Raw genomic sequence first — 112,248 nt, 5'->3', positions numbered from 1 at the left:
TCGAAACCTGCGCCGAGCGCAGGCGCGAAGCTGCCGGTGGGACTGCTCTGCACGGCGCCATCGGTCTGGGTCCCCGGACCGTCGATGAAGGGCAGCGGATGGGCTGGATGTGCGTGCGAGTTCTTGGCGAAATCATCCGGACGCGGCATCACGCCGCGCAGCGAATGCAAGGTGTCGTGCTGTACCGCCGGCGTGATTTCGGGCCCCGTGGTGACGGCGGCCTGGACGCTTCCAGCGATGGCAAGACTGATGGCGGCACACAGCGCGAGGCTGAGGCCGCCGGACTTGGGCAATGACATAGGATTCTCCCTCCAGAAAACAGCGTTGGCTTTCTCTGAACCGGATGGGCTTGCGACGAACCGGATCCTGCCGGAGTCGATCCGCAAGCCCATGCCGGTGATGCCTCTCCGCATCGCAGCATGCGATGCCGCGCCCCCGCGAAGAGGTGCCGGCATGTGGCACCACGCAACTTCCAGCAACCTTTCAATCGGCCGCAATTTCATGCGAACGAACAGAATGCATCGCGCAGCTTGATGGCGGTCACAGAAACGAGGAGATGGCGCCACAGCTGGCCGACGTTTCTTGTCGATCAGGCAATCTCGGCTAGTTGCACGAGGAGTCCATACAGGAAGGGTTTAAACGCCAGTTGCCTGGCCGAGGCGTGCGTGTACATTGGCATTTCTTGCGACGGAGCTAAGCTGGCAGCTCGAATTGCACAAAGTCTCCATCGCCGAGGGCATACGCTTCCCGCAGCTTGACGCCGCAGATGATTTCTACGACGTGCGGATCGGGGCGGCTCTTCGCTGCGATCGTTGTGCTCCAAAGCCAAGCCTTTCGATGACCGAGGTTGGCGAGGACACAGGGCAACAGGACTATGTCTCGCTCGCCACCATATTCTCCCCGTTGGAACTGGATCATGTGCGGTTGGAAACAAGGAGCGGACCAATCGAACGCATGATCCAGCGCCAGATTCAGTGAGCCCGGATAGATGGCTGCACCAAGCTTGCGGCTGTAGGCCTCATTGAAGAGGCCCAGCCAGCGGGAAGCATCATTCTTCCCAGACTGCACTCTGCCGCGGAGGACGATTTGCATGGCGTCTAACGCTTGAGTTGAGCGGCGGCGAAGCCGTCCGCCTTGAACGGAATGTTAGACACGAAGGTACCTACAGTGTGCCGGCTTTGCACGCATGCACTGATTGGACGTGCATGACCAACGAACCGATGTCAGATGCGGTTACGGGTCCAGTCAGCTCACCAGTTGCGACTACGCATTGGCCTGCCAAGTACCTCTGGTTGTGGGGGACAAACTCGAGTTGCACACGACTCTCGCGAGGCACTCCCTGAAACATGCCGCTATCGGGCACTGAAATCGGATTGGGCAGGGTAAGGACGTACGCGTCGAAGTGCATCTTGGGATCGTCCATGCGCACATGTTCAACAGACAAACGCCCTGACAAAGACGTCGTACAAGGTTGGAAGCAGTAGCTATGCGGTGCTGATGTTTGTGCCTGGGTGTTGCCGGTGAAAGCCGAAACCGTAGCTGCCGTGATCAGGGCCAGAAGCTTCCTCATTGGCAATCTCCCGGCTCTGTTGGTGTAGACGTCTAACGCTTGAGTTAAGCGGCGGCGAAGCCGGAGAGTTCCTACGCAAAAGTGGACACCGACGGATCAGACGCCTTGAGCTTCGAACTCTACCGGAGAACGGTAGCCCAGGGCGGAGTGCAAGCGGTGCTTATTGTAAAAGTCGATGTAGCTGCGCAGGGCCGAGCGCAGGGTCCGTTCGCTGGTGAAGGACTGGCGGTGATACATGTCCGCCTTCATCGACTTGTTCCACGACTCCATGTGCGCGTTGTCGGTCATGCGGCGTGGCCGGTTGACGCTCTGCACCAGCGCAGCGCTTGCCAACGCCTGCTTGAACCGTGAGGACAACTCCACGCCGCGATCGCTGTGCACCACCGTGCCCGGCGGTGGCTTTCGGTGGCGCACAGCCGCACGCAGTGCGCGGCCGGTCAGCTGCGCCGACTTCTCCGTGCCCAGCGCCCATCCGAGCAGGCGACGTGAATGCCGATCCATCACCGTGGCCAGATAACGCCACGTGCCAGAGACTTTCAGATACGTCACATCCGTCACCCACACCTGATCGATCCGATCCACGGTCATCGCATGAACCTGGTTGTCGACGCTGGCAAAGAATCGATCGAGCCCCGGCGTGCGCCGATACAGCGTGGCCGAGCAGGCACGGCATGCTCACGCATCAACCGCTCGATCCGGCGGCGACCCACGTTCTCGCCTTGTTGGCGCAGTTCGGCGTGCACGCGCGGGCTGCCATAGGTTTCCTGACTGTCGCGGTGCACCTGGCGGACCCGGGCGATCAGGCGTGCATCCCCCTGTGCGCGTTCGCTGGCCGGGCGAGCGCGCCAGGCGTAGTAGCCGCTGGCGCTGACGCCGAAAAGGCGGCAAAGGACTCTCACCGCGACGGCTTCCTGCTGTTGCTCGATGAAGGCAAAGCGTTCGCTTTTCGAGCGGAAGTGAACGCGATCGCTTTTTTTAGAACATCATGCTCAATCTTCAGTTGCTCGTAGGCCTTCTTGACCCGCCGCAACTCTTTCAGCTCGGCGGCTACCACCGGATCGACCGTCGTACCCTTCGTCATGATCTCGCCCTCGCGCACCTGTTTGCGCCAACGAGACAGCATGAAGGGATGGATGTAAAGCGACGCCGCGACATCCTGTACGAGCACGCCAGGAAGCGTGCTCAAACGCACGGCCGTGGCCTTGAATTCGTCGCTGTAGCGAGTGGTGGTTCGGGGACCTGGCTTGGGCATGGAACACTCCTGAAAGGTTAGTTCAGGGTGTCCACTAAAGCGGAGGAACTATCCCGTCCGCCTTGAACGAATTGTTAGATCGCACTACTTACGTCCGTAAAGTAGAATGTATGCATATGCATGGCCATATACGGGCAGGTCGTGACTAGAACGCCAACAAAAGTACTCATGAGCAGTTTTGGCATGCTTCTCAGTGTTGCACTGAAAACAGGCTAACACCAAATTCTCAAGTGCATTTGCACCACCTTGCGCGACGGGCGTCATGTGGTCAACCTGACCTGCTCCAAGCAATTCAGAATTACAGTAGGCGCACCGGTCTTCCTGGGCTTTACGCAAGGAAGCAATGTCATGGTCGAAATAACGCAGTCCGGCAGCATTCTCGCGAGCTTTACGGAGAAGTGCTCTGGCTCGCTTTTGCTCCGGATTTTCGATCGAGTGGGCTCGTGTATGTGCGGCCATGCAGTCCCTGCACTTGCGTCGGAACCCGCCACTTGGCGTGTTGCCAAAGAACTCCCGGCTCATTGGGAGCGTCTTACCACAGCTAGTGCATGTCTGAGTCGCAGGCATAGTTTGTGTGCGGTCTAACGCCGGAGTTAAGCGGCGCCGGAGGCGTCCGCCTTGAACGAATTGTTAGCTCCGTGCGGGATAACTAAGCTCAGAAGGAGAATATTTCCGCACTTGGCCCATTCTCTTGTCCATTTAGGCCAGTTGCTTGAGAGGTCTTCGTCGATTAGAGCGCGATACTCGCTACTGCGACGACTCGACTCAAGCGCTGTTGCCATTAGCATAAGACGATCTGCATTACGAATAGACTTAGTGAGCTTTTTGAGGTCGTCCGCGACGCGCTTAGGAAGCCCATGTTTTTTGCCGATCCATTTATCAAGCTCGTTGTCATCTATATAGTTAACCTTAATCTCAACGGCAATTTTTTGTTTCGTCTTTAAGAAAATATCGGAGCGCGTTGATCCGTTTGAGTATGCACCAAAGCGGACGACTGCTCTGTGGTTTAGGCGACGAACAATGTCCACCGTGAGCCAGTTCTCCCACCCGAGCCAACTATCCGAATGCTCAAAGACAAAGAAGTTGTTGCAACGCGACAGACTCCGGCACGAGGCTGCCCCTGCTTGAACGACTTGGTCGATTGTTGGGTCGGTCATAAATGCCCTAGTGGGGCTAACGCTGGAGTTAAGCGGCGGCGAAGCCGTCCGCCTTGAACGAGATGTTAGACCCCGGTTGCCCCGCGGATAAGGGCCACCGAGATCTCAGATGCGACCGACTTGACCAAGTCAAACGTCATGTCGATACCTTTTGATGTAAATGTCCTTTTGGTTTTGCTCCAGACAGTGTCAGATCGAATGGAGTCTAGGAACTCGTGGCCAGGCCACGTGAGGCGCCTGGCAAAGAAATCTGCCGGCCCACCTCCCAAGGTTCCGGCCATTTGTCCCTCAACCAGTCCTGCCTCAATGAGGAGCTCAACGTGATACGCGTACTCGAAGGCGCGGTCTTCCGGGAAATCTGAAAGCTCAAGCATGGAATCTGTGTTCGGCAGCTCCTCAAGGTGCGTGAGGATTTCACGAATGATGTCCCAGTTGCGCTTCATTTCCCCTCCGGGGCCTAACGCTGGAGTTAAGCGGCAGCGGTACGCCGTCCGCTTGGACGAGATGTTAGGTTCTGCCCCTCAGCCTACGCCACAGTGCGTTGAAGTCGATGCTAATGCCATAAAAATTTGGCTTGATTTGCACGATATCTCCCGGGGCTGGTGCTGGTGGTTTAGCGGGCTGCTCCAAGTACTGCTGACCTTGGTAGCTGAGACCGCTTTTTACCATGACCACGACATACCAGCGATTGCCCGTGTAGCTTTCCTTGTGCGAAGCGAAACCTTCTAAGAGGCCCTCATCGTTCGCGAATGCAAGGGCCTTCGCTATGTCTTGGAATACCGCCATGTCTTCAGGGCTGTTGCTAGCTGGTCCAAAGGACTTCTTGCCATCCTTTATCTGCTGCAGTAGGCCGCGAAGATCTGTCATAGAGGAAAACCTAACGCTTGAGTTAAGCGGCGGCGTAGCCGTCCGCCTTGAACGAACTGTTAGCTCAGCGTTTCACTGCGCCCACAAGTGACGAAAAGAAAGCTGGGACCATGAACAGAAGGCCTGGTGCTGCAAAGAGTGCTGCGAAGACCCAATGCCAGCCCCAGATGTTTTTTGCGCAGAGGAAAGCTCCCACAGCGATTGGTAACGTAAAGCGAAAGCCAATTGCAGCAACCGCTGCCGCAACCCCCCAGCCCCAGCCAAACGAATGCTCAATGCCCGCCCAGCCAGCGCCAAGTTGTAGCAAGCCGAACCCGAAAAATAGGATTGCGAAAACGCAACCCGCTGTGTTCTCAAGCTTCTCCCCCATCTTGCTTCCCCCTGTTTGGCCGAGACGCTTTGAAGGTATACCAAGCTGCGAGCACGATGGCTGCAACATTGACAAACGACCAAATTTCCCTAGTGGCGTGCACCGGGAAGATTGGATTGTAGATGCCTGCGATCACTCCCCAGCACCAAGCCCACTCCTCTCGCTCGCTGCGAAACGAGGCGAGAGAGAGCCAGGCGCATGAAGCGCACACAAGCCAACGCATTACAGAGTAGTAGCCATATGGTATTGACGGAATTAGAGCGATAGCCAAAGCAATCGTAACAATCCACAAAGCGCCGGTCGTTCGCATGCCGTGACCTTCCCCGCTGAGCTAACGCTGGAGTTAAGCGGCGGCGCAGCCGTCCGCCTTGAACGAGATGTTAGACGGCAGCACGGTTACACCGTCATGTGCGAACACGATAGCGCTGCTTTGAAAGCCCGGCAATGCCGCGCAACTTGTGGCCTGCGTGCGACGAACGAACCGCTGACGACAAACGCCACGCTGCCGTGAACCGCGCGCACGAAAAAGTATGAAGATGCGATGTGCGCCAACGCGCGCAAGGCACGACGGACGACCAAGCGCACGAAAGACAACAACGCAGGCCAGCCAGGAACAGCAGACGCCGCTTTGCCAACACGAAGCCAAGACGTGAAACGCGCGAAGCACTGCGAAGAAAAAATGCTCTGCCGCCTAACGCTGAAGTTAAGCGGCGCGCGGTACGCGCGTCCGCTTGGACGAGTTGTTAGGTGACGCTACCGCCACTGGTAAGCGGCACCACTAGCCAACTGCTTCCGTGCCTTTGCTGAGAGCCACGGAAAGCTCTGTGAGAGGCGGGTCTCTGCAAGTGAGGAGCCTTGGGCAAGATCTTCACAGGTTGACCAGCCAACTGAGTCTGTTGCGGTAGCCCAGATGCGTTCGAGCTCGGAGCGAGCAGCCGGGCGCAACGACGAAGACACAGATGAATAGAACTCCCAAGGGCGATCCCAGGCATCAAACTCTTCGATTGCCGCTGCAAGTTCGCGTTGCATCTCCATTGCGGCACCTAACGCTGGAATTGAGCGGCGGCGGAGCCGTCCGCCTTGAACGAAATGTTAGACAGCTACCGGTGTATGAGCTTAACGAGCGCCGCGTTGTAGCGAGCAGAATACACGGCGGCCTGCTCATTAAGGTCGCGAAGGCCAACGTCAGAAGTTCCGTCCAAACAGTACATCCCGTTTTGCTGTGCCAGCTGTTCTTGAGCCACTGAAGGCCTGCCGGGAAGAGAACAAGAGAAGCCGTTGACGCCAATCAAACGTAGGTCACCTTTGGTGAAATTCTTCATCGCATCGGATGCCGGGTTCTTGAGGTTAAGCAGCCCCAGCGTCCTTTCCAGCGTTTGCACGCGCGGATCTGGAGCTTTAGCGGTGCAGCCGACCAAAGCTAGAAGCGCTGTTGCAAAAGCAAAATTGAGCATCTGTTTCATTAGCTGTCTAACGCTTGAGTTAAGCGGCGGCGAAGCCGTCCGCCTTGAACGAGATGTTAGGTGCCACTGCCGTTGCTGCCCGACGTGCCACCTGCGACGAGCAAAGCCGGGCCAACAATGCCAACCGCGATGGCCCAAACACTACTAATACCTACCTGAGAGTGAAGCTGCCAAAGGATAAGTGCACCGATGAGAACGAGCGCGCCGACGACCGTGAGGACATCGATAGACTCGTTGCCGATTTGGTAGAAATGACCATCATCTCGATTGGCCCATTTTCGAAGTCTCGACAGTGCGCCCATCTGGGACCTAACGCTGGAGTTAAGCGGCGGCGTAGCCGTCCGTCTTGAACGAAATGTTAGGCCGCACGACGCGGGACTACCCCTAAGCATTTACGCCAACTCCCGGTCGAGGTAAGACGCAGCCTGCTCCGAGAGCACCAGTGGCTGTGGCCCGCCACCTGTGATGAAGCTAGCCGCTTGACCGGGACAGGCTTGTTTTTTTACCGTTGACGAACTCGATGCCGTGCTCGTCACCGCGATAGTCGTGCCAGTACCGAGCGACGAGTCGGTCATTACTGTAGATGCGAAAGGTGTAGTTGCCCGAAGTGTCATGCCCAGACTCCTGTTCGATTCGGTATCGCACGAGCGGGCTCCTTGCGGCCTAACGCTAGAGTTAAGCGGCGGCGAAGCCGTCCGCCTTGAACGAAATGTTAGGGCCCAGAGGCTGGGACCCGGTTTGCGAAGAGAAAAAACGCTGTGACAGTGAAGAAGATCGGATACCACAGGAAGAGCCCCAAACTAACACGCTCGTGATGCGAACGGATGCGGTAGCCAGCCCAGAGCGACATAACTACTGCAGCGATTGGCAGGGCCGCCCAAGCGGCGACAGCAATGTTAGATAGCGGCTCGCATTCCATGCGCCAAGACTCACAGAAAAGCTGGCGGCTATACGGCATAACAACATAGATCATGAACGCTGCAATGGCTGCGAAGAGCGTATTTGCTGCAGCGAGAACATGACGGAGCATGGTTGGCCCTAACGCTTGAATTAAGCGGCGGCGCAGCCGTCCGCTTGAATGAGATGTTAGGCCGCAACCCTAGAATCGGTGAGGCCGAACACGTGTTTATTGTTGACCAAATTTTGTCCAGATTGCACCAATTGCAAAGCCGACCACAATTAAAACCCAGACCATGAAGAATCCGAACGAGGTAGAACAACCAAATGATTTGATGCCTCCGCCGATCTGGCAACCCACCTGAGATCCTTGCAGCAGGGGCAAGCCATAGATATACGTGACGATGCCTGCGGCAAGCAACACAGCAAGCACCAGAATCGTAAAAATGACAGGATTCTTTAAAGGCATGACTGCGGCCTAACGCTGGAGTTAAGCGGCGGCGAAGCCGTCCGCCTTGAACGAACTGTTAGGCCGCATCACGCTGCTTGCGAAATTTAGCCACGGCCTTCTTTGAGAAGGAGAACATCAGCGCACTGATTGAGAACCAAAGCCAAGAAAAGATGAGAGCTGCAACGACATTGTTGACGTAGAAAATTACCTGCCCGCCACGATTGTAGACGGGAACCGTACCAAGCCCGCCTTGGTAAAGGATTCCTAGAAATATCAATGGCGCCGCTGCCATAAATATGGCTGAGCCTATCTTGGTGATGATGGCAATAAAGAGTGACATGCTGCGGTCGGTGTCTTTTTCCATTGTCGTACGATTTAGTATGAGCCTAACGCTTGAGTTAAGCGGCGGCGAAGCCGTCCGCCTTGAACGAGTAGTTAGAGCGCACTGCCACTCACAGCATGCTCCAGATAACAGCGATTGCAGGCAGAAAGCCTAGCGCAGCGCAAACACTGGCACGAACTTTGGCTGCAGTAAAACTGAAACCGGAAAGACAAAGGGCGGCCAGTATGCACACGACACCGACGCCCAGTATTGTAAGTGACAGATGCCGAGCAGCTTCGATTTGTGCCCGTGGGGCGGAGGGTGATGGGTCGCCAAGTTGCGAAGTGACGCCATAGAAGGCTAGCAGCCAACCGGCCACAACCAGAATCAAAGCCAGATTTGCCGCCGTAGTCTGCTTCATGCGCTCTAACGCTGGAGTTAAGCGGCGGCGAAGCCGTCCGCCTTGAACGAGATGTTAGGCCGCGTCACCATGTGCGGTTTCCTCAGAGCACGACGCGGCAAAACAGAACCTTTTGCCCAGTTTGAGCAGGTGCGGAGTGTGGCGCTCCCACCACGCAGCGGCAGACGGTGATTGTGCGCGCAGAGACTCAATGGCAGCGATAACGTCGACAACATAGGCCACGTTGGGTTGCTCGGCGACCGGTACGCCAAAGAGATTCTTGAACCTAGCCAGCAAACCGTGATCCCTGCCTAGAACTCCGGTCGTGGACCAAATACTTGGCTGTGGCTCTGGGATGTCAGCAAGCTGGATGGTCACCCCTACCCAAGCCGCGCGGACCCGCTCTGGAGCTTCACCAGGAGGAATCTCAATGATTCGAATATGCCTCATAGCGGCCTAACGCTGGAGTTAAGCGGCGGCGAAGCCGTCCGCCTTGAACGAGTGGTTAGGCGACCGGATGCCTACCACGGTGACTTTAACCAGTAAAAGCAATGCGGGCAAAACTCGATGGTAGATGGCGAACTTAAGACAAACGGAGTTAGGGGGCACTGAGCGCAGTGAGGGCACGCTAGGTTGAGGCGAATTGCTGCATTGGCTGCCAGCGCGATGAACGCCAAGACGAAGAAGAGGCCAAAAATGTAAATGTTGTGAAGAAAAATTCCGATGCCAAGACAAAGGAGAGCCATGAAGAGAGAGGCGAATACCAATTTGAATTTTTGCTGAGAGCCTGCGGCAGCTAGCTGCCACGCCGCAATAGTCTCAGGGTCAAGGATTGCTTTGGTCTTCATGGTCTAACGCTGGAGTTAAGCGGCGGCGTAGCCGTCCGCCTTGAACGAGATGTTAGACACTACGGTGAGCTGTGTGCGCCAGCGGGTTGCGAAGTGGCCTCGCGGGCTTTGGCCTTGAGATAAAAGGCCGTTGCAAACAGTGACTGCTGCTCTTTCTCCGAAGTGTCCTTTTGTAGAAAGATGACCTCGCCATCGCTGGAAACTTGAGCAGCCCCGTCTGAAGGCTTGGCCAGCATTACGATTTGAAGAGTTGCGGGATCGAAGTCCTGGTGAAAGTTTTCTGGAGTGGCTCCTGCGCCGTCCACGGTCACGACCTTGGAATGGACTGCGATATCTTGCATTGCGGCCTGAAGTTCTTTTGTGACCGTCACTTCCTCGGCGGAGGCTGCGAGGACGCAGAAGGCAGCAGCAGCTACGAGCAATTTGGCTAAGTGACGCACGTTATTCCCCTGTGTCTAACGCTAGAGTTAAGCGGCGGCGTAGCCGTCCGCCTTGAACGAGTTGTTAGTGCCCAGCGCGCAGGCCCGCCCGGAATACTTTTTCGGCCATGTCAGCGGGATACACCACGTGATCGTAGTCATATTTACCGTCCTCATATTGGACGACAACGACTCGCTCGCCATCGTTGATAGGAAGAGCACAGGGCGAGATGGCGAAAATCTCACCAGAAGCTTTTCCGCGAAGAACCTCGGTGACTTTGACCCTCACGTTTAGGTGCGGGCGCTCATCGGACCAGCGAGAGCTGACAGCTGTGCCAACGAAAAGACCCTTTGATTCATGTGCCATCGACTCGTCTGGATAAGCCGGACTACATGCCAACGCATAGCTCGGCAAAGCCGAAGCAACGATTGTGAGGGCGAGTAGAAGAGTTTTCATGGGCACTAACGCTGGAATTGAGCGGCGGCGTAGCCGTCCGCCTCGAATGAGATGTTAGACACTGCCCGAACCATTTTGAAGGGGACGCGTTTGTGCCATTTCAGCGCGCGTGGCTGCAAGCTCTGCAACGACGCGGGCAAGCTCCACGTTCGCCTTCTTGGATTCTACGATCAAGGCTGCGAGTTTGTCCTTGGTTCCGAAGATCGCGAACGGGAGGAAAAACCACAGCACAGCGAGTACAAACAGAAAGAGAATAACGATCAGACCAAGTACGCCGGAAAACATGTCCATGTCAGTGCCCCCTGTGATGTCTAACGCTGGAATTGAGCGGCGGCGTAGCCGTCCGCCTCGAATGAGATGTTAGGCAGGGACGCCAAGAGTGTTGTTGTAGATGGCAATAGCCGACCAAGCCAAGACGAGCACAAGAGTGCCAACGAGCGAAATTTGGTTGGCGTGACGTTGAGCATCAAGGCCCCGCGGATACTGACCAAGCGTAACCAGAAGCAGCGACATGCGACCCAGGTTGAACAGAACGAATGACCAGATGATGTAGTACGCGACGAACTTGACGACGGCAACAACGCTATTAGCGATTTCGTCTTGCATGGCTAGATGATGCCTAACGCTGGAATTAAGCGGCGGCGTAGCCGTCCGCTTGAATGAAATGTTAGAACTCAACGACGTGTACATCGCCGGCGAGCTCACCTGAAATTTGCTCTGCAAGAAAGATAGCGTCTTGAAGTGTCTCGTCTGGGCCGTGGGACGCTGTGAGCATGAAGTATGAGTTTGAGCCATCCCCAACACACAGATCATCGATGATGTCCTCGATCCTTGATGCATCAACGCCAACAACCCCAACATAGCCGACGCGCTCATGGATCCATTGCGTCACGACGGCATCGAGTTCCGGGCGATAGCCGTGCAGTGAATGAAGAACAATTTTGCGCGAAGCGGCCATTGAGTTCTAACGCTTAGTAGACCCCAAAAGTGGGGTGTTGCGCCGAGTATGCAGTTCCGCTCCTGACCGTTCAAGCTGCGAATTTCTGCAGCAGATCATGCGCTTGCACTGCAGCGTCATCGCGAATGCGGATGCAGGCTGCCGGTGTTATCCGACACTTTTGGGGGTGTATGAGTTACACAGGCGAAAGTGCGGGTGTACCAGGGGCGAAAACGCCGCGGTTGCTGGATCGGATGCATGCATGCGTTTAAGGCGCCACCGTCCGTGCATTGGAAGGGCGCATGCCGGCGAAACTCGGTGAACGTCGGACACGATGATCTGCCCCCACTCGCCCGGCGACGCCCTGTCTCTCACGCCTTGAAGGCAACCATATCGTCCCGCAGACATGGCGAGAAACCAGCCGCCTCGCCGTGCCTCAGTGGAACTGGTCGCTCGCCGGTACCCACGAGCTGGATGACGATGCGGGTGCGGCCGGCTTCACCGGCAACACGATGCCTTCGCAGCCGGGTGGTGGCGGGCTGCCGGCGACGCGGGCGGCGGCGCACTCGGCGCTGTTGTCGAACCTGACCATCAGCGCCGGGGTGGCGCTGCTGGCCGCCGGCGCAGGCGCCGCCACGGGATTGGCCGGCGCCAGGTGCAAGCGCTCGTAGACTTTGTCGTCGACCGGCTTCGCGGGCGGATCGGGGTTGTTGCAACCGAACAGGGCTATCGGCAGCAGCGGCATTACTGTGCATTCCACGCGCACGCCGCGCGGCAGGTGGAAGGTGTGGCTGACCGCGGTTTTCTCGACGGCACGACGCAGTGCGGTGTCGATCGAGCTTTCGCCTTCGGGCGCCCAGTCCTTTTCGAAACGGGTCGGCTGGTAGCCGATGTTCGGCGTGCCGTGGCTCATGATCTCGGTATCGCCGTGCGGCTTCAGTTGCACGTAGCTGCCCAACGCGGCCTGCGGCTCGCCCTGCTCCGCACCGGGCTGGTTGCCGCCGGGCTGGCCCTCGCCCGGCTGCCTGCCGCTGCGGCCCTGGTCACTGCCCTGGCGCGCCGCGGGCTGGGCGGCTGCGGTGCCGGTGCTGGCGCTTTCCGGTGCGGCGACCACGCCTTCAGGCTTGCCGGGGATGGCCAGGTCGCTGCCTTGCGGCGTGGCGTCGGGGGCGCGGCTGACGTCGCGCCCGCTGCTGGTTTCCGTGGGACTGGGTGCAGCCTGCTCGGTCGCCGCGGGCGACGCCGACTCCGCCGGTGGACTTGTTGCCGGCGGAGCCGGCGTGGCGGCGGCAGCGATGGCGGGCGGCGCGCTCAACTGCGGTCGTTCGATGGACGGCTGGACGGCTGTTTCGCGTGCCGCGTCAGCGACCTCGATCTTCGCACTCGGTGCCTGCGGCTCCATTCGTGCGGGGGCCGGCGGCGCCAGCGGAACCGCCTCGAGTTCCGCCTCGGCTACCTCGGCTGCCGGTGCCTGCAGCTGCGGTTTCTCGATCGGCACGGTCGGCGTCGGCACGCTCAGCGGCGCCTGCACGTTCACGCTCGGCGAAGCTTGTGCGGGCAGCGGGACGGGCTGCAATTCGGGTACCGGCGGCGCAGCGGGAAGCTGCGCACGGGCCGGCGTCACACTGGCCGGTGCGCTGGACTTGGGTACCTCGGTATTCAACGCGATGCTCGACACGGTGATCGGCGGCGCTGCCTGCGGCGGCAGTTCCGGCAATACCAGCGACGGCGGTGGCGGCATCGGGCGGTTGCCTTCCAGTTGCGGCTTGCGCACCGACTCGGGCTGGAACTTCGGCGGCACCGGCGGTTGCATGGCCGGCGTCGGCAGCGTCACGGCCGGTGGCTCGCCGGCCAGCGGGATGGGCCGCAGTTCCGGCGTCGGCGCCGGTTGCGGCAGGCTCACCGGCGCTGGTGGGGCAGCGACCGGCTTCGGCATCGGCGCGTGCGGCTTCGCGGCCTTCGCGATCACCGGCGTCGCCGCGGCGGTAGCCGGCTTCGGCGCGATCACGGCCGTGGTGTTCGCGCTGCGCTCGCTGCTCGGCGCGGGCCGGCTGCTGCGGCCCTGGTGGCGCGGGCCGCGCTCTTTGGGCGGCGTGCCGCGCACCGGCGGCGGTGGCGGCGGTTCGGGCGGCTCGATCAGGCGTACCTGCAGCAACTGCTGCCGCGATTCCGGCGGCGGCATCACCTCGTACGCCGGGCCGAGCACGAAGCCGAACAGGAAGATCAGATGCACCAGCAGCGCGCCCGCCATGGCGAGGATGCGCAGGCCGCGTTCGCGCGGGCGCGGACGGGTACGCTGGTGATAAACCCGGGCTCGCGTGGCCGCCGCCAGCGGCGAATTCAGCATCACCCGCGCAGGATTGACGGGGCGGCCGGCGGCGGGTTGATCCGGGGGTGGCAGGGGCATGCCGGCCAGTGTAATGGGCGCACCTGCTCTTAGTGTTGCCTGGCGGCTCCCGCGGCGCGTTCGCGCAGTTCGGCGTCGACCGCGCGATTCGGCGTGTCGACCGGGCAGCCCCATGCCAGCGGTTTGCCGGCGCGATACATCGCGATGCACGCCTTCTCGCTGGGCTTCGGCGGCGCATGCGTGCCGCCCGCCAGCGGCTTCGCCGGCGCCATGCTGAGGCGCTCGTCGCCGTCCTTGGCCGAAGGCGGTGGCGGCGGGTCGCCGCCGCAGCCGCCGGCCAGCATGGCGAGCGAAACACCGCAGTGGATGCGCACGCCGCCGGGCAGGCGGATGGTCTTCTTCACCGTGGTCTTGTCCACCAGCTTCTGCAGCGCGCTGTCGATCGCATTGCTGTTGCTGTTCCAGTCCTTCTCGAAGCGCGTGGCCTGATAGGTGACCGGGCTGCGGTGCTGCATGATCCGCGCGTCGCCCTGCGGCAGATGCTGCACGTAGTCGGGCGTGGGCGCGCTGGCAGCGGCCGCGGGCAGCAACGGCTGGCCGTGCTCGTCATACAGGCGCGGCGCGGCCGGTGCCGGCGTGGGCACCTGCAAGGTCATCGCGTTCTTCGCGGGCGGCTCGTGCGGACGGGACGGCACGCGGGGCCTCGGCGGCACTGGCGTGGCCGGCGGTGGCGGTGCGGCCGCGGTGTCCGGTGCGCGCGTGATGAAGCGCACCTGCAGCACGTCGTCCGCTTGCGTGCGCACCGTGGTCCGGACCGTCGGCGGCTGCATCTGCTGCCAGATCACCAGCACGAACAGCGCATGCAGCAAGCCGGCCACCACCAGCGCCAGCCAGCGCTGGCGCCGCTCGTGCTGTGGCTCGCGCCAGCGCCGTTGCCGCAGCAGCGCCCGCGCCGCGCCGTCCAGCGGACTCAGGCCGCGACCCGGCAACTGGCCGGGTTCCGGGTCCGGCGGTGGGCGATGCCGGGCAAGCTGCTGCGAATGGACGATGACGGTGCCTCGCGGAGGGTGACGGCGAACAGGATGGCCGATGGCGCTTGAACCTCCGCCCCGCGTCGGACGGCGGCGGAAGGGGGCGCGACGCATTTCACTGAGACCGCCGCGGCACGACGCCGGTTCCCCGCACTGCAGCTTGACCGCACCGGTGGTTCGCTCAAGGCTAGGCGGACGGTGCCACGCGCCGTCTCTCCGCCATGACCGCCGTTGCCCGACGCACGCCACGCCCTGCGCAGGTGCAAGACGACCATGACGGCCCGCCATCGTCAGCCGCCAACGCGCGGCCTCGCGCGGCGCCGTTCATGCCACGAGGCCACGCCCTGCATGGGAGGGTCGCATCGTGACGCATTCCACGGAAAGCATCCGCAACATCGCGCTCGCCGGACACGCCGGCGTGGGCAAGACCACGTTGTTCGAAGCGCTGCTGGTGGCCGGCGGCGTGATCCAGACGCCGGGTACAGTCGAGCGCGGCAATACGGTGTCCGACAGCGACACGCAGGAAAAGGCGCGCGTCCATTCCATCGACAGTTGCATCGCGCACCTCGACCACGGCGACTGTCACCTCAACCTGATCGACACCGCTGGCTACGCCGACTTCCGCGGCGCCACGCTGGCGTCGTTGTCCGCGGTGGAAACCGTGGCGGTCGTGGTCAATGCGATCAACGGCATCGAGTACGGCACCCGCCGCATGATGATGCACGCGCACAAGCGCGGCCTGGCCCGCGTGCTGGTAATCAACAAGATCGACTACGACGGCGCCAAACTGGCCGCATTGGTGGACGCGCTGCGCGAGGAGTTCGGCAGCGAATGCCTGCCGGTGAACCTGCCCGCCAACCGCGGCAACCGGGTGCTGGACTGCTTCTTCCACACCGAGGGCGCCACCGACTTTTCCTCGCTGGCGGAGGCGCACCAGCGCATCCTTGACCAGGTGGTCGAGGTCGACGAAAGCGTGATGGACCGCTACCTGGATGCCGGCGAAGGCGCGCTGACGCCGCAGCAGCTGCACGACGCGTTCGAGCAGTGCCTGCGCGAAGGCCACCTGGTGCCGATCTGCTTCGTCAGCGCGCGCACCGGCGCAGGCGTGGCCGAACTGCTGGACGTGGCCGCGCGGCTGTTGCCGAACCCGGGCGAGGGCAACCCGCCGCCGTTCGCGCGCGGCGACGGCACGCCGCTCAAGATCAGCGCCGATCCCGCGGCCCACGTGATCGCTGACGTGTTCAAGATCGTCAACGATCCGTTCGTGGGCAAGCTCGGCGTGTTCCGCGTGTGGCAGGGCACGATCCGCCGCGACAGCCAGTTGCTGGTCGACGACGGCCGCAAGCCGTTCAAGGTCGGCCACCTGTTCCGCCTGCAGGGCAAGACCCATGTGGAGATCGAGGCGGCGATTCCCGGCGACATCGCCGCCGTGGCGAAGGTGGAGGAGATCCATTTCGACGCGGTGCTGCACGATTCGCACGACGAGGACCTGATCACGCTGGCGCCGCTGGCGTTCCCCTCGCCGATGTTCGGGCTGGCGCTGGAGCCGCGGCACAAGGGCCAGGAACAGAAACTCTCCAACGCGCTGGGGCGGCTGGCCGAGGAAGACCCGTGCTTTCGCGTCGAGCACCACAAGGAGCTCAACGAGACGGTGGTGCGCGGCTTGTCCGACCTGCACCTGAAGGTGATGCTGGAGCGCATGCGCGAGCGCTACGGCGTCGAGGTGGACTCGCACCCGCCGCGGATCGCGTATCGCGAGACCATCGCCGGCCACGCCGAGGGCCACCACAAGCACAAGAAGCAGACCGGCGGCGCCGGCCAGTTCGGCGAAGTGTTCCTGCGCATCGAACCGCTCGAGCGCGGCGCCGGTTTCGAATTCGTCGACGCGGTGAAGGGCGGCGTGATCCCCGGCCAGTTCCTGCCGGCGATCGAGAAAGGCGTGCGCCAGGCGATGGAGCACGGCGCCGTCGCCGGCTACCCGCTGCAGGACCTGCGCGTGACCGTGTACGACGGCAAGTACCACCCGGTCGACTCGAAGGAGGTCGCCTTCATCAGCGCCGGCAAGAAGGCGTTCCTGGACGCCGTCGGCAAGGCGAAGCCGATCGTGCTGGAGCCGATCGTCAACGTCGAGGTGGCGATTCCCGAACACAACGTCGGCGACGTCACCGGCGGCCTCGCCGGCAAGCGGGCACGCATCCTGGGCACCGACACCCAGCGCGGCGGCGAGCTGGTGATCAAGGCGCAGGCGCCGCTGGCGGAGTTGACCGACTACCCCACCGAGCTGAAGTCGATGACCGGCGGCCGCGGCCGCTACAGCCTCGATCTCAGCCACTACGAAGCGGTACCGCCGACCGTGCAGAAGCAGCTCAGCGAGGCATGGAAGCCGCACGCGGAAGAGGATTAGGAATGAAGCGAGGAGTGAGTGGGAAAAATGAATGGAGGCTTCTCTCGTTTTCCATTCCTCTCCACTCATTCCTGCCCTCAGCGCTTCGGCTTGAGCAGGGTGCCGCTGCATTTCGGCGACCCGCACAGGCACTTCCACAGCTTTTTCAGGCGCGCCGTGTGCGGCACGTCGAGCACGATGCCGTAGTCGTAGGTGAGCTCCTCGCCCGGCTTGATGTTGCGGATCGCCTCGATCACCACGCGGTCCCTGCGCGGATCGCCGCTGGCGCTTTCCTCGACCAGCGCGCGGCAGTTCGGCGCGCAGCTGTGGTTGATCCAGCGCGCGCTGTTGCCGTTCTGGTTGGCGTCGATGATGTAGTCGTCGTTGAGCGTGAACAGGAAAGTGTGGCCGGTCTCGCCGCCGTCGCCGTACAGATCGTCCGCCTCCGCGTGACTTATCAACTTGCCCTTGTACTCGATGATTTCCTCGCCTTTGGCGATCGGGGCGGTGGCGAACACGCCGTTGCCGTGGATCGGCGAGCGGCGTGCAACAAAGCGTCGTGACATGCGGCGGAACCCTGCGGGTGAAAGTGAAGCGGCGATGATGCCCGTTTGCGACCAGCCGCGGAAGCGTTCGCCATCGCCTCGCCAGGCCACCGAACGATCGGGAGCCACCCCGCCATCGGTCTTTCCCGGCGCAGATCCCTGCGCTAGAGTCGGCGAGTCCCTGCATCCGGATCTTCGCTACACACCTTGTCTGCCAAAGGAGTTGTCCATGTCGCCTCCCCAGACCTTGTGGAAAAAGGTGACCGGCCCATCCGCCGGACTGGTGCAGCAGCATTATGTCGAGGGGCGTGTTGAAGCACTGTACCGGCGCAACAAGGATCTGGAGCGCTTGGTGGCGCAGGCCCTGGCCGGCAACCCGCGGCTTGCCGGCATGAAGCTTGGCGGCGACAGGTGGCTGAAGGTCTACGAAAAGATCAACCTCAGCCTGCAGGCCGCTTCGCTCACGATCAATTTCAACGCGGACAGCTGGTTCTCCACCGAGAATCACTTTCCCACCTATGCCCAGGCCTATGCGCGTTCGGGCCGCAACGGCGCGCAGGCGCAGCTGTTGGGCGACGCGAAGAACCCGCCGGTGATCCGCGCCCAGGCCGACGACCGGATCACCTTCAACAACGCGACCGGCGCAGCCAGTGCGAAGGCGCCCGCGCGCGGCCTGGCGCCGGGACGCCAGGGCATGGACCGTATCCGCGAGCAGATGGAATTCCGGGCCAACCCGAACGTGCGCACGGTGGCCGCCCCGGCCGCCACGGGCAAGGACAGCAAGTACGCCGACTCCGGCAACCGCCGCTTCAACCCGGAAGCCAAGCAGGTCTTCGCCGCACTCAACTATGGGCGGCGCCTGCACGGTTCCACCATCGACTACGGCGGCAGCCACCTGGTGCTGAACCCGAAGTTCAAGGTGAATGCGTTGTACTACCCCAGCGACACGTTCTATATCCAGGATGCCTCGTCGCAGGCGGCGTTCCACGTGCTGGGCTCGCTGGTGGCATGGGCCAAGCCAGTCATGCTCGACGCGATCATCCAGAGCTGCTACTTCGACATGGTCCTGCCCGACACCGCCGACGAGAAACTGCTGCTGGAAGGGCACGTCTTCAGCGAACTGCCCTTCACCGGAGGCATCAGCGAGATGGTGCTCGATGCGAAATTCGGCTCGATCCAGCACCAGAACGCGAAGAAGTTCGCCAGCAAGCACGGCATCAAGCTGGTCATGGTCGAACCGGCCACGCGCTGACGGCCTGCACGTTCCGCTTCCCTTCATCCCCCCGTGCGGCGGGGCACCGTCGCCGATGTCGACCCCGGTCGCGCCCGCCGTTGACGCAGCGCGCTGAGCGTATGCGGCCCGGCCCGCTCCGCAGCGCACCCACGCTCGCCATGTGCCGGTTCGTCGCAGTCATCACTGCAATCGGTACTGGCGCGCCCGGCCCCAATCGCGGTTAGAATCGGTATTCAAACGATCGTTTGGAGAAGCCGCGATGCGTCTGCTGCGCTGGATCATCCCCGTCCTGCTGCTGGGCCTGGCCGCCTGCGGTCCGACGAAGAAGAGCGTGTACCCGCCGACCCTGAGCATCCAGCAGCTGGTGGTGCTGCCGAGCGGGCAATGGCAGCTGACCCTGCGCATCCAGAACAACAGCTACGGCGGGATGGACTTCAAGTCGCTGGATGGCCAGCTGCAGCTCGCCGAACTGGTGCCGGTGCGGCTGCACGCCACCTTCGACCTCGACATTCCCGAGCTTGCCGGCGACGTGATCCAGCTCAACGTGCTGCCCACCGCGGCGATGACCAAGGCGCTGCAGGCGATCGCCGCCAAGGGCAGCGCCGGCGCGCTGGCCTATCGCATCGGCGGCAGCGCCAGCGCCAAGCCCGAGCAGGAAGACAAGCCGCGCTCGTTCGACTTCAACGGCAACGACTGGATCTCGCCGGTGCCGGGCATCCCCAACACGTATCGCTAGGCATCCCCGCTTTCCACCGAAGGAATCACCATGACTGCTTACAAGGCCCCCCTCGACGACCTGCGCTTCGCCCTGTTCGACGTGCTCGGTGCCGAACCGATCCTCACCTCGCTGCAGGGCGGCGAAGCGCACAGCCGCGACCTGCTCGACGCGGTGCTGGAGGAAGCCGGCCGCCTCAGCGAGCAGTTGCTGGCGCCGACCAACGCGCCCGCCGACGCGGAAGGCTGCCGCTACGACAAGGCCAGCCAGACGGTGACCACGCCGAAGGGTTTCAAGGAAGCGTTCAAGCAGTTCGCCGAAGGCGGCTGGACCGGCCTGACCAATCCCGAAACCTACGGCGGCCAGGCGCTGCCCGGCGTGCTCGGCACCGCCACCACCGAGATCTTCCAGTCCGGCAACCTGGCCTGGAGCCTGTACCCGCTGCTGTCCGAAGGCGCCACCCATGCCATGGAACTGCACGGCGAAGAGTGGCAGCGCGAGCGCTTCATGAAGCCGATCATCGAAGGCCGCTGGACCGGCACGATGTGCCTGACCGAGCCGCAGGCCGGCTCCGACCTGGGCCTGCTGAAGACCCGCGCCGAACCCGGCCCGCTGGAATCAGGCGGTCACAACAGCTACAAGATCACCGGCACCAAGATCTTCATCAGCGCCGGTGAGCACGACCTCACCGAGAACATCGTGCACCTGGTACTGGCGCGCCTGCCCGACGCACCGGAAGGCAGCCGCGGCATCTCCATGTTCATCGTGCCGAAATTCAAGGTCAACGAGGACGGCTCGCTGGGCGCGCGCAACAGCGTCACCGCCGGCGCGATCGAGCACAAGATGGGCATCCACGCCTGCTCCACCTGCGTGATGAACTTCGACGGCGCCGAGGGCTACCTGATCGGCCAGCCGCACAAGGGCCTCGCCGCGATGTTCACCATGATGAATGCGGCGCGCCTTTCGGTCGGCGTGCAGGGCCTGGCGCTGGCCGAGCGCGCGCTGCAGAACAGCCTCAACTACGCGCGCGCGCGGCTGCAGTCGCGCGCGCTGTCCGGCCCGAAATTCCCGAACAAGCCGGCCGACAACCTGCTGGTGCAGCCGGACGTGCGCCGCATGCTGCTGACCCAGCGCGCGTTCGTCGAAGGTTCGCGCGCGCTGGTGCTGTACACCGCGCTGCAGACCGACATCGAGCATCGCGCGGCGGACGCCGCCGCCCGGCAAAAGGCCGGCGAGCTGGTCGCGTTCCTGATCCCGATCGCCAAGGGCATGACCACCGAACTGGCGCAGGAGTGTACCAAGGAAGCGCTGCAGATCTACGGTGGCCACGGCTACATCGCCGAGAACGGCATGGAGCAGTTCGTGCGCGACGCCCGCATCATCACCCTGTACGAAGGCACCACCGGGATCCAGGCGGCCGACCTGCTGGGCCGCAAGATTCTCCAGCTGCAAGGCGTGGGCGCGAAGCACTTCCTGCAGGAGATCAGCACGTTCTGCCAGCAGCACAGTGCGGATGCCGCGCTGCGCAGCCTGATCGGCCCGCTCGCCGTCGCCACCAAGGAGTGGAGCGATCTCACCGTGAGCCTGGCCCAGCGCGTGCAGGCCAACCCGGAGGAACTCGGCGCCGCCGCCACCGACTACCTGTACTACTCCGGCTACGTCACCCTCGCCTACCTGTGGGCACGCAGCGTGGCCGCCGCCGAAGCCGGCACGCAGTCCGCCGCGTTCAAGCAGGCCAAGCGCGACACCGCGGCGTTCTACTTCGCCCGCATCCTGCCGCGCACCCTGATGCACAAGGCGGCGATCGAGTCCGGCGTGACGGCCCTGCCCGACATCGCCTGAAACACCGCTACAACCACGCGTGCCCGAAAAAGCCCGGCCAGCCCGGGCTTTTTCGGATGGGTGTACCGGCAGGTCGCAGGCCGGTGGGTGAAACCGGCGTTCATCTGAAGCTGATACGCTCGTGCCGGCGGGAAGCAGGCTGGGGGTGGCATGAACACCGGCGCATTCACAATATCCATCGATTTCGAGCTCTACTGGGGCGTGCGCGACACACGTAGCCTCGATGCTTACCGCGAGCATCTGGATGGCGTCCGGCAAGCCATCCCGCGCATGCTGAGCCTGTTCGAGCAGCATCACATCCATGCCACCTGGGCAGCCGTGGGCTTCCTGTATTGCCATGACCGCAACGAGGCCTTGTCGGCGGCTCCGCCCGAACGGCCCCACTACGACAACCATGCGCTCTGCCCGTACCGCTATCTGGAACAGTCGACGGATATCGACGAGCGTTACCACTTCGCGCCCGCACTGATCGACCTGATCGCCGCGACACCGCACCAGGAGATCGCGACCCACACCTACTCGCACTACTACTGCCGCGAAGCCGGACAGACGGCCGCGACGTTCAGGGCCGACCTCGCCGCCGCCATCCGCATCGCCGCGACACGCGGCATCACCCCGCGCAGCCTCGTGTTTCCCCGCAACCAGTGGCACCCCGACTACCTGGCGATACTGGCGGAACACGGCATCACCGCCTATCGCGGCAACGAGCACGGCTGGCTGTATGCCGCGACCGACAACGTCGGACAGAACGCCGTGCGCCGCATGGGCCGCCTGCTGGACAGCTACATCAACCTCAGCGGCCACCACACGTACACGCTGGAAAGCTGCGCCGGCGCGCCTCCGTTCAACTTTCCGGCCAGCCGTTTCCTGCGCCCCCACGACCCGCGCCTAGCCTGGCTGGACGGCCTGCGGCTGCGCCGGATCAAGCGCGCCATGCGCCACGCCGCCCGGCATCACGAAATCTTCCATCTGTGGTGGCATCCGCACAATTTCGGCGTCGACACCGACCAGAACATGCACTTCCTGGAGCAGGTGATCGAGGAGTTCGAACGCCTGCGCCGCGATGACGGCATGCGTTCGCTGGGCATGGCCGAACTTGCCGACGCACTGGCGGCGCGATGAACCGACGGCTTCCGCGCATCGCCATGCTGTGCGGCGACGGGCCGTCGTCCTGGTTCATGTACAACGCGCTGGCCGGCGAGGCGCAGATCCTCGCCGTGGTGGTGGAGCGCAAGCCCTCGCCCCGGGCCATGATCCACCATCGGCTGCGCCAACTGGGCTGGTCCACGGTCATCGGCCAGCTGGCCTTCATCGCGTTCAACCGGCTGCTGGCGCGACTGCAGCGCCGCCGCATCGACGAGCTGATCCTTCGCTACGGGCTGCACGCCGACCTGCCGCCGGCAGCCATCACCCACCGGGTGCACAGCGTCAACGCGGCGGCGGTGCGGCGGCTGCTCAGGAAGCTCGACGTCGACGCGGTCGTGGTGAACGGCACACGGATCATTTCGCGCGCCGTGATCGAGTGCATCGACCGCCCCTTCATCAACACCCACGTCGGCATCACCCCGCGTTACCGCGGCGTGCACGGTGGCTACTGGGCACTGGTCCACGGCGATGCCGAAAACTGCGGCGTCACCGTGCACCTGGTGGATACCGGGGTGGACACCGGCGGCGTGCTGTACCAGCAACGGATCCACATCGAGAGCAGCGACGGCTTCAACACCTATCCGCTGCACCAGCTGGCCGGCGCCATCCCGCTGATGAAGCAGGCCTTGCGCGACGCGGTCGACGGCACCCTTGCCTGTCGCGACGGCGTCGGCCCCTCCGGGCTCTGGTATCACCCCACCCTGGGCCAGTACCTCAGGTATCGGTTTTCGAGGTCGGTCAAATAGAGCCGGCTCGAAGCGCACCAGGCGCGGGTCCGCCGTCAATGAGCCCGGGCATGTCCCGCTGGGAAGGGTCAACGCGGCGCTTTCACCGTCGGTCCGCGTCGGCCAGTGTGCCGAAAAGTGTCAGCTTTTCTTACAGAGTGGCAACCCTCCGGCAGGTTACGGCCGGGAAGTACCCTGAGAGGTGGCGCCGCTGAACCGCAGATACTGCTGGATCAGTGCCTCATGGGCATCGGCCACCTGCAACAGTTCCCGTGCCAGCGCTTCCTGCGCACTGACGGCATTTGCCGGTGGTGGCGCCACGGCAGCCGGCGCCCTGATCGGCGCCCGCGACGGTGCCGCAGGCTCGGCCGATTCGGATTCGATCAGATAGGTGATGTCGTAGGCAAGGTCGCTCATGCGATCAGTCAAGCAATAGGCTTGCCAAGGTCAGCGGTCTCATTCGGGGAATCAATGCGGTTACGCTAGATCACTTCGTCCGCCGGGGGGAATCACCGTGAGATCGAGTCAACGCATGGCCTGTCTGAAGCCGATACTGTTCGCCCTGCTGCTCACCTTGAGCGGCACACTGCAGGCCGCCGAGACGCCGCAGGCGAAGTACCCGGACTACCCCAGCGAGACGCCGGCGAAGTTCGTGCCGTCCACCGCCGGCTTCGACTACGTCAAGCGCGACGTGATGATCCCGATGCGCGACGGCGTGAAGCTGCACACCGTCATCCTGGTGCCGAAGGGCGCCAGCCACGCCGGCATCCTGCTCACCCGCACGCCGTACGACGCGAACGCGCTGACCACGCACAGCATGAGCGGCCACCTCGGCCCGATGCTGCAGGGCTACGACAACGCCACCGACATCATCGTCGAGGACGGCTATATCCGCGTGGTGCAGGACATCCGCGGCAAGTACGGCTCCGAGGGCGACTACGTGATGAACCGGCCGCTGCACGGCCCGCTGAATCCCACCCCGGTGGACGACGCCACCGACACGTACGACACCATCGACTGGCTGGTGAAGAACATCCCCGAATCGAACGGCAAGGTCGGCACGCTGGGCATCTCCTACGACGGCTTCGAGCCGCTGATGGCGCTGTTCAACCCGCACCCGGCACTGAAAGTGTCGGTGCCGATGAATCCGATGGTCGACGGCTGGATGGGCGACGACTGGTTCCACCACGGCGCGTTCCGCCAGCAGAACCTGAGCTACATCTACGAGCAGGTCGCCAGCCGCGACAATTCGATCAAGTGGTGGACCAGCTACCACGACGAGTACGACCTGTTCATGCACTACGGCTCCGCCGGCGCGCTCGCCGACGCCTACGGCATGCGCCAGCTCGGCTTCTGGAACAAGCTGCTGGCGCACCCTGCCTACGACAGCTTCTGGAGCGAGCAGGCGGTGGACAAGCTGCTCGCCAAGGAACCGCTGAAGGTGCCGGTGATGCTGGTGCACAGCCTGTGGGACCAGGAAGACATCTACGGCGCGCTCGCCGTCTACCGTGCGATCAAGCCGAAGGACAGCAGCGGCAACATGGTCAGGCTGGTGATGGGGCCGTGGCATCACGGCCAGGAGATCGACGAGGGCAGCTCGCTCGGCGCGATCCGCTTCGGCAGCGACACCGCGAAGTATTTCCGCGAAAAGATCCTGCGCCCGTACCTGGCGCAATACCTCAAGGACGGCGCGCCGAAAGCCGACCTCGCGCCGGTCACCGCGTACCAGACGGGCAGCAACCAGTGGCAGCGGCTGCCGCGCTGGCCACTCGCCTGCGAGAACGGCTGCGCCGCAAAAAGCCGCCCGCTATACCTGCAGGCCGATCACAAGCTCGGCTTCGACGCACCCGCCGGCGGCGATGCCTACGACGAATACGTCTCCGATCCCGCCCACCCGGTGCCGTTCCGCGCGCGCCCGATCCAGCCGATCGGCTACGGCGACGGCCAGACCTGGTCGCAATGGCTGGTCGACGACCAGCGCGAGGCCTCCGGCCGCACCGATGTGCTCAGCTATGTCTCCGAACCGCTCACCGCGCCTGTGACGATCAGCGGCGCGCCCGAGGTGAACCTGGTCGCCGCGACCAGCGGTACCGACAGCGACTGGGTGGTCAAGCTGATCGACGTCTATCCCGACCAGGTTGCCGAGCAACCGGAGATGGGCGGCTACCAGCTCGCCGTGGCGATGGACATCTTCCGCGGCCGCTACCGCGAAGGCTTCACCGAAGCCAGGCCGATCGCCGCCAACCAGCCCCTTGCCTACCGCTTCGCCCTGCCCGCCGCCAACCACGTCTTCCTGCCGGGCCACCGCATCATGGTGCAGGTGCAATCCAGTTGGTTCCCGCTGTACGACCGCAATCCGCAAACCTTCGTGCCGAACATCTTCCTGGCCAAGCCGGCGGATTACATAAAGGCCACGCAGCGCGTGTATCACACGCCGGCGCAGGCGAGCTTCATTGCGTTGCCGGTGGTGGGAGGCTGAGCGCACGGAGGAGGATCAGCAACGGCGCCACGTCACTGCCAAGCGGTGCCGCGGTACGTCTGCGCCGAAGCGACCGCGCGCAGCGCGGCTGCACCGCGACATCGCCTCGGCGCAGCCACCTCATCTGCGCGCATTCCTGGGTACGGTTGCGCTGACGCAACGTCCCCGTCCGCCTGCGTCAACGCAGTGCCCGGTTATGCGCTCTGCTCAGGACCACGCAGCTTTGGTTTCGGCACCACCACGATCTCCACGCAGATCCGCGGTGGTTTCGGCACCACGATGGTGTTGACGCTGACGCTCTGGACGTCGTCGCGATCGCCGAGGTCGAGGCAGTAGGTGCCGGGTTTGAGGGTGAGGGTGTGGTTTTCACTCATGTCGTTCTCCGGGTGGGTGCCCCTTGCTCGTGCGCGAGGCGGGTGGTTCCGCGCCGAGGCTCCTGCCTGCCGTCCCCGGTGGAGACAGCAGGCCCAGACGACGGAAGGTGAGATTGCTCGCGATCACCGTTTCGGCGATACCCGCCGCACGGGCCGCCGCCAGCCGCTGGCGGGCCGGCTCGATGTCGCCCAGCAGCGCCAGCGTTTCCGCATTCTGCAACGCCACTTCGCCGGGCTGGCCGGGCAGCGATTCGGCGCGCTTGATCAGCATGCGGGCGCTGGCCGCATCGCCCAGCACGACCTGGTAGAGGCCCAGCAAGGCGACCGCGCGGGCATCGTTCGGCTGGACTTTCAGGTAAGCCTCGGCGCGGGCCGCAGCTTGCTCATACGCCTTGTGCACATCCGCGGCGCTGGCCTGGGGATCCGCCCGCAACGCGTCGCCCAGATTGCCCCAGGTCATGAAATCCTGCGGGTCCAGCACGGTTGCCTGGCGCCGCAGATCGACCGCCGCGGCATAATCGCCCGCCTGGTACTTGAGCAATCCCAGATTGGTCAAGGTGGCAGCCGCCGGCTCAAGCGCGATCGAATGCTCCAGCGCCTGCTCGGCGTCGGCATTGTTGCCGGCTGCCATGTACAGCGCGCCCAGCGTGCCCCACAGAATGGCGTCGCTCGGCCGCAGCTCCACCGCTTCGCGGAAGGAGACCACCGCCCGCGGCACGTTGCCATCGAGATACTGCTGATAGCCGAGATGGGCCAGCACGCCAGGATCGCCGGGGCTCAGTTGCAACGCCTGCTGGAATTCCTGCACGGACAGATCGTGCTGGCCTCGGGCCGCGTAGACCTCGGCGGCACCGATATGCGCTTTAACCCGCATGGCCGGCGCCCGCATACTGTTGCGGTAGTACTGCAACGCACGCTCGGCATCGCCGGCCACGCGGTACAGATCGCCCATCGCCAGATCCACCTCGGGCAGCGTCGGATCCATTTGCGCGGCGCGCTGGCAGGCGAGCTTGGCATTGTCGAAGGCCTCGGCGCTGTGCTTGCTTTCCAGGCGCCAGATTTCGGCCCGGCAAATCCCCGCTTGCGCCTTGGCGAACCCGCTGTCCTCTTTCAGCGCCTGGCCGAAGCGCTCGATCGCCTTGTCGGCGGTGTCGGACGAGGGCGCGCGGTGCAGCAGATTCAGGCCCTGCAGGTAGATGTCGAACGCGGCCTCGTTGTGCGTGGGCGTCAAGCGCTTCGCCAGGGCATCGCTCTCGCCGGGAATCGCCCCCAGCAGCGCATGCACTACCTCGCCGGCGATCTCGCTCTGGGTATCGAACACATCGGAGAGCTCGCGATCATAGGTATGGCTCCACAGCGTGAACCCGGTGGCGGTGTCGGACAGGTGGGCGGTAATGCGGATGCGCTGACCCTCGCGGCGAACGCTGGCATCCAGGATCGTGGCCACTCCGAGCCTGGTCCCCAGAGCCTTGGCGTCGGCAGCACCGTTCCTGGCGTCCGGCGAAAGCGGTGCAGCGACCTTCAGGCCCTTCACGCCAGCCAAGGCATCGCGCATCTCCTCGGCCAATCCCTCGGCGAAGTACTCGTCGCCAGGGTGGCTGCTGAGGCTGGTGAAAGGCATCACGGCGATCGACGCGGCGAGCCGCGACGCCGGTGCCGTGACCCGCTGGATCACGGCCCAGGTCACCAGTGCGCAAGACAGCAGCACCGTCAGCGCCAACCAGGGACGTTGCTTCCAGCGCCGATCGATGCCCCACCCATGCACCGGTGTCGACTCGGGGGTGCTCCATGCCGATTCCGGATCGACCCGCTCCCGCCGAGGCGATCCAACCTGTTCACGCTGGCTCGTCGGCAAGTCCGGCGACGCGACCTGCAACCCGGTTGCCGGAAGGTCATCGACGCTAGCCCGGTCCGGCGCCGGCGCTGGCGGAGTCCCGGTATCCGCGTCGTCCTGCAGTTGCCCGATGAAGCTGTAGCCCAGGGCATGCCGTGTCTGGATGTAGCGTGGCTGCTGGGGATCGTCACCCAGCGCGTGGCGCAACTGCGCGATCACCCGGGTCAGCACGCCCGGCGTGACATGGCGATGGCCCCAGACCAGGTCGAGCAGGTCATCGCGACCGATCAGTTCGCCGGGGTGCTGCAGCAGCGCAAGCAGGACGGCGAAGGCCTTGGGCTCCACCGGCTGGGGCACGCCCGCCCGCACCAAGCTGTGCGCGGCCGGGTCGACCACGATGTCGTCAAAGCGATAAGGCGTAGCTCCCCTGCTGCGCGCGCCCGATTCCATCCGGTTCATCGGGAAGCCCTCAGGCGATCACATAAACCTCAGTGTTCGCTCATACAAGCCCTGCCTGTCCATCATGACTCAAACCGCCATGCGGTGGAATCTGAACCTGCGCCGCATTCCGTGGCGCCACCACCCGAGGATCTGCCATGTATGCCCAGATTGCCATCTTGCAACCCCTGTCAGCCGCCCTGCAGTCGCCCGCATGGACGAGCCTGAACCGCCCCGCCCGGCGCCATTTTGTCGGAGGCTTCCTGCTCGAAGCCGAGGCGCTGGCCCACTTCAACCAATTGCTGGTACGACTGCATCACTTCCCGCTCGACTGCGACCAGCTGGCCACGGCTTCGCGCGAGCTGGGTCGCTCGGTCGACGGGCAGCGCCCGGCAAGCATCGAACAACGACTGCAACTGGCCAGCGCGGTCGACCGGATGATCACCGACGCGACCTGGCAGCCGGCCAGCGAAGCCGTCGAGCCGGCCCGTGTGGTGATGGATTACGTGCACGGTGATCACGACCTGATTCCGGACAGCGTGCCGCTGGTCGGGCGACTCGACGACGCCATCCTGATCGATGCCGCCTGGCCGCAGCTGGCCGGCGAGGTCGACTGCTACCTCGACTACTGCCGCCTGCGCGCGATCGAAGCCGGGCTGCGTGGCCGCGAGGTCGGCGGGTTTGCGTTCACGCGTGAACACTGGCAGCAGGCCCGTCGCGCCGAAGCCGGCCTGATCGCCCACTGCCGCCGGGTGGGCGAGGACAGCTACCTGCCTTCGCCAGCGGCTGCGTGCTTCCGTGTGTATTGATGGGACCTCCTTCGGTCGCTGGGGAAGTCGGGCGGGGTTCGCTTTTGAGCCGAGCGACCAGATCAAAAGCAACCCCACCCCTGCCTTGCAGGGGTGGGAGCACTGCGAAGATCAGTTCGCGCGCTGTTCCTTCGCGATCGCCAGCGCTTGATTCACCGCATCGATGACGATTTCCGGGCGGTCGTACTGCACGTAATGCCCGCTTCCCGGCACGATCATGTTCACGCCGTGGGTCGACATCGCGGCCACCTGCGTGTGCAGGTCTTCCCATAGCAGGGTGCGCTGGTTGCGCTGCTCCTGCGTCTCGTCTTTCGACTTCGGGTAGGGCGCGTGGGTCAGCACGATGATCGGCATGGCGCCGAAGTCCTTGCGCGTGCCGCGGGCCTGTTCCGCGCTCGCGTAAAACAGGTTCTCACGTTCGGAAGCCACGGCAGACTGCCATTTCACGCTCGCCCCGTAAGCCAGCTGCGCCTCGTTGATGGCTTTGCTGAAGCGGGGGTCGTCGTCACCGACGCATTTCGCGAAGGCCGGCGTGCCCTTGACCAGGCCCTTGCGCGCTTCGTCCACGCAGGCGTGCGCATCTTTCAGGTATACGTCCCATTTGGCCTTCTGGCCGGGTTCGCCGATGGCCCAGCCGCGCGTGGACTGATCCTCGTGCGAGCCCTCGACCAACACCAGGCCGGCCACTTCGTCACGATAGCGATCGGCGAACACGCGCACGGTCATGCCGGCCAGCGAATGGCCGACCAGCACGTACGGCGGCGCGACATGCGCGGCCCGCAGCAAGGCGTGCAAGTCTTCCGCCATGTTGGCGACCGTGCCGGGACGCGTGGCCGCATCGCTGAAACCCAGGCCGGCACGGTCGTACGAGCAGGTCCGCGTCCGCTTCGCCAGCGCCGGCTGCACCAGCGCCCAGGAAATCGTGGAGTCGCCCATGCCGGCGTCGAGAACCACCGTGGGCGAACCGGAACCGCGGCAGTACAGGTTCATGCGGCGTCCGTGACCCATCTCCACCAGTTGCTGAGGCTTCGCGTAAATCGGATCGGTGACGATCGGCGGCCTGGGTTTTTCCTGGCCCGGGCATGGCACGGGCAACATGGCGCCCGCGGACAGCCACACGGCGGCGGCGATGGATTTACGCATGGATTTCCCCCTTCCGGACCTGTCGACGAAGCCGCGAATCTGACATGCGGCGCACTCCGTTCACAACCCGCACGCGCAAGGCCGCCAGGTGGCGCTAACCCTGATCGCCCTTCGCCGCGGATATCTGCAGCCGCAGAATCCGCCGCAGCTCCAGGATCGCCGCCGGCGTTTCCTGCACGCTGTGCCATGACGGGATGGCGAGCTCGGAGTCGGCGCCGTCCAGGTGCGCGCTGCGGTACGGCACCACGCCGTCGTTGCTGTCCTGCAACGGGCCCTTCGATTTATAGACGCCGACGATGGTGTGGTAGTGCACGCGCGGCGAGATCGGCAGGTTCGCCGCGGCGGCGATAAACGGGTCGGCGTCGCTGAGGTTGTCGATGCTGTTGGGGATGCGCAGCAGCGGAGCGTTGCCGCCTTCGTCGCCGTCGCTCTTGATCAGCTCGGTGATGCTCGCCATTTCTTTCAGCACGCTGACCGGCAGGCGGATCAGATTGCCGATCCAGCGCGCGAGGCGATGTTGCGCGTAAGGCGTGCCTCGATGCGGCGAGGCCAGGAAGACGGCGCGGTTCACCTGCGGCATCGGGGTGAACTGCAGGTAGCGGCTCAGGCGTTCGCGAAATCGGGCGCGCTTCGCCGCCGACAGGTTCGCGCGCAGCGGGATCAGGCTCCACAGCCTGTCGCCGCTGGACGATACCAGCAGGCGCGCGATCACGCCGCCCATGCTGTGGCCAATCAGCACCATGTTCTGCGAGGCACGCGCCTGGCCGGACGGGTCGTAGTGTTTCAGGGTGGCGTCCAGCGCCTTGCGGATGTTCGCCAGGTTGACCGCGACCGGCAGGTTGGTCGGGTAGTAGACCTCCCATACCTGGTAATTGCGGCGCAGTTCCTCGTCGCCCATCACGTCGTTCGCCACGTTGATCCACGCCTCCGGGCTGCCGGCCAGGCCATGCAGCATCACCACCGTGAGCCGGTCGGGATCGTACGGCTGCATCAGCAGCACGCGCGGCGTGCGGATGCCGCCTTCGCGGCCCAGCAGCGAACGGATCGACTGGCTGGCGAAACCCGAGCGGGCCAGCCACACGCCGTAGGCGGCGGTGAAGTTCGCGCCCAGCGGCACTACTCGCCCGCCTATCGTGATGGTGTCGTCGCGGTACGGAGACCGCACCAGCAGGCGTACCTGCCGCGTCGCCAGCACTTCATCCAGCGTGCCGCCGTCGAACACCAACGCACCGGTCATCGAGACGTAGTCGGGTTCGCGCCACGGCACCTCGGTATCGGCTTTCTCCTCCGGCGCAACGGCCACGAAGTCGGAACCGAAGCCGTCGCGGCGGTAGACGTTGCGCAGGCCGTTGAAACGCAGATTGGCTGCCGGAATCAGCTCCGCCGGCACGCGGGCATTGCCGGCCAGACGCACGTCACTCTGCGGGCGCAGCACGGTCCAGCCGGCCAACGTGGCCTGCGTCCAGTGCGGATCCAGCCGCGGCAGCTCCAGGAAGAGGCGGCTCATCACCCGCTGCACGGCCAGGTTGTAGAACCCCGTCACCTGCACCTGGCGCAATTCGAACGCGCGCTCGGCGGGTGTGCGCACGGTGTAGAACAGATAGGCGTAGGCGTAGCGTGCGGATTGCAGGTAGGCATCCAGCGTCGGATCGTCCATCGCCGCGCCGGGCCGCGACCGTTCCGCCTTGAGCGCCAAGCCCAACCACAGTTCGGCCAGCGCGGAGAGCCGCTGCTCGTCGGTCAGCCCCGTCGAGCGGGCGACGGTATCCGTGCAGGCGGTGAACTCGCGCTGGCAACTGTCGACCGCCAGCGCCACCACGTTGAGCGACTGCACGGTGCGGTCGCTCAGGCGGTTGGTACCGATCACATCGGCGCGCCGCTGGTTGGCATAGTCGTTGGTCTTGACGCGGCTCACCCCGACCATCGCGCAGGCATTGAGGCCGAGCAGCCCGATGATGGCGATGCAACGCGCGACCCGGGCGCAGGTTCCGGTCATCATCGGCGTGCTCTCATCGGCGTCATGGCCCGGGCGGGTGGTGCGGGGATTGTAACCACCACGTCGAGGCCCCGGCATTGCCATGCCACGGCCAAAGCCGCACGCTTGTGCCATGGACGGATGCCCGGGAACGAGATGGCAAAGGCGCACGGAATGATCGGCAGGGCGGCGCTCATCGCGGCGGTGTCACTCGCCACCTTCGTCTCCGGTGCGTGGGGCGCCATGGCGCTGTGGTACCAGCTGCCCGGCAACGCGACCGTGCGCACACTCGGCGGCGTGCTGTGGGCACTTGCCGTGATCGCCCTTGTCGCCATCGCAACCGCCCGCCGCAGCTGGCTTCCGCTGGGTGTCTACGCGGCGATGTACGCGCTGCTGCTGCTGTGGTGGGCGAGCATCGCGCCATCCGGCACGCGGATCTGGGCCGACGACGTTTCGCGCCAGTTCACCGGCATGGTGAACGGCAGCGAGGTGACCCTCGACAACGTGCGCGACTTCGACTGGCGCAGTGACGACGACTACGACGTGCACTGGGAGACCCGCCATTACGACCTGGACCGCCTCGCCTCGGCCGACGCGGTGCTGTCGTACTGGGGCAGCCAGGCGATCGCCCACGCGATGATCTCGTTCGGCTTCGACGACGGCAGCCACGTGGTGTTCTCGGTGGAGATCCGCCGCGAACGCGGCGAGCAGTACTCGCCGATCGGCGGCTTCTTCAAGCAGTTCGAGACGGTGCTGGTAGCCGCCGACGAACACGACATCATCCGCGTGCGCACCAATGTGCGCGGCGAGGACGACTACCTGTATCCCCTGCGCATGGACAAGGCGGCCATGCGCGCGCTGTTCCTCTCCTACGTGCACGCCGCCAACAAGATGGCGGTGACACCGAAGTTCTACAACACGATCACCTCGAACTGCACCACGATCGTCTACCGTATGGCCCGGCAGATCGATCCGGGCCTGCCGCACGACATCCGCCTGCTGCTGACCGGCTACTTGCCGGAATACCTGCACAAGGTGGGCGCGGTGGATCGCAGCGTGCCGGTCGACGTCCTGCGTCAACGCGGCCGGATCACCGAACGGGCGAGAAACAGCAAGGCGGTAGACGATTTCTCGCGCGCGATTCGCAGCCGCTCGCCGTGACTTGCGCGGAGACTCCGGCTAACCAGCCAGCTCGAAACGCGTCACCCGCCGAACCGGATCGGCCTCGACCAGGCTCACCCTGACGTCGGCACCGAGCGGAAGACTCGCGCTGCCGGATACGCTGGCCTCGATCGCCGGGTCGCGCACGATGACCGTGCCCTTGCCCGGATCGTCATGGGCCACCTCGACGATCGCGCCGTTGAAGACTTCGCCCACGCGCGGGGCCAGCACGGCGGCTTCGGCCAGGTTGAGCACGGCGCTTTCGTACTGGCCGGCGCGATGGCCGGAGACCTGCATGGTGGCCGGCAGGCCCGGCAGCGCGGCCAGCGCCCACGCCGGTATCGGCTGCTTCGCGCACAGCGCCACGCAGATCTCGCCGGTGTAGCGATCGACCAGCCGGCGCAGCGGCGCGGTGGCGTGGGTGTATTGCGCAGCCAGCGCCGAGTGCATCGGCTGCGCGGGCAGCGCGCCGTCGAACGCCGCATAGCCGGCCCCGCGCAGCACGCTGGTGCAGGCGGTCAGCATCGCCACATGCACGTCGTTCGACGGATCCAGCGAACGGATGAAGCCGGGATAATCCAGCCCGGGCGGCCAGCTGATGCCGAGTGCCCGCGCGGTGACGCGCAAGCGCTCGATCGCGCGCGGATCGGCCGGCGGCAGGGTGCGCAGCAGGCCGACCTTCGCCTGCACCATCAGGTGCGCCGCGGCCATCCCGGTGAGCAGCGAGATCTGCTCGTTCCAGTCCTCGATCGGCAGGCGCGCGCGAAACGCCAGCCTCCAGCGGCCATCGACGACGCTGACTTCCTGCTCCGGCAGCGGCAGGCTGACGCCGCCGCGGGCGAACTCGCGCTGCCGGCGCAACTCGCCGATCTCGCGCAACACCGCCCACATCGGGTCGGCCGTGCCCGCGTCGATGCGTTGCTGCATGCCGGCGTAGTCGAGCCGGGCGCGGCTGCTGACCTTCGCGCGCCGCACGTCGACGGCGATGCCTTCGCCGGTCTGGTCCAGATCGATCGTCCACAACAGCGCCGGCCGCAACTGGCCGGGCAGCAGCGAGGCGGCACCTTCGGACAGCACCTTCGGGTGCAGCGGGATCTTCGCGTCCGCGCCGTACAGCGTCTCGCCGCGCCGGTTCGCCTCCAGGTCGACCGGGTCGCCGGCGCTGACGAAGGCGGCGACGTCGGCAATCGCGTAGCACACCCGATAGCCGCCATCGGTGCGTTCGACATGCATCGCCTGGTCCAGGTCCATCGAGCCGGGCGGGTCGATGGTCACCAGGGCGATGTCGCTGCGATCCAGCTCCGGCAGCCGCGGGTTCGCGGCCGCCTGCGCCGCGGCTGCCTCGACTTCCGGCGGGAACGCCGACGGCAGCTTCAAGTCGTCGTGGATGTCGCGCATGCCCTGCGCGAGCACGGGATCCCCGGCAGGCTGGATGTGGAGGCGGCGGGTGGTCGACATGGGCGATTTCCTTGCGTGGATGCCGTTCGGCAAGACGAGGCCGACGTATCGCCCCGGCCCTTGTCGCGCTCCGCAAAATATACACGTGCCGGCAGGGACTACCGCAGCCACCATGCAAGGTGTAGAAACGGCACCGTCACCCAGCCACTGAGTCGATCCTCATGACCGACATGTCCCTGCTGATTCGCCTGGCCGAAGAAGACGACGACGATTTCATCCTCGATCAGGTGCCGCGTTTCGTGGATTTCACGCTGCCGCCATGGCGGCGCCGCCACGAATGCATCGAGGGCATCCGCAACGACCTGCTGCGCCATCTTGAGGACCAGCCGGCGAACAGCTACCTGTTCGTGGCCGAGGACGAAGACGGCGAACGGGCCGGTTTCATCCACCTGCAGCGCACCGCGGACTTCTTCACCGGGCGCAGCAATTGCCATATCTCCGACATTGCGGTGGCGCCGCAGCACGAGGGGCGTGGCGTCGGCAAGGCGCTGCTGGCGCACGCCGAGACCTGGGCACGCGAGCATCAATGCCAGCTGGTGACGCTGGCGGTGTTCCCCGGCAACGAGCGCGCCCGCGCCCTGTACGAAGCCTCCGGCTACACACCCGACCTGCTGCGGCTGGCCAAGCCGGTCCGCTGAACGCGCCAACGAAAGAAGCCGCCCGAGGGCGGCTTCCTTGCGATCGGCGGAATGGAACGATCAGTTCGTGACCGCGCCGGCAGCCGCCTCGGCCTGCTCGCGCACGTCCAGCCGACGGGCCAGGCGGTCGATATTGGTCAGCGACAGCAGGTGCGCGTAGATCCAGCCGAGCACGCCCTCGCGCAGGAACTCCTGGCAAGTCTTCTCGTCCAGCGTACGCAGCTTCTCCTCGTTGACCACGAACAGGCCGTTGAGATTGATCGACTTGCCCTGCTGGCCGTCCTTGCCTTCCTTCTGCAACTGCACGTTGCGCGGCTCCAGCAGGCCGTGCTTGTTCAGCTGCTCCATGAACCACTTGGTGCGCGTCACGTTCTGCTGGAAATCGCCGAGGAAGCCCACGGCATTGGCCAGCAGCTCGCTGTCGGTGCCGTCTTCCTTGAACAGGCGCTGGCCTTCGGTCGCGTTGAAGCCCTCGTAACGCTCGTCGAGGAACACGGTGAAGTCGTCGCCTTCCTGCCCCGCCGGCTTCTCGGCCAGCACGAACGGGTAGCGGCGCACGAAGGCCGGGACATAGGTGTCCGGCGACCACTGGCCGTCGGCGTCGACGTACAGATTTTCGTTCTGGCGCAGGCCGAGCAGGGCCACCGGGCCGGCGTCGGTGACGCTGGTACCGGCGAACACGATCAGCAGGTCGCGCGCGGCGATGCCGAACTCGACGCCGGTCAGCGGCACGGAATGCGCGTTCATGGCGAACTTGACGTTCGGCACGGCCTTCATGCGCAGGTCTTTGTGCTCGACACGGTTGAGCGGTACCGGATGCTCGTAGAAAAGAACTTCAGCCACGTTGTCCACCTCTGCCCACCGCCGTGCCGGGTCACCACCAAGCGCCCCTACCAAACCCGGCGTCGGGTCTGTGTTGACTGGCAATCATATCAGTGCTTATCCGCAACGGCGACTGCCCCGCCAGGGGGCTGCTGCCCCATTTGCATGCGAATTGCAACGAAATTGTTCTATGCTGGCTCCAGACAAGCACCCTGCATTGCCTGAACGCTCTTTCGAAGCCCCTGGCTGAAGGACGATTTACATGCTGATGGAAGTGCCAAGTCGGGCCGATCTCAATGCGACCCGCGTATTGTCACTGGACGCCGCCGGCCGCATCCTCGACTGGATCAGCTGGCAGGAGGCGGTTTGCCTGTACGTCCGTGACGCGGTCGCCTGGACCCTGGGCGACCCCTGCCTCACCGTGCACGGGGGCCACAACCGCGTGCTCGGCGCGCAGAGCCTGCTGCAACTGCACCCGATCATCGCCAGCACCGGCCACTGCCGCGAGCATGCGATCGACCCGGCACCGGCACTGACCAACACCGCGCTGTTTGCCCGCGACCGCCACATCTGCCTGTATTGCGGCGAGCACTTCGTCCGCGCCGAGCTCACCCGCGACCATGTGCTGCCGATTTCCAAGCGCGGCAAGGACGAGTGGGAGAACGTGGTCAGCGCCTGCCTTGCGTGCAACCTGAAGAAGAGCAACCGCACCCCGCAGGAAGCCAACATGCCGCTGCTGGCCGTGCCGTACCGGCCGAGCTGGGTCGAGCACCTGATCCTGTCCAACCGCAACATCCTGGCCGACCAGATGGAATTCCTGGTCAGCCGGCTGCCGCGCGATCGGCGCTCCATGTCGATGACCGCGCCCGTCGCCGCCTGAGTTCAGTCGGCCGAGTCGTCCTCGCCCTCGTCGTTGTGCATGTCCCGGATGTCCTGCTCGATCGTGGACAGGCTGCCGTAGGCCTGGTGCGCCAGCTTGCAGTAATGCCTGCGGATGCGGTCCAGGTCGTCCTCGTCCAGTTCCTCCAGGTTCAGCAGCGCGTTGTGCGCATGGCTGGTGCGGATCAGTTCGTCCAGCTTGATCTGCAGCGCCGCGGTATCCCGGTTCTGGCTGCTCTGGATCAGGAACACCATCAGGAAGGTGATGATCGTGGTGGAGGTATTGATCACCAGTTGCCACGTGTCGCCATAGCCGAACAGCGGCCCCGTGGCCGCCCATGCCACCACCAGGGTGACGGCAAGGATGAACGCCATCGGCTTGCCGGCCTGACGCGAGGTGCCCTCGGCAAAGCGGCGGAACAATTTGCGCACGGACATGACGAATTTCCCGTATCTGAAGAACCCTGCCCAGCGTCTCCGCACGAGCGTGTGTGCCATGTGGAGAACCCCCTGCGGCGGCCTCGTCCTCGTCCGTTCACATGTCCGCCCTTGCCCCGCCCCGCCGCTGGACCAACAATACGCGGATGAACGACCTTTCCCACTACCCCCACCTGGCGTCGATCGAGACGCCGGCCGACCTGCGCCGCGTACCCGATGACGAACTGCCCGCCGTCGCCGAGGAGTTGCGCCAGTACCTGATCGAGGCGGTGGCCAGCTCCGGCGGCCACTTCGGCGCGGGCCTGGGCGTGGTGGAACTCACCGTGGCGCTGCACCACGAATTCGACACGCCGCACGACCGCCTGGTGTGGGACGTGGGCCACCAGTGCTACCCGCACAAGATCCTCACCGGCCGTCGCGACCGCATCACCACGATCAAGAAGAAGGACGGCCTGGCGCCGTTTCCGCGGCGCGAGGAGAGCGAATACGACACCTTCGGCGTCGGCCACTCGTCCACCTCGATCTCGGCCGCGCTGGGCATGGCGCTTGCCGCGCAGCGCAAGGGCGACCACCGCAAGGTCGTCGCGGTGATCGGCGACGGCGCGATGACCGCCGGCCTGGCGTTCGAGGCGCTCAACCACGGCGGCGACGCCGAGCCGGACATGCTGGTGGTGTTCAACGACAACGGCATGTCGATCAGCGAGAACGTGGGCGCGATGACCAAGATGATGGCCCGCGCCATGGCCAGCCGCCGCCTCAACCAGTTGCGCGAGCGGGCCAAGCGGGCGATCCCGAAACAGTCCTTCATGGGCCGCTTCTTCAAGCGCTGGGAGGAACACGCCAAGGGCATGTTCGTGCCGTCGACGCTGTTCGAGGAACTGGGCTTCCACTACACCGGGCCGATCGATGGCCACAACATTCCGAAACTGCTGCAGGCGCTGCGCACGGTGAAGAACCTGCCCGGACCGCAGCTGCTGCACGTGATCACCACCAAGGGCAAGGGCTACGCCCCGGCCGAACAGGCGCAGATCGAGTACCACGCGGTGGGCCCGTTCGACCCGCAGGCCGGCGTGGTGAAGAAGGCCGCGCCGGCCAAACCCACCTACACCGACATCTTCGGCGACTGGCTGTGCGACCAGGCCGCCGGCGACGACCGCTTGTTCGGCATCACCCCGGCGATGCGCGAAGGTTCCGGCCTGGTGCGCTTCTCCCGGGAATACCCTGAACGCTACTTCGACGTGGCGATCGCCGAGCAGCATGCGGTGACGCTGGCCGCCGGCATGGCTTGCGAAGGCGCCAAGCCGGTGGTGGCGATCTACTCCACTTTCCTGCAGCGCGCCTACGACCAGGCGATCCACGACGTGGCGCTGCAGAACCTCGACGTCACCTTCGCGATCGACCGCGCCGGCGTGGTCGGGCCGGACGGCGCCACCCATTCGGGCAGCTTCGACCTCACCTTCCTGCGCTGCCTGCCGAACATGGTCATCATGGCGCCAGCCGACGAGAACGAGTGCCGCATGATGCTCAGCACCGGCTTCCACTACCACGGCCCCGCCGCCATCCGCTATCCGCGCGGCACCGGCCCCGGCGCCGCGATCCATCAGGAACTCGACACGCTGCCGATCGGCAAGGCCGAACTGCGCCGGCGCGGCCACGGCCTGGCCCTGCTCAGCTTCGGCGCGATGCTGGCGCCGGCCGCCACGATCGCCGCCGAACTGGACGCCACCCTGGTCAACATGCGCTTCGTGAAGCCGCTGGACGAGGCGCTGATCGTGGAACTGGCGCAGACCCACGATGCCTTCGTCACCCTGGAAGACAACGCGGTCGCCGGCGGCGCCGGCTCCGCCGTGGCCGAATGCCTGGCCGCGCACGGCATCACCCTGCCGATCCTGCACCTGGGCCTGCCGGACGTCTATCTGGAACACGGCAGCCGCGAGGAAGTGCTGACCATGGCCGGCCTCGACCTGCCCGGCATCCGCCACGCAATTCGCGCGCGCTTCCCGCAGGCGGGCCTGCTGAGCCAGGCAAACGCCTGAACCAGTCACCTCATTGAGGCTACGGGCGGCGGGAAACTGCCTGAGTCCTCATGCGTGCCGATGCAGGTATCGCGTACCTGCCGAAGATCTCGCCTACACACCGGGGGCGGACGCATGGCGCAGGGAGCGCCATCGGCCTACAGCGCTTCTGTGAACAGGTACGGGATATTTGCCGAGGTCGTTGGGTTACCTTGCGGCGCAGGCACATGAATCGTGCACACAAGGATGGTCGATGGGCGGGATGCTCGACTCGTGGCAACAACTGGAACGCTGGGCAGGCCGACACACCTCCGGCATCCGTGGCGAAGCGAAACTGATATCGGCACGTGCCGACAGCCTGCAACAGGCGATCAGGCTTTCCGAGGAACTGGCGGTTTACCGGATCCTTCGCGACTTCCGCGAACTGGATCTTCAGGGTGTCGTGAACGACATCGTCGAAGTGCTGCGCCAGTGCCTCATCGTCATGCTCGCCACCACCGGTGGCGGCGCACTGATCGGCGGCATCGCCGGAGGTGTCGGCGGTGCCGGGGTCGGGGCGATTCCGGGTGTCGTCGTCGGCGCAGGCGCCGGCGCGCAGGTCGGCGAATGGATCCTCATCGCCATGGGCCTGAAGGCACTGGCCGAATATGTCGTCAAGGACATGCCCGGCATCGCCCGCGACTACTGGGCCGGCATCCGCCAGGCCTGGCTGGCCGCGACCCCGCCACCGCTGCCGCAACAACCGGTCCGCGTCGACCGACTCGCCGTCTGCCACGCCGCCGAAAAAATCGCCCGCGCCCACGTCGCCGTCTTCGTCCTCCTGCTGATGGGCATCGTCGCCTATCTCGCCAAAGGCCGCGGCAGCATGGGTGAACTCGCCGAGGGCGTGCGCGGCAGCAAGGTCGGCCCGAGATTCGCGGAGTGGATGGTCCGGAATGAGGGGAAGCTCAAGGCGGAGCCGCGACTACAGTCAAAAGTAGCCGACGCTCCGAAAGAACCAACAGGTCCGGCCACTACAAGAAGCAACCCAACAAGACGTCCACCCCACTCCCCGACGAATAAGCCGGCACCGGTAGTCGAGGAGAAGCCACCATTCCGTGGCACTATCAAGTACCGCTCGGCCAAAGACGCCAATACGGAGTTGTTTGACAGAGGAATTGCTGATCCGGCCCATCCTCCATTCAAGGTCGGAACGCAGGTAACAGACCGCACCATGATGCCTGGTGAGAAGGTCAATATGCTCATCGACGATGACCAACTGCAACTCTTGCAGGATCCAGCCTCGGCATACGGTCTTGGTCGCTGGGGATCCCTGGAAAGTTTCACCAGTCAGTCGCAGGGCCTTGAGCGCATGGCCATTACGAGTGGACCCGGCGGCTTCAAGCCTAACGGAGTGCAATATCAGATTGAGCTGCAAGCCTTGAAGCCCATCCGCGTGCTCGAGGGTACGGCCGGCCCGCAGGGAACGCTGGCCGGAGAAGGACAACAAACTTTCCTTGATGTGGACGCAGCAACGCGACGAAGCCTACTCAAAATCATCAAGATCACGCCGCTACCGAAGCCCTAGAGAAACAGGTACATGATCCACAACTTTCTTTTCATTCTGAACAATGGCCTCAAGACCAGAGTCGGCGAGTACTTTCCATCGGTGCCGATACTTGACCAGATCAATGACCCCGCGTTCCACCCAAAAGCCTACGAGTGGGAAAACGATGGCCAAACATATACACGGTTGATCGATGGAAACACGACTCTGACCGCGCGGCCTCTTCCCGGCGGAACTGGTGTTGTCGTTCTTCAGAGTGCCCAGGTCTATGGCGCCGATAATGTTGTCATCCTCGACCCGACAAATGAACCGCGTCAGCGCATTGTCAATCCGTATCAGAACTCAAGGTTCTTCATGACTGGTGACCAGTTCTGGTTCGATGCGATCAAAGTAGGGGAAGAGGAGGTTCTCTTAAACATACAAGTGCACCGCAAACTTGCCGGAAAGCCGTACGACGCTTCGCCGATCTACGAGGCCAGCTATGATCCGGCGACATGGAATTTAAAAAAGCTCGAATGGAAGCCCGCAACATAAGGCGGTGCCAGCTGAAATATTCCACTCGCCCCATTCCCGGATACCGCGCCCAAATATCCGAGCACTTCAATGTAGCGAAAGCTGCCTCATGATCGATCGTGACAGAGCATTGGCTTCAATCAGGAAATCGCTGGCATTGCTCGCCATTCGCGCGATCCAAAATCCCGGTCACGGGGTCTATATCCACGCCGACGAGCAGCTCACCCGCATGCTGATGGAGCTTGGCTATTCCTACCTGCCAACCGCACCCGAACGCGAGTGGGTTGATATAGGCCTCATGGCAGTCAAGGAGCTCGACGACATGGATTCCGAGTTTGCCAATGCACTGATGAAGGCTGACTACGATTTCAAGCACGCGAAATAGTTGCCGCCACTCACCCGATCGCGCGACTCCAGATCCTGCGCCGTGAATACCTCGGTGTAGCCGGCCTCGGTGAGCAACGCGCGGGCGGCGGCGCCCTGGTTCCAGCCGTGTTCGAACAGTAGCCAGCCGCCGGGGTGCAGGTGGGCGGGGGCGTCGCGCACGATGCGGCGGATGTCGTCGAGGCCGTCGGGGCCGGAGGCGAGCGCCGTGGGTGGCTCGAAACGCAGGTCGCCTTGCGCCAGGTGCGGGTCGGCGGCTTCGATGTACGGGGGGTTCGAGACGATCAGATCGAAGTGCTGGCCGGCGAGTGGCGCCAACCAGTCGCCGTGCACGAAGGCGACGTTGCCGATGGCGTGGCGTTGCGCGTTGCGCTGGGCGACGGAGAGTGCGGCGGCGCTGGTGTCGCTGGCGACCACCCGGGCACGCGGCCGCTCGCGCGCAATCGCCAGCGCGATCGCGCCGCTGCCGGTGCCGAGGTCGGCCACGTTGCAGGCAGCGACGAGCGGCAGGCGCTGCAGCGCCAGCTCGACCAGCAGCTCGGTTTCCGGGCGCGGGATCAGCGTGGCCGGGGTCACCTCCAGATCCAGCGACCAGAAGCCGCACCGACCGGTGATATAGGCCACCGGCTCGCCCGCGGCGCGGCGTTCGACCAAGGCGGCATAAGCCGTCTGGACGTCCATATCCGGCACGTCGTCGGCGTGGGTGAACAGCCAGCTGCGCGGCTGCTGCAGCACGTGCAGCAACAACAGCTCGGCGTCGACGCGCTCGCCCAGCCGATCGGCCGCAGCAGCCAGCATGCCGCGGACATCAGGCATGCGGCGGCTCCGTCGCCGATGGTGGCAGTTGCGGCGGCGCCACGCCCGGCTTCGGCGCAGGCTTGCGCCAGTAGCCGCCGCGCGTCCACGCGTCGAATGCCCAGCGCAGCCAGTCGATCAGCGACCATGCCAGCCACAGCGCCCACGCCAGCATGGCCAGCTTGTACACCCACAGCGAAACGCTGAGCACGCCGGCACCGGGCAATGCATTGGCGCTCTGGTCGGCGAGCCAGCGCAGGTTCCACGCATGGGATGCGTTGCCGGCCACGTGCATGTCCGGCAGGCCGAGCAGGCCCTTCGGTACCGCGCCGATCAGCACCGCCAGCGCCAGCAGGGTGAGCAGCGCGAGGCCCAGCTGCATCAGGTTGAACTTCGTGCTGCCCAGTTGCTCCGACGGCGTGCTGCGCGCGCGCAGGCCCAGCAGGATCAGCCACGCCACCACCAGCGCGTAGGCGCTCCAGGCGAACGCGGAGAAGCCCAGCCCGAGCAGCAGCCAGTGCCGGAAGCGCAGCGGCGTCGGCGCGTAGCGCGCCAGCAGCCACGCGGCGAACAGCAGTACGACCAGCTGTGACCAGTACAGCACCGCCGGACCAGTGGTCGGCCCCCACGTCCACAGTACCCAGCGATCCTGCGGCAGCTGCAACGCGAGGTCGACGTTCGCCACCGGCGCGTGCAGCGCAAACGCCGGTGTGCGCGTGCGCGCAGCGACACCGTGCGGCTCGCGCAGGCGCAGCGTGTAGCCGTGTTCGCCGGGCAGCAACGGCAGGCTCAGTTTGCCGTCACGCACGGCCAGGTTGATCGACTCGCCGTCACGATTCGCATCCAGCAACTCGGCACCGGCCGGCAGGCTGATCGCGTGTTCGCCGCCACGCGTGCTGCGCGCGCGCAGGCTCAGCGTGGTTTCGGTGGCGCGTTCGCCGGCGCGGCTGGTTACCTGCACGCCGTCGAACGCCAGGCTGTCGCCAGCGATCGCCACCGGCTTGCTGAAGGCCAGTTGCAGGCTTTCGCCGGGCAGCGGCTGGTACAGCAGCCCGTCATCGCTGGCGCTGGTCGGCACGCCCTTCGCGTCCACGTGCCACATCGGCGCGGCGTGGATGGCCCACACCTCGGCACGCTCGCCCAGCGCCGGCGCCTGCAGCGCCAGCTTCGTCGCGTGATCGAGCCGGCTGCTCCAGCTCACCTCGTCACTGTTCGCGTTGAAGGTGACGCTGATGCGGCCATCCTTCACCAGCACGTCGTCGCCCAGCGGATGCTCGCCCGGCAGCAGCGGCAGCGTGACGCTGAAGCCGCCATCCTGCGGGGCGATGCGCTCGACCGTGTTCTCGACGGTCCAGTCGACGCCCAGTTGCAGGCTGCGGGTCAGCCGCACATAGGGCGGGAAGTTCTGCACGGGCGGCAGGTCCTTGCCGTCGGTGGCCGTGCGCGTGCGCTGCAAGGCAATGCTGTCGCCCAGCGGGCGGCCGTCGTCGACGCCGGCCAGCGACCAGCCCTGGCCGCTGAAGGCGATGCGCTGCGGGCGCAGCACAAAACGCAAGCTGGCGTTGTCCGTCGCGCCGATGCGGTAGCGCAGGCTGATCCGATGCACGCCGCGGTCCAGCCGCAGCAGCAGCTGATCGCCGCGACGGCTGAGCGGTGCATTCGCACGACCGTCCACGCCGACATCAAGCAACTGCAGCGCGTCGTCGGCTTGCGGCAGCGGTAGCGCGACCGCGGCGCCGATATGCGCCTCCAATGCCACCTCCAGCGTGTCGCCGCTGGCCAGCAGTTGCGCCTGTGCCACGGCGGCGCAGGCCGGCGCGCACTTCGGCGCCTCGGTCAGCCGGTCGCGCAGCTGGTTCAGCAAATCCTGGCTGGGCAGGCTCTGCGCATGCACGCCCGCGGGCAGCAGCGCGATGGCCAGCAAGGCGGCGCTCACCGCACCACCACCGCGCCAGTCGCGCCAGCGTCCACGCAGAGGCGTCAGCAACAGCGGCACCAGCTTCGCCAGCAGCAGCGCCAGCAGTCCCACCATGACCACCCGCAGCAACCGCACCAGCCACGCCGGCGCGATCACCAGCCGCGTGCTCTGCTCCGCGGTCACCGGGCCGGACCAGCCGAGCCGGTAGTCGTTGCCCTGGTTCCAGCTCGGCATGCCGGCGCCGGCCTGGATCACGCTGCGGCTGTCGACCTGGTTGCTCACTTGTGCGGCCACGGAGTTCGCCCCGCGCGCCACGGGATAATCCGCAAGCGACCCGGCCACAGTGTTGCTGCGGTTCCTGACCGAGGCCACGTCGACCGCTTGCAATGATGCGGCGGTCACGTTCGATGACATCTCTTCGACTGGTGGTGCTGGTGCTGGCTGCGCCGGAGGTGGCACCACCTGCATGACGATTTTCGGCGGCGACTGCTGCTTCATCTTCATCTGCGCATTCGCATAGACCTCTTCCTGCGCCGCCTGCTCGGCGTAACTCGCCGAAACGACCCGGCTCTGGCTTCCGCCTTCCAGTTGCGGATGCAGCGCGTACTGCAACTGCGCCGCGGCGAACGGCAGGGTCCACAGCACCGCCAGCGCGAAGATCGCCACCGCGCCGGCGCGTGCCGCCGCGCGCAGCCGGCCTTCCGGCAACGCACGCAGCAGCAGCGCCAGTGCCAGCGTCACGGCCAGCGTCCACAGCGGCGCGGCGCTCTCGTGCTGCGCCAGCGCCAGGTAGCCGGCGGCCAGCAGCGCCCACGGCCAGCCGAGCAGGCGCCCGGCCAACAACGCGATCAGGGCCACCACGAACAGGTCGAGCAGGCTCCACTGGCCGACCCACGAATCGGGCGAGCGGTCTACGCCGATCGCGCCGAGCAGGCGGTAGCCATGCGGCAGGTGCAAGGTGGCGTTGATGCTTTCCAACGGCAGCTGCCAACCGGCGCTGGGAATCGCGCCGCGATGCATGGGCAGGCGCAGGCCGGCATCGAGGTCGAGCTGCTGCTCGCGCAACTCGACGCCGCTGCCGCCGCCCTCGCCCTTGCTGACCAGCAGCGGCTCGCCGTCCTGGCTGGCCCGCTGCAACTGCCACGGCGCCGCCACGTCAAGGCGCTGGTGATGGCGCAGCTCGCCGCTGAGGCGGTCGGCCACGCTGAGGCCGCCGCCATCGAAGTCCAGCCACAGCTGGCGTTGCAGGTGCAGTTGGTCGCCCTTGCCGCCCTCGTCGCCGCGCGTGCCCTGCTCGATCGCCAGGCCCATGCCGTCGTCCAGCACGAAGGCCGGCAGCTCGCGCCACTCGCCCGGCACGCCAGCCTGGGCCGCGTCGGTGGCGTTGCCTTCCACGCGGGTATTGCGCAGGGCGGGAGCATCGTCGTAACTCCAGATCTCCTGCCGCGGCCACGGTGCCGCCGGCAGCTTCAGCGCCACCTTGCCCAGCGGGGCGACGCCGCGCGCGGCAAGCGTGACCGTCCACTGACCCGGCCGCAGTTGCACGCGCAGCTGGCCGTCATTCTCCAGCCGCGCCGGCAGGTCACCGGACAAGGCGGTGGCCACAAAACCTTCCGGCAACACCGGACCGAGCGATTGCTCGCGCGCACTGCCGGTGACGTTGAACTGCAGCTGCGTTTCCAGCGTGGCCGGCAGGCCATCGGCAAGGCGGCGATAGACGCGCAACGACAGCGCATCGGCGGCGCGCTGCGCGGCGGCGGCCTCGCCCAGGGTGAGCTGGTCGCCGTTGCGTTCGAGACGCGTCACCGCCGCACCATCGACACTCAATGCCACCAGCCCGATGGTCATCGGCATGCGCAAGCGTGCCGGGCGCGCTGTCCACGGCAGCATGCCGCGCAACTGATAGTCGCCGGGCGTCAGCCACAGCATCGGCTGACCGGCGTGCTGCAACACGGTCGCCGGCTGGTTGTTCGCGACGACCTGCTGCGGCCAGCTCTTCGCGTCACCGGGCAACGCCACCCAGCTCGGCGCATCCACGTGGACGTCCAGGCTGAAGCGGCCGCCGTCCTTGCCGGCATCGAGGATCAGCCGACCGGGCCAGGCGCATTGACGGCTGCCGGTGTTCGGTGCCTGGGTGGCGAGGAAGGGGCAGTCGTGCTGCGGCACGTCGTGCAGCACCCAGCCCTGCCAGTCGCGCAGCGGCGGCGGTACGTCCTGCGCCGGCAGCGGCGCCGCCAGCAGCCACCACAGACCCAGCAGTCCGAGCGTTCGAGCAAGCATGCAGTTCTCCCTGTGTGCCGTGCGGCCGGCACAGTGTAAGTGGAACACGGCGCGTGTACCGTCGTACCCGCATCGGGCGCAACATGACCCCGACTTCAACTTCAACGCAGCTGGCAACGTTTCGGGGTCGATGCGGAATGGCGCTTGCTTGACGCCCGCTGGCCGCGGGGGTCCGGCCCCGGGCTGAAGAGAGCGCTTCTTCGGGCACCTTCCCCCGCTTCCCAGGGAAAGAAAGGCCCCGCTGCTGGCAAACGGGAAATATGCCGCCATTTCAAATTTCCCCAGCTTGCACGTCTTTGGAGGGGAGATGAGAAAAGCCGAGATTGCGGCAGATCCCCGCCCCCAGCCGACGAGCGCCATGAATCACTACTGATGGATAGTCCGTACAGCATGGAACCACCCCGCCGCGACGAAGCCCCGCGTCCAGGCAGCTCCCCCGGCCATGCCGAGCAGGTGGCTGCGCTGTATCGCGAGCATCACGATGCCCTGGTGGCATTGCTGCAATGCCGTCTCAGCTCCCGCACCGACGCGCAGGAGATCGCCCAGGAAGTCTATGTGAAGTTGCTGACGATGAATGACCTGTCCCACCTGGAATCGCCGCGCGCGTTCCTGTTCCGCATGGCGATCAACCAGTCGATGGATTACCTGCGCAAGCGCGTCGTGCGAGCCAACGTGCCGCCCGATCCGGCCGCTGAGGATATGCACGCCACGCCATTACCCGAGCAACACCTGTGGGCCAGCCAGCAGTGGAAGAAGGTACAGGCCGCCCTGCGCGAGCTTCCCGCCAAGTCCAGCCAGGCCTTCGTGATGCACGTCGTCGAAGGCCGCGCTTTTTCCGTGATTGCCGGCGACATGAAACTCAGCGAGCGCATGATTCGCTATCACGTCAGCCATGCCATGGCCCACTGTCGAGAACGCTGTTTTGCACCGGAGGCGCCGTAATGGCCATCAACACGGGATTCGAGGAAGAAACCATGCGCATGGCTGCGATCTGGTGGACCCAACTGCGTGATCCCGAGCCGTCCGTGGACCTGCTTGAACGCTGGAGCGCATGGATCGCGGCCGATCCCAGCAACGCGCAGGCATTCGCGCAGCTCAATGCGCTGGGCGACATGGCCGCCAACGCATCGACGAACCAACGCCAGCAGTTGATCGACGAATTCGCCCCTCGCCGCGTGTCGCGGCAGCGCCGGCCGCTGCTGGCGGCCGCCGCCGCGGTCGTGATCGGCGTGGCGCTGCTGGGCGGCTGGTGGACGCTGCGTGGCGGGCTTGATCCTGCTGGTCCGCCGCAGGAATACGCCAGCGCGGTGGCCGAGAATCGCGACATCCAACTGCCCGATGGCACGGCCGTCCAGCTCGGTGCGGCATCGACGCTGACGACACGCTATGCGCGCGATCGGCGCGACATCGACCTGCGCACGGGCGAAGCGTTTTTCACCGTCACCCACGACAACAGCCGCCCCTTCGTGGTCACCGCCGGCCCGTTGCACATCGAGGATCTGGGCACCGCGTTCAACGTGCGGCGCACCGGGCAGCGAGTCAGCGTAACGGTGACCGAGGGGCGCGTACGCCTGTCCCCCGCCGACGGCGCATCGTCTGGTGCGAACCTGACGTCAGGTCGGCTGGACCTGGTGGCCGGGCAGCGCGCCGAGTACGACCCGGCTACTGGAGCGGTCAGCGTTTCCGAAGTGTCGATCGAGCACGCGGCGGCCTGGCGCCACCATCGGCTGGAGTTCGTCAACGAGCCGCTGTCGGCCGTCCTGGCCAACGTCAACCGTTACAGCCACCAGCCGGTGCAGCTTGCCGATCCGCGCCTGGGCGAGCTGATGTTCACCGGCACGGTCAACACCACTACCATTGACAGCTGGGTTGGCGCCTTGCCGCATGTTTTCCCCGTGCAGGTAAGTACGTTTGCCGACCACGTGGTGCTTTCGAGTGCCGGACAACCCTAACCGGACCACGATTCGCATGCAGAGCAGGCACGATGGCGGGACGTAAACGGTACCGCTGCCATGGGTGCACGCGGGCCATGCGCCACCGAGGGGCCGTTCCCGTGCGGGATGCGCCGCCGGGATGCTGCGGATGACGTCGCGCCGGCCTGCAGGATGGCTGCGGCGCGCGCTCGTCGTGTGCGTGGCATGGAGCCTCTCGGCGGGTTGCCCGGGTACTGTCGATGCCGCGTCGGGTGCCTTCGTGTTGACGGACGGACCGACCCGCTTCTCGATTCCGCCGCAACCGCTGTCCAGCGCGCTGATGGCCCTGGGTCGCCAGGCCGACGTGCAGATACTCACCTCCAGCAACACGATTGCGGGACGACGTAGTACCGGCACCTCCGGCAAATTGAAGGTGGAAGTGGCGCTTGCCCGCCTGCTCGAAGGCACCGGCCTGGACTACGAAGTGATCGGCAGGCGCACGGTGGTGGTGCGCCAGCGCGACTTCACGCCGGCGGTTTCCTATGAAAGCCGGCTCAGCGGCACCAAGCCGAGCGTGCCGATCGTCTCGGTACTGGATACCGTGCGGGTTTCCGGTCTCGTGCTGGCTGACATGGGGTTCATGGCCGGGACCACGCGCGGCGCCACGCGCACGGATTCGAACCTGGCCGACCTTCCCCAGTCGGTGAGTATCGTCACGCGCGACCTGATGGACTCCAAACAGGCCTTCGAAGTGGCCGACGTGGTGCGCCACGTGGCAGGCGTGGATTACGTGGACGGCTTCGGCGGCCCGCCGCTGTTTCGCATCCGCGGATTCAGCACCGGCAACGGCCTGACCGACGGCATGCCCAACGGCGTGGCGCGCATCGAGGACCTGCCGCCGCTGATCGGCATCGAACGAGTCGAGGTGTTGAAGGGGCCGGAGACGATCCTCGGCGAGTCGTCGGTGGACAACAATTTCGGTGGCTCGGTCAACATCGTGATGAAACGGCCGCAGGCCGAACCGGTGCGGCAGCTGGTGTTCTCCGCCGGGCGTCACGACGGCACGCGGCTGGGCGTCGACCTCGCCGGACCGCTCGACCAGCAGGGGCGGCTGACCTATCGATGGGTTGCCGCCGGCAATCGCGCCGACCGCACGGCGCAGGGTTACCACGGCCAACGCAGCGGCTACCTGGCGCCGTCCATCGCCTGGCAGGGCGACACCACGCAACTGCTGTTCGGCCTCGAGTACGTCGACAACCGTGTGCCGGTGCCGGATCACACCGTGCTGCTTGGCCCGTCGCTGGCCGAGTCGTCGTCATTCGATGTGTTGCTCGGCAACCCGGACGACCATGCGAGGTACCGCACCCATCGCGCTTTCTACATGGCCGAGCAAGCGCTCGGCGGTGACTGGAGCCTGCGCAGCCGCGGGCAGTACGTGAGCCAGCACAGCAGCGGGCAGGCCTGGGCATTTTCCGACACGCAGCGTTTCGGCCTGACCGAGGCGGCGGCCAGCACGTACCGCTATGCCGACGCGTTCTACACGCTGCAGAACGAGCTGGCGGCAAGCTTCGACCAGGGCATGCTGGCGCACGACGTGCTGCTGGGGATCGACTACGCCCGCACCCACGCCGGCAACAGCACCGAGTCCAACGTCATCACCACGGGACAAGCGGTCAACGTCGAGTTGCAGCCGAACAACCTGCTGCCGTCGGCCACTTCGCAGGACGCGAGCCTCGCACGGACGCAGCCACTGGGCGGATCCTGGTCGACCAACACCGGAGTATTCGTGCAGGACCAGATCTCGATCGGCGAGTCATGGGACGTGCTGGCGACCGTGCGCCATGCCACATACGAATTGGCCGGCGGCGCGGAGCCCACACTGCGCCGGTCGAAATGGGTGCCCCGACTCGGCGTGGTCTACAAGCCCGCTCCTGGCGTGTCGCTGTACGCCTCCAGCAACACCGGTTTCCAGGTCGATGCGCTGCTGGGGGAGGATGGCCGTCCACTGCCGCCCTCGGTGTCGCGCCAGATCGAAGTGGGAACCAAGCTGGACATGTTCGACCAGCGCGCCAGGCTGAGCGCGGCGTGGTACCGCATCCGCCTGGATCACAGCATCAACCGGATATCGCCCGAGCCGCCACACTTCGCCGTGCCCGGCCCGGGCCAGACCAACAGCGGCGTGGAAATCGAATTCGAGGGCCAGGTTCTGCCCGGCCTGGATGTGTCGGCCAGCTATACCGGCGCGCGCATCCGCAACCACGACGGCAGTCCTCCGTATGGAGCGCCCCGGCATCAGTGGAACGCCTGGGCCAGCTACCACTTCCAGCGCAGTACGCTGCAATCCTGGGGCGTAGCCGGTGGCGTGTTCGCGCGCAGCCGCACCATGGGCCGTGTCGAGAGCGGCGGGCATTTCGTCATCCCCGGCCAGCTCAGCGCAGAGGCTAACCTCACCTATTACGCCGACGCCTGGTCGGCGACGCTTGGCGTGAAAAACCTGTTCGCGCGCACCCTGTACGCCGTCAATGCAGAGTCGTCGTTCGTGCCGGTACGCGAGGGCCGCATGATCCTGCTCAGCGGCACCTATAATTTCTGATCCGGACCGCACACGCTTCACAGGCCGGCCGCCAGCAAGCCGCCATGTTCCGACGCGGGCTTTTGCCCTCCGTGCGATCGGGCGCGGATCGTGGCAGCGGCATCCGGTGAAACCGATACCGTCGCACCGCCGGGATGACCGCCGTCCGTCGTGCGAAATGCGGCAGCAAAAGCCTCGCAGGCCTTCTCGCGGAACGCCTCTCTCAGCTGCTGCTTTTCATGGCGGCTGCGGGGACCCTCGGCGCACGGCACCCGCACCAGCGACAGCGGCAATTCGTGACAACCCAACCCCGCCGGCATGCCACCCTGCTCTCGCCAGAAAGCGTCGTCGCCGTCCGCGGCAAGCCCCTGCAACGAGCCAACGACACGCGCCGATGAGGCGACCGCGCGGATGCGTTTCAAGCCATGCAGTGCAGCCAGTTCGCGCACCAGCGATAGCAGCAGGTCGGCCGGATGCAGGCCGTGGCTGCCCTGGATGAACTCGCGGGTTGCCTCGAACGGGGTGTGCGGGCCGGCGCCTCGCACGGCGCCGATGATGACGCTGTCGCAGCGATCGAATGTCAGGATGCACGAAGCCAGCACTTCCTTGTCCAGGGTGAGCAACAACAGGCTCAGTTCACCCGCGTCGCCGCGCGAAGGTTTGCGCAGACTCAGGTACGCCCCGGGCACGCCATCCAGCCGAAGCGTGGCCAGGCGCGCGCTACCGCCCGACACGATGCGCTCGCACAGCCACGCGGGAAAACGCCGCATCACGAACGCGTAGTGCGAGCGGACGATACGGCGCCGGGTATCGAGGCCGAAATGCGTCGAAATATAAGGTCGGTGCCAGCGCTCATAGAGCCGGGGATCGGCGTGCGCCGCTCGTCGCAGGGTCTCCCGCGCGTTGAGTGAACGCAGCCATCGCGTCTGCCGAATGAACAACCGCACCCAACTTGCCATGTGCATGGCCAACTGCCATCGACTCTCGCCAGCAGCCCGCCGCAGCGACCAGCGGCGGCGCAAGGCATCCACCCACAACATGCCTGCCATATTCGTTCGTGCGACGCGCATCGGTCCACCTCGTCATGCTGAGTTGACCTGTAAGACGCGCGGGCGGCTGAATTTTGAAATGGCTGGCCGTCCTGTCGCAGGCATGGGCTTGAGTTCAAGCAGCAGTTCAAAGCCGCCGGTCCTGACGGCGTGCACGTCAACTTCGAGAACGTGGGCGGCGCGGTCAATGTGCGCGGTGCTTTCACGCACGGTCGTCGGCGGCCGCGTCGCCCTGCGCGGTCTGGTCTCCCGCTACAACGGCTCCGTTCGATCGCGGATTCAATCCGAAATCGCCAACACGCACTCGTCCGCCCCGTAGCTCCGGCAACAGACGGGGAAAATCGACAACCTACCCGGCGCGATGGCCGGCCCCAGCAGCCCTTCCAGGAAGCCGCTGAAGAAGCTGCAGCCGGAACGGCCGTCTTCCGCGCACAGCGGGCTGTCGTGGATGTGCAACTGGCCACCCTGCTGGTCGACCTCGACCAGCGCGCGCAGCGCGGGGGCGCCGATGTGCTCGATCGCTTCGCGCAGATCCAGCCCGTCATCCAGCGCGTACTCGCTCTCGAACACCCACGCACCCGTACGCCGCCCCGCCAGCGCGAGCGAGGATTCGCGCGCGGCCTCGGCGACCGAATGCGCCAACGCCAGCAGCTGCGGCACGATCTGCGGGTAGTCGTACTCCAGTTCTCGCAGCGCCTTCTCGACGGCAGCCTCGTCCGGCGCCAGCGGAACCCGCTCGACGAACGATGTCGTGACCACGGGCGCAGGTGCCGGTGCGGGCGCCCGCGGCGTGGGCAGGATGAACTCGAACTCCGGCTCCGCCGATGGCTCTCGGGGTGGCTCCGGCGCGGCTGCCGCTGCCGACTCGACACCCCGGGTTCGGTCCTCCAACACAGGCGCCGCGACGGACCCGGATGCTGGCGAAGCAACGGCCGCTGCTGGCGGGACCACGGCCGCCGGCCCCACCCGCTTGCGCGACGCTGCGAAATGCGGTTTCGGCTCGCCTTCGACGAAGGGGAAAACCTTGACGCTGATGAAGCGGTCACAGGCGTCCAGCGCCGCCTCGAGCATCCGCTTCTTGCGCGACGGCCCACGCACGACCATCGTCAGCAGGATGCCGTAGTGATCCGGCAGCAGACGCTGCCGCTGCAAGTTGAATCCGCTGGCCATGACGAGCCGGCCGACTTCGATCAGCAGGCCCTCCCGGTTTTCCGAGAGGCCCTGGATTTCCAGCTCGATCATCAAGCCCCCTGTAGGCGATGCCGGTGGACACGTTGTGTGGAACGACGCCGCCGTATGCAGGCCATGCGCTGCAGTGGATGGCGTCCGCGATACGTGAAGATTCTAGGCCAACGAGAAGGAACGGCGATATCGGAATTTGCCGTTACCCCTGCGGTTTTCAACAACCGCCGTGGCATCCCGCCAGCGAAGGACGTATCGTCCAGGCTCTCCAGAATCAGGCTCCCCATGGCAACCCCGAAGCCTTTCCCCCACGCCGGCTTCCTGAGCCAGCTGGAGCACATCAACGCATCCGCGTCCGTACCCGCGGCCATGCTGCCGCCATCACTCGCCCGCGTCCTTCTGATCGCGGAGGACTCCGGCCGACCGACGCCAGCCACCGTTCATCTGATCCAGCTACTGAAGGCGCGCAAAGCGATGCTGCAGGCATCGTTCGATACCGAAGTGGTTGCCGATGAATTGCGGCGCTACCAGAAGTTCGCGCGACCGGGTCAGCCATCGCCGCATATCGTCCAGCTGCGGCAGCAGCAGGCCGCCGCGCGACAGGCGTCGCATCAGTCGAAGCAATCCTTGATCAAGGCCGCGGCGGCGTTCGTGCGGGAGACCGGAATCGAAGTGCCGCCGCGGGTGGCGCTCGAGGCATTCACCATCGGCTGGATCGAGGCCCACGTGCCGAAGGACGTCATCGCCGCGACCTGACAGCGACTGACCGAAGGGTTCTTCGATCCATGCAAACGAAACAGCCGGCACGCTGTGCATGCCGGCTGTTTCAGTCCCACGTTGCCGCTCAGCGCAGGATCGCGGCCGGATCCTGCTTCGCCTTGAGCGCGCTGCACAGCTGGATCGATTCGCCGGTCTGCGCCAGGCCGCGGCCGATGCCGGCGGCATCCTTCTCGCGGGTCTTGAAGAACGCCTGCAGACGGTCGTACTCGGCGCTGGAGCAGCCGCCGCCCGCGGCCATCGACGGCAGGCGGCCGCCGGAGAAGCTGCCGGTGCGATCAAGGATCTGCGCATAGTGCGCGGTGAACCACGACCACATCGCATCACGCTCGGCCAGCGTGTCGCGGCCGCCGCTCAGCAGCATGCGCATTTCGCCGACCTTGACCGGCTTGGTCAGCGCAAAATTGCGCACCTGCTCGGTCAGCGCCGGATCTTCCACGCTGGCCAGGCCGCCGAGGATGCCGTTGCGCAGGGCCGGGTCGCTGGTCTTGGGCAGCTCGGCGATCAGCGCATCGACCGCGCTCTTGCCGTGTTCCTGCACCGCCACGCCCAGCGCGTCGCCGAGCAGGTCGGGATCGGCGGCGGCCAGGTTCAGATGGCCATCCGCCTTCGGCTTGAGCGCCGCCTCGCCCTGCTTGAGCAGGGCCGCACGCACTTCCGGCAGCTTGAAGTCGAACGCCAGCGAACTGGCCAGGCTGCTGCGCATCAGCGAGTCGTCCTCGGATTCGCCGGCCTTGCGCTGGTAGCCGAACTGTTCCAGGCGCGGCAGGTAGGCCGCCTTCGCCCATGCGGCCAGGCGGGCACGCTGCGCATCGGTGGCGGCGATGCGGTGGTAGAGCTGCGCGGCCTGGTCCAGCGGCACGGTGGCCACTTCGCGGATTTTCGAACCGGTCAACGGCTGCAGTGCGGCCAGCATGTCGCCGGCATCGAGGTCACCATGGCGGAAGCCCGCGCTGATCGCGTCGGCGTAGGCAAGTTGCTCGGCATCGCTGAGCTTGCCGATCTGCTTGACCAGCCCGCCCAGTTCCGACTTGTCGAGGCTGAAGCGGTAATAGCCGCTGGCGTTCGCGTTCGGCATGATCCAGGTCGGATTGCTGGCACCGGCCAGCACCATCGAGCCGGTCGCCTTGTCGAGCATTTCGCAGGCGACCTTGCTGCCGTCGGCGGTGCCGTAGCGCACGCACACCGGTACGCCCCAGATGCGCTGCGGATCGCCGCTGCTGCCGAGCGGCAGGTAGCGGCTCTGGCTCAGCTGCAGCACGGTCTGGCCGTTTTTCTGCTCCAGCTTCGTCGCCACGTACGGCACGCCGGACTGGTCGAGGAAGCTCTTGAATGCGTGCTTGAACGCATCGCCCTTGTCGGCCGCGGTGGCGATCGCCGAGACCAGGTCGTCGGCGGTGGCGTTGCCGTACTTCTGGCTCTGGATGTACGCGCGCATGCCCTTCTGGTAGGTCTTCTCGCCCACGTAGTTCTCGAACATGCCGATGACGCTGGCGCCCTTCTGGTAGGTGATGCCGTCGAACGCGGTCATGATGTCGCCGTTGCCGGTGATCGGCTGGCGGATGCTGCGCGCGCTGACCAGGCTGTCGTTGTTCATCGCGCCCTGGCCGCCGCGCACGCGGTCGAGGTCGGCGCGGTATTCCGGGTGCACCTGCATGGTGACCTTCTGCTGCATCCAGGTGGCGAAGGCCTCGTTGAGCCAGATGTCGTTCCACCATTCGGTGGTTACCGTGTCGCCGGTCCACTGGTGCGCCAGCTCATGCGCGTTGACGTTGAACGAGCCCTGCACGTTGCGCGCCGGCGAATCCTTGTCGATCAGCAGCAGCCAGTCGCGGAAGGTGACCAGGCCCGGGTTCTCCATCGCGCCGGCCTCGAAATCCGGCGCGGCCAGCAGGTCGAGCTTGTCGAACGGATAGCCGAAGCCGTAGTAGTTCTCCAGCGCGTGGATGATGCTCGGCGTTTCGCCCAGCACGTGTTTCATGCGCTGCCCCTCGCCCTTGGCGGCGATGCCGCGCAGCTGCAGCGGCTTGGCGCGATAGGCGGTCGGCGAGATGTCCGGGCCGGCGACGATGTCCCACGGGCCCACCGCGAACGCGACCAGATAGGTCGGCAGCGGCAGCGTCTGCGCGAAGGTCACGGTCTTCCAGCCCTTGCCGGCCGGCGCCTGTTTCACCTGCTGGGTATTCGCCACCACGTTTTCGTGGTCGGGCACGGTGATGCTGATGTCGAACGGGGTCTTGAAGCCGGGCTCGTCGAAACCGGGGAAGGCGAAGCGCGCGCTGATCGGCTCCATCTGCGTCATCGCGTACGGCTGGCCCTTCGCGGTGACCTTGTACAGGCCCTGCAGCTGCGCGTTGAGCGGCGCGGTGTACTCGACCTTCACGGTCAGCTGCTGCGGCTGCAGCGTGCTGCCGAAATCCACCCGCGCCACGCCGGCCTTCGGATCCACCGCGACGTACTTGCCCGTGTGCGTCTTGCCGGCGGCGTCGGTGATCGTCACCTTCGACACCTTCAATTCCGCGCCATCCAGCCACAGGTGATCGGACGCCTTGGTCAGCTTGACCTTGATCGTGGTGGTGCCGGAGAAATCCTGCTGCGCCGGATCGACCTTGAACGCCAGCTGGTACGACTGCGGCACGGCCCAGCCGGGCAAGCGGCCCTGCGGCGCCTGGTCGGCAGTGGCGGCAAACGCCGCACCACAGCAGGCGGCCAGTGCGGTGAGCAGAAGGGGACGGGCGAGTCGGCGCATGGTGATTTCCCTGGGTACGTGGAGAATCCCCACGCTAGAGCCGGCATGACCTTCGACCCAGTGCCAGAAGGCATGCCCGGATGCCGCGACGCGTCGTCCAGGGCCGCCCGCGAGGGAATTCCGAGCAAAAAAAACCGGCGACGAAGCAAGCTTCATCACCGGCCGGGGAAGCCCGCGCGCCTGCGGGGGAGAGGGAGGGGGAGCTCCGGCGCGCGGGGTGTCACGAGCACAACGTGGGCACAGGATAGGACCCTCGCTTGCATTGCTCCAATTGATTGTTACCATCCCAGCCATAGCGTATGGCTATTGCCAAGCCGGGACGATCCATGAACCTTCGCGATCTCCAGTACCTGGTGGCCCTGGCCGAGCACCGACACTTCGGCCGCGCGGCCGAGGCCTGCTTCGTCAGCCAGCCCACCCTGTCCACCCAGATCAAGAAGCTGGAGGAGGAACTGGGCGTGCCGCTGGTCGAGCGCACCCCGCGCAAGGTGCTGCTGACCGAGGTCGGCCGGGACATCGCCATCCGCGCGCGCGACGTGCTCAACGGGATCGAGCAGATCCGCAGCGTGGCCCGGCGCACGCTGGACCCGGAATCCGGCACGGTGCGACTGGGCATCTTCCCCACCCTGGGACCGTACCTGCTGCCGCATGCGTTGCCGCTGGTGCGCAAGGCGTTCCCCAAGCTGGAATTGCTGCTGGTCGAGGAAAAGACCGAGGCGGTGCTGCGCCTGTTGCGCGAGGGCAAGCTGGACGCCGGCATCCTCGCCCTGCCGCTGCACGAGGACAGCCTGCATACCGAATTCCTGTTCGAGGAACCCTTCCTGCTGGCCGTGTCGGAAGCCCATCCGCTGGCGCACAAGCAAGGCCAGCTGAAACTGGCCGACCTGTCCAACCAGAACCTGCTGCTGCTGGAAGACGGCCACTGCCTGCGCGACCAGGCGCTGGAGGTGTGCCACCTTGCCGGCGCCGCCGAACGCAGCGGCTTCCGCGCCACCAGCCTGGAAACGCTGCGGCAGATGGTGGCGGCGAACGTCGGCATCACCCTGCTGCCGGTCACCGCGGTGAAGCCGCCCGTAGCGCCGCTGGACAACCTGCACCTGATCGAGTTCAAGGGCCATCCGCCGAGTCGGCGGATCGCCATGGTCTGGCGCAAGAGCTCGGCGATGGACGGCTTCCTGAAGCGGCTGGCGGCCGTGTTCCGGCAGTTGCCGACGGACCTGCTGAACCCGCATACGGCAGCCTCGCCTGCCGTAGCGGCGAAGCCCGTCCGTCCCGCGCGCAAGGCGGTGCACTGATAGCTGCAGGCTATTTGCCCGATCTAGACAATCAATTTCATCATTCGTCCGCCGGGCGCTAGGCTCGGCGGGTCACGACCGTGAAGGCCGCGCTTGCAACCCCTCCCAGCCCAACGCCACGAGGTGATGTCATGAGCAACCTGAAAGGCTCCAAGACCGAGCAGAACCTGAAAGACGCCTTTGCCGGCGAGTCGATGGCGAACCGCCGCTACCTGTACTTCGCCGCCAAGGCCGACGTGGAGGGCTACAACGACGTCTCCGCGGTGTTCCGCTCCACCGCCGAAGGCGAGACCGGCCACGCCCACGGCCACCTGGAATACCTCGAAGCGGTGGGCGACCCCGCCACCGGCCTGCCGTTCGGCGGCACCCAGCTGAACCTGAAGAGCGCCATCGCCGGCGAGACCCACGAGTACACCGACATGTACCCGGGCATGAGCAAGGCCGCACGCGAGGAAGGCTTCGACGAGATTGCCGACTGGTTCGAGACCCTGGCCAAGGCCGAACGCTCGCACGCGAACCGCTTCACCAAGGCACTGGGCGACATGGCCTGAGGAACCGCCGAACACGGCTGTCATCCCGGCAACAGCCGGGATGACGGATGGGACTCCGCTCCTGATCCGCGGGAAGACAGACGATGGCCGATCCCACCCAAGACACGCGCGAAGGCAACCTGGACGCGCCCACCCGGCATCCGCTGGACTGGACCAGCCCCGACTTCATGGACCAGCAGTCGCTGGATGCCGAACTGGAACGCGTGTTCAACATCTGCCACGGCTGCCGCCGCTGCGTCAGCCTGTGCCACGCCTTCCCCACCCTGTTCGACCTGGTCGACGCATCGAAGACGATGGAGATCGACGGGGTCGACAAGGCCGACTATCCCAAGGTCACCGAGCAGTGCTACCTGTGCGACCTGTGCTACCAGACCAAGTGCCCGTACACACCGCCGCACCCGTGGAACGTGGATTTCCCGCACCTGATGTTGCGTGCCAAGGCGGTGGCGTTCGAGCGTGACGGCGTGCCGCTGTCGTCGAAGATCCTGTCCAGCACACGCGCGGTCGGCAAGCTCGCCTCGATTCCGGTGGTGGTGCAGGTGATCAATGCCGCCAACCGCAACGCGGGCGCGCGCCAGCTGCTGGAAAAGACCATGGGCGTCGACGCGAAGGCGCGCGTGCCCGAATACCACTCGCCCACCGCGCGCAAACGCCTGCGCGACCTCGACGGCAGCGGCGAAGCAGTCCCCGCCGGCCGCACCCGCGGCAAGCTCGCGTTGTTCGCCACCTGCTATTGCGACCACTCCGACCCGGTGGTGGTCGAGGATCTCGCCGCGGTGCTGAAGCACAACGCGATCCCGACCAAGCTGGTCGAACAGGAAAGCTGCTGCGGCATGCCCAAGCTGGAACTGGGCGACCTGCAGACGGTGAAGAAGTACAAGGAGCGCAACATCCCGGTGCTGGCGAAGATGGCGCGTGAAGGCTGGGACTTCACCGCGGCCATCCCGTCCTGCGTGCTGATGTTCAAGCAGGAACTGCCGCTGATGTTCCCCGACGATGCCGACGTCGCGCTGGTGCGCGACCGCTTCTTCGATCCGTTCGAATACCTGGCCGAACGGCACAAGGCCGGCCTGCTGCAGACCGACTTCAGGCAGTCGCTGGGCAAGGTTGCCTGGCAGGTGCCGTGCCACCAGCGCGTGCAGAAGATCGGCCCGAAGACCCGCGACATCCTGCAACTGGTGCCGGATACGGAGATCACCACCATCGAGCGCTGCTCCGGCCACGACGGCACCTACGGCGTCAAGCACAAGACCTATGCGCTCTCGCGCAAGCTGGCCAAGCCGGTGGAGAACCGGGTGAGCCAGGCCGAGCCCGACCACTTCACCAGCGACTGCCCGATGGCCGGCGGCCACATCGCCCACGGCCTCGACGACAAGCCGGCGGCGGAACATCCGCTGAGCCTGTTGCGCAAGGCCTACGGCATCTGAGCATGGACAAACTCACCCGCACCGACTTGCTCAGCCTGGAAACCTACGCGCAGCAGCGCGGCGACTTCCGCGCCCGCGTGATGGCGCACAAGAAGCAGCGCATGGTGCACCTCGGCGAGCACCTCACGCTGATCTTCGAGGACCGCCTGAGCATCCAGTACCAGGTGCAGGAAATGCTGCGCATCGAGCGCATCTTCGAGGCCGATGGCATCCAGGACGAGCTGGATGCCTACAATCCGCTGGTTCCCGACGGCAGCAACCTCAAGGCCACGATGCTCATCGAATATGCCGATGTCGAACAGCGCAAGCGCGAGCTGGTGCGCCTGCGCCATATCGAGCATGCGATCGCGCTGAGCGTGCACGGCCACGCCGCGGTCACGGCCATCGCCGACGAGGACATGGAGCGCAGCAACGACGAGAAGACCGCCGCGGTGCACTTCCTGCGTTTCGAACTCGGCCCCGCGATGATCGCGGACTGGCGCGCCGGCGCTGCAGTCACCCTGACCTCGACCCTGGCGGCGATGCCGGTCGAGGCCACCCTCACGCCCGAACAACGGCATGCCCTGGCGGCGGACTTCGCCTGAGCATGCGCAAACTCCTGCTGGCGGCCGTTCTGCTGCTGGTGCTGCTGGGCGCGCTGTCGCACTGGCATCGTCGCCCGCTGCAACCCGGGCCGGGCGTGCTCGCCGCCGAGGTGCCGGTGCAGGTCGACCTCGACCGCGGCGCGCAGCTGCAGCGCGGCGACACCACCCTGATCACCCGCGCGCACTTCGACATCACCGCCCGCGTGCTGTCGCGCAAGGACTATTCATGGGGTGCCGACGCCGACCTGGTGCCGCTGGACCTCGCCCTCGGCTGGGGCCGCATGTCCGACAGCGGCGTACTGGCAAAAATCGACATCACCCAATCCGGTCGCTTCTACTACTGGCACGTCGACGCCTTCCCGATCCCGCGCCGCGAGATCGAAACCTCCAGCGCGAACATGCACATGATCCCCGCCGACGCGGACGTGAAGCGCCAGCTCGAACAGATCCGCCCCGGCCAGGTCGTGCACATCGAAGGCTTCCTGGTCGACGCCAGCCGCGCCGATGGCTGGCACTGGAACACCTCGCTGACCCGCGACGACACCGGCGCGGGCGCATGCGAGCTGATCTATGTGGAGAGTGTTGGCATGGCCGCGCCCTGAACGGCCCATCGCGCGACGCGCCCGATGGGCAGAACCCTCAGTAACGCAGCAGGCTGTGCAGCGGCCGGCCGGCATGCCAGCGGCTACGCCCCCGCAGCACGGGCAGCTCGATCACCACGCTGGCGCCGAGCAGTTCGGCTCCCAGCTCGCTGACCAACGCCGCGGCCGCCGCCAGGGTGCCGCCGGTGGCCAGTACGTCGTCGGCCAGCAGCACGCGCTCGCCGGGCCTGAACGCATCGCGCTGCACCTGCAGCTGGTCGCTGCCGTATTCCAGCTGGTAGTCCACCGTCGCCACCGGCGGCGGCAGCTTGCCCGGCTTGCGCAGCGGCACGAAGCCGGCGTGCAGCTTCTGCGCCAGCGCGGCGCCGAAGATGAAACCGCGCGCCTCGATGCCGCACACCGCCTGCACGCCGCTGCCCTGCCACGGTTCGGCCAGCGCGTCGATGCAGCGGGCGAAGCTGCCGGCGTTGACGAGCAGCGGGGTGACGTCGCGGAACATCACGCCGGGTCGGGGAAAATCGGGCACGGCGCGGATCAGTGCGGCGAGGTCTTGCATGGGGTTTCCTCGGGAATGCGCGCCGGCCATGCGACTCAGCAGGGCATGGTCAGCGGGTCGTCCGGCAGGTCATCGTCCACGATCGCCTGCCGCGCCTCGTTGAGCCGGGCCTCGACCTCGCCCACGATGCTGTTGGCGGCGGCCAGGCTCGATTCGGGCACCATCACCGCGATGTAATCCATCGCCGGCAGCTGGCCCACCGCGCCGGTGAGGTACTCGCCGGCAATGAACGCCGGGATGCCGTCGGCCTCCAGCGCATCCTTGACCAGATGGGCATCGAACAGGTTTTCGGCGCGGTAGACGGTGTGCATGCCTGCACGCTAACCCGCACGGCGACGCGGGGCAAGCTGCCCGCCCGGGCACGGCCGTCCTGCGCCCGGTGGCGGCGACAGGGTAAACTTGGACGTTTCCGCTACCACCTGCGAGTCCAACCCGATGTCGAACGAGAATCCCGCCACTGCACCCGCCAGCCCGACGGCCGCCGTGCATCAGGCGGCTCCGCTGCAGGATTTCATCCGGCAGATCGTTCGCGACGACCTCGCCGCGGGCAGGCACAGCGCGATCCACACCCGCTTCCCGCCGGAGCCGAACGGCTACCTGCACATCGGCCACGCCAAGGCGATCTGCCTGAGCTTCGGCATCGCGAAGGAGTTCAACGGCTGGTGCAACTTGCGCCTGGACGACACCAACCCAGGCAAGGAAGACCCCGAGTTCGTCCAGGGCATCAAGGACGACGTGCGCTGGCTCGGCTTCGAATGGCATGAACTGCGCCACGCCTCGGACTACTTCGAGGTGTTCTACCGCAGTGCCTGCAAACTGATCGAGGACGGCGTGGCCTACGTCGACGACCTCAGCGCCGAGGAAATGCGCCAGTACCGCGGCACGCTGACCGAGCCGGGCCGCCATTCGCCCTGGCGCGAGCGTTCCGTCGAGGAGAACCTGGACCTGTTCCACCGCATGCGCGCCGGCGAGTTCGTCGACGGCAGCAAGACGCTGCGCGCGAAGATCGACATGGCCGCGGGCAACATCAACATGCGCGACCCGGCGATCTACCGGGTGCGCAAGATCGCTCACCAGAACACCGGCGACGCGTGGCCGATCTACCCGATGTACGACTACGCACACTGCCTGTCCGACGCGCTGGAGGGCATCACGCATTCGCTGTGCACGCTGGAGTTCGAGGACCACCGGCCGCTGTACGACTGGTTCGTCGACCAGGTCGACCTGCCGAACCACCCCGAGCTGTGGCAGCCGCTGCTCGACGCCGGCCTGCCGACGGTGCCGGCCAAGCCGCGCCAGATCGAGTTCTCGCGGCTCAACCTGAGCTACTGCATCACCAGCAAGCGCAAGCTGGCGCAGCTGGTCAACGAGAACTTCGTGGACGGCTGGGACGACCCGCGCATGAACACGCTGCGTGGCCTGCGCCGGCGCGGCTTCACCCCGGCCGGGCTGCGCCTGCTGATCGAGCGCGTGGGCGTGAGCAAGCAGAACAGCGTGATCGACTACGCGATCCTGGAGAACTGCATCCGCGAGGATCTGGACGCCACCGCGGCGCGCCGCATGGCCGTGCTCGACCCGCTGAAGCTGGTGATCACCAACCTGCCGGAGGGCCACGAGGAAACGCTGGCCTTCCCGAACCATCCCAAGGACGAGAGCTTCGGCACGCGCGAAGTGCCGTTCGCGCGCGAGGTGTGGATCGAGCGCGACGATTTCGCCGAAGTGCCGCCAAAGGGTTTCCACCGGCTGAAGCCGGAGGGCGAAGTGCGCCTGCGCGGCGTCGGCATCGTGAAGTGCGAGCAGATCATCAAGGACGCCGACGGCCATGTGGTCGAGCTGCACTGCACGCTCGATCCGGAAACCCGCCACGGCCTGCCCGGCGCCGACCGCAAGGTGAAGGGCACGATCCACTGGGTCAGCGCGAAGCATGCGGTGGCCACCGAGGTGCGCCTGTACGACCGCCTGTTCAGCGTGCCCGCGCCGGACAGCGAGGAGGACGGCAAGAGCTGGCTCGACCACGTCAACGCCGAGGCCAAGCGCGTGGTGCAGGCGTGGCTGGAACCGGCCGCCGCCCACGTCGAGCCGGAACAGCGCTTCCAGTTCGAACGGCTCGGCTACTTCGTGGCCGACCGCGTCGACCACCGCGCCGACGCGCCGGTGTTCAACCGCACGGTGACCTTGCGCGACGTCTGGGCCAGGCCGACCGGCCAGTAAACGGAGCGAAGGCATGCTGCCGCTGCAAATCCATCTCACCTTGCCGCCGTGGATCGGTGACGTTGCCGATACCAACCGGCGTTACCAGAGCGACGAGGAGCGCGTGGGCCTCGCGATCGAGCTGTCGCGGCAGAATGTGGATCGCGGCGGTGGCGGCCCTTTCGGCGCGGCCGTGTTCAACAGCCACAGCGGCCGGCTGGTTGCCGTCGGCGTCAACCGCGTGGTGCCGCAAAGCTGCTCGGTCGCGCACGCCGAGATGATGGTGATCATGATCGCGCAGCAGCGGCTCAGCCGACACCGGCTGAACGAGGATGGCGGCCACTACGTGCTGGCCACCAGTTCGCAGCCGTGCTGCCAGTGCTATGGCGCTACCGTGTGGGCAGGCATCGACGAACTGCTGATCGGTGCGCGCTCCGAAGACGTCGAGGAACTCACCGAGTTCGACGAAGGCCCATTGCCGGCCGACTGGGTCGGCGAGCTGACCCGCCGCAACATCGTCGTGCGTCGCGACATCCTGCGCGACCAGGCCCGCGAGGTACTGGCCGCCTACGGCGCCACCGGCACACCGTATTGAGCCGCTGGCGTGCCGCGCTGCCGCTGGTCCTGCTGGTGCTGGCAGGCATCGTGCTGTTCGCCTCCGGCTCGCTGGACCAGTTGGGCCCGCACCAGCTGGTCGCGCACCAGGCCGAGTTGCACGCGCAGATCGCCGGGCACCCGTGGCTGACCCGGCTGGCCTTCATCGGGCTGCTGACGCTGACCGTGGCCACCGGGATCCCCGGCACTATCGTGGTGATCCTGGCCGGCGGCTTCGCGTTCGGCGTGGTCGACGCCACGCTGTGCTCGTCGGTCGGGCTCACCCTCGGCTCGCTGATCCTGTACCTGGCCAGCCGCTACGCGTTCGGCCCCGGCAGCCGCCAGCCGCCAGCCTTCGTGGCGCGACTGCACCACGGCTTCGAGCGGCACCCGGTGAGCTACACCCTGTTCCTGCGTTTCGTGCCGGTCGTGCCGTTCGGCGCGGTGACCGTGGCGCTGGCGTGGCTGCGCTGCCCGCTGTGGTTGTTCCTCGGCGCCAGCTGGCTCGGCGGCACCGTTTCGCTGATCTTCGAAACCTCGATCGGCGCAGGACTCGGCGACGCCATGGCCATGAGCCAAAGCGACAGCTTCGGCATCGCCCTGTTCATGCACCGCGAAGTGTTGCTGCCACTGGGCGCGATCGCCCTGCTCGCCCTGCTGCCGCTGCTGCTCGAACGCATCACCCGGCGCCACCGCCAGGGGAGCAGGCATGTCGACTGAACGCCGGGATCTGGCCTCGGCTTGGAGCGATCAGCGCCCCCAGGGACGCCATCAACCGGATCAGGCTTCTGTCCGTTTCGAACGGGGTGCGCCGGGGGCCCGGATGAACCGCTTCCCAGGCCAGGTCGAAAGATCCTGCCCAAGGTTCAACGGCACCGCCAAACGCCCCAAATCCGTAAATTGACTTTGATTCGGGAACATCTCATATTCCCCGCTAGGCATGGCGTTAGCCCGTGACGCAGCACACGGATAAGCTTGTCGGTCAACTGAAATAATACCGGCAACCCTAGGGGGGGAATATGCCAGTTTCGATCCACTCCGATCGGCGGTCCATGTCACCGGCGCACACGCGCTTGCGGCAGACGCAGGTCGAAACGCGCGCGCGCGGTTTCACCCTGATCGAACTGATGATCACGGTGGCGGTCATCGCCATCCTCGCCGCCATCGCCGTGCCCAGCTATTACCAGTACACCTTGCGCTCCAACCGCTCCGCAGCCGAGAGCTTCATGCAGGAAGTCGCCGGCGCGCAGGAGCGCTACATGGTCGACAGCCGGCAGTTCGCCGGCAACCTGAGCACGCTCGGCTACAGCGTGCCGAACACGGTGGCCCCCAACTACCAAGTCGATTTGGCCAAGACGGGCTCCGTTTCGGGCGGCACGCCACCGGGTTACACCATCACGGCGACGCCGATAAACAGCCAGGTCCGCGACACGGGCTGCGCCACGCTAATCCTCAACGACGACGGCAACAAAACGACCAGTACCGGCGCCACGAACTGCTGGAAATGAGCCATGCGCACATCACGTAGCCGCGGCTTCACACTGATCGAGATGCTGGTCACCCTGGCCATCTTCGCCGTGCTGCTGATGATCGCCATCCCCTCGATGCGGCCGTTCCTGCAGTCGCAAAGCGTCAAGAACGCCTCGATGGACATCAACTCCACGGTGGCGCTGGCGCGCAGCGAAGCGATCAAGCGCAACACCACGGTCGACGTGACGGCCAACAGTGCGACCGACTGGAGCCGGGGCTGGGTAGTCAGCCAGACCACCCCCGCCGCGACCATCCGCAAGCAGCCTGCCCTCAACAACATCGTCATCACGCCATCCAGCGGGAGTTTCAGCTTCGACGGCAATGGCCGGATGACCAGCACGGGTTCCACGTTCACGATCAAGCCCCTCAACAAGACCGGCTCGCAGCCGCTCTGCCTCACCGTCACGGTAGGCTCTACCGGCCGCGTCGAGTCCACCAAGGTCACCTGCACATGAAAAACCAGACCGGCATGATGCTGATCGAGGCGCTGGTGTCGCTGGTCATCGCAGCCATCGCCCTGCTCGGCACCGTCACCCTGATGGCGAAATCCACGCGCAGCGAGATGGAGTCGTACCAGCGAGTGCAGGCGTTGACCCTGGTGCAGGATATGGTCTCGCGCATCAACGCCAACCGGCAGGTCGCCGCGTGCTACTCCAATGGCGCCACCGGCGTCAGTACGACCAGCGCCCCCCTGCCTGTCTGCGCCACGGGCGCACCGACGCCCACGGTCAACCAGGCTGCCACCGCCAACGCCGATCTCGCCGCATGGAAAAGTGCCCTGCTCGGTTCCAGCGAGGTTTCCGGCAGCTCCAAGGTCGGCGCCATGATCGGGGCCGTGGGCTGTATCACCCAAGTCGACGCCGCCAACCAGATCTATCGCGTCAGTGTCGCATGGCAGGGCCTGATGCCCACCTCCACGCCCGTCCTGACGTGCGGGCAAGCCTCGATCCCCGGCACCAACCTGCGGCGCGTGATCAGCGTCGAAATCCAGATCGCCAACCTCACGACGACATGATGACCCCTCGCGCCCACGTCCAGCCCATGTCACATGCCCGCCATCAGGCGGGCATGTCCTTGATCGAGCTGATGATCGCCGTCGCCATCGGCCTGGCGCTGCTGGCCGGACTCAGTTCGCTGTACGTTTCCACCAGCAAGGCACGCGCGGAGTTCAACAAGACTTCCGAGCAGGTCGAGAACGGCCGCTATGCCCTGCAGTCCATCATGCGCGATATCGAGATGGCCGGCTTCTACGGCCGCTCCAGCCTGCCGGTCACCACGGCCAGCTACGCGCTGCCGGATCCCTGCGCCACGGCGCCGGCGTCAATGGGTTTCAGCACCAGTCCACTCACGGTACCGCTCCCGGTCTACGGGCCTGCACTGGCCGCCACCGTTCCCTCGTGCCTGGCGACAACCCTTCCGAACATGAAGACCGGCGCGGAAGTCCTCACGGTCAGCTACGTCGCCGGCAGCACCACCGCCACGCCTGACGGTACCAATTACTACCTGCAGCGATCCAGTTGCGAAACCGACAGCGTGTCGATGGTCTATAGCAAGAGCGCCAGCGCCTTCACGCTACACACCAAGGCACCCATTGCCGGCAACGCCTGCAGTACCACCGGCACGACAGCCGAGCTGCGCCAGTACGTCGAGCGCACCTACTATGTGGCCACCTGCGATGTGTGCAGCGGCGCCGATACCACACCGACGCTGAAGATGGCCGAGTTCGCGAATGGCGCGATCCGGGTCTCCTCGCTGGTCGCCGGTATAGAGGACGTCCACTACACCTACGGCATGGACCTCGACAACAACGGTTCGCCGGACTGCTACGTCGACAACCCATCCGACATCAGCGCCGTCCCCGCGGCCTGCACGGCGGCGGCGGCGGCCGCCACTTATGCATGGACTGCGTCGGCCACCGCCAACTGGGCCAACGTCACCGCCGTGCGCATCAACCTGCTTTCGCGCAATCTCGACAACACCGCCAGTTGGACTGACACCCGCACCTACGACCTGGGTCGCGCCGCGGTGAACGGCCCGTATGGCGACCACTACAAGCGGCACGTCTACGGTACCGTCGCGCGCATCTGGAACACGGGCGGCCTGAGGGAGAACCAGTAGTGATGAAGACTCCTTCAGCCCACGCCTCGCAGCGCGGCTTCACCTTGGTGATGACGCTGATCTTCCTGATCATCTTCATGCTGTTCGCCATTTCCATGGTCAGTTCGAGCATGATCAACACCAAGGTGGCGGCCAACCAGCAGTACCGGCTGGAAGCCGGTACCGTGGCGCAGCAGGGTATCGAGCAGGTGATAAGTCAGCCGTTCATCCGGCTGCCAATCACCACTATTACCCCCGTGGCGGTCGACGTCAACGGCGACGGCACCACGGATTTCACCGCCCAGGTCGCGCCTCCCGCCTGCCTCGACAGCAAGGTGATCCCGAACGCGTCCCTGCCAGTGGGCGACGTGTGCAAGGTGCCAAACAACCCCAACGGCAACCTCATCCTGCCCGGTCCGGCCTCCTCGGTATCCCCACCGCCAGCGGCACCCTCGATGTGCTCCGCGACGCAGTGGGACATCCAGTCCAGCGTCACCGATCCGAACAACACCGCCGTCGCGGTCACCGTGCATCAAGGCGCCTCCGTGCAGGTGCCGATCGGTACGAATTGCCCTTACTAACCTCTTGTATCCGCTTCCCGCGGAGGAACCGTCATGCCACACGCGCGCATCGTCTCGAACCACAGGCTGCGTAGCTTCGTTCTGATCGCCGCAGCCCTGATGCTGCCGGGCATGGCCAGCGGCGAGGATATCTCCCTATATACCGGTACGCCGACCGGCGGCGGCAAACCGAATGTCCTGCTTGTCATGGACAACGCCGCGAATGGCAACTCGGCCACCACGATAGCCCCCGGCAGCAACTGTCCTTCCTGGATAGCCACCAATCCCAAAGCGCACGACTTCGAACAATGCGCGCTGTACAACCTGATCGGCTCGATTGGCTCGTCGACCAGCCCGTTGAACGGCCAGGTCAACATGGGCTTGATGATGTTCAATCCGGCCAATGGCGGACTGTTCTACTATCCGAGCCCCACGCCAACCGCACCCGGCCCCCTTCCCCTGCTGGACACCGCTGGCGCAGCCACTTTTCAGAACTGGATCATGGGAACCCCCGGAGGGGCGACGGGAATCGGCCCCGGCACGGCTGCTGTTTACACCAACTCCAACAACCTGGATGAATCCATGGAGGAAGCCTGGGCCTACTACACCGCCAGCACGGGCTTGTCCCTAACCAGGTACAGCAAGTCAATCTCGGACAAGTGCCAAAAGCTCTTCATCATCTATCTGGCCAATGTGACCGGCAGCAATGCACCCAAAACACCAAGCAGTGCCTCGCTCGCACAATCATCTCTGACGATAGCCAATGGTGGAACCACCCCACCGATCATCCCGTTGAATCCCCCGGGCGACCAGCAAAATTGGGGCGATGAGTGGACGCGCTTCATGTACAACGCCGATCTTTCCGGCATCTCTTCCTCGGTCGCGCATAACAACCAGAACATCATTACCTACACCATCGCCGTTTCAGATGGCTGCGATCAACCATCGGGCAATAAAAAGGCGGATCAGAAATGCATCGATCACATCAATCTGATCAAAAGCATGGCCGGGAACGGTGGCGGTAAATATTTCTATGTAAGTGGGGGTGATGTGGCTGGCCTGATCAAAGCGCTAACCACGATCTTGACTGAAGTACAAGCGACCAACAGCGTGTTCGCTTCGGTGAGCCTGCCGGTCAGCGTGAACGCCCAAGGCACCTCGCTGAACCAGGTGTATGTCGGCATGTTCCGCCCGGATGCCACCGCCGCCCCGCGCTGGGCAGGCAACCTCAAGCAGTACCAGCTTGGCTTCGACTCGAACAACAACGTTCAGCTTGAAGACTCGCTGAACCAGCCGGCGATTACCAACAGCGGCACCGGCTTCATTACCCCCTACGCGCTCAGCTTCTGGACGGCGGACCGGCAGACCGGCACCACCACTGGCACCCCCACTACCACCGGCACCGGTACCGGCACCGGTACGCGCAACGGCCCGTTCACCATCAACTCTAGTGGCTATACCAGCACCCTCGTCACCAACTGGCCACCCAACGGCTTCTGGATCAACAATGCGACCGGTGCCGGTGGGGCATTCGACGCCCCCGACGGCCAGATCGTCGACAAGGGCGGCGTCGCCGAGATGACCCGCGCGGACTATCTCACTGATCAGACGAGCCGCGTGATCTATACCTGCACCACGGTGGGCGGCTGTCCCACCACAGGTACGCTGCCCACATTCGATGCCACCACACTGGGCAGCAGCACCGCTTTCGGTACTACGACGACCGCCGATACGACGACCCTGATCAACTGGGTCCGCGGTACGGACAACAACACCGGCACCGGCGCCGAGACCCAGAAAGGGCCCGGTACCCCGGTCACCGTGCGTCCGTCCATCCACGGCGACGTGCTGCACTCGCGACCGGCAGTCGTCAACTACGGCGGCTCCATCGGCATCGTGGTGTTCTACGGCTCCAACGACGGCGTCTTCCGTGCCGTCAACGGCAACAAGGATGCGACGGCCCCTGGCGTCATCACCATGTCCCCAATAGCCCCGGCAACCACCGGACGCCTGGTGCGCCCCGGCGGCGAGCTATGGTCGTTCATCGCCCCGGACTTTTTCGGCAAATTCCAGCGTCTGCGCAACAACACTCCGGGGCTCACGCTGGATTACCCCGCCACCAGCAGCGGCAAGGACTACTTCTTCGACGGTACCACCACGGTGTACCAGGACCTGCGTGTCGCCGCCAGCCCGAAGACCTACCTCTACCTCACGGCGCGTCGTGGCGGCCGCCTGATCTATGCGTTCGACGTCAGCGACCCGACCAAGCCACCGGTATTCATGTGGAGCAAGACGAACGCCGACATTGCTGAACTCGGCCAGACCTGGTCACAGCCCAAGCTGGCCTTGGTCAAGGGGTACAAGGATGTCAGCGGCAATCCCATTCCCGTGGTCATCATGGGCGGTGGCTATGACACTGCCGAGGACACCGACCCGGTAGCCGTTGCCGATACCATGGGACGCGCGATCGTGGTGCTGGACGCTTTCACCGGTGCCAAGGTGTGGATGGCCGCGCCATCCTGCGCTGGCGTAACCGGCGCCTGCAGCACGGTCGCCGGCATGACCTATGCGATCCCTGCCGACATCACCTTGCTGGATCGCGACGGCGATGGTTATACCGATCGCATTTATACCGGCGATCTGGGTGGCAATATCTGGCGTGCCGACATCAATGACACCGATCCAACCAAGTGGGCGGTGACCAAGATCGCCAGCCTCAGCGGCGGCACCAGCACCACTGCCCGCAAGTTCTTCTATCCGCCTGACGTTACCCCGACCGCCAGTTTCGACGCGGTCGTGGCCGCCAGCGGCGATCGTGAACATCCGCTGCTGGCGAATGCGTCGTCCACTGTGATCAACCGTTTCTACATGCTGAAGGACACCAACACCGGCACCAGCGTGGCCACCGGCTGGACCCCGATTACCGAGTCTGTGCTGACAGACGAAACCGGTGCCGCCGCAGGAACGACAGCGCCGTATTCCTCCACCAGCACCACGTCGGGCTTCTATGTCACCCTGGGCCAACCCGGTGATGGCGAAAAGGCCGTGAATGCGCCCTTGACGGTCGCGGGCTATACCTACTTCGGCACCAACACACCGTTTGATCCCAAAAAGAACCCCGACATGTGCTATCCGAACCTGGGTATCGCACGCGGATACGCGATCAACTTCCTGACCGGTGCGGGCCTGAACAGCAACGGTTACATCACCTTCGACGGTGGCGGCCTGCCACCCTCGCCGGTATTCGGCCTGGTCGAAATCACTCCCGGCAGCGGCGTGTACACCCCAGTCCTGATCGGTGGCGGCAACCAGACCGGATCCGCGGTAGGCGGCAACAACACCTCGGCGCTGGGCGCGAACAAAGTCACTCCGCCCAACACCGGCAAGCGCAAGCGCACCTACTGGTTCACCGAAGGCCTGAAATAGCCGCGGGGCTCGGCAGCAGGCGCGACCATCCAGTCGCGCCTGCGCCACGGCCTCGGGCGAGGCGGATCGCTCGTGATGGCCGTTGCTCCCCGCCTCCGGCGCAACGGCGCCACCCTATTCGAAATCGCGACGAATACAGGCCCCGCCGACCATGCGCCGCGAGGTGTCGTCGCCAGTGTCTGCTTCCCAAGGGTCGGCGGACGGATCGTCCCGGTGCAGCTGTCAATCTGCCCATTTCGCGCTAGTGTTGCGTCAGGTCCAGATCATCCGGATGCGCGGGCCAGGGTCGGACTGGCCCGGCGCGCTGACGTGGGGTAATTCAGGGGGAGGTAGGGGCGGATGGACATGGCGACCAACTCCTGGCTCGCACGCCTGTGGCAGCGCACGTCGCTGATGCAGCGGCTGGCCTTTGTGGCGCTGGTACCTGCCCTGATCACCGCCGCACTGCTGGTGACCTTCCTGACGCAGCGCCAACTGTTCAATCTACGCCAGATGGCGCGCAGCAATGCCGAGACGATCGCCACGCAGGCGGCCTCGATCAGCCTGCAGCCACTGCGCGCTATGCAGCTGCGCGAGCTGGTGCGGATCGCCGACTCGATCGGCGACCTGCCGCACGTGACGCGAGTGCAGATCCGCACCACCGCCGGCCAGATCCTGGCCGATCATCACGAGCCCGACGACAGCCGTGACCCACAGGAGACCCTGACCGTGGTGCGCGACGTGTTCGATCGCGACCAGTCCGGAAATACTGTGCTGGGTTCGGTGCTGCTGGACGTAAGCCTGCGCGACGCGATCGCCGCCCAGCACGCGAGCCTGCGCTACGCCCTGGCCGTCCTGCTGTTGAGCGTGCTCGTCGCCAGCGTGATCGGCTGGCAGGCGGCGAGCTGGATCAGTGCGCCGTTGCGCCACCTGGCCGGTGCCGTGCGCCAGCTTGGCCAGGGCTATCGCCAGGTGGCGGTGGCGGTGACCGACCGCACCGAGATCGGTGAGCTGCAGCAGGGTTTCAACCATGCGGCGGCGGCGCTGCACGACGTGCAGCGCGGCATGGAGCAGCAGATCGAACAAGCCACGCAGGAACTGGCCCGCAAGAATGCAGCGCTGGAAGCGGCCAGCCTGGCCAGGTCGCGTTTCCTGGCGGCTGCCTCGCACGACCTGCGCCAGCCGCTGTATGCGCTGACCCTGTTCTCCTCCGCACTGGCCGTGGACGAACACGACCCGCAGCGGCTGGACCGGATCGCCCACATCCAGGAATGCGTGCAGTCGCTCGACCACCTGTTCAGTGAACTGCTCGACCTGTCGCGGCTGGAAACCGGCGCGGTGCAGGTCGAGATCAGCGAGTTCCCGCTCGATGCTGTCCTCGCCGAGGTCAGCCGCAACTTCGACATGGTCGCGGAGCAGCGCGGGCTGCAGCTGACGATCCACCCTACCCGACTGTGGGTGCGCAGCGACCGCACCATGCTGACCCGCATCCTCAACAACCTGGTCAGCAATGCCCTGCGCTTCACCCGCCACGGCGGTGCGCTGATCGGCACCCGGCGCGCCGGCAACGGACGGATACGCATCGAAGTATGGGATACCGGCAGCGGCATCGCGCCGCAGCACCTGCCCAGCGTGTTCGACGAGTTCTATCGCATCGACGACCGTCCCGACGCAGGGCTTCATGATGATTCGCACTCGGGTCTGGGCCTGGGTCTGGCCACCGTGCAGCGGCTGGCGGAGCTGCTCGATACCGAGGTCCGGGTGAAATCCCGGCTCGGCCGCGGCAGCGTGTTCCACTTCCAGCTGCCGATCGCCACCGCACGCCCGGAACCGCCCGTACCCGACGACGAAGTATTCGCCGACCTGGCCGGCAAACGCGTGCTGGTCGTGGATGACGACCCGGCCATCCTTTCCGGCATCCGTTTCCTCCTGCGCAGTTGGGGCTGCGACGTGGAAGTGGCCGAGGATCGGCTGCAGGCGCTGGAGGCCATCGAGAACTGGCCCGGGCCACCCGACATCGTGATCTCCGACCTGCACCTGCGCGGCGGCGAACGCGGCCTCGACGTCTTCGCCGCACTCGACCAGCACTACCTGCGCGATGGCAACACGCCGTTCGCGCGCCTGCTGGTCACTGGCGAAACCCGCGTCGAGCGCCTGCGCGAGATCATCGCCGCGAAGATTCCGCTGCTGTACAAGCCGGTTTCACCGCAACAGCTGCGCAGTGCAATGTTGTCGGTGTGGGCCATCACCCGCGACGACGATTGAAGGCCAGGAACAAAAAAAGAGCGCCCGTCAGGACGCTCTGAAAACTGGTTCGTCCGTCTATTGAATGATCGCCCGCAAGCCATGCCCCGCAACGTTTTCAGAAATGGCGGACGGCAAGATGCCCCCAAAGATGCCCCCAGCACATCGCGGTGACTGCCTGATTCGGCCTGTTCTCAGGCTCGCCTTTGGGGCCGCAGAAACCGGCATGCCTCGCGCGCGTGCGCGATGCTGGCGGAAATGGGCACCCGCCTAGCTCCCTTCGCCGGCCATCATCTGTCGTCTGCGCTGGACGTGGTACGGGGTCAGCACGGCGTGCGCCTTCATGTCCGCCGATGGCCGGGCGTTGCCGTCCTTGTCCGTCCAGACCTTCGGGGTCAGCTCGCCGGCCAGCGTCACCGCCACGCGGCGCGCACCTACAGCGGCACCACGCGGAATATGTGATCGTGAGCCTGCCCGGAACGTCCTGGCCACGAACCGACCGATTTGCCTGGCAGCAGCCGGCATGGAGTCAGGGGGAACCGACGTTCCGGGCAGCCGTTTTAACGACGACGTCACAAAATTGTGCAGCTCCGTCTCACGGCGAGTGGAGACTATGCGCCTTGCCAACTGTTTTAATGTATGGCAAGCAAACTGCGACGTTTTTCCTATTGCCACCAAAATAACTGCGTGTCAATCTGTATGTGCGTCAGGGGGTGGTTTGGTCAGTTGGGTATTGTGAAGTTGTAAAGCTGCCATATCTCTGCTACCCTGATTAGCCGCCCACATGGGCGGCGTTTGTGTAGGTACCTTAGGAGAGATGTCATGGCCACCAATATGAAGAAAGCCCAAGAGCTGCTCTTCGACAGCCTTGGTGCGACCAATTTCAAGATGTACCCCGGTTTCAGTCGCGATTCGACGCCGGAAGAGATTGCGGGCGAGATCAGCAATGCTATCGAGCAGATCTCCGGTGGCGATTTCGACGAAGTCGCGCTCGTTTAATTGTTGGAGTTTCCTCAAGGATGAGTTACGCCGCGCTTCACGCCTACTGTCAACAGTTGCCAATTCCTGTCAGTCGCAAGCGGCTGTATCCCAAGCTCAAAGAGCTTTGCGGTGTCGATAATCTCAAGGTCTACAAGACCGGCATAAGCACCGAAAAGCTCTTGGGTTTCTTCGTGCGCCCCGGTGAGGGTATCGCCGGCCTCCCGAATTTGACCGCCGCTGCGCCAACGATCGTGGTCTCGCGTTCCCTGAACTACTGTTGGGAACGATTCGTCTGCATCAAGGAGATGATGCATCTCTTCGATGACGAGTTGCAGAAGCTGGGCACAGCCGAAGAGTTCGAATCGCTCATTACCGAAATGATCGGCCCCCTACTTAACCGCTCACTCGCTGGTGAGTCGGAAGTCATCGCGTTCTGGCGTGCTATGGGCATCATGTGCCCAGAAGCTCAGCGCCAAGAGTTTCATAGACTTCGTGATGCCAAGAAGATCACCGACTTGCAGATTGCTCAGAACCTTCGCATGCCTGAGCTGCATGTTCCGTCGCTCTTCGATCCAAACTACAAGGTGTTCATTACCCGCATCATGGGCTGAGGCCAGACGGCCTGTCAGCTTGCGTCGCTCTCCGGCGCGCTGTTCGGGCTGCGCCACTCAAGGCTGATCCGCGTCGTGAAGCCGCTGTCGCTCAGGCTGTGCTCGGCGCGCACGGTGGTCCACGGGGTGGCGTCGATCTCCGGTTTCCAGCCGCGTAGCGTGACCGGGCGGCCGGGGTACAGATCCGCGCGGCCGCGGGCGAGGGTGAGGTCGAAGCTCACGGTGCCGCGCTGCAGGCGCTGGTATTCGCTGCGCGCAGGGCGTTGGCGCGGTTGCTGTACGTGGTGCGCAGGGTCTTGAGGCCGTGGCCGTCGTCGGTGCCCACGAGCACGGTTTCGGTGGTGGCCTTGGCCTGGTCGTCGTACTGCGCGCGCACGCCACTGTAGGCTTGCCGATCCGCCGCGTGGTAGCGATGTTGGTCGCCGGCGGCGCGGGTGAGCACCACGCCCGGCACGGCGGCGTCGGTGGCGTTGCTGGCGGCGCCTTCCTTCGGGTCGGCGGCAAGTCTGCCGCTCAGCAGGGCATCAATCATGGTCGGCTTCTTCGGGTCGCGGAATGGTGCCGCCGGCCTTGCGCACGAAACACCAGGGGCACCCCAGCGCACGCGGCCACCCGTTCACTACCGGCAGCACGGCAGCAATGTCAGGATGAATGAATACCGGGCCACAGCGCGCGCAATAGATCGCCGCCGTGTCGCCCACAGCCACCTTCCCCGCCTGCCGTGTCGCAGTGTCATCCAGCGCCACCAGGTAAGCGCGCAGGGCATCGGCAGGGAAGCCCGCGCAGTCGGCCAGGTCTGCCGTGGTAAGTCGGTGGATGATGGCGCGATCCAGTTCCAAATCGTCCGCCAACGCCAGCAGGGCGGCGCGCATCCGGTCACGGTCGCCGCGCGCTGCCGAGCGCGATATCAGCGGTTGCGCTCTAGCCTTGTGCTTTTCGGCGGGGACAATGGGGACAGTGGGGACATGGCTTGCCACAAGGGTTTGCGACGTCCCCACCTTTGGGGACAACGTGGGGACAGTGGGGACAATGCCCCACTCGCGCAGAATGTCGGCGACGCTCATGCTTCACCCCACAAAGCCGGCGTGATGACGTAGACGCGCGGGGATCGCCCATCCGGCAACCGGGGTTTGCAGGTCAGCCGCCCATCGCCGCCCACCTGTAGCGCACCCGCGCCAGCCAGCACCTTTGCCACTGCGCCCGCATCGAAACCCGCGCACACCTCGCGCTTGAACGCCTCGCTCTCCACGTAGTAGGCAGGGCCGTCGGGGCCATCCTTGCGAAAGCCCGCGCGATTGATCGTCACCCGGTCGCCGGGTTCGCCATGCCATGCCGTAAACCGCGACTCTCCATGCGCCGACAGAAACGCGCGCACTTGATCCAGCATCGCCGCCGGCTCACTCGCGCCCGCCGTGCCGCGCCCTTCCATCCATGCGCGGAAGCATGCGGCCGCTGCGCGCTTCGCTTCGTCCACCTGCCAGCCAGTCAATCGGTAAGCCGTCGCCAGTTCGCCCGCCGCCGCTACCAGCGCGAACCGCTGGGCGACGCGCCGCACTTGCCCGTCCGCGTGGTCGCTGGCCAGCTCGGCGGCAATGGTGTCGCGCAGCTTCGCCAGTGCATCGCGGGCCTTCGCAGGATCAGCAACCAGGGCATTCAGGAAGGCCGGCAGTGCGTGGCCGTGATGCTTGGCACTGGCAGCCGCCAGCGAGTCGGCAAAGGCGCCAGCCGTCATGTCATAGGGCAGCACGTCGAACAGGCCATGCCCCGCGCCGGCATCGGCGGGCAGGTCGATAACGCGCACTTCCTGCCCCGCGCAAACCTTGCCGCCCGCTTGCGTCACCAGATCGGACAGCGCCACCTCACCGGACGACAGGAACAGCAGACGCCATGTAGTCAGCGCACGCGGCGAGCCGTCACGCGCTGCGCGGCCTTTGCCTTGTCCGTTCGCCAGCATGTACGCGGTTTGCCCCGCGATCTTCGGGGCCAGCTCGCCGATTTCGTCCAGCACCAGCAACAAGCCCGAGTGCATGCCGGCCACGCCTTCCAGCCCGTTATCCGTGTGCCTCCACGTCCGCACGTAGTCCGGTGCACCAAACAGGGAAGCGGCCACCCGTAGGGCCGTGGTCTTGCCGGTGGAACTGCCGCCGCGCAGGTGGAAGCCGCCGCCGTCCATGCGCAACAAATCCAGGCACGGGCCAGCGAAGCCCAGCGACACGGCCAGCACCAGCCGCGCATTGCCCGCGCATCGGGTCGATACCTCGCCGATCCATCCGGCCAGCGTCCCGCCCTTCCCCAGCGTCACGCCGTCCAGTGTCGCCGCCTGATAGTGGACGGGTTCGGCGTCGGTGTCGCCGAAGGTTTCGCGGGGCAACACGAACGTATCGCCATGCCAGCCGGTGCGCGTCACGCATCGCGCCGTGACGTCGGGGCGAGCCTGCCCGATGTAGTTCACCAGGCGCGCGCGGTCACGCCCGGATGATGTGATGGTCAGTCCTTCGGCCAGCAGTTCGCCGCGCAGCTCTTCGCCGTTGCCCGCCAGCATGCGCATGGGCATCGTCCAGCGGTGCAGCAAGCCGTCGCGGTCGGAGAACACCAGCATGCGGCCCCACGCGCTGCCTTGCGCGTCGCGCGTCATGGCGGCCACTTGCAGCGGTGAGCATATCCACGTCGGCGCGGCCTGCCCGGTTACTTCGCCGGCCTTGTTGCGTGCCACGTCCAGCCAGTAGACGCCCACTTGCCGGCCATCGGCTGGCGCTTCCAGCAACTCGAAGCGCGGACGCGGTACGGGCCTGTCCCCAGCGTCCCCACTTCCCGATTCAACGTGGGGACGGCTCAAGCCCTTGTGTGATGCGGCGTCCCCACTGTCCCCACTGTCCCCAGTCGATTGCACAGGGGTAGCAGCACGCACCGTCTGCCGGATCGCCGTGGCCAGCGGCTGGCGCGGCATCCGTTGCAACAGCGCCAGCTCCCGGGCTTCCTTCGCCTCAAGGTCGCGAATGTAGGTCTCGGCCGTCATGCCAACACCTCGCGCGCCCGTGCAATGCGTTCCTCAGCCAGCGCCAGCCGCTCCACGTCACCCGCTGGCAGCACCTTGCCGGCCAGCACGTCACGCATCGCCAGCAGCACCACGGATGCCTCTCGCGCCAGCACCGGCAATGCCGCCGCCCAGCTCGACCGCTTGAACGCCTCACGCGTCGTGCGCCGGCCTTCGGGACTGGCGTCCTTGATCCGTTCGGGGAACAGGTCGGCCAGCTCCAAACCCAGCGCTCCGAGAATGGTCGGCGTGTCGTGGCAGGCGAAACACGCCAGCAGGATGCGGCCGTCGTCCGCTTCGGTGATAGACAGCGAGCCGCGCGCCTTCGAGTGTGCCGGGTTCGGACAGTTCGCCCGCCAGCCGGGGCCAGCGCGCCGCACGTTATCCAGCCGCGAAAGCAATAGGGCGGCGTTCATGCGTGCACCCCCAGCACGAACAGCAGGCACAAGGCGACGATGAACACGACGATGGCGCACTCGTGGCAGGCGTCTAGGCGCTCGGCGAAGCGATACACTCGACGCCAGACAGTGCGCAACACCTTGCCGCCTCGAAGTTCCCGCTTCGGGGCGGTGCTGCTTTTGGGGCGGGTCATGCTGCCTCCCCGGCCAGTGACTCGGCGAAGGCCAGCACGTCGGCGGCACGCCAGACGGTAACGCCAGCACTCAGGCGGATGGGTTGTGGTGCCTTGTTGGCCTTGACCCAGCTCCACCACGTCGCGGCAGAGACGGGGATGATTCCCGGCGTGCGGGTACGCCGATTGTTGGCGATTTCAGAAACGCGCAGGTAAGCGCGGGATGCGACGACTTCGGATGACATATGACCGACCTTTGCTCATTTAGGACGGTCTTTACGGTATGTGCCTGAAATGGGCATGTCCTCCCACGAGCTAGCACGATCCTTGCGCAGCTAGCACGATGCGCACTGCGCTAGCTCAGTGCCTATTTTTGGACTTCTCGACGGCCCACTTCCTCGCCCATCTCTCGACGGTCGTCGGGCTTTCCAACACCGGATATTTGTCGCAGACAAAGCGGGCAAAGGCCGCGCCGGATTTGTGCAAAGTCTTGCCGGCTTGCCAGTCGCTCCACAGCTTGAACGCTTCCGCCTTTGCTGCTTGTTTCGGGTCTCTGGCGAGCTTCGCACCAGCGTTCAAATACGCACGCGTAACGGGATCAGCAAGGATGTCTAGCGCTTCCGTGTGAGCTTCATGTAGCCGTTGGTACATCTCGGCCTTGACCTCGCACAATTCAATCTCTTTGTCCTTGGCATACTTGGCAAACACGCCACGCCACAGGAAGGAGCCCTCAAGTAACGCGGCTGCCACTTGCGCAAGCTCTTCGTGATCCCAGTTCCTCAATTCACTCGCAAGCTTCTTGCGTAACTGTTCACGGCTTGCACTGTCAGGAACGCTTGCAGGCGCGATCGTACCCGCTGGAAATCCGTCGGGGACGACAAAGCCCGCGTGGCGCGCGAAGTAGTCACCAAGCCCTAACCCATCCGCGCGGGGATCGCGCGGCGCTTGGATGCCGGCGAGCTTGTTCTTCCATTCCTTTGCCACAGCGCGCACCTCTGCGCCCTTCAAAAGGTGCCGCGCCAGCCGGGGAAGGTGCCCGGTGTTCGGGGATCAGCCTAGGCGCGGCGTGAAACGATCAGCTTGCCTTGCGCTTGAACGGCAATACCTCGCCGCCAGCGCGCAGCGTGTCCAGATAGTCCGCCCATCCCGCCATCATCTTGCGGCGTTCGGCAAGGTGTGCGGTGCGGTTGTACGCGCGGCCGTTCGGGTCTTTCACGGCATGCGCCAACTGGTGTTCGATGAAATCCGCACGGTAGCCCAGCACTTCGTCCAGCATCGTGCGTGCCGTGGCGCGGAAGCCGTGGGCGGTCATGGTTTCCTTGTCGAAGCCCATGCGACGCAAGGCGGCATTCACCGCGTTGTTGCTCAGCGGGCGACGCGGCGAACGGCCACCCGGAAAGACGTACTGCCCGCGTCCGGTCAGCGGATGCAACTCGCGCAGGATCGCCACGGCCTGATTGCACAGCGGCACTAGATGCGGCTGGCGCATCTTCATCTTGCCGGCGGGGATGTTCCACTCGCCCGCGTCCATGTCGATTTCCGCCCACTCCGCATGCCGAAGCTCGCCGGGGCGCACGAACAGCAGCGCGGACAGCTTCAAGGCTGCGCGCGTCACCACGTCGCCCGAGTAGCCCTCGATGGATCGCAGCAGGCCGCCCAGTGCGACGGGATCGGTAATCGCCGCGTGGTGGCTCCCAGCCGGCGACGCCAACGCACCGCGCAGATCAGCCACGGGGTTGCGCTCGGCACGCCCGGTGGCGATGGCATAGCGCATGATCTGCCCGCAGACCTGCAACGCGCGATGCGCCGATTCCACCGCGCCGCGTTCCTCGATCCTGCGCGCCACCTGCAACAGCTCCGGGGCGCTCAACTCCGCCACCGGCCGCCTGCCGATGTACGGATAGACGTCACTGCCTAGCCGCGCCTCGACCTTCACCCGGTAGCTCTCGACCCATGTTTGCCGTGCGGCCCATTCGCGCGCGATGACCTCGAAGCTATTGGCTGCGCGTTCCTCGCCTGCCGCTTTCTCGGCCTTGCGTTGCTCGCCCGGATCGACGCCGGCCGCCAGCAGCTTGCGTGCCGCGTCGCGCTTGTCGCGGGCATCAGCCAGGCCGGTGTCGGGATAGATGCCCAGCGCCAGCCGCCGTTCTTTGCCGTTGAATCGGTACTTGAGCCGCCACAGCTTGCCGCCAGCTGGCGAAACTTCCAGATACAAGCCGCCTCCGTCGAACATGCGTGCGGGCTTGTTGGCCGGCTTGGCCTTGCGGATCGCGGTATCGGTGAGCATGCGGCATCCTCGTTGGGGACATCGCACCAGGAAGGAATGCCCCATGCCCCCGAGAATGCCCCCAGCTGGGGGCAGATTGCAATGGATGCCCCCGGACAGTACCGGACAAGGAAAAGGCCGGAAGCCTTGATACTGCGGGGCTTACCGGCCTTTATTGGATGCCATTGGATGGCGAATTGGTGGGTCGTCCGGGACTCGAACCCGGGACCAATAGATTAAAAGTCTACTGCTCTACCAACTGAGCTAACGACCCATCATTGCAAAACTCAAGCAGACAATTTTACGGGCTGGGCGGCAGCGGCACAAGCAAGCGCACCGGGACGCTCAGGCGTAGCGCGTGGGATCGGCCAGCCCTGCCTCGCGGAAACCCTGCGCGCGCAGCCGGCAGGCGTCGCAATGGCCACAGGCGCGGCCGTCACTGTCGGCCTGATAGCAGCTGACCGTGGCCGAGAAATCCACGCCAAGACGCTGGCCCTCGCGCGCGATGTCGGCCTTGCTCATGCGCATCAACGGTGCATGGATGCGGATGCCGGCACCTTCGACGCCGGCCTTGGTGGCGACGTTCGCCAGGGCCTCGAACGCCTCGATGAAGGCGGGGCGGCAATCCGGGTAGCCCGAGTAGTCGACCGCGTTGACCCCGCACCAGATGTCGCTGGAACCGAGTACCTCGGCCCAACCCAGCGCGATCGACAGCATGATGGTGTTGCGCGCCGGCACATAGGTCACCGGGATGTCGCCGCTGTCGACAGTATCCAGCGGCACGTCGATATCGGCGGTGAGCGCGGAGCCGCCAATGCTGCGCAGGTCGATGCCGACGGTCTTGTGCTCGACCGCGCCGAGCATCTCAGCGACGCGATCGGACGCGGCCAGCTCCGAGTTGTGGCGCTGGCCGTAGGCCACGCTCAGTGCGTGCACCTGGTAACCCTGCTCGCGCGCCAGCGCGATGGTAACGGCCGAATCCATGCCGCCGGAAACGAGCACGACGGCTTTTCGGGGGGAGTTATCAGACATGTCTTGCATCCACACAGGTGCGGCCGGTCACCGGCCGGAAGCGCCACCGGCAACACAGGCCGACGCGCGGAGTTATTGTCGCTTGCGGCGATATGGCCACCTTTTACCTTCCGGCCGCGTCGTTCCACAGCAGCTTGTGCAGTTGCAACTGGAAGCGCACATCCAACTTGTCGGCGATGATCCATTCGGCCAAGTCGCGTGGCTCGACCGCACCGTGCACCGGCGAAAACAGCACCATGCAGCGCTCCGTCAGCGCATGCTCGGCCAGCATCGCGCGCGCCCATTCGTAGTCGGCGCGGCTGGCGATGACGATCTTGATCTGGTCGTGCGGCAGCAGGTGGTCGAGGTTCGCCCACAGATTGCGCTGGCTCTCGCCCGAATCCGGCGCCTTCAGGTCCATCACCTTGCGCACGCGCGGGTCGACCATGGAGACGTCCAGCGCACCAGAGGTTTCCAGCGACACTTCGTAGCCCGCGTCGCACAGCTTGCGCAGCAGGATCAAGCAGCGCTTCTGCGCCAGCGGCTCGCCGCCGGTCACGCAGACATGCCTGGCACCATGCGAGGCGACCTCGGCAAGGATGTCGTCGATCGCATGCCAGTTGCCGCCGTAGAACGAATACTCGGTATCGCACCAGACACAGCGCAGCGGGCAACCGGTGAGGCGCACGAACACGGTGCGCCAACCGATCGCGTCGGCCTCGCCCTGGATCGAGTGGAAGATCTCGGTGATGCGCAGGCGCTCCGCGACGGCCGCTGCAGGCGTACCGGACGCCTCGCGCACGTCATTGCCGCTCATATCGCTACCGCTCAGTTGCCCGACTGCAGTTGCAGGCGCTGCAGGCGTTCCTGGGCCAGGCTGGCCACCTTGGAACCCGGGTACTTGGTGGTGACCTTGGTCAGCGTGGCCTTGGCCGCCGCAGTCTGCTTGAGCTCGAGCTGGCTGTAGCCGACCTTGAGCAGCGCGTCGGGTGCCTTGTCGCTCTGCGGGAACTGGCTGAGCAGCTGCTGGAACGACTCCAGCGCGACCGGGTAATTGGTGGTGGCGTAGTACGACTCGCCAAGCCAGTACCAGGCATTCGGCGCCAGCGCATGGTTCGGGTACTGCTGGATGAAGCTGCGGAACTCGCGCGAGGCTTCCACGTAATTACCCGCGCGAATCGCCTTGAACGCCACGTCGTAGGCAGCCTGGGCCGCTGCCGGATCGCCGGCGGCGGCGCTGCTGCCGGCAGTGACCGGCTGGCTCGCCGTGTTGCTCGCAGCCGCGGCAGCACTGCCCGCGGCGGCCGGGTTGCCGGCAGCCTGTGCCTGCGGATTGCCGCCCGTGGCGGCGGCGGCACCTGTACCGCCACCCTCGAGACGGCCCATACGGGCGTCGAGATCGGTGTACTGGGCCTTGTTCTTGTCCTCGAGCGTCTGCAGCTGGTGCTGCAGTTCCTCGATCTGTCCCTGCAACTGCTGCACCTGTGACTGCAGCTGCTGCATCTGGTTGACCATGCCGGTACCGGACTGGTCCTTGTTCTGTGCCTGCTGTTCCAGCCGCGTGACGCGATCGGCGAGGCTCAACCGCGAGTCCTGCGCGAATGCCGGGAACGCGAACAGCATGGCGGACGCGATAGCGCCCGCCATGCTGAACCTGGCTGCAAAGCTGTTAGCCAGTCGCTTCATCATTACTGCGCCGTGTAGACGATCTCGACGCGGCGGTTCTTGCTCCAGCAATCCTCGTTGTGCTCACGGCACACCGGCTTCTCTTTGCCGTAGCTGATCACTTCGAGCTGGCTGGCCGAACCACCGTTGGCCTGCAGCGCGTCGGAGACGGCATTGCCACGACGCTCGCCGAGGCCCAGGTTGTACTCGCGGGTGCCGCGCTCGTCGGTGTTGCCTTCGAGACGGATGTGCGAGGTCGGGCGGTCCTGCAGGTACTTGGCGTGGCACGCCATGATCTGCTGGAACTCCGGCTTGATTTCGGTCTTGTCGAAATCGAAGTACACGACGCGCTGACGCAGGCAGGCATCGGTATCGAGGTCGGCAGGGGTGTACTTGCCATCAGACACGGGAGCCTGGGTCGGAGCAGCCTGCTCCGGAGCGGGCTGCGGTTTGACTTCCTGCTTCTTGGAGCAAGCGGCCGCGCCTACGCAGAGCAGGGCAACCAGGGCGACGCGAACGGTCTTATTCATGGTGACGTTCCTTACGGGTTGAGTTCCGACAAACGATGACGACTGAGGTTACGGGACAGCTGACGCCGGTTGACCGGCTGTTATTTTGACACGTGAAAGTTCGACAGTGCGTGATTCTGCACGGTCGCCCTGACTGGCCATGACGCGGCAAAGCGCCACAACCGGAAACCGAAACGCGCCGCGAAGGCGCTGTCCGGGCCCAATCCCTGGGCATCATGTTGCCGCACTTGCGTGCAGCAGCATGAAAAATTCAACGTTGCCGATATGGCCCCCAGGCGGGTTCGCGCACGTCGCCATCGGAAAGTACGAGGCGCTGGCGAACCAGACCGTCAGCCGATACGGCGTACAACACGCCGCGACGTCCTTCGGTAGCGGCATACAGCAGCATGCTGGCATTCGGAGCAAAACTCGGGGACTCGTCGATCGGGCCCGGCGAGAGGAAACGCACCTGGTCACCCAGGCTGCGATCCATGACGGTAATACGATACACGTTCCCGTTGCCCTGCACCATGGCGATCTGTTTGCCGTCGTAGCTCACCGAGGCATTAAGGTTGCTCTGACCCTGGAAACTGATCCGCTGCGGCGTGCCGCCGCTGGCCGAAACCTGGTAGATCTGCGGCCGGCCGGAACGGTCGGAGGTGAAATAGATGCTCTGGCCATCGGGCGCCCAGACCGGCTCGGTGTCGATTGCCAGGCTGTTGGTCAGCCGGGTTTCGTGGCGGCTGGCCAGGTCCAGCACGAACAGCTCGAGGTTGCCGACGTAGGACAGCGCCACCGCCAGCTTGCTGCCGTCCGGCGACCAGGCCGGCGCACCGTTGATGCCACGGGGATGCGACTCGACCAGCTGGCGCGAGCCGGTGGTGATGTCCTGCACGTAGATCGACGAGTTGCCGCTCTCGAACGAGACGTAGGCGATCTTGCGGCCGTCCGGCGACCACGACGGCGACAGCAGCGACTCCTTCGAGCGCGCCACCACCTGCGGGTTGTAGCCATCCGAATCGGCCACGATCAGCGAATAGGTGGTGTTGTTGCCGAGGCCGACCGCGGTGATATAGGCGATGCGGGTCCAGAACGCACCGCGCACACCGGTGATCTTCTCGTAGACGATGTCCGCGATCTGGTGCGCCACGCTGCGCAGGTCGCCCACCGGCGCCGGCGGCATCTGCTGGTGCAGCAGGCTCTGCTGCTTGTTGACGTCCCACAGCTCGTATTCGACCTGCACCATGCCGTTGCCGGCATCCTGGACGTTGCCGACCACGATGTAGTCCTGCTTCAGCAGGCGCCAGGTGGCGAACTTGATGTCCGACCCCTTGGACGGGAACTCCACGATGTCGCTCTTGGCCAGCGAACGGAACTTGCCGGAACGGTTGAAATCGTTGCGCATCACGTCGGCGATGTCGGTCGACAACGGTGCCCCGCCGGCTTGCGCGAACGGCACCACCACGATCGGGGTGGCGGTCTTGACGCCACCGACGATGTCGACATTCAACGATTGGGCGGCCGCCGGGCCGGCGAACAACGCCACCGCGGCCAGCAGGATGACGGCGAAGCTTGAGCTGAATTTGCGCATGGGCTTGATCATTGCGGCCTGAATGTGAAGGTGAGGTTGCGCTGGAACACGCTTTCAAAGCCCTTGTAGGGCAAGGTCTTGGTGCGCAGTACCGCATTCTCGACCGAACGCCGGCCAGCATCGTCATACGGGCAGCTGGAATCGACGGTGGCACTCATCACGTCACCGCCGGGCGATTGCACGATATGAACCTGACACGGAACTGCCGGTATGTTATCCGGCCTTAACCAGTTCGGCGTGACCGCATTCTGAATGGCCGCCGCATATTCGTCGGCGAGGTTGCTGTTCTGGCTGTTGTTGCCGGTCTGGCGCTGCGCCGCGTTGGGCAGGTCGGGCGCGCCGTTGTCCTGGGCGTTCTTCAGGTCCTCCAGCTGCTGCCTGGCCTGCTTGGCCTTGCTGTCGAGCTTGCGGGTCTGCTGCGCCGCCGCGTCCATCTTGGCGAACAGGTCGTCGATCTGCTTCTGCTTTTCCTGCTTCTGCTTGACCGCCTGCGCATCCAGCTCGGCCTGCCGCTGGCGCTGCTTTTCCTCCTGCAGCTGTTTCGCTTCCTCGGCCTTCAGCGCAGCCTCCTCCACCACCCGTTCCTGGTCCTTGAGGTCGGGCTGCTTGGGCGGCGGCGGCAGGGTCTTCACCTCCGGCGCCTCGATCTTGGGCGGCGTCGGCGGCGGCACGGTCGGTGGCGGCGGCGTGGAATCGGGCACCGGCTTGACCTTCACTGCCTTCGGTGGCGGGCTGCCGGTGGGGCCGATCAGGGTCGCCTCGATGATCTGGCCCTGCAATTCCAGCGGCTTCGAGCAGGTGATCGGGTTCATCCACGCCGGCAGGTGCAGCGCGTTGAATACGTTCTCGTAGGTCGAACACGGCAGGACCGCGAGGAACAGGAACCCCACGATGCCGATGTGCAGGATGGCGGAAAGTACGACCGCCTTCGGCGTCGCCTTACTTTCGTCCATTGGACGTGCTCTTGCCCTGCACGGGCTGGGCCATCAGGCCCACCTTGGAGACGCCGGCTGTTTGCAACTCGGCCAGCACCTCGACCACGCCGCCGTAATGGCCCTGGTCGTCGCCCGCCACCAGCACGTTGACGTCGGGGTTCGTGCGCACGAAGGCACCTATCTTGGTCTGCAGGGCAGTCGCGTCCAGCAGTTCCTTTTCGGCACCGGGCAAGGTCAGGAACAACTGGCCGTCCTGCTTGACCGTGACGATGACCGGATCCTTTTTCTGCTGCAGCGACTTGGCATCGGCCTGCGGCAGGTTCACGTCGACATTGGATTTCATCATCGGCGTGGTGACCATGAAGATGATCAGCAGCACCAGCATCACGTCGATGTACGGCACCACGTTGATTTCGGATTTGAGCTTGTAGCGCCGCTGGCGCCCGGAGGTTCGCATGGCTGCTCTCCGCTCAGGCGACGTCGTCGGTCTGGATCTGCCGCTGCAGCACGGAGGAGAACTCCTCCTGGAACACGTCGTAGCGCGAAGCGATGCGCTCGACCTTGGTGGCGTAGCGGTTGTACGCCCACTGCGCCGGGATCGCCGCGAACAGGCCCATCGCGGTGGCGATCAGCGCCTCGGAGATGTGCGGCGCGACCACCGCGATGGTCACGTCCTTCATGTCGCCCAGGCCCTGGAACGCGCCCATGATGCCCCACACGGTGCCGAACAGGCCCACGTACGGGCTGATCGAGCCGACGTTGGCGAGGAACTCCAGGTTGCGCTCGAGCAGGCCGATCTCGCGCGTGCCGGCCACCTGCATGGCGCGCTCGGAACCCTCGATCGCGCTGCGCGGATCGTGGGTCTTGCGCTGGCGTTGGCGCGCGAACTCGCGGAAGCCCGACTCGAAGATGTTCTCGATGCCGCCGGTGCCGCCGTTGCGGTTGCTGACCTCGCGGAACAGCTGGGCCAGGTCGCCACCGGACCAGAAGCGCTCCTCGAACTCCTCGGCATTCTCCATCGCCGCCTTGGTCTGCGAGTACTTGCGGATGATGATCACCCACGACAGGAACGAGAACACCAGCAGGATCAGCAGCACCAGTTTTACCGGCACGCTCGAATCCGCGACTAGCGAGAATACATTCAGTCCACCGTTCATTGCTTGCAGGTTCTCCGCCAGTCGGCTTGGTTGTCTAGGGTGCGGGTTGCGGGATCAGGTCGGCCGGAATCGGGGCCGGCCGCATGCGCCCGAGGTCCACGCAGGCCACCCGGACGCTTGCGCGGATCAGGCAACTGCCGTCCGTCTTCGTGATCGTCTGGGTGAACAGGATACTGGCTGCGCGCCGTTCTTTGACCTCGACCGTTACCGACAGTTCATCATCCAGCAGGGCGGGCCTGAGGAAGTCGATGTGCATGTCGCGCACCATGAAGGCCAGCCCGGTGGCCTGCTTGAACGCCATCTGGTCGACGCCGAGCGCGCGCATCCACTCGCTGCGGGCGCGCTCCATGAAGCGCAGGTAGCCGGCATGGTAGACCACGCCGCCGGCGTCGGTGTCTTCCCAGTAGACCCGTACCTTCCAGCTGAAGGGCAGCGTCGGAGCGGATTCAGGCATCGTCGGTTCCGGCATCGAACAGGTCGGCGGGCTGCGCCTGCCGTGGCGGCGGGGTCAGTCCCAGGTGGCGCCAGCCCCTGGCGCTGACCATGCGGCCGCGGGCGGTGCGCACCAGGTAACCCTGCTGGATCAGGTAGGGCTCGACCACGTCCTCCAGCGTGCCGCGGTCCTCGCTCAGTGCGGCGGCCAGCGATTCCACCCCGACCGGGCCGCCGTCGAAGTTCTCGATGATCAGCCCGAGCAGGCGCCGATCCAGCTCGTCGAAGCCTTCCGGGTCGATCTTCAGCATGTCCAGCGCGGCACGGGCTGCCGCCAGCGTGATCTCGCCGCCGGCGCGCACCTCGGCATAGTCGCGCACCCGGCGCAGCAGGCGGTTGGCGATGCGCGGCGTGCCGCGCGAGCGGCGGGCGATTTCCTGCGCCCCTTCCGGCGCGCAGACGATGCCGAGGATCTTCGCGGCACGGCGCACGATCGCGGTGAGCTCGTCGGCGGTGTAGAACTCCAGCCGCTGCACGATGCCGAAGCGGTCGCGCAACGGCGCGGTGAGCATGCCGGCGCGGGTGGTGGCGCCGATCAGGGTGAACGGCGGCAGGTCCAGCTTGATCGAGCGCGCGGCCGGACCTTCGCCGATCATGATGTCGATCTGGAAGTCCTCCATGGCCGGGTACAGCACTTCCTCGACGATCGGCGACAGGCGGTGGATCTCGTCGACGAACAGCACATCGTTCGCCTCCAGGTTGGTCAGCAGCGCGGCCAGGTCGCCGGCGCGCTCCAGCACGGGACCGGAGGTGGAGCGCAGGTTGACCCCCAGCTCGTTCGCGATGACATGGCTGAGCGTGGTCTTGCCCAGGCCCGGCGGGCCGAAGATCAGCACGTGGTCCAACGCGCCGCCGCGTTTGCGCGCCGCCTCGATGTAGATCGACAGCTGCTCGCGCACCGCCTGCTGCCCGAGGTATTCGGCCAGCCGCTTCGGCCGGATGGTGGCTTCCAGCGCCTCGTCGTCGAGCTGGGCGGCAGCGGTGATGATGCGGGCTTCGGTCATGCGGGGATTATGGCAGGCTCGCCCCGCACTTGTAGGAGCCAGCTTGCGGGCGATGCTTCTGCTCCGATGCATGCCGAAGCCAGGATATCGCCCGCAAGCGGGCTCCTACAGGCCGGATCAGATCTCCACCTGCGCTCCCAGCTCGATCAGCCGGTTGCCGGGGATCTGGAAGAACGCGGTGGCCGGCATCGCGTTGCGCGACAGGAACGCGAACAGCTTGTCGCGCCATAGCGCCATGCCGGGGCGGCGCGCGTCGGCCACGATGGTTTCGCGTGACAGGAAGAAGGTGGTGTCCATCATGTCGAAGCCGAGGCCCTCGCGCGTGCACTGGGTGAGCGCCAGCGGGATGTTCGGGTCCTCGGCGAAACCGAAGCGCAGCTCCAGCCCGAAGAAATTGCCGGCCATCGGGGTGATCGCGATGCGCTCGTCGGCCTCGGCCACCGGCGTTTCCAGCGTTTCCACCGTCAGCAGCACGTTGCGTTCGTGCAGCACCTTGTTGTGCTTGAGGTTGTGCAGCAGCGCATGCGGCACGGCGTGCTGGTTCGCGGTGAGGAAGATCGCCGTGCCCGGCACGCGCAGCGGCGGGTGCTCGGCGATGTTCTCGATGAACGGCGCCAGCGCCAGCCCGCCCTGCTTGATCTCGCGCACCACCAGTTCGCGGCCGCGGCGCCAGGTCGTCATCACGCTGAACAGCACCACGCCGAGCACCAGCGGGAACCAGCCGCCGTGCGCCACCTTCAGCAGGTTCGCACCGAAGAACGACAGGTCGATGATCAGGAACAGCACGCCGACCAGCACCACCGTCGGCCAGCTCCAGTGCCAGCGCTTGCGCGCCACCACCAGCGCCAGCAAGGTGGTCATGGTCATGGTGCCGGTCACCGCGATGCCGTAGGCGGCACCCAGGTTGTCGGAGCTGCGGAAGCCGAGCACCGCCAGGATCACCAGCACCATCAGCATGCGGTTGACCCACGGCACGAAGATCTGTCCGGACATCTCGCGCGAGGTGTGCACCACCGCCAGCCGCGGCGAATAGCCCAACGACATCGCCTCGCGGGTCATCGAGAACGCGCCGGAGATCACCGCCTGCGACGCGATCACCGCCGCCGCCGCCGACAGCACGATCATCGGGTACAGCAGCGGCGCAGGCACCATCAGGTAGAACGGGCTGGAGATCGCCAGCGGGTCGCCCAGCAGCAGCGCGCCCTGGCCGAAGTAATTGAGCAGCAGGGCCGGCAGCACGAAGCCGAACCAGGCCAGCCGGATGGGCTTCTTGCCGAAGTGGCCCATGTCGGCGTACAGCGCCTCGGCACCGGTCAGCGCCAGCACCACGCCGCCGAGGGCGATGAACGAGGTATTGCCGTGGCTGACGAAGAAGCGCACTGCATGTATCGGGTTGACCGCATACAGCACTTGCGGGTTGGCGATGATCTGGCGCACGCCGAGCACCGCCAGCACCACGAACCACAGCGTCATCACCGGCGCGAACGCCTTGCCGACCTTGTGCGTGCCGTGCCGCTGCACCGCGAACATGCACAGCAGGATCGCCAGCGCGATCCACACCACGTACTTGCCCAGGCCGGGCGCCGCCACCTGCAGGCCCTCGACCGCGCCGAGCACCGAGATCGCCGGGGTGATCACGCCGTCGCCGTAGAACAGCGCCGCGCCGAAGATGCCGAACCCGGCCAGCACCCAGCGCGAGCGCGCCGAGCCGCTCATCGAGCGCTGCGCCAGCGCCATCAGCGCCATGATGCCGCCTTCGCCCTTGTTGTCCGCGCGCATCACGAAGGTGACGTACTTCAGCGACACCACCATGATCAGCGCCCAGAACACCAGCGACAGCACGCCCAGCACCGCCGGCTCGGTCGGCGTCATGCCGTGCGTGCCGAGGGTTTCCTTCATGGTGTACAGCGGGCTGGTGCCGATGTCGCCGAACACCACGCCGATGGCACCCAGCGCCAGCGTCCGCAACCGGCGCCGGGTTTCTGACGGCGATTCGCCCTGCATGGTCTGCTGTCCCACGATCAGCTCCCGAGCGCCGCGCGCAGGGCCTTGCGGATGATCGCTTCGGCGTCGTCGCCCTCGGCGGCGACCTTCTGCACCAGCCGGCTCACCTCGACCGGCTTGTAGCCCAGCTGCTGTAGCGCCACGGTCGCTTCGCCGGCGGCGTCCAGCGGCGCGCCCGCCGCATGCAGCGTGGCACCGGGAATGCCGGACATGCCATCGAGGCGATCGCGCAGTTCCACCACGATGCGCTCGGCGGTCTTCTTGCCGATGCCGGGGATCTTGGTCAGCGCGACCACGTCGCCGGCCTGCACCAGCCGCGCGAAATGGTCGGTGGACACGCCGGACAGCACCGCCAGCGCGATCTTCGCGCCGATCCCGCTGACTTTCAGCAGGTTGCGGAACAGCGTGCGCTCGGCTTCGTGCAGGAAACCGTACAGCGTGATGCTGTCTTCCTTCACCGCGTGATGGATGAGCAGGACCACTTCCTTGCCGAGGCCCGGCAGGTCGTAGATCGTCGACATCGGCGCCTCGACCTCGTAGCCGACGCCGCCAACCTCGATCAGCAGCGATGGCGGCTGCTTGCTGATCAGGATGCCGCGCAGACGCCCGATCACCGGCGTCGCCTCCAGGCCGTGCGCGGGATGCCGACGCGGGCCAGGCTGGCGCGGGTGTGCGCATGCGTCACCGCCACCGCCAGCGCATCGGCGGCATCGGCCTGCAGCGGCCCCTTGAGGCTGAGCAGCACGCCGATCATGTGCTGTACCTGGGTCTTGTCGCCGCGACCGCTGCCGACCACGGACTGCTTCACTTCGGTTGCTGCGTATTCGTGCACCACGATCCCCTGGCTGACCACCGCGCAAATGGCGGCGCCGCGCGCCTGTCCAAGCTTCAACGCCGAATCCGGATTGCGCGCCATGAACACGCGCTCGATCCCGCACTCGGCGGGCTGATGCGTGGCGATGATGTCACACAGTTCGTCAAAGATGCGTTTCAGGCGCAGCGGGAACGTGGCCTCGCCGGCCACCGCCAGCGCACCGTGAAAGACGTGGGTGAGCTTGCCTGCCTCGTCCACGTCGATGATGCCCACGCCGGTGCGCTGGCTGCCGGGATCGATGCCGATAATGCGGGTCATCACGATGCGATGCGAAGGCGCGCGGCCTCCGACTTATTCGGCGGTCCCGGAGGGCAGCAAGGCGTTGTGCGACACCTCGCTCACGTCGTCCAGCGAATCGAGCTTCTCGAGCAGGTCGAGCAGTTGCTCCAGCGCCTCCTCCGGCACCTCGACGCGGTTGTTCGGGCGCATCACCACACCGGCGTGCTGGGCGTTCAGCCCGGCCGCGATCAACCCCTGCTGCACCGCCTCGAAGTTCTCCGGCGTGCACAGCACGATGCTCTCGCCGTGCTCGTTGAGCACGTCGTCGGCACCGGCTTCCAGCGCCGCTTCCAGCACCTTTTCCTCGGCCGCCGCGTCGCCGCCGGTGGCGAACACCAGCTCGCCGCAACGGGTGAACTGGAACGCCACCGAACCCGAGGTGCCGAGGTTGCCGCCGTGCTTGGTCAGCGCGTAGCGCACGTCGGCCACGGTGCGGGTGGGATTGTCGGTGAAGCTCTCGATGATCAGCGCGATGCCGGCCGGGCCGTAGCCTTCGTAGCGCAGCTCCTGCATGTCGGCGCCGCCGTCGACACCGGAGCCGCGCTTGACCGCGCGATCAATGGTGTCGCGAGTCATGTTCGCCGACAACGCCTTGTCGATCGCCGCACGCAGCCGCGGGTTGCCGCCAGGGTCGGCCACCCCGGCGCGCGTGGCGACGGTGATCTCGCGGATCAGCTTGGTGAACACCTTGGCGCGCTTGGCGTCTTCGGCGTTCTTGCGACCTTCGATGGACGGGCCTCTACCCATGACGATTCCTGCACGAAGCGATTGGACAAGCGGCCAATTTTACCTGAATTCGGCCGCCGTGCCGGCTGCACCGCCATCGCCGTACCGCGGCATGGCGACTCAGCCGAGAGGCCCCGTGAACTGCCCATTCCGCAGGAATTCCGCCACCAGCCGCGCCACCTCCTGCGAGAACAGCAGGCCGGTATGGTTCGCCTCGACCACGCAATGCGCGGCCAGTCCGGCCAGGCGGGTTTCCTCCACCGCCACCGTGCCGTCGTGCTCGCCGACGAAATGGCCGAGCATGGCGCCCAGGCCGAGCGGCATGCGACCGGCGATCACGCCGACCTCGCGCGCCCCGTCCCAGCGTTCGAAACCCTGCTGCAGCAATTCGCGGTTGTGCCCCAGCAGCACTTCGCCGCCACGCCCCCAGGCGGCGAAGCCGCGCGCGGCGGCGCTGCCTTTCAGCGGCGAACCCAGGCAGACGATGCGGCCGGACGGCAGGTTGCCGTCGAGGCAGGCGCGCAAGGCCAGCAAGCCGCCGAGACTGTGGCCGACCAGGTGCACCGCCTCGGCCTCACCCGCCAGCGCGGCCATGCGCGCCTGCAAGCGGTCCAGAATGCGCTGCTGGGTCGCCGCCACGCTCAGGTAATCGAAGCGGTGCACGCGGAAACCCGCCTCGATCAGCCGGCGGTGCAGCATGGACAGCGCGAAACCGCGCATCCACAGGCCGTGCAGCAGGATCACGTGCTCGCTCATGGCGTGTCGCCGAAAGGTCGCACGGGGAACTGTCGGCGGATCAGCCGACAGTCTCCTTGACGGCCGCCACGCGCACATGCAGCTCCTTCAGTTGCGCGTCGCTCACCATCGACGGCGCGTCGGTCATCAAATCCTGCGCGCTGGTGGTCTTGGGGAACGCGATCACGTCGCGGATCGACTCGGTGCCGGCCATCAGCGCGGCGATGCGGTCGATGCCGAACGCGAGGCCGCCATGCGGCGGCGCGCCGAATTTCAGCGCCTTCAGCAGGAAGCCGAACTTCATCTCGGCTTCCTCGGCACCGATGCCGAGCAGGTCGAACACCGTGCTCTGCATTTCCGGGTGGTGGATGCGGATCGAGCCGCCGCCGATCTCGTTGCCGTTCAACACCATGTCGTAGCCGCGGCTCACCGCGTTGTGCGGATCGGCGCGCAGCTGGGCGGCGTCATCCACCTTCGGCGCGGTGAACGGATGGTGCAGGGCCACGAAGCGCTGCGCCTCGGCGTCGTACTCGAACATCGGGAAATCGGTGACCCACAGCGGCTTCCAGCTGTCCTCGACCAGGCCGCGGTCCTTGCCGACCTTCAGCCGCAGCGCGCCCATGAAGTCGGTGACGGTCTTCCACGCACCAGCGCCAAAAAACACGATGTCGCCGCTCTGCGCAGCGGTGGCCTTGAGCACGCCGTCCAGCGCCGCGTCGTCGAGGAACTTCGCCACCGGCGAGTTGATGCCTTCGCGGCCCTTCGCCAAATCCTCGACCTTGAGCCAGGCCAGGCCCTTCGCGCCGTAGCGCGCGGCGTACTCGGCCAGGCCGTCGATGTCCTTGCGCGACAGCGTGCTGCCGCCCGGTACGCGCAGCGCGGCGACGCGGCCGTCCGGATCATTGGCCGGTTCGGCGAATACCTTGAACTCGACGTGCTTCACCGCCTCGGCGACGTCGACCAGCTCCAGCGCAATGCGCAGGTCCGGCTTGTCCGAACCGAAGCGGCGCATCGCCTCGGCCCAGGTCATGCGCGGGAACGTGGCATCGAGTTCGACGCCCTGCACTTCGCGGAACACGTGGCGGATCAATTCCTCCACGAAATCCTGCACGTCCTTTTCCTCGACGAAGGCGAACTCCAGGTCGAGCTGGGTGAACTCCGGCTGGCGGTCGGCGCGCAGGTCCTCGTCGCGGAAGCAGCGGGCGATCTGGTAGTAGCGGTCGAAGCCGGCCACCATCAGGATCTGCTTGAACAGCTGCGGCGACTGCGGCAATGCGTAGAACTGGCCCGGATGCACGCGGCTGGGCACCAGGTAGTCGCGCGCGCCCTCGGGGGTGGCCTTGGTCAGGATCGGCGTCTCCACGTCCTGGAAACCACGGTCATCGAGATAGCGACGCAGCGTCTGCACCAGCTTGATGCGCTTGCGCATCATCGCCTGCATCTCGGGGCGGCGCAGGTCGAGGTAGCGGTAGGTCATCCGCATATCCTCGTTCGGGTTCTCGTGCAGCGCGAACGGCAGGTCCTTCGCGGCGTTGAGCACCTCGACCGTGTCGGCCAGCAGCTCGATCGTGCCGGTCTTCAGCTTGTCGTTGACCGACAGCCGTGGGCGGATCGTGCCGGTGACGCGCAGGCAGTACTCGTTGCCGATCTCGCCGGCGACGGCGAACGTCGCGGCGTTCTCCCGTTCGATCACCACCTGGGCCAGGCCCTCGTGGTCGCGCAGGTCGACGAAGGCGACGTGGGCCTGCAGGCGGATCTTGTTGACCCAGCCGCACAGGGTGACGGTCTGGCCGATCAGCGACTCATCGATGAGGCCGCAGTAATGCGTGCGCATGCGCTTGAAACTCCGGGCGGGCCGCAGGGCGGCCGAAACAGATGGAAAAGACCCGGAATGTTACCACCGCCGTGAGAGGCGGGGCTCCGGGCCGGCCGGCCCGGAACCGCTCACCAGCGGCGGTCGACCACGAACTGGCCGCGGCAGCCGTGGTTCACCCACACGCCGGCGCGGTTCCAGCCCCAGCTGTAGCCCTCGCTGCAGCGGGCATCGGACATCTGCCGCACCAACCGCACGCGCCCACGGCGACCGACGTCGACCTGGCACATCTGGTAGCGCTTCTTGTTGCTGTCGCACTGCAGGCGGATCTGCCGATCCCAACCCGGGCCCGGCTGCCAGCCGCCGTAGCCGGGGCCGCCATGCCCGGGACGGCCATAACCGGGACGGCCGCCATCGGCCTCGGCGAACAGGCCGCGACAACCGCGGTCCACCCACAGACCCTGGCGGTCCACGCCCCAGCTTTCCCCGCGGATGCAGGCGCCTTTCGACTCCTGCCGGACCAGCCGGGCGTCGCGCCACGGCATGGCGCAACGGTTGAACTTGCCGTTGATGCTCTCGCAGCGGATTGCCGCATCGCCCTGCCGGGACTGGGCGCGGGATGCCGTCGGCAACGACAGCACGCCGAGCAACACCGCCGCGGCGCCGAGCAGAAACCTGGATGAAAGATGCATGTGCCTGTCCCCCGGGAAGTTGCCGCCAACGCTATCGCAGGCAAACCAAACCCTGCTTGAACATAGCCCACGCAGCGGCTTGCGCCGAGGCTCAGTCGCCGCTGGCGGGCTTGGCCGCGGGCGCTGGTGGTGCCGCCGGCACGCTTGCGGCGGGCTTGGCGTCGGCACCGCTGCCATCGGCGAGATTGCGCTTCTTGTCGCCGTCCTTCTTGAAATCCGTTTCGTACCAGCCGCTGCCGGCGAGCCGGAACGACGGCGCGCTGACCATCCGCCGCAGATGCGGCGCGTCGCAGGCGGGGCAAACGGTGGGATCGCTATCGGACAACTTCTGCAGGCGGTCGAAGCGATGGCCGCAACTGCCGCATTCGAATTCGTAGATGGGCATGGAAACTCCGTACACGCCGGTCATCATGAGGCCGGCAACAGACCATTATCGGCCCGCGCGGCCGGATTTCAACGTGCCAGGCGGCGCATGGCGACGATCATGCCACGGCGGTAGCCTGTGAACCGGACAAACACGCGCCAGACCGCCGGCTTCACGCACACCCATCCCGCATCGCAAGAAATGATGGAAAGTCATTTGGACTGATAGACGTCTATACGTCTATTGACGAAGCATGGGCGCATCGCTAGTCTGCAGTTGCTGCGCCGCAGCAATCCATGAACCTGGAGAGTTCCCCATGAGCAAACGTTCCCATCCGATCGCTTCGGCATGGCTTCCCGCTGCGGTGTTGCTGGCCTTGGCCGGGAATGTCGCCGCGCAGGAAGCCACCCAGCCCACCCCGGCCAAGGCCAAGAACCTCAGCACGGTGATCGTCACCGGCACGCGTGCCGACAACCGTACCGAGAGCAGTTCGCTGACCCCGATCGACGTGGTCTCGGCCAAGGTGCTGCAGCAGACCGGCACCAGCGAGCTGTCCACCGCGCTGGCGCGCATCATCCCGTCGCTGACTTTTCCGCGGCCGTCCGCCGCGGACACCGCCGATTCACAACGTCCGGCGCAACTGCGCGGCTTGTCGCCGGACCAGGTACTGGTGCTGGTGGACGGCAAGCGCTGGCATCCGGGCGCCATCATCGTCACCAACGGCGTGCTCGGACGCGGCTCGCAGGCGGTGGACCTCAACACCATCCCCATGGCGGCGATCGACCACATCGAAGTGCTGCGCGACGGCGCCTCGGCCCAGTACGGTTCCGATGCCATCGCCGGCGTGATCAACGTGGTGCTGAAGAAGGGCGCCACCGGTGGCGACGTGGAACTCAACGGCGGACAGTACTCGGCCGGCGACGGCCAGATCTGGCAGGGCTCGGCCAACTTCGGCCTGCCGTTGAACAACGACAAGGGCTGGCTGCGCTTCAGCCTGCAGGAGGGCAACCAGAACATCACCAACCGTGCCGGCGTGGATCGCCGGCGCCCGCAGGATGGCGTGCGCCAGCGCTTTGGCGACCCGGCCGTGCGCGACCACAACCTGTTCCTCAACAGCCAGTACGACCTCACGCCCGGCGTGCAGCTGTATGCGTTCGGCCACTACGGCAAGCGCGACAGCACCTCGACCGCATTCTTCCGCAGCGTGGACAACAGCAACTCGGCGCCCACGATCTACCCCGATGGCTACCTGCCGCTGGAAAACGCGGTATCGACCGACCAGTCGCTGGTGCTTGGCCTGCGCGGCAAGACTGCCGGCGGCTGGCGCTGGGACATCAGCGGCAACTACGGCGCCAACCGGGTCTCGTACGCCACCGAAAACAGCGTGAACCGCGCCTTCCTGAATGACTTCGGCAGCAGCCCCACCCGTTTCCACGACGGCATCCTGAAGGCCACCCAGCAATCGTTCGACATCGATATCGCCAAGGAGCTGTCGGTGGGCTGGCTGCCCAACCCGGTCACCCTGGCATTCGGCACCGAGTACCTGCGCCAGAGCTACAGCATCACCGCCGGCGACCCCGCCTCCTATTACGTCGGCACGTCAGGCGTGTCCGGCGGCGCGCAGGGCTTCGGCGGTTACCAGCCGGCCAACGCCGGCTCGCATGCCAGGCACAGCGTGGCCGAATACGTGAGCCTGGAAACCAACCTCACCGACCGCCTGGGCACGTCGCTGGCCGTGCGGCACGAGGATTACTCGGACTTCGGCACCACCACCTCCGGCTCGCTGGCCGGCCGCTTCGACTTCACCGACCGCTTCGCCCTGCGCGCCAGCGCCTCCACCGGCTTCCGCGCGCCTTCGCTGGCGCAGCAGTTCTACGCGTATACGCAATCGCTGTACTACGGCCCGGGCAATGCGCCTCCCGGCCTGGCCCCGGGCATCTACAACACCGGCCTGGTCGGCGCCACCAGCCCGATCGCATTGTTGCTGGGCGGGCAGCCGCTGAAGCCGGAGAAGTCGCGCAATTACAGCGCCGGCCTGGTATGGAACCCGGTCGATCCGCTGAACCTCAGCGTGGACATCTACCAGATCACCATCAGCGACCGCATCACCCTGTCCAGCAACCTGGCGATCACAGCACCGGCCGTGCAGGCCTACCTGGCGGCGAACGGCATCACCAACACCAACTACAGCAGCATCGCCTACTTCACCAATGCGGTGGACACGCGCACGCGCGGCGTCGATCTGGTCGGCAGCTACCTGTTCGACTTCGGCCAGGCCGGCACGCTGCAGACCACGCTGAGCTACAACTACAACAAGAACAAGGTCACCGACGTCAAGCCGAATCCCGCGATCCTGGATTCGCTGGGCCTGAACCTCAAGCGCATCGACCGCCGCGACCAGTACGGCCTGCTCGCCGACACCACGCCGCGCAGCAAGCTGATCCTCAACGGCCTGTACAGCGTCGGCAACTGGAACCTCAACGGCACGCTGACCCGCTACGACAAGTTCACCGCCTACAATTCCTCCAATCCCACCTTCGACCAGACCTACGGCAGCAAGTGGCTGCTCGACCTGGCGCTGAACTACAACCTCGACCGCTGGACCTTCGGCCTCGGTGCCGACAACGTGTTCAACACCCATCCGGACAAGGCTTCCGCCGCGCTCAACAACGACAACAACGGCACCTTCCCCTACTCGGTGTTCTCGCCGTTCGGCTTCAACGGCGCCTATGTCTACGGCAAGGTGGCGTACCGCTGGTAAACCCCTGCGGCAGGAAAGAGAAAAGCCCCGGCCAGGCCGGGGCTTTTCGTTGCCGGCGCCATCGGCAGGCGCCGGCGGTGCTGCAAACACCGGTTTCCAGCCGCACATGTCATCCCCGCCGCCAGGCATTGACGGATTTCGCTGACAGCTTATGTCGCCCGCGCCGACAGCCGGGAGGACGGCAGCTCCGGATAATCACCCGGCCCAGCGTCACGTGACGATCCTGACGTCCCGTCACTTGACAACGCCAATCCAGCATGGACAGCATCCCCCGTGTTCGCGCGACGGCATCCTCGCCCTCGCCGCCTGCGCGACACTCGCCATCCGGCACCAGGGGGATCCAGTACACGACTTGGCTCGGCGCGACAGCGCCGGCGTCAACGCAGGACCGGCAACTGATTGGGGACAGCATCACGCCATCAACTGGAGGGGAATCCATGAAACCTGTGAACCGTACAAGCATGCTGGGCGCGGCACTGGCCCTGGCACTGACCGCAGGCGGTGCCGCCATGGCCCGCGAGGCGCCGACGATGACCGTCGCCGTGATCGACTTCACCAACCAGACCAGCTCCGCCAACTGGTGGAACGGCGATGTCGGCAACCAACTCGCCGACGTGCTCAGCAACGAGTTGAGCGCCACCGGCGACTTCAAGGTGATCGAACGGCAGAAGATCGACGCCGTACTGGCCGAGCAGGACCTGGCCGCCTCTTCCCGTATGCGCCCGGGCAGCACCCCGCACACCGGCAACATCACCGGTGCCCAGTACCTGATCACCGGCAGTGTCAGTGCGTATACCGAGGACACCTCCAATACCGGCGGCGGCCTCAATATCGCGGGCTTCCGGGTAGGCGGCGGCAAGTCGGAGGCATACATCGCGATCGACCTGCGCGTGATCGACGCGGAGACGTCCGAAGTGGTGTATTCGCGCACCGTCGAGGGCCGCAGCTCCAGCGGCGGGATGAACCTGCGCGGCTACGTCAGCGGGGTCGGCGGCGACTTCGCCCATGCAAAGAAGACCCCGGCCAGCAAGGCGGTGCGCGCCGCGCTGATCGAGGCCACCGACTACCTCGATTGCACGATGGTCAAACGTGACGGCTGCGAAGCCCGCTACGAGCAGAAGGAGCAGCGTCGGCGCCAGAGCAGCAAGGACACCCTCGACCTCGACTGACCGCTTGCGGCGAAGCCGTGCGGCGAACCGGGCGGTCCCCGGCGCCGCACAGCATGGCGGGCGCGACACGCCTTAGTTCTACGCCGCCCCGACGGCCAACCTCAGCCCTTGCGAAACACCAGCTGCCCGCCCTCGGCGGCGACCTCGACCGTGTCGCCGGACTGGAAGCGGCCTTCGAGAATCTGTTTGGCCAGCGGGTTCTCCAGTTGCTGCTGGATCGCCCGCTTCAGCGGCCGCGCCCCGTACACCGGGTCGAAGCCGACGTTGCCGAGCAAGGTCAGCGCAGCGTCGCTGACCTCCAGTTTCAGCTGGCGCTCGGCGAGGCGCTTTTCCAAGTAGGTCAACTGGATCCGGGCGATCGCGCGGATCTGCGTCTTGTCCAGCGGGCGGAACACCACGATCTCGTCGAGCCGGTTGATGAACTCCGGGCGGAAGTGCGCCTGCACCACGCCGAGCACCGACGCCTTCATCTGGGTGTACTGCTCTTCGGCGTCGCCGTTGCCTTCGGCCGCGTCCTGGATCATCTGCGAACCGAGGTTCGAGGTCATCACGATGACGGTGTTGCGGAAGTCCACGGTGCGGCCCTGGCCGTCGGTGAGGCGGCCGTCGTCGAGCACCTGCAGCAGGATGTTGAACACGTCCGGATGCGCCTTCTCGACTTCATCGAGCAGGATCACGCTGTACGGCCGGCGGCGCACCGCCTCGGTGAGATAGCCGCCTTCCTCGTAGCCCACGTAACCCGGCGGCGCGCCGACCAGCCGGCTCACCGAGTGCTTCTCCATGAACTCGCTCATGTCGATGCGCACCATCGCGTCGGTGGTGTCGAACATGAACTCGGCCAGCGCCTTGCACAGCTCGGTCTTGCCCACGCCGGTGGGGCCGAGGAACAGGAACGAGCCGTTCGGGCGGTTCGGGTCGGACAATCCCGCACGGGAACGGCGGATCGCGTCGGACACCGCGTGCACCGCTTCGTCCTGGCCGACCACGCGTTTGTGCAGTTGGTCTTCCATGTGCAGCAGCTTGTCGCGCTCGCCCTCGAGCATCTTGCTGACCGGGATGCCGGTCCAGCGGCTGACCACCTCGGCGATCTCCTCGGCGGTGACGCGGGTCTGCACCAGCTTGAAGTCCTGCGTCTCGGCAGCCTGCGCCGCGGCGAGCTGTTTCTCCAGCGCCGGCAGCTTGCCGTACTGGATCTCGCTCATCTTGGCGTAGTCCTGCCGGCGCTGGGCGGCGTCGAGTTCCTGCCGCGCCTGCTCGATCTGCTCCTTCACCTTGGTCGTGCCCTGCAGCGCGGCCTTCTCGGATTTCCAGATTTCGTTGAGGTCGGAGAACTCGCGCTCCAGCTTGCCGATGTCGGTCTCCAGGTCGGCGAGGCGCTGCTTCGACTCGCTGTCTTTTTCTTTCTTCAGCATCTCGCGCTGGATCTTCAGCTGGATCAGCCGGCGTTCGAGACGATCCAGTTCCTCCGGCTTGGAGTCGATCTCCATGCGGATGCGCGAGGCGGCTTCGTCCATCAGGTCGATCGCCTTGTCCGGCAGTTGGCGGTCGGCGATGTAGCGATGCGACAGCGTGGCCGCGGCGACGATCGCCGGGTCGGTGATCTCCACGCCGTGGTGCACCGCGTAGCGTTCCTTCAGGCCGCGCAGGATCGCGATGGTGTCCTCCACCGATGGCTCGCCCACGAACACCTTCTGGAAGCGGCGCTCCAGCGCGGCGTCCTTCTCGATGTACTTGCGGTACTCGTCCAGCGTGGTGGCGCCGATGCAGTGCAACTCGCCGCGCGCCAGGGCAGGCTTCAGCATGTTGCCGGCGTCCATCGCGCCTTCGGCCTTGCCGGCGCCGACCATGGTGTGCAGCTCGTCGATGAACAGGATCACCCGGCCTTCCTGCTTGGACAGGTCGCTGAGCACCGCCTTCAGACGCTCCTCGAACTCGCCGCGGAACTTCGCGCCGGCGATCAGCGCGCCCATGTCCAGCGCCAGCACGCGGCGGTCGCGCAAGCCCTCGGGCACCTCGCCCTTGATGATGCGCTGGGCCAGACCCTCGACGATCGCGGTCTTGCCCACGCCGGGTTCGCCGATCAGCACCGGGTTGTTCTTGGTGCGCCGCTGCAGCACCTGGATGGTGCGGCGGATCTCCTCGTCGCGGCCGATCACCGGATCGAGCTTGCCGCTCTCCGCGCGCGCGGTGAGGTCGATGCAGTATTTCTCCAGCGCCTGGCGCTGCTCCTCGGCATTCTCGCTCTGCACCTTCTCGCCGCCGCGCAGCTTCTCGATCGCCGCTTCCAGATTCGGCTTGGTCGCGCCCGCCGCCTTCAGCGCCGCGCCCAGTTCGCCCTTGTCGTCCAGCGCCGCGAGCACGAACAGCTCGCTGGCGATGAACTGGTCGCCGCGCTGCTGCGCCAGCTTGTCGGTAAGGTTGAGCAGGCGGTTGAGGTCGTTGCCCAGGTTGATGTTGCCCTCCTGTCCGCTGACCTTCGGCAGCCGTTCCAGCATGTCGTTGACGCGCTGCTGCAGCGCCGGCACGTTGACCTGCGCATGGGTCAGCATCGGCGCGGTCGAGCCGCCCTGCTGGTTGAGCAGCGCCGCCATCACGTGCACCGGTTCCAGCATGTTGTTGTCACGGCCCACGGCCAGCGACTGCGCGTCGGCCAGCGCCTGCTGGAAACGCGAAGTGAGTTTGTCCATTCGCATGTCGATGATCCCGCCTGGTGATTTGCGTCTTGAGGAATTGACGGCGCCCCCGTCACTGCCTGCAAAAGTGTGGGCGCGGCATGACGAATCAAGTTCGCCGGATACCCTCGATCCGGCACCCCACAAGGCGATTTTCACATTCGGTTTGTTACGGTGACGACGATGTCAACGGCCACTCCCGCTATCGCTTGCACGCCCCGCGACCCGCTGCCGCCGCCTCCGCTGCCCGACGCCGGCACGCACTGGGCGATCTTTCTCGACGTCGACGGCACCCTGCTCGACTTCGCCGACGACCCGCTGGCGGTGCGGCCGGATGCCGCATTGCTGGGGCTGCTGCATGCCTTGCACCGGAGGCTCGATGGCGCGCTGGCGCTGGTCAGCGGTCGCGAGCTGGCCGACCTTGACCGCCTGTTTGCCGCGTCGCACTGGGCCGCCGCCGGGCTGCACGGATTGCAGCTGCGCCATGCCGATGGCAGCCGCCGGGACTTCGCGGTCGCGCCGGCGCAGCAAGCGCACATGCGCGATGCCGCGCACACGCTGGCTGCACGCTTCGACGGCGTGCAGCTGGAAGACAAGCACGCCGCGATCGCCCTGCATTGCCGCCGCGCCCCGGCGCAGTTGCCGGCCCTGCACGAGGCGGCGATCGCTGTGATGACGCACCTGCCCGGCTACGAACTGCAGCCGGGCAACCTGGTGCTGGAGTTCAAACCCGCCGGCATGGACAAGGGCCGCGCGGTGCTGGAACTGCTGCAGCGCGCGCCGTTTGCCGGTCGCCGACCGGTCTATCTGGGTGACGACCTCACCGACGAACACGCGTTCGCCAGCATCAACGCCCGGCACGGGCTCAGCGTACGGATCGGCACGCGCGAACCGAGCCTGGCCGCATTCACCTTGCCCGGCCCCGCTGCGGCGGAGGCCTGGCTGACCCGCGTCCTGGACGCCCTGACGCACGGAGCCCCCATCCATGCCCGACTCCCGGAAGGAGACCCCACCCGCCAGCCTTGAGCTTGGCGTGATCGGCAACGGCAGTGTCGCCGCGCTGATCGACAACCAGGCGCGCATCGTCTGGTGCTGCCTGCCGCGCTTCGATGCCGACGCCAGCTTCTGCGCGTTGCTTTCGCCGACGATCGAGGGCGGCGACTGGGCGATCGAGCTGGAGGATGTCGAACGCGCCGAACAGTTCTACCTGGCCAATACGGCGGTGCTGGTGACGCGCCTGTTCGACCACCATGGCGGTGCCGTCGAAATCACCGATTTCGCACCGCGTTATCGCATGAACGGACGCTTCTACCACCCGGAAATGCTGACGCGCCGGGTGGCCCCGATCAGCGGATCGCCGCGCGTGCGCATCCGCATGCGCCCGTTGTGCGACTACGGCGCGCGCATCGCGCAAACCACCTCGGGCAGCAACCACATCCGCTACCTGCTCAGCGACGTGGTGCAGCGCCTGACCAGCGACGTGGCCACGCCGCTGATCGAACGCGGCCTGCCGTTCGGCCTCGACCGGCCCGCGCATTTCGTGTTCGGCCCGGACGAAACCCTCAACGACAACGTGGGCGATTTCGTTCACCTGGCGCTGGAGCGCACGCTGGACTACTGGCGCGAATGGGTGCGCTACCTGTCGGTTCCGTACGAATGGCAGGCCGCGGTGATCCGCGCGGCGATCACGCTGAAGCTGTGCCAGTACGAAGCCACCGGCGCCATCGTGGCTGCGCTGACCACCTCGATCCCGGAATCGGACGGCACCGCACGCAACTGGGACTACCGCTACTGCTGGCTGCGCGATGCCGCCTTCACCGTGCGCGCGCTCAACCGGCTCGGCGCCACGCGCACGATGGAGGAGTACATCCGCTACACCTTCAACCTGATCGCGAACAAGGACGGCAGCGAAGTCGGTCCGGTGTTCGGCATCACCTTCGAGGCCGAACTGCCCGAGCGCCAGGTGGACACGCTCAAAGGCTATCGCGGGATGGGCCCGGTGCGGGTCGGCAACGACGCCTGGCGACAGCGCCAGAACGACGTCTACGGCTCGGTGGTGCTCGCTTCGGCCCAACTGTTCTTCGACTGCCGGCTCGAACATCGCGGCGACGAGGTGACGTTCCGCCGGCTCGAACGGATGGGCACGATGGCGCTGCGCATGGCCGAACAGACCGACGCAGGATTGTGGGAATACCGCGGCCGCAGCGCCGTGCACACTTATTCCGCCGCGATGTGCTGGGCCGCCTGCGACCGCCTGGCGCACATCGCCACCGAACTGGGGCTGGGCGACCGCGCGCGCTACTGGCATGAAGAAGCCGTGCAGCTGCATGCCCGGATCGAAGTCCGTGCATGGAACGAACAGCTCGGGCATTTCGTCGACGCCTACGACGGCGAGCATCTGGACGCCAGCCTGCTGCTGCTTGCCGACATCGGCTTTCTCGAAGCGACCGATCCGCGCTTCGTCGCCACCGTCGACGCGATCGGCACGGCCCTGGGCCGCAACGATTACCTGTTCCGCTACATCGCGCCGGACGACTTCGGCGCGCCGGAAACCAGCTTCAACATCTGCACGTTCTGGTACATCGAGGCGCTCGCCGCCACCGGCCGCAAAGAGCATGCGCGGGCGATGTTCGAGCACATGCTGAAACAGCGCAACGCGCTGGGCCTGCTGTCCGAGGACATTGCGCCAGGCACCGGCGAACACTGGGGCAACTACCCGCAGACCTATTCGCTGGTCGGCCTGATCCAGGCCGCGATGCGGCTGTCGCGACGCTGGGAGGACGCGCTGTGACCACGCCACGCCAAGCCGGCGCGCGCCTGGTGGTGGTGTCCAACCGCGTCGCGCTGCCGCGCCAGAACGCTGCCGGCGGCCTCGCTTCCGCGTTGCAGGCGGCACTGCGCGAACGTGGCGGCCTGTGGTTCGGCTGGAGCGGCAAGCTCGCCGCCGAGACGGCAACCCAGGTGCACCGGTTGCACGATGCGAAAGTCGACTACGCCACCATCGACCTGTCGCGGGCCGACTACGACGACTTCTACACCGGCTTCGCCAACGGCGCGCTGTGGCCGATGCTGCACTACCGACCCGACCTGGTCGATTACCAGCGCAGCCACCTGCACGGCTATCTGCGGGTCAATGAAACCTTCGCCGACCGGCTAAGGCAGCTCATCGCGCCCGATGACGTCATCTGGGTGCACGACTACCACCTGATTCCACTGGCCGCGATGCTGCGCCGGCGCGGCGTGAAGAACCGCATCGGCTTCTTCCTGCACACGCCGCTGCCCGCCGCCGGCCTGCTGATCGCGCTGCCCAACCACCGCGAGCTGCTGGAAACCCTGGCCAGCTACGACCTGATCGGCGTGCACACCACCCGCGACCTGCGTGCGCTGGAAGACTATTTCCTGCACGAGACCGGCGCCACGATGCGCCGCGACGGGCGCATGCGCAGCGCGAACGGACGCCTGTTCCGCGGCGCCGCCTTCCCGATCAGCATCGACACCGCCGGCATTGCCGAAGCGGCACGCACCGCCGGATCGAACCGGGAGATCGGCCAGCTGCGCGACAGCCTGGAAGGCCGCTCGCTGATCATCGGGGTCGACCGGCTGGATTACTCCAAGGGCCTGCCGCAGCGCTTCCAGGCATATGCGCGGCTGCTCGAACGCGCGCCCGAGCTGCATCGACGGATCACCTTCCTGCAGATCGCGCCGCCCTCGCGCGGGGCGGTGCTGGAATACCGGCAGATCCGCCGCGAACTGGAACGCAGCGCCGGCCACATCAACGGCAAGTACGCCGCGCCGGACTGGGCGCCGATCCGCTACATCAACAAGTCGTTTCCGCAAAAGCTGCTGACCGGCTATTACCGCACCGCGCGGGTCGGCCTGGTCACCCCGCTGCGCGACGGCATGAACCTGGTCGCCAAGGAGTACGTGGCCAGCCAGGATCCCGAGGATCCCCGCGTGCTGGTGCTGTCGCGCTTCGCCGGTGCCGCGCAGGAACTCACCGACGCGCTGCTGGTGAACCCCGCCGACACCGAGGAAGTCGCCGATGCCCTGCAGCAGGCCCTCAACATGCCGCTGGCCGAGCGCCGCCAGCGCTGGAACGCGATGATGGCGGTGCTGCAAAAAAACGACATCACGGTCTGGTGCAATGCATTCCTGCAGGCCTTGTGCCGCTGACGCCCCTGCCCGCGCTCATGCCAGCCAGATCAGGCTGGCGAAGCGGCCGCTGCGGGCGCCATCGCGGCGGTAGGAATAGAAACGCGGGTCGGCGTGCGTATCGAAACCGCCGCCGTGGATCCGGTTGACGCCCGCCGCCGCCAGCCGCTGTCGCGCCAGTCCGGCCAGATCGCAGCGCCAGTGGCCGGGCCGGGTCGCCACGAAACATTCCGCCGCGGCCGCAGCGTGTGCCACGAACGCGGCGCGGACCTCCTCGCCCACCTCGTACGAAGCCGCGCCGATGCACGGCCCCAGCCACGCCAGCAGCCGCGCCGGCGGGGTTCCCAGCTGGGTCAGGGTCGCCTCCAGCACGCCGCCGGCCAGGCCGCGCCAGCCGGCATGCGCCGCCGCGATCTCGCCGCCGTCGTCGGCGCAGAACAGCACCGGCAGGCAGTCGGCGGTAAGGATGGCCAGCACCGTGCCGGGAATGTGCGACACCGCTGCATCCGCCTGCGGCTCATCCGCGCTGGGCAAGGGCCCCAGCTCGGCCACGCCGGCGCCATGCACCTGGCGCAGCCAGCGCGGCGCCGACGGCAGCCGTAGCGCCTGCTGCAACGCGCTGCGGTTGGCCTGCACCGCATCGACGGCGTCAGCGCTGCGCAGGCCGAGGTTGAAGCGGTCGAACGGCGCCGCCGAGATGCCTGGCCCCTGCCGCGTGGTGATCGCCGCGTGGACCCGCGACGGGGCCGGCCAGTCGGGGAATATCCAGGTATCGGTCATGGTTTCCGGGGGACGGGAACGGGAAGTCGCAAGCATCGCATACTCGCCGGCTCGCGTTCCTGCGCTCTCCTGTCAGTAATGCTCCGAACCGTGTTCGGCCATGTCCGCGCGCAGCGCCTCGATCAGCGCCAGTTGATCGGCCGGCCGCTCGGCGCCGAACGACAGCGCCTCGCCGCTGGCCGGATGGATGAACGACAGCTTCTCGGCATGCAGCGCCTGCCGGCGGAAACCGCGCAGCACGGCCACCAGCTCCGTCGAGGCGCCCTTGGGCAACTTCAGGCCGCCGCCGTACAGCGGGTCGCCCACCAGCGGGTGGCCGGCATGCGCCAGGTGCACGCGGATCTGGTGGGTACGGCCGGTCTCCAGCTGGCACTGCAGCAGGCTGTGCGCGCGGAAGCGTTCGCGCAGGCGGTAATGGGTCACCGCGCGCTTGCCGTCTTCCTCGTCGCGCACTGCCTGGCGCAGGCGGTCGCCCATGCTGCGGCCGATCGGCGCATCCACCGTGCCGCCGGCCACCATCGTGCCCAGCACCACCGCCTCGTACTGGCGCTCCACCTCGTGGCGCGATAGCAGGTCGACCAGCGCGGTGTACGTCGGCAGCGTCCGCGCCACCACCATCAGGCCGGAAGTGTCCTTGTCCAGCCGGTGCACGATGCCGGCCCGCGGCAGTTCGGCCAGTTTCGGATCGTGGTGCAGCAACGCGTTCAGCAGGGTGCCGGCCGGATTGCCGGCGCCGGGGTGGACGACCAGCCCGGCCGGCTTGTTCAGCACCAGCAGGTGCGCGTCCTCGTGCACCACGTCCAGCGCGATGTCCTCCGGTGCGCTGGACACCTCGTTTTCCAGCTCGACCTGCAGGCATACCTGCTCGCCGCCCCGCAGCAGCTGCCGCGGCGGTGCCTGCACGCCGTCCAGGGTCACCGCACCGGACTTGATCCAGCCGCTGAGCCGCGAACGCGAATAATCGGGGAACATCTCGGCCAGAGCCTGGTCGAACCTGCGTCCCGCCGCACCCCGCGGTACCTCCGCTTCGTGCCGGATCGTGGTCATGCCGGCCTCCACGGGCTGTGGCCGGTTTCGGCTATCATGCCTTTTCGCTCAAACATCTGAATTCTTTCCTTATGCGCCCAACAATCGACTCGCCCAAGCTGCCGATGTCCAAATTGCCCGTTCTGAAAGTGCTTGTGGTGCTGGCGCTCGCCGTGTCGATGAGCGCATGTTCGATGTTCAAGTCGAAACGCGAATCCATCGACACGATGCCGCTGGTCGCGCTGTACGACAACGCGCATGCCTCGCTGCAAAACGCCGACTACGCGGCCGCCACCAAGGCCTACCAGCGCCTGATCGCGCGCTTCCCGTCGGGCGAATACAACGAGCAGGCCCAACTCGAGCTGGCCTACGCACAGTACAAGGACAACCAGCCGGATGATGCCTTGTCGACCGTGAACCGCTTCATCAAGACCTATCCGACCAACAAACACGTCGATTATGCCTATTACCTGCGCGGACTGATCAATTTTGATCGCACCAGCGGCGTGATCGAGCGCTACATCAACCGCGAAGGCTCGCAGGCGCGCCGCGACCAGGGCTACAACCTGCAGTCGTTCGACGACTTCTCCGAGCTGTCGCGGCGCTTCCCGGACAGTGCCTACACGGCAGACGCGCGCCAGCGCATGATCTACCTGCGCAACGTGCTGGCCCAGTACGAGATCAACGTGGCCGAGTTCTACCTGCGCAACAAGGCCTACATCGCCGCCGCCGACCGTGCGCAGTACGTGATCGAGCACTACCAGCAGGCCCCGCAGGCCGGCGACGCGCTGGCCATCCTCACCCGCAGCTACCTGGCGCTGGACCAGAAGAACCTGGCCGACCAGAGCCGCCAGGTGCTGGCGCTGAACTATCCCGATCATCCGTACCTGACCGATGCCAAGTGGCCGCATGCGCCTTCCACGCTGCGCAAGATGGTGCCGTTCTCGGGGCATCATTGAGCGGCCATCGATTCACCTGAAAACTAAAGAGCCGGCATAATTGCCGGCTTTTTTATGGGACTTTCGCAAGTCCCGCACCCTCACCCCCAACCCTCTCACCCGCAAAGGGACTCCCTTCGGTCGCCCGAGGGAGAGGGAGCGAACGTGCCATGCGGGTTCGCTTCCTGCAGGCACTTGGGTGATCGTCTGCCTTGAGGGGTTAGCGCCATCCGGAAGTGATGGGATAACGCCGTTCGCGGCCGAAGGCGCGGGTGGTCACGC

112 protein-coding genes and 1 tRNA gene (2 of these 113 only partly in view) are annotated in these 112,248 nt (G+C 65.7%); 42 read left to right on the top strand and 71 right to left on the bottom strand.

Annotation, left to right across the window (positions count from 1 at the left end):
• The 22 genes from ABIE04_RS15355 to ABIE04_RS15250 form a co-directional block, all read right to left on the bottom strand.
• Positions 1 to 299, bottom strand: partial view of a hypothetical protein gene (locus ABIE04_RS15355; RefSeq protein WP_354552123.1) — the 5' end (the start) only. It extends 1,300 nt beyond the left edge of the window; the window shows 299 of its 1,599 coding nt (coding positions 1-299); its start codon is at positions 297 to 299; the stop codon falls past the left edge of the window.
• A gap of 394 nt (positions 300 to 693) precedes the next feature.
• Positions 694 to 1,092 (bottom strand): DUF120 domain-containing protein, encoded by a 399-nt coding sequence (locus ABIE04_RS15350; RefSeq protein WP_354552121.1) that lies wholly within the window; start codon positions 1,090 to 1,092, stop codon positions 694 to 696.
• A 574-nt stretch (positions 1,093 to 1,666) separates the two neighbouring features.
• A complete protein-coding gene (locus tag ABIE04_RS15345; protein WP_354552119.1) occupies positions 1,667 to 2,158 on the bottom strand; it encodes an IS3 family transposase in 492 nt (163 codons plus the stop codon).
• Positions 2,155 to 2,469, bottom strand: coding sequence for an IS3 family transposase (locus ABIE04_RS15340; RefSeq protein WP_354552117.1), 315 nt, complete (start codon positions 2,467 to 2,469; stop codon positions 2,155 to 2,157). The genes ABIE04_RS15345 and ABIE04_RS15340 overlap by 4 nt, the downstream gene beginning before the upstream one ends.
• Complete coding sequence (locus tag ABIE04_RS15335; protein WP_354552114.1) at positions 2,466 to 2,822, bottom strand: transposase; 357 nt, start codon at positions 2,820 to 2,822, stop codon at positions 2,466 to 2,468. The genes ABIE04_RS15340 and ABIE04_RS15335 overlap by 4 nt, the downstream gene beginning before the upstream one ends.
• Positions 2,823 to 2,906: 84 nt before the next feature.
• Complete coding sequence (locus ABIE04_RS15330) at positions 2,907 to 3,281, bottom strand: HNH endonuclease (protein ID WP_354552112.1); 375 nt, start codon at positions 3,279 to 3,281, stop codon at positions 2,907 to 2,909.
• A gap of 134 nt (positions 3,282 to 3,415) precedes the next feature.
• On the bottom strand, positions 3,416 to 3,979 hold the full coding sequence (locus ABIE04_RS15325) for a hypothetical protein (protein WP_354552110.1): 564 nt from the start codon (positions 3,977 to 3,979) through the stop codon (positions 3,416 to 3,418).
• Between the two features lie 65 nt (positions 3,980 to 4,044).
• Positions 4,045 to 4,422: a DUF2513 domain-containing protein gene (locus ABIE04_RS15320; RefSeq protein WP_354552108.1), complete on the bottom strand. Its 378-nt coding sequence runs from the start codon at positions 4,420 to 4,422 to the stop codon at positions 4,045 to 4,047.
• Between the two features lie 64 nt (positions 4,423 to 4,486).
• Positions 4,487 to 4,846, bottom strand: coding sequence for a hypothetical protein (locus tag ABIE04_RS15315; RefSeq protein WP_354552106.1), 360 nt, complete (start codon positions 4,844 to 4,846; stop codon positions 4,487 to 4,489).
• Positions 4,847 to 4,910: 64 nt separating this feature from the next.
• On the bottom strand, positions 4,911 to 5,216 hold the full coding sequence (locus ABIE04_RS15310; RefSeq protein ID WP_354552792.1) for a hypothetical protein: 306 nt from the start codon (positions 5,214 to 5,216) through the stop codon (positions 4,911 to 4,913).
• Positions 5,200 to 5,526 (bottom strand): DUF6804 family protein, encoded by a 327-nt coding sequence (locus tag ABIE04_RS15305; protein ID WP_354552104.1) that lies wholly within the window; start codon positions 5,524 to 5,526, stop codon positions 5,200 to 5,202. The genes ABIE04_RS15310 and ABIE04_RS15305 overlap by 17 nt, the downstream gene beginning before the upstream one ends.
• A 790-nt stretch (positions 5,527 to 6,316) precedes the next feature.
• Positions 6,317 to 6,679 carry a hypothetical protein gene (locus ABIE04_RS15300; protein ID WP_354552102.1) on the bottom strand — a complete coding sequence of 121 codons (363 nt, stop codon included), beginning with the start codon at positions 6,677 to 6,679 and terminating at the stop codon, positions 6,317 to 6,319.
• 1,126 nt (positions 6,680 to 7,805) lie between these two features.
• Positions 7,806 to 8,045, bottom strand: coding sequence for a hypothetical protein (locus ABIE04_RS15295; protein ID WP_354547939.1), 240 nt, complete (start codon positions 8,043 to 8,045; stop codon positions 7,806 to 7,808).
• A gap of 58 nt (positions 8,046 to 8,103) precedes the next feature.
• Positions 8,104 to 8,391, bottom strand: coding sequence for a hypothetical protein (locus ABIE04_RS15290; RefSeq protein ID WP_354552100.1), 288 nt, complete (start codon positions 8,389 to 8,391; stop codon positions 8,104 to 8,106).
• Positions 8,392 to 8,479: 88 nt separating this feature from the next.
• Positions 8,480 to 8,770 carry a hypothetical protein gene (locus ABIE04_RS15285; RefSeq protein WP_354552098.1) on the bottom strand — a complete coding sequence of 97 codons (291 nt, stop codon included), beginning with the start codon at positions 8,768 to 8,770 and terminating at the stop codon, positions 8,480 to 8,482.
• 886 nt (positions 8,771 to 9,656) lie between these two features.
• Positions 9,657 to 10,037 carry a hypothetical protein gene (locus ABIE04_RS15280; RefSeq protein ID WP_354552096.1) on the bottom strand — a complete coding sequence of 127 codons (381 nt, stop codon included), beginning with the start codon at positions 10,035 to 10,037 and terminating at the stop codon, positions 9,657 to 9,659.
• Positions 10,038 to 10,101: 64 nt separating this feature from the next.
• Positions 10,102 to 10,473 (bottom strand): hypothetical protein, encoded by a 372-nt coding sequence (locus ABIE04_RS15275; protein WP_354552094.1) that lies wholly within the window; start codon positions 10,471 to 10,473, stop codon positions 10,102 to 10,104.
• 54 nt (positions 10,474 to 10,527) lie between these two features.
• Positions 10,528 to 10,764 carry a hypothetical protein gene (locus ABIE04_RS15270; RefSeq protein ID WP_354552092.1) on the bottom strand — a complete coding sequence of 79 codons (237 nt, stop codon included), beginning with the start codon at positions 10,762 to 10,764 and terminating at the stop codon, positions 10,528 to 10,530.
• Positions 10,765 to 10,833: 69 nt separating this feature from the next.
• Complete coding sequence (locus ABIE04_RS15265) at positions 10,834 to 11,079, bottom strand: hypothetical protein (protein WP_354552090.1); 246 nt, start codon at positions 11,077 to 11,079, stop codon at positions 10,834 to 10,836.
• Between the two features lie 61 nt (positions 11,080 to 11,140).
• Positions 11,141 to 11,431: a hypothetical protein gene (locus ABIE04_RS15260; protein ID WP_354547963.1), complete on the bottom strand. Its 291-nt coding sequence runs from the start codon at positions 11,429 to 11,431 to the stop codon at positions 11,141 to 11,143.
• A gap of 415 nt (positions 11,432 to 11,846) precedes the next feature.
• Positions 11,847 to 13,817 carry a hypothetical protein gene (locus ABIE04_RS15255; protein WP_354552087.1) on the bottom strand — a complete coding sequence of 657 codons (1,971 nt, stop codon included), beginning with the start codon at positions 13,815 to 13,817 and terminating at the stop codon, positions 11,847 to 11,849.
• A gap of 29 nt (positions 13,818 to 13,846) precedes the next feature.
• On the bottom strand, positions 13,847 to 14,746 hold the full coding sequence (locus tag ABIE04_RS15250; protein ID WP_354552085.1) for a hypothetical protein: 900 nt from the start codon (positions 14,744 to 14,746) through the stop codon (positions 13,847 to 13,849).
• A 406-nt stretch (positions 14,747 to 15,152) separates the two neighbouring features.
• Here ABIE04_RS15250 and fusA point away from each other — a divergent pair, with 406 nt between their 5' ends.
• On the top strand, positions 15,153 to 17,192 hold the full coding sequence (gene fusA / locus ABIE04_RS15245; protein ID WP_354552083.1) for an elongation factor G: 2,040 nt from the start codon (positions 15,153 to 15,155) through the stop codon (positions 17,190 to 17,192).
• 77 nt (positions 17,193 to 17,269) lie between these two features.
• On the opposite strand, the gene ABIE04_RS15240 is transcribed toward fusA, so the two are convergent.
• A complete protein-coding gene (locus ABIE04_RS15240) occupies positions 17,270 to 17,737 on the bottom strand; it encodes an SET domain-containing protein (protein ID WP_354552081.1) in 468 nt (155 codons plus the stop codon).
• A 208-nt stretch (positions 17,738 to 17,945) separates the two neighbouring features.
• On the opposite strand from ABIE04_RS15240, the gene ABIE04_RS15235 reads away from it, so the two are divergent.
• From ABIE04_RS15235 to ABIE04_RS15215, 5 genes are all read left to right on the top strand, one after another.
• Entirely contained in the window at positions 17,946 to 18,968 is a 1,023-nt protein-coding gene (locus ABIE04_RS15235; protein ID WP_354552079.1) for a hypothetical protein, read from the top strand.
• Between the two features lie 241 nt (positions 18,969 to 19,209).
• Entirely contained in the window at positions 19,210 to 19,686 is a 477-nt protein-coding gene (locus tag ABIE04_RS15230) for a hypothetical protein (protein ID WP_354552077.1), read from the top strand.
• Positions 19,687 to 19,716: 30 nt separating this feature from the next.
• Positions 19,717 to 21,507, top strand: a complete 1,791-nt coding sequence (locus ABIE04_RS15225; protein WP_354552074.1) for an acyl-CoA dehydrogenase C-terminal domain-containing protein — start codon at positions 19,717 to 19,719, stop codon at positions 21,505 to 21,507.
• Positions 21,508 to 21,657: 150 nt separating this feature from the next.
• Positions 21,658 to 22,629: a polysaccharide deacetylase family protein gene (locus tag ABIE04_RS15220; protein WP_354552072.1), complete on the top strand. Its 972-nt coding sequence runs from the start codon at positions 21,658 to 21,660 to the stop codon at positions 22,627 to 22,629.
• A complete protein-coding gene (locus tag ABIE04_RS15215; RefSeq protein ID WP_354552070.1) occupies positions 22,626 to 23,399 on the top strand; it encodes a formyl transferase in 774 nt (257 codons plus the stop codon). Before ABIE04_RS15220 ends, ABIE04_RS15215 begins: the two co-directional genes overlap by 4 nt.
• A gap of 156 nt (positions 23,400 to 23,555) precedes the next feature.
• Here the strand turns inward: ABIE04_RS15215 and ABIE04_RS15210 are convergent, their stop codons facing one another.
• Positions 23,556 to 23,795 carry a hypothetical protein gene (locus tag ABIE04_RS15210; protein WP_354552068.1) on the bottom strand — a complete coding sequence of 80 codons (240 nt, stop codon included), beginning with the start codon at positions 23,793 to 23,795 and terminating at the stop codon, positions 23,556 to 23,558.
• 115 nt (positions 23,796 to 23,910) lie between these two features.
• Here ABIE04_RS15210 and ABIE04_RS15205 point away from each other — a divergent pair, with 115 nt between their 5' ends.
• Positions 23,911 to 25,857, top strand: a complete 1,947-nt coding sequence (locus ABIE04_RS15205; protein ID WP_354552065.1) for a CocE/NonD family hydrolase — start codon at positions 23,911 to 23,913, stop codon at positions 25,855 to 25,857.
• A gap of 194 nt (positions 25,858 to 26,051) precedes the next feature.
• On the opposite strand, the gene ABIE04_RS15200 is transcribed toward ABIE04_RS15205, so the two are convergent.
• The gene (locus ABIE04_RS15200; RefSeq protein WP_354552063.1) at positions 26,052 to 26,231 is read right to left on the bottom strand and encodes a hypothetical protein; all 180 of its coding nucleotides are present in this window, start codon (positions 26,229 to 26,231) and stop codon (positions 26,052 to 26,054) included.
• Positions 26,224 to 28,524 carry a winged helix-turn-helix domain-containing protein gene (locus ABIE04_RS15195; RefSeq protein ID WP_354552061.1) on the bottom strand — a complete coding sequence of 767 codons (2,301 nt, stop codon included), beginning with the start codon at positions 28,522 to 28,524 and terminating at the stop codon, positions 26,224 to 26,226. The genes ABIE04_RS15200 and ABIE04_RS15195 overlap by 8 nt, the downstream gene beginning before the upstream one ends.
• A 137-nt stretch (positions 28,525 to 28,661) precedes the next feature.
• On the opposite strand from ABIE04_RS15195, the gene ABIE04_RS15190 reads away from it, so the two are divergent.
• Entirely contained in the window at positions 28,662 to 29,312 is a 651-nt protein-coding gene (locus tag ABIE04_RS15190) for a YkvA family protein (protein WP_354552059.1), read from the top strand.
• A 111-nt stretch (positions 29,313 to 29,423) separates the two neighbouring features.
• Here the strand turns inward: ABIE04_RS15190 and ABIE04_RS15185 are convergent, their stop codons facing one another.
• Complete coding sequence (locus tag ABIE04_RS15185; protein ID WP_354552057.1) at positions 29,424 to 30,455, bottom strand: alpha/beta fold hydrolase; 1,032 nt, start codon at positions 30,453 to 30,455, stop codon at positions 29,424 to 29,426.
• 94 nt (positions 30,456 to 30,549) lie between these two features.
• Positions 30,550 to 32,454 (bottom strand): esterase/lipase family protein, encoded by a 1,905-nt coding sequence (locus tag ABIE04_RS15180; protein WP_354552055.1) that lies wholly within the window; start codon positions 32,452 to 32,454, stop codon positions 30,550 to 30,552.
• A 132-nt stretch (positions 32,455 to 32,586) separates the two neighbouring features.
• Here ABIE04_RS15180 and ABIE04_RS15175 point away from each other — a divergent pair, with 132 nt between their 5' ends.
• Positions 32,587 to 33,591, top strand: a complete 1,005-nt coding sequence (locus tag ABIE04_RS15175) for an Lnb N-terminal periplasmic domain-containing protein (RefSeq protein ID WP_354552053.1) — start codon at positions 32,587 to 32,589, stop codon at positions 33,589 to 33,591.
• Between the two features lie 18 nt (positions 33,592 to 33,609).
• On the opposite strand, the gene ABIE04_RS15170 is transcribed toward ABIE04_RS15175, so the two are convergent.
• Positions 33,610 to 35,049 carry an RNB domain-containing ribonuclease gene (locus tag ABIE04_RS15170; protein ID WP_354552051.1) on the bottom strand — a complete coding sequence of 480 codons (1,440 nt, stop codon included), beginning with the start codon at positions 35,047 to 35,049 and terminating at the stop codon, positions 33,610 to 33,612.
• A 161-nt stretch (positions 35,050 to 35,210) separates the two neighbouring features.
• On the opposite strand from ABIE04_RS15170, the gene ABIE04_RS15165 reads away from it, so the two are divergent.
• Positions 35,211 to 35,687: a GNAT family N-acetyltransferase gene (locus ABIE04_RS15165; protein ID WP_354552049.1), complete on the top strand. Its 477-nt coding sequence runs from the start codon at positions 35,211 to 35,213 to the stop codon at positions 35,685 to 35,687.
• A 60-nt stretch (positions 35,688 to 35,747) separates the two neighbouring features.
• Here the strand turns inward: ABIE04_RS15165 and ABIE04_RS15160 are convergent, their stop codons facing one another.
• On the bottom strand, positions 35,748 to 36,530 hold the full coding sequence (locus ABIE04_RS15160) for a SapC family protein (protein WP_354552046.1): 783 nt from the start codon (positions 36,528 to 36,530) through the stop codon (positions 35,748 to 35,750).
• A 241-nt stretch (positions 36,531 to 36,771) separates the two neighbouring features.
• Between ABIE04_RS15160 and ABIE04_RS15155 the strand changes: the two genes are divergently transcribed.
• Positions 36,772 to 37,389, top strand: a complete 618-nt coding sequence (locus tag ABIE04_RS15155) for an HNH endonuclease (protein ID WP_354552044.1) — start codon at positions 36,772 to 36,774, stop codon at positions 37,387 to 37,389.
• A gap of 2 nt (positions 37,390 to 37,391) precedes the next feature.
• Here the strand turns inward: ABIE04_RS15155 and ABIE04_RS15150 are convergent, their stop codons facing one another.
• A complete protein-coding gene (locus tag ABIE04_RS15150; RefSeq protein WP_214557652.1) occupies positions 37,392 to 37,826 on the bottom strand; it encodes a low affinity iron permease family protein in 435 nt (144 codons plus the stop codon).
• A gap of 146 nt (positions 37,827 to 37,972) precedes the next feature.
• On the opposite strand from ABIE04_RS15150, the gene dxs reads away from it, so the two are divergent.
• The 4 genes from dxs (at position 37,973) to ABIE04_RS15130 (ending at position 42,285) form a co-directional block, all read left to right on the top strand.
• Positions 37,973 to 39,862 (top strand): 1-deoxy-D-xylulose-5-phosphate synthase, encoded by a 1,890-nt coding sequence (dxs, locus tag ABIE04_RS15145; protein ID WP_354552040.1) that lies wholly within the window; start codon positions 37,973 to 37,975, stop codon positions 39,860 to 39,862.
• Positions 39,863 to 40,103: 241 nt separating this feature from the next.
• Positions 40,104 to 41,408: a DUF6861 domain-containing protein gene (locus tag ABIE04_RS15140; RefSeq protein WP_354552038.1), complete on the top strand. Its 1,305-nt coding sequence runs from the start codon at positions 40,104 to 40,106 to the stop codon at positions 41,406 to 41,408.
• A 12-nt stretch (positions 41,409 to 41,420) separates the two neighbouring features.
• Positions 41,421 to 41,921, top strand: coding sequence for a hypothetical protein (locus ABIE04_RS15135; RefSeq protein WP_354552035.1), 501 nt, complete (start codon positions 41,421 to 41,423; stop codon positions 41,919 to 41,921).
• An 88-nt stretch (positions 41,922 to 42,009) separates the two neighbouring features.
• Complete coding sequence (locus ABIE04_RS15130; RefSeq protein ID WP_354552033.1) at positions 42,010 to 42,285, top strand: immunity protein Tsi6 family protein; 276 nt, start codon at positions 42,010 to 42,012, stop codon at positions 42,283 to 42,285.
• Here ABIE04_RS15130 and prmC read toward each other — a convergent pair.
• The gene (prmC, locus tag ABIE04_RS15125) at positions 42,261 to 43,100 is read right to left on the bottom strand and encodes a peptide chain release factor N(5)-glutamine methyltransferase (protein ID WP_354552031.1); all 840 of its coding nucleotides are present in this window, start codon (positions 43,098 to 43,100) and stop codon (positions 42,261 to 42,263) included. The genes ABIE04_RS15130 and prmC overlap by 25 nt on opposite strands.
• On the bottom strand, positions 43,093 to 47,277 hold the full coding sequence (locus ABIE04_RS15120) for a hypothetical protein (protein ID WP_354552029.1): 4,185 nt from the start codon (positions 47,275 to 47,277) through the stop codon (positions 43,093 to 43,095). The genes prmC and ABIE04_RS15120 overlap by 8 nt, the downstream gene beginning before the upstream one ends.
• 453 nt (positions 47,278 to 47,730) lie before the next feature.
• Between ABIE04_RS15120 and ABIE04_RS15115 the strand changes: the two genes are divergently transcribed.
• The 3 genes from ABIE04_RS15115 to ABIE04_RS15105 all read left to right on the top strand — a co-directional run bounded on the left by ABIE04_RS15115 (position 47,731) and on the right by ABIE04_RS15105 (position 51,783).
• Complete coding sequence (locus ABIE04_RS15115) at positions 47,731 to 48,219, top strand: RNA polymerase sigma factor (RefSeq protein WP_354552027.1); 489 nt, start codon at positions 47,731 to 47,733, stop codon at positions 48,217 to 48,219.
• Complete coding sequence (locus tag ABIE04_RS15110; RefSeq protein WP_354552025.1) at positions 48,219 to 49,229, top strand: FecR family protein; 1,011 nt, start codon at positions 48,219 to 48,221, stop codon at positions 49,227 to 49,229. The genes ABIE04_RS15115 and ABIE04_RS15110 overlap by 1 nt, the downstream gene beginning before the upstream one ends.
• Positions 49,230 to 49,470: 241 nt before the next feature.
• Positions 49,471 to 51,783, top strand: coding sequence for a TonB-dependent siderophore receptor (locus ABIE04_RS15105; RefSeq protein WP_354552023.1), 2,313 nt, complete (start codon positions 49,471 to 49,473; stop codon positions 51,781 to 51,783).
• Positions 51,784 to 51,800: 17 nt separating this feature from the next.
• Here the strand turns inward: ABIE04_RS15105 and ABIE04_RS15100 are convergent, their stop codons facing one another.
• Both ABIE04_RS15100 and ABIE04_RS15095 read right to left on the bottom strand, forming a co-directional pair.
• The gene (locus tag ABIE04_RS15100) at positions 51,801 to 52,811 is read right to left on the bottom strand and encodes a DUF535 family protein (RefSeq protein ID WP_354552020.1); all 1,011 of its coding nucleotides are present in this window, start codon (positions 52,809 to 52,811) and stop codon (positions 51,801 to 51,803) included.
• A gap of 279 nt (positions 52,812 to 53,090) precedes the next feature.
• Entirely contained in the window at positions 53,091 to 54,053 is a 963-nt protein-coding gene (locus ABIE04_RS15095) for a hypothetical protein (protein ID WP_354552018.1), read from the bottom strand.
• A 225-nt stretch (positions 54,054 to 54,278) separates the two neighbouring features.
• Between ABIE04_RS15095 and ABIE04_RS15090 the strand changes: the two genes are divergently transcribed.
• Positions 54,279 to 54,749, top strand: coding sequence for a hypothetical protein (locus ABIE04_RS15090; RefSeq protein ID WP_354552016.1), 471 nt, complete (start codon positions 54,279 to 54,281; stop codon positions 54,747 to 54,749).
• Positions 54,750 to 54,837: 88 nt separating this feature from the next.
• Here ABIE04_RS15090 and ABIE04_RS15085 read toward each other — a convergent pair whose 3' ends face one another.
• Positions 54,838 to 57,519 carry a M1 family metallopeptidase gene (locus ABIE04_RS15085; RefSeq protein WP_354552013.1) on the bottom strand — a complete coding sequence of 894 codons (2,682 nt, stop codon included), beginning with the start codon at positions 57,517 to 57,519 and terminating at the stop codon, positions 54,838 to 54,840.
• Positions 57,520 to 57,845: 326 nt separating this feature from the next.
• On the opposite strand from ABIE04_RS15085, the gene ABIE04_RS15080 reads away from it, so the two are divergent.
• The 5 genes from ABIE04_RS15080 to ABIE04_RS15060 all read left to right on the top strand — a co-directional run bounded on the left by ABIE04_RS15080 (position 57,846) and on the right by ABIE04_RS15060 (position 61,978).
• Positions 57,846 to 58,814 carry a LysR substrate-binding domain-containing protein gene (locus ABIE04_RS15080; protein WP_354552011.1) on the top strand — a complete coding sequence of 323 codons (969 nt, stop codon included), beginning with the start codon at positions 57,846 to 57,848 and terminating at the stop codon, positions 58,812 to 58,814.
• A 131-nt stretch (positions 58,815 to 58,945) separates the two neighbouring features.
• On the top strand, positions 58,946 to 59,365 hold the full coding sequence (locus tag ABIE04_RS15075; protein WP_354552009.1) for a rubrerythrin family protein: 420 nt from the start codon (positions 58,946 to 58,948) through the stop codon (positions 59,363 to 59,365).
• An 83-nt stretch (positions 59,366 to 59,448) separates the two neighbouring features.
• Positions 59,449 to 60,792, top strand: a complete 1,344-nt coding sequence (locus tag ABIE04_RS15070; RefSeq protein WP_354552007.1) for a (Fe-S)-binding protein — start codon at positions 59,449 to 59,451, stop codon at positions 60,790 to 60,792.
• A gap of 2 nt (positions 60,793 to 60,794) precedes the next feature.
• Positions 60,795 to 61,376, top strand: a complete 582-nt coding sequence (locus ABIE04_RS15065) for a DUF3501 family protein (protein WP_354552005.1) — start codon at positions 60,795 to 60,797, stop codon at positions 61,374 to 61,376.
• A gap of 2 nt (positions 61,377 to 61,378) precedes the next feature.
• Positions 61,379 to 61,978 carry a hypothetical protein gene (locus ABIE04_RS15060; protein ID WP_354552003.1) on the top strand — a complete coding sequence of 200 codons (600 nt, stop codon included), beginning with the start codon at positions 61,379 to 61,381 and terminating at the stop codon, positions 61,976 to 61,978.
• A 37-nt stretch (positions 61,979 to 62,015) separates the two neighbouring features.
• On the opposite strand, the gene ABIE04_RS15055 is transcribed toward ABIE04_RS15060, so the two are convergent.
• Entirely contained in the window at positions 62,016 to 62,534 is a 519-nt protein-coding gene (locus tag ABIE04_RS15055; protein WP_354552001.1) for an adenine phosphoribosyltransferase, read from the bottom strand.
• A 35-nt stretch (positions 62,535 to 62,569) separates the two neighbouring features.
• Complete coding sequence (locus ABIE04_RS15050) at positions 62,570 to 62,845, bottom strand: putative signal transducing protein (RefSeq protein ID WP_354551999.1); 276 nt, start codon at positions 62,843 to 62,845, stop codon at positions 62,570 to 62,572.
• A gap of 124 nt (positions 62,846 to 62,969) precedes the next feature.
• Between ABIE04_RS15050 and ABIE04_RS15045 the strand changes: the two genes are divergently transcribed.
• From ABIE04_RS15045 to ABIE04_RS15000, 10 genes are all read left to right on the top strand, one after another.
• Positions 62,970 to 64,745, top strand: coding sequence for a glutamine--tRNA ligase/YqeY domain fusion protein (locus ABIE04_RS15045; protein ID WP_354552768.1), 1,776 nt, complete (start codon positions 62,970 to 62,972; stop codon positions 64,743 to 64,745).
• A 13-nt stretch (positions 64,746 to 64,758) separates the two neighbouring features.
• Positions 64,759 to 65,319: a nucleoside deaminase gene (locus ABIE04_RS15040; RefSeq protein ID WP_354551996.1), complete on the top strand. Its 561-nt coding sequence runs from the start codon at positions 64,759 to 64,761 to the stop codon at positions 65,317 to 65,319.
• Positions 65,316 to 66,038: a TVP38/TMEM64 family protein gene (locus ABIE04_RS15035; RefSeq protein WP_354551994.1), complete on the top strand. Its 723-nt coding sequence runs from the start codon at positions 65,316 to 65,318 to the stop codon at positions 66,036 to 66,038. The genes ABIE04_RS15040 and ABIE04_RS15035 overlap by 4 nt, the downstream gene beginning before the upstream one ends.
• Positions 66,039 to 66,370: 332 nt before the next feature.
• A complete protein-coding gene (locus ABIE04_RS15030) occupies positions 66,371 to 66,826 on the top strand; it encodes a type IV pilin protein (protein WP_354551992.1) in 456 nt (151 codons plus the stop codon).
• Between the two features lie 3 nt (positions 66,827 to 66,829).
• A complete protein-coding gene (locus tag ABIE04_RS15025; RefSeq protein ID WP_354551990.1) occupies positions 66,830 to 67,303 on the top strand; it encodes a GspH/FimT family pseudopilin in 474 nt (157 codons plus the stop codon).
• A 14-nt stretch (positions 67,304 to 67,317) separates the two neighbouring features.
• Positions 67,318 to 67,863, top strand: coding sequence for a type IV pilus modification protein PilV (gene pilV, locus ABIE04_RS15020; protein ID WP_354551988.1), 546 nt, complete (start codon positions 67,318 to 67,320; stop codon positions 67,861 to 67,863).
• Positions 67,860 to 68,966, top strand: a complete 1,107-nt coding sequence (locus tag ABIE04_RS15015) for a PilW family protein (protein WP_354551985.1) — start codon at positions 67,860 to 67,862, stop codon at positions 68,964 to 68,966. The genes pilV and ABIE04_RS15015 overlap by 4 nt, the downstream gene beginning before the upstream one ends.
• Before the next feature lie 2 nt (positions 68,967 to 68,968).
• Positions 68,969 to 69,526, top strand: a complete 558-nt coding sequence (locus ABIE04_RS15010) for a pilus assembly PilX family protein (RefSeq protein ID WP_354551983.1) — start codon at positions 68,969 to 68,971, stop codon at positions 69,524 to 69,526.
• A 33-nt stretch (positions 69,527 to 69,559) separates the two neighbouring features.
• Positions 69,560 to 72,931, top strand: a complete 3,372-nt coding sequence (locus ABIE04_RS15005; protein WP_354551980.1) for a pilus assembly protein — start codon at positions 69,560 to 69,562, stop codon at positions 72,929 to 72,931.
• A gap of 345 nt (positions 72,932 to 73,276) precedes the next feature.
• Positions 73,277 to 75,175, top strand: a complete 1,899-nt coding sequence (locus tag ABIE04_RS15000) for an ATP-binding response regulator (RefSeq protein WP_354551977.1) — start codon at positions 73,277 to 73,279, stop codon at positions 75,173 to 75,175.
• 249 nt (positions 75,176 to 75,424) lie between these two features.
• Here ABIE04_RS15000 and ABIE04_RS14995 read toward each other — a convergent pair whose 3' ends face one another.
• The gene (locus tag ABIE04_RS14995; RefSeq protein ID WP_354551975.1) at positions 75,425 to 75,577 is read right to left on the bottom strand and encodes a hypothetical protein; all 153 of its coding nucleotides are present in this window, start codon (positions 75,575 to 75,577) and stop codon (positions 75,425 to 75,427) included.
• A gap of 399 nt (positions 75,578 to 75,976) precedes the next feature.
• Here ABIE04_RS14995 and ABIE04_RS14990 point away from each other — a divergent pair, with 399 nt between their 5' ends.
• A complete protein-coding gene (locus ABIE04_RS14990) occupies positions 75,977 to 76,153 on the top strand; it encodes a hypothetical protein (protein WP_354551972.1) in 177 nt (58 codons plus the stop codon).
• Between the two features lie 20 nt (positions 76,154 to 76,173).
• The gene (locus tag ABIE04_RS14985) at positions 76,174 to 76,746 is read left to right on the top strand and encodes a hypothetical protein (RefSeq protein ID WP_354551970.1); all 573 of its coding nucleotides are present in this window, start codon (positions 76,174 to 76,176) and stop codon (positions 76,744 to 76,746) included.
• 14 nt (positions 76,747 to 76,760) lie between these two features.
• Here ABIE04_RS14985 and ABIE04_RS14980 read toward each other — a convergent pair whose 3' ends face one another.
• The 28 genes from ABIE04_RS14980 to ABIE04_RS14845 all read right to left on the bottom strand — a co-directional run bounded on the left by ABIE04_RS14980 (position 76,761) and on the right by ABIE04_RS14845 (position 98,489).
• The gene (locus ABIE04_RS14980; protein WP_354551968.1) at positions 76,761 to 76,967 is read right to left on the bottom strand and encodes a hypothetical protein; all 207 of its coding nucleotides are present in this window, start codon (positions 76,965 to 76,967) and stop codon (positions 76,761 to 76,763) included.
• Positions 76,964 to 77,278, bottom strand: a complete 315-nt coding sequence (locus tag ABIE04_RS14975; RefSeq protein WP_354551966.1) for a hypothetical protein — start codon at positions 77,276 to 77,278, stop codon at positions 76,964 to 76,966. The genes ABIE04_RS14980 and ABIE04_RS14975 overlap by 4 nt, the downstream gene beginning before the upstream one ends.
• Positions 77,271 to 77,810 carry a hypothetical protein gene (locus ABIE04_RS14970; RefSeq protein ID WP_354551964.1) on the bottom strand — a complete coding sequence of 180 codons (540 nt, stop codon included), beginning with the start codon at positions 77,808 to 77,810 and terminating at the stop codon, positions 77,271 to 77,273. The genes ABIE04_RS14975 and ABIE04_RS14970 overlap by 8 nt, the downstream gene beginning before the upstream one ends.
• The gene (locus ABIE04_RS14965; RefSeq protein WP_354551962.1) at positions 77,807 to 79,762 is read right to left on the bottom strand and encodes a DUF927 domain-containing protein; all 1,956 of its coding nucleotides are present in this window, start codon (positions 79,760 to 79,762) and stop codon (positions 77,807 to 77,809) included. Before ABIE04_RS14965 ends, ABIE04_RS14970 begins: the two co-directional genes overlap by 4 nt.
• Entirely contained in the window at positions 79,759 to 80,196 is a 438-nt protein-coding gene (locus ABIE04_RS14960; protein ID WP_354551959.1) for a hypothetical protein, read from the bottom strand. Before ABIE04_RS14960 ends, ABIE04_RS14965 begins: the two co-directional genes overlap by 4 nt.
• On the bottom strand, positions 80,193 to 80,372 hold the full coding sequence (locus ABIE04_RS14955) for a hypothetical protein (protein WP_354551957.1): 180 nt from the start codon (positions 80,370 to 80,372) through the stop codon (positions 80,193 to 80,195). The genes ABIE04_RS14960 and ABIE04_RS14955 overlap by 4 nt, the downstream gene beginning before the upstream one ends.
• Positions 80,369 to 80,596: a helix-turn-helix transcriptional regulator gene (locus ABIE04_RS14950; protein WP_354551955.1), complete on the bottom strand. Its 228-nt coding sequence runs from the start codon at positions 80,594 to 80,596 to the stop codon at positions 80,369 to 80,371. The genes ABIE04_RS14955 and ABIE04_RS14950 overlap by 4 nt, the downstream gene beginning before the upstream one ends.
• 115 nt (positions 80,597 to 80,711) lie before the next feature.
• Positions 80,712 to 81,335 (bottom strand): hypothetical protein, encoded by a 624-nt coding sequence (locus ABIE04_RS14945; protein ID WP_354551952.1) that lies wholly within the window; start codon positions 81,333 to 81,335, stop codon positions 80,712 to 80,714.
• Between the two features lie 91 nt (positions 81,336 to 81,426).
• Positions 81,427 to 82,638: a tyrosine-type recombinase/integrase gene (locus ABIE04_RS14940; RefSeq protein WP_354551950.1), complete on the bottom strand. Its 1,212-nt coding sequence runs from the start codon at positions 82,636 to 82,638 to the stop codon at positions 81,427 to 81,429.
• Between the two features lie 177 nt (positions 82,639 to 82,815).
• Positions 82,816 to 82,891: transfer RNA gene (locus ABIE04_RS14935), tRNA-Lys, on the bottom strand.
• A 71-nt stretch (positions 82,892 to 82,962) separates the two neighbouring features.
• Positions 82,963 to 83,649, bottom strand: coding sequence for a 7-cyano-7-deazaguanine synthase QueC (gene queC, locus ABIE04_RS14930; protein ID WP_354551947.1), 687 nt, complete (start codon positions 83,647 to 83,649; stop codon positions 82,963 to 82,965).
• Between the two features lie 103 nt (positions 83,650 to 83,752).
• Entirely contained in the window at positions 83,753 to 84,445 is a 693-nt protein-coding gene (gene queE, locus ABIE04_RS14925) for a 7-carboxy-7-deazaguanine synthase QueE (RefSeq protein ID WP_354551945.1), read from the bottom strand.
• Between the two features lie 11 nt (positions 84,446 to 84,456).
• Positions 84,457 to 85,275 carry a tol-pal system protein YbgF gene (gene ybgF, locus ABIE04_RS14920; protein WP_354551943.1) on the bottom strand — a complete coding sequence of 273 codons (819 nt, stop codon included), beginning with the start codon at positions 85,273 to 85,275 and terminating at the stop codon, positions 84,457 to 84,459.
• A gap of 41 nt (positions 85,276 to 85,316) precedes the next feature.
• Positions 85,317 to 85,823 (bottom strand): peptidoglycan-associated lipoprotein Pal, encoded by a 507-nt coding sequence (gene pal / locus ABIE04_RS14915; protein ID WP_354551940.1) that lies wholly within the window; start codon positions 85,821 to 85,823, stop codon positions 85,317 to 85,319.
• Between the two features lie 250 nt (positions 85,824 to 86,073).
• Entirely contained in the window at positions 86,074 to 87,393 is a 1,320-nt protein-coding gene (tolB, locus tag ABIE04_RS14910) for a Tol-Pal system beta propeller repeat protein TolB (RefSeq protein ID WP_354551938.1), read from the bottom strand.
• A gap of 8 nt (positions 87,394 to 87,401) precedes the next feature.
• A complete protein-coding gene (tolA, locus tag ABIE04_RS14905) occupies positions 87,402 to 88,346 on the bottom strand; it encodes a cell envelope integrity protein TolA (protein ID WP_354551936.1) in 945 nt (314 codons plus the stop codon).
• Positions 88,333 to 88,785: a protein TolR gene (gene tolR, locus ABIE04_RS14900; RefSeq protein WP_354551934.1), complete on the bottom strand. Its 453-nt coding sequence runs from the start codon at positions 88,783 to 88,785 to the stop codon at positions 88,333 to 88,335. The genes tolA and tolR overlap by 14 nt, the downstream gene beginning before the upstream one ends.
• A 13-nt stretch (positions 88,786 to 88,798) precedes the next feature.
• A complete protein-coding gene (gene tolQ, locus ABIE04_RS14895) occupies positions 88,799 to 89,485 on the bottom strand; it encodes a protein TolQ (protein ID WP_354551932.1) in 687 nt (228 codons plus the stop codon).
• Between the two features lie 34 nt (positions 89,486 to 89,519).
• Positions 89,520 to 89,939 (bottom strand): tol-pal system-associated acyl-CoA thioesterase, encoded by a 420-nt coding sequence (ybgC, locus tag ABIE04_RS14890; protein WP_354551930.1) that lies wholly within the window; start codon positions 89,937 to 89,939, stop codon positions 89,520 to 89,522.
• A complete protein-coding gene (ruvB, locus tag ABIE04_RS14885) occupies positions 89,932 to 90,981 on the bottom strand; it encodes a Holliday junction branch migration DNA helicase RuvB (protein WP_354551927.1) in 1,050 nt (349 codons plus the stop codon). The genes ybgC and ruvB overlap by 8 nt, the downstream gene beginning before the upstream one ends.
• A gap of 117 nt (positions 90,982 to 91,098) precedes the next feature.
• On the bottom strand, positions 91,099 to 92,985 hold the full coding sequence (locus tag ABIE04_RS14880) for a potassium transporter Kup (RefSeq protein ID WP_354552766.1): 1,887 nt from the start codon (positions 92,983 to 92,985) through the stop codon (positions 91,099 to 91,101).
• 17 nt (positions 92,986 to 93,002) lie between these two features.
• The gene (gene ruvA / locus ABIE04_RS14875) at positions 93,003 to 93,599 is read right to left on the bottom strand and encodes a Holliday junction branch migration protein RuvA (protein ID WP_354551925.1); all 597 of its coding nucleotides are present in this window, start codon (positions 93,597 to 93,599) and stop codon (positions 93,003 to 93,005) included.
• Positions 93,596 to 94,117, bottom strand: coding sequence for a crossover junction endodeoxyribonuclease RuvC (gene ruvC, locus ABIE04_RS14870; RefSeq protein WP_354551922.1), 522 nt, complete (start codon positions 94,115 to 94,117; stop codon positions 93,596 to 93,598). The genes ruvA and ruvC overlap by 4 nt, the downstream gene beginning before the upstream one ends.
• A gap of 33 nt (positions 94,118 to 94,150) precedes the next feature.
• Positions 94,151 to 94,885, bottom strand: a complete 735-nt coding sequence (locus ABIE04_RS14865; protein ID WP_354551920.1) for a YebC/PmpR family DNA-binding transcriptional regulator — start codon at positions 94,883 to 94,885, stop codon at positions 94,151 to 94,153.
• A gap of 99 nt (positions 94,886 to 94,984) precedes the next feature.
• Positions 94,985 to 95,620, bottom strand: a complete 636-nt coding sequence (locus tag ABIE04_RS14860; protein WP_354551918.1) for an alpha/beta hydrolase family protein — start codon at positions 95,618 to 95,620, stop codon at positions 94,985 to 94,987.
• A gap of 40 nt (positions 95,621 to 95,660) precedes the next feature.
• Positions 95,661 to 97,433 carry an aspartate--tRNA ligase gene (gene aspS, locus ABIE04_RS14855; RefSeq protein WP_354551916.1) on the bottom strand — a complete coding sequence of 591 codons (1,773 nt, stop codon included), beginning with the start codon at positions 97,431 to 97,433 and terminating at the stop codon, positions 95,661 to 95,663.
• A gap of 110 nt (positions 97,434 to 97,543) precedes the next feature.
• Positions 97,544 to 98,104, bottom strand: a complete 561-nt coding sequence (locus tag ABIE04_RS14850) for a DUF3011 domain-containing protein (RefSeq protein ID WP_354551914.1) — start codon at positions 98,102 to 98,104, stop codon at positions 97,544 to 97,546.
• A 91-nt stretch (positions 98,105 to 98,195) separates the two neighbouring features.
• Positions 98,196 to 98,489, bottom strand: coding sequence for an FmdB family zinc ribbon protein (locus ABIE04_RS14845; RefSeq protein WP_354551912.1), 294 nt, complete (start codon positions 98,487 to 98,489; stop codon positions 98,196 to 98,198).
• Positions 98,490 to 98,784: 295 nt separating this feature from the next.
• Between ABIE04_RS14845 and ABIE04_RS14840 the strand changes: the two genes are divergently transcribed.
• A complete protein-coding gene (locus ABIE04_RS14840; RefSeq protein WP_354551909.1) occupies positions 98,785 to 101,229 on the top strand; it encodes a TonB-dependent receptor plug domain-containing protein in 2,445 nt (814 codons plus the stop codon).
• Between the two features lie 437 nt (positions 101,230 to 101,666).
• Positions 101,667 to 102,398, top strand: coding sequence for a CsgG/HfaB family protein (locus ABIE04_RS14835; protein ID WP_354551907.1), 732 nt, complete (start codon positions 101,667 to 101,669; stop codon positions 102,396 to 102,398).
• A gap of 101 nt (positions 102,399 to 102,499) precedes the next feature.
• Here ABIE04_RS14835 and clpB read toward each other — a convergent pair whose 3' ends face one another.
• Positions 102,500 to 105,091: an ATP-dependent chaperone ClpB gene (gene clpB / locus ABIE04_RS14830; RefSeq protein WP_354551905.1), complete on the bottom strand. Its 2,592-nt coding sequence runs from the start codon at positions 105,089 to 105,091 to the stop codon at positions 102,500 to 102,502.
• Between the two features lie 162 nt (positions 105,092 to 105,253).
• Here clpB and otsB point away from each other — a divergent pair, with 162 nt between their 5' ends.
• Genes otsB through otsA form a run of 3 tightly spaced genes read left to right on the top strand, consistent with a single transcriptional unit; the run spans position 105,254 to position 109,243 of the window.
• The gene (otsB, locus tag ABIE04_RS14825; protein ID WP_354551903.1) at positions 105,254 to 106,096 is read left to right on the top strand and encodes a trehalose-phosphatase; all 843 of its coding nucleotides are present in this window, start codon (positions 105,254 to 105,256) and stop codon (positions 106,094 to 106,096) included.
• Positions 106,056 to 107,861, top strand: coding sequence for a glycoside hydrolase family 15 protein (locus ABIE04_RS14820; protein ID WP_354551900.1), 1,806 nt, complete (start codon positions 106,056 to 106,058; stop codon positions 107,859 to 107,861). Before otsB ends, ABIE04_RS14820 begins: the two co-directional genes overlap by 41 nt.
• Positions 107,858 to 109,243, top strand: a complete 1,386-nt coding sequence (otsA, locus tag ABIE04_RS14815; protein ID WP_354551898.1) for an alpha,alpha-trehalose-phosphate synthase (UDP-forming) — start codon at positions 107,858 to 107,860, stop codon at positions 109,241 to 109,243. The genes ABIE04_RS14820 and otsA overlap by 4 nt, the downstream gene beginning before the upstream one ends.
• A 15-nt stretch (positions 109,244 to 109,258) precedes the next feature.
• Here otsA and pgeF read toward each other — a convergent pair whose 3' ends face one another.
• Together pgeF and rluD are read right to left on the bottom strand one after the other, a co-directional pair.
• The gene (gene pgeF / locus ABIE04_RS14810) at positions 109,259 to 110,002 is read right to left on the bottom strand and encodes a peptidoglycan editing factor PgeF (protein WP_354551895.1); all 744 of its coding nucleotides are present in this window, start codon (positions 110,000 to 110,002) and stop codon (positions 109,259 to 109,261) included.
• A gap of 72 nt (positions 110,003 to 110,074) precedes the next feature.
• Complete coding sequence (gene rluD / locus ABIE04_RS14805) at positions 110,075 to 111,049, bottom strand: 23S rRNA pseudouridine(1911/1915/1917) synthase RluD (protein WP_354551893.1); 975 nt, start codon at positions 111,047 to 111,049, stop codon at positions 110,075 to 110,077.
• A 104-nt stretch (positions 111,050 to 111,153) separates the two neighbouring features.
• On the opposite strand from rluD, the gene ABIE04_RS14800 reads away from it, so the two are divergent.
• Positions 111,154 to 111,987 carry an outer membrane protein assembly factor BamD gene (locus ABIE04_RS14800; protein WP_436410392.1) on the top strand — a complete coding sequence of 278 codons (834 nt, stop codon included), beginning with the start codon at positions 111,154 to 111,156 and terminating at the stop codon, positions 111,985 to 111,987.
• A gap of 199 nt (positions 111,988 to 112,186) precedes the next feature.
• Here ABIE04_RS14800 and ABIE04_RS14795 read toward each other — a convergent pair whose 3' ends face one another.
• A protein-coding gene (locus ABIE04_RS14795) for an NAD+ synthase (protein ID WP_354551888.1) crosses the window boundary here: on the bottom strand, positions 112,187 to 112,248 show its end. The gene runs 1,570 nt beyond the window's last position; the window shows 62 of its 1,632 coding nt (coding positions 1,571-1,632); the start codon falls outside the window, past its right edge — the gene reads right to left on this strand; the stop codon is at positions 112,187 to 112,189.

Origin of the sequence: Rhodanobacter soli (genome assembly GCF_040548735.1) — a bacterium.
Lineage (GTDB): Bacteria > Pseudomonadota > Gammaproteobacteria > Xanthomonadales > Rhodanobacteraceae > Rhodanobacter > Rhodanobacter soli_A.
This window is presented reverse-complemented; position numbering and strand designations above follow the sequence as displayed.

Bases quoted from the DNA above. Each gene is read 5' to 3' on its own strand.
- ABIE04_RS15350 (WP_354552121.1), bottom strand. From the start codon at position 1,092: ATGCAAATCGTCCTCCGCGGCAGAGTGCAGTCTGGGAAGAATGATGCT.
- ABIE04_RS15345 (WP_354552119.1), bottom strand. From the start codon at position 2,158: ATGACCGTGGATCGGATCGATCAGGTGTGGGTGACGGATGTGACGTAT.
- ABIE04_RS15335 (WP_354552114.1), bottom strand. From the start codon at position 2,822: ATGCCCAAGCCAGGTCCCCGAACCACCACTCGCTACAGCGACGAATTC.
- ABIE04_RS15330 (WP_354552112.1), bottom strand. From the start codon at position 3,281: ATGGCCGCACATACACGAGCCCACTCGATCGAAAATCCGGAGCAAAAG.
- ABIE04_RS15325 (WP_354552110.1), bottom strand. From the start codon at position 3,979: ATGACCGACCCAACAATCGACCAAGTCGTTCAAGCAGGGGCAGCCTCG.
- ABIE04_RS15320 (WP_354552108.1), bottom strand. From the start codon at position 4,422: ATGAAGCGCAACTGGGACATCATTCGTGAAATCCTCACGCACCTTGAG.
- ABIE04_RS15315 (WP_354552106.1), bottom strand. From the start codon at position 4,846: ATGACAGATCTTCGCGGCCTACTGCAGCAGATAAAGGATGGCAAGAAG.
- ABIE04_RS15310 (WP_354552792.1), bottom strand. From the start codon at position 5,216: ATGGGGGAGAAGCTTGAGAACACAGCGGGTTGCGTTTTCGCAATCCTA.
- ABIE04_RS15305 (WP_354552104.1), bottom strand. From the start codon at position 5,526: ATGCGAACGACCGGCGCTTTGTGGATTGTTACGATTGCTTTGGCTATC.
- ABIE04_RS15300 (WP_354552102.1), bottom strand. From the start codon at position 6,679: ATGAAACAGATGCTCAATTTTGCTTTTGCAACAGCGCTTCTAGCTTTG.
- ABIE04_RS15295 (WP_354547939.1), bottom strand. From the start codon at position 8,045: ATGCCTTTAAAGAATCCTGTCATTTTTACGATTCTGGTGCTTGCTGTG.
- ABIE04_RS15290 (WP_354552100.1), bottom strand. From the start codon at position 8,391: ATGGAAAAAGACACCGACCGCAGCATGTCACTCTTTATTGCCATCATC.
- ABIE04_RS15285 (WP_354552098.1), bottom strand. From the start codon at position 8,770: ATGAAGCAGACTACGGCGGCAAATCTGGCTTTGATTCTGGTTGTGGCC.
- ABIE04_RS15275 (WP_354552094.1), bottom strand. From the start codon at position 10,473: ATGAAAACTCTTCTACTCGCCCTCACAATCGTTGCTTCGGCTTTGCCG.
- ABIE04_RS15270 (WP_354552092.1), bottom strand. From the start codon at position 10,764: ATGGACATGTTTTCCGGCGTACTTGGTCTGATCGTTATTCTCTTTCTG.
- ABIE04_RS15265 (WP_354552090.1), bottom strand. From the start codon at position 11,079: ATGCAAGACGAAATCGCTAATAGCGTTGTTGCCGTCGTCAAGTTCGTC.
- ABIE04_RS15260 (WP_354547963.1), bottom strand. From the start codon at position 11,431: ATGGCCGCTTCGCGCAAAATTGTTCTTCATTCACTGCACGGCTATCGC.
- ABIE04_RS15255 (WP_354552087.1), bottom strand. From the start codon at position 13,817: ATGCCCCTGCCACCCCCGGATCAACCCGCCGCCGGCCGCCCCGTCAAT.
- ABIE04_RS15240 (WP_354552081.1), bottom strand. From the start codon at position 17,737: ATGTCACGACGCTTTGTTGCACGCCGCTCGCCGATCCACGGCAACGGC.
- ABIE04_RS15235 (WP_354552079.1), top strand. From the start codon at position 17,946: ATGTCGCCTCCCCAGACCTTGTGGAAAAAGGTGACCGGCCCATCCGCC.
- ABIE04_RS15230 (WP_354552077.1), top strand. From the start codon at position 19,210: ATGCGTCTGCTGCGCTGGATCATCCCCGTCCTGCTGCTGGGCCTGGCC.
- ABIE04_RS15225 (WP_354552074.1), top strand. From the start codon at position 19,717: ATGACTGCTTACAAGGCCCCCCTCGACGACCTGCGCTTCGCCCTGTTC.
- ABIE04_RS15220 (WP_354552072.1), top strand. From the start codon at position 21,658: ATGAACACCGGCGCATTCACAATATCCATCGATTTCGAGCTCTACTGG.
- ABIE04_RS15215 (WP_354552070.1), top strand. From the start codon at position 22,626: ATGAACCGACGGCTTCCGCGCATCGCCATGCTGTGCGGCGACGGGCCG.
- ABIE04_RS15210 (WP_354552068.1), bottom strand. From the start codon at position 23,795: ATGAGCGACCTTGCCTACGACATCACCTATCTGATCGAATCCGAATCG.
- ABIE04_RS15205 (WP_354552065.1), top strand. From the start codon at position 23,911: ATGGCCTGTCTGAAGCCGATACTGTTCGCCCTGCTGCTCACCTTGAGC.
- ABIE04_RS15200 (WP_354552063.1), bottom strand. From the start codon at position 26,231: ATGAGTGAAAACCACACCCTCACCCTCAAACCCGGCACCTACTGCCTC.
- ABIE04_RS15195 (WP_354552061.1), bottom strand. From the start codon at position 28,524: ATGAACCGGATGGAATCGGGCGCGCGCAGCAGGGGAGCTACGCCTTAT.
- ABIE04_RS15190 (WP_354552059.1), top strand. From the start codon at position 28,662: ATGTATGCCCAGATTGCCATCTTGCAACCCCTGTCAGCCGCCCTGCAG.
- ABIE04_RS15185 (WP_354552057.1), bottom strand. From the start codon at position 30,455: ATGCGTAAATCCATCGCCGCCGCCGTGTGGCTGTCCGCGGGCGCCATG.
- ABIE04_RS15180 (WP_354552055.1), bottom strand. From the start codon at position 32,454: ATGATGACCGGAACCTGCGCCCGGGTCGCGCGTTGCATCGCCATCATC.
- ABIE04_RS15175 (WP_354552053.1), top strand. From the start codon at position 32,587: ATGGCAAAGGCGCACGGAATGATCGGCAGGGCGGCGCTCATCGCGGCG.
- ABIE04_RS15170 (WP_354552051.1), bottom strand. From the start codon at position 35,049: ATGTCGACCACCCGCCGCCTCCACATCCAGCCTGCCGGGGATCCCGTG.
- ABIE04_RS15165 (WP_354552049.1), top strand. From the start codon at position 35,211: ATGACCGACATGTCCCTGCTGATTCGCCTGGCCGAAGAAGACGACGAC.
- ABIE04_RS15155 (WP_354552044.1), top strand. From the start codon at position 36,772: ATGCTGATGGAAGTGCCAAGTCGGGCCGATCTCAATGCGACCCGCGTA.
- ABIE04_RS15150 (WP_214557652.1), bottom strand. From the start codon at position 37,826: ATGTCCGTGCGCAAATTGTTCCGCCGCTTTGCCGAGGGCACCTCGCGT.
- dxs (WP_354552040.1), top strand. From the start codon at position 37,973: ATGAACGACCTTTCCCACTACCCCCACCTGGCGTCGATCGAGACGCCG.
- ABIE04_RS15140 (WP_354552038.1), top strand. From the start codon at position 40,104: ATGCTCGACTCGTGGCAACAACTGGAACGCTGGGCAGGCCGACACACC.
- ABIE04_RS15135 (WP_354552035.1), top strand. From the start codon at position 41,421: ATGATCCACAACTTTCTTTTCATTCTGAACAATGGCCTCAAGACCAGA.
- ABIE04_RS15130 (WP_354552033.1), top strand. From the start codon at position 42,010: ATGATCGATCGTGACAGAGCATTGGCTTCAATCAGGAAATCGCTGGCA.
- prmC (WP_354552031.1), bottom strand. From the start codon at position 43,100: ATGCCTGATGTCCGCGGCATGCTGGCTGCTGCGGCCGATCGGCTGGGC.
- ABIE04_RS15120 (WP_354552029.1), bottom strand. From the start codon at position 47,277: ATGCTTGCTCGAACGCTCGGACTGCTGGGTCTGTGGTGGCTGCTGGCG.
- ABIE04_RS15110 (WP_354552025.1), top strand. From the start codon at position 48,219: ATGGCCATCAACACGGGATTCGAGGAAGAAACCATGCGCATGGCTGCG.
- ABIE04_RS15100 (WP_354552020.1), bottom strand. From the start codon at position 52,811: ATGGCAGGCATGTTGTGGGTGGATGCCTTGCGCCGCCGCTGGTCGCTG.
- ABIE04_RS15095 (WP_354552018.1), bottom strand. From the start codon at position 54,053: ATGATCGAGCTGGAAATCCAGGGCCTCTCGGAAAACCGGGAGGGCCTG.
- ABIE04_RS15090 (WP_354552016.1), top strand. From the start codon at position 54,279: ATGGCAACCCCGAAGCCTTTCCCCCACGCCGGCTTCCTGAGCCAGCTG.
- ABIE04_RS15085 (WP_354552013.1), bottom strand. From the start codon at position 57,519: ATGCGCCGACTCGCCCGTCCCCTTCTGCTCACCGCACTGGCCGCCTGC.
- ABIE04_RS15080 (WP_354552011.1), top strand. From the start codon at position 57,846: ATGAACCTTCGCGATCTCCAGTACCTGGTGGCCCTGGCCGAGCACCGA.
- ABIE04_RS15075 (WP_354552009.1), top strand. From the start codon at position 58,946: ATGAGCAACCTGAAAGGCTCCAAGACCGAGCAGAACCTGAAAGACGCC.
- ABIE04_RS15070 (WP_354552007.1), top strand. From the start codon at position 59,449: ATGGCCGATCCCACCCAAGACACGCGCGAAGGCAACCTGGACGCGCCC.
- ABIE04_RS15065 (WP_354552005.1), top strand. From the start codon at position 60,795: ATGGACAAACTCACCCGCACCGACTTGCTCAGCCTGGAAACCTACGCG.
- ABIE04_RS15060 (WP_354552003.1), top strand. From the start codon at position 61,379: ATGCGCAAACTCCTGCTGGCGGCCGTTCTGCTGCTGGTGCTGCTGGGC.
- ABIE04_RS15055 (WP_354552001.1), bottom strand. From the start codon at position 62,534: ATGCAAGACCTCGCCGCACTGATCCGCGCCGTGCCCGATTTTCCCCGA.
- ABIE04_RS15050 (WP_354551999.1), bottom strand. From the start codon at position 62,845: ATGCACACCGTCTACCGCGCCGAAAACCTGTTCGATGCCCATCTGGTC.
- ABIE04_RS15045 (WP_354552768.1), top strand. From the start codon at position 62,970: ATGTCGAACGAGAATCCCGCCACTGCACCCGCCAGCCCGACGGCCGCC.
- ABIE04_RS15040 (WP_354551996.1), top strand. From the start codon at position 64,759: ATGCTGCCGCTGCAAATCCATCTCACCTTGCCGCCGTGGATCGGTGAC.
- ABIE04_RS15030 (WP_354551992.1), top strand. From the start codon at position 66,371: ATGTCACCGGCGCACACGCGCTTGCGGCAGACGCAGGTCGAAACGCGC.
- ABIE04_RS15025 (WP_354551990.1), top strand. From the start codon at position 66,830: ATGCGCACATCACGTAGCCGCGGCTTCACACTGATCGAGATGCTGGTC.
- pilV (WP_354551988.1), top strand. From the start codon at position 67,318: ATGATGCTGATCGAGGCGCTGGTGTCGCTGGTCATCGCAGCCATCGCC.
- ABIE04_RS15015 (WP_354551985.1), top strand. From the start codon at position 67,860: ATGATGACCCCTCGCGCCCACGTCCAGCCCATGTCACATGCCCGCCAT.
- ABIE04_RS15010 (WP_354551983.1), top strand. From the start codon at position 68,969: ATGAAGACTCCTTCAGCCCACGCCTCGCAGCGCGGCTTCACCTTGGTG.
- ABIE04_RS15005 (WP_354551980.1), top strand. From the start codon at position 69,560: ATGCCACACGCGCGCATCGTCTCGAACCACAGGCTGCGTAGCTTCGTT.
- ABIE04_RS15000 (WP_354551977.1), top strand. From the start codon at position 73,277: ATGGCGACCAACTCCTGGCTCGCACGCCTGTGGCAGCGCACGTCGCTG.
- ABIE04_RS14990 (WP_354551972.1), top strand. From the start codon at position 75,977: ATGGCCACCAATATGAAGAAAGCCCAAGAGCTGCTCTTCGACAGCCTT.
- ABIE04_RS14985 (WP_354551970.1), top strand. From the start codon at position 76,174: ATGAGTTACGCCGCGCTTCACGCCTACTGTCAACAGTTGCCAATTCCT.
- ABIE04_RS14975 (WP_354551966.1), bottom strand. From the start codon at position 77,278: ATGATTGATGCCCTGCTGAGCGGCAGACTTGCCGCCGACCCGAAGGAA.
- ABIE04_RS14970 (WP_354551964.1), bottom strand. From the start codon at position 77,810: ATGAGCGTCGCCGACATTCTGCGCGAGTGGGGCATTGTCCCCACTGTC.
- ABIE04_RS14965 (WP_354551962.1), bottom strand. From the start codon at position 79,762: ATGACGGCCGAGACCTACATTCGCGACCTTGAGGCGAAGGAAGCCCGG.
- ABIE04_RS14960 (WP_354551959.1), bottom strand. From the start codon at position 80,196: ATGAACGCCGCCCTATTGCTTTCGCGGCTGGATAACGTGCGGCGCGCT.
- ABIE04_RS14955 (WP_354551957.1), bottom strand. From the start codon at position 80,372: ATGACCCGCCCCAAAAGCAGCACCGCCCCGAAGCGGGAACTTCGAGGC.
- ABIE04_RS14950 (WP_354551955.1), bottom strand. From the start codon at position 80,596: ATGTCATCCGAAGTCGTCGCATCCCGCGCTTACCTGCGCGTTTCTGAA.
- ABIE04_RS14940 (WP_354551950.1), bottom strand. From the start codon at position 82,638: ATGCTCACCGATACCGCGATCCGCAAGGCCAAGCCGGCCAACAAGCCC.
- queC (WP_354551947.1), bottom strand. From the start codon at position 83,649: ATGTCTGATAACTCCCCCCGAAAAGCCGTCGTGCTCGTTTCCGGCGGC.
- queE (WP_354551945.1), bottom strand. From the start codon at position 84,445: ATGAGCGGCAATGACGTGCGCGAGGCGTCCGGTACGCCTGCAGCGGCC.
- ybgF (WP_354551943.1), bottom strand. From the start codon at position 85,275: ATGGCGGGCGCTATCGCGTCCGCCATGCTGTTCGCGTTCCCGGCATTC.
- pal (WP_354551940.1), bottom strand. From the start codon at position 85,823: ATGAATAAGACCGTTCGCGTCGCCCTGGTTGCCCTGCTCTGCGTAGGC.
- tolB (WP_354551938.1), bottom strand. From the start codon at position 87,393: ATGCGCAAATTCAGCTCAAGCTTCGCCGTCATCCTGCTGGCCGCGGTG.
- tolA (WP_354551936.1), bottom strand. From the start codon at position 88,346: ATGGACGAAAGTAAGGCGACGCCGAAGGCGGTCGTACTTTCCGCCATC.
- tolR (WP_354551934.1), bottom strand. From the start codon at position 88,785: ATGCGAACCTCCGGGCGCCAGCGGCGCTACAAGCTCAAATCCGAAATC.
- tolQ (WP_354551932.1), bottom strand. From the start codon at position 89,485: ATGAACGGTGGACTGAATGTATTCTCGCTAGTCGCGGATTCGAGCGTG.
- ybgC (WP_354551930.1), bottom strand. From the start codon at position 89,939: ATGCCTGAATCCGCTCCGACGCTGCCCTTCAGCTGGAAGGTACGGGTC.
- ruvB (WP_354551927.1), bottom strand. From the start codon at position 90,981: ATGACCGAAGCCCGCATCATCACCGCTGCCGCCCAGCTCGACGACGAG.
- ABIE04_RS14880 (WP_354552766.1), bottom strand. From the start codon at position 92,985: ATGCAGGGCGAATCGCCGTCAGAAACCCGGCGCCGGTTGCGGACGCTG.
- ruvC (WP_354551922.1), bottom strand. From the start codon at position 94,117: ATGACCCGCATTATCGGCATCGATCCCGGCAGCCAGCGCACCGGCGTG.
- ABIE04_RS14865 (WP_354551920.1), bottom strand. From the start codon at position 94,885: ATGGGTAGAGGCCCGTCCATCGAAGGTCGCAAGAACGCCGAAGACGCC.
- ABIE04_RS14860 (WP_354551918.1), bottom strand. From the start codon at position 95,620: ATGAGCGAGCACGTGATCCTGCTGCACGGCCTGTGGATGCGCGGTTTC.
- aspS (WP_354551916.1), bottom strand. From the start codon at position 97,433: ATGCGCACGCATTACTGCGGCCTCATCGATGAGTCGCTGATCGGCCAG.
- ABIE04_RS14850 (WP_354551914.1), bottom strand. From the start codon at position 98,104: ATGCATCTTTCATCCAGGTTTCTGCTCGGCGCCGCGGCGGTGTTGCTC.
- ABIE04_RS14845 (WP_354551912.1), bottom strand. From the start codon at position 98,489: ATGCCCATCTACGAATTCGAATGCGGCAGTTGCGGCCATCGCTTCGAC.
- ABIE04_RS14840 (WP_354551909.1), top strand. From the start codon at position 98,785: ATGAGCAAACGTTCCCATCCGATCGCTTCGGCATGGCTTCCCGCTGCG.
- ABIE04_RS14835 (WP_354551907.1), top strand. From the start codon at position 101,667: ATGAAACCTGTGAACCGTACAAGCATGCTGGGCGCGGCACTGGCCCTG.
- clpB (WP_354551905.1), bottom strand. From the start codon at position 105,091: ATGCGAATGGACAAACTCACTTCGCGTTTCCAGCAGGCGCTGGCCGAC.
- otsB (WP_354551903.1), top strand. From the start codon at position 105,254: ATGTCAACGGCCACTCCCGCTATCGCTTGCACGCCCCGCGACCCGCTG.
- ABIE04_RS14820 (WP_354551900.1), top strand. From the start codon at position 106,056: ATGCCCGACTCCCGGAAGGAGACCCCACCCGCCAGCCTTGAGCTTGGC.
- pgeF (WP_354551895.1), bottom strand. From the start codon at position 110,002: ATGACCGATACCTGGATATTCCCCGACTGGCCGGCCCCGTCGCGGGTC.
- rluD (WP_354551893.1), bottom strand. From the start codon at position 111,049: ATGACCACGATCCGGCACGAAGCGGAGGTACCGCGGGGTGCGGCGGGA.
- ABIE04_RS14800 (WP_436410392.1), top strand. From the start codon at position 111,154: ATGTCCAAATTGCCCGTTCTGAAAGTGCTTGTGGTGCTGGCGCTCGCC.